Source organism: Peribacillus sp. NJ4, from assembly GCF_030348345.1.
Taxonomy (GTDB): Bacteria; Bacillota; Bacilli; order Bacillales; family DSM-1321; genus Peribacillus.
Window position 1 is genome coordinate 2,271,516 of sequence record NZ_JAUCFQ010000001.1, and the last position, 115,343, is coordinate 2,386,858.

118 protein-coding genes, 8 pseudogenes and 1 riboswitch (2 of these 127 cut by a window edge) are annotated in these 115,343 nt (G+C 38.1%); of the genes and pseudogenes, 102 read left to right on the forward strand and 24 right to left on the reverse strand.

Annotated features, from left to right (window positions below; translation table 11 throughout):
* Positions 1 to 1,072, reverse strand: partial view of an MFS transporter gene (locus QUF94_RS11400; RefSeq protein WP_289315955.1) — the 5' portion only. Its footprint begins 131 nt before the window's first position; the window shows 1,072 of its 1,203 coding nt (coding positions 1-1,072); it begins with the start codon at positions 1,070 to 1,072; its stop codon lies off the left edge, out of view.
* A 25-nt stretch (positions 1,073 to 1,097) separates the two neighbouring features.
* On the reverse strand, positions 1,098 to 1,679 hold the full coding sequence (locus QUF94_RS11405; protein WP_289315956.1) for a TetR/AcrR family transcriptional regulator: 582 nt from the start codon (positions 1,677 to 1,679) through the stop codon (positions 1,098 to 1,100).
* Between the two features lie 484 nt (positions 1,680 to 2,163).
* On the opposite strand from QUF94_RS11405, the gene QUF94_RS11410 reads away from it, so the two are divergent.
* On the forward strand, positions 2,164 to 2,904 hold the full coding sequence (locus QUF94_RS11410) for a VCBS repeat-containing protein (protein ID WP_289318351.1): 741 nt from the start codon (positions 2,164 to 2,166) through the stop codon (positions 2,902 to 2,904).
* 186 nt (positions 2,905 to 3,090) lie between these two features.
* On the opposite strand, the gene QUF94_RS11415 is transcribed toward QUF94_RS11410, so the two are convergent.
* Positions 3,091 to 3,711, reverse strand: a complete 621-nt coding sequence (locus QUF94_RS11415; protein WP_289315957.1) for an NAD(P)-dependent oxidoreductase — start codon at positions 3,709 to 3,711, stop codon at positions 3,091 to 3,093.
* Between the two features lie 516 nt (positions 3,712 to 4,227).
* Positions 4,228 to 4,431: a hypothetical protein gene (locus QUF94_RS11420; protein WP_289315958.1), complete on the reverse strand. Its 204-nt coding sequence runs from the start codon at positions 4,429 to 4,431 to the stop codon at positions 4,228 to 4,230.
* 640 nt (positions 4,432 to 5,071) lie between these two features.
* Here QUF94_RS11420 and QUF94_RS11425 point away from each other — a divergent pair.
* Positions 5,072 to 5,254, forward strand: coding sequence for a YjcZ family sporulation protein (locus tag QUF94_RS11425; protein ID WP_353957666.1), 183 nt, complete (start codon positions 5,072 to 5,074; stop codon positions 5,252 to 5,254).
* Positions 5,255 to 5,507: 253 nt separating this feature from the next.
* Here QUF94_RS11425 and QUF94_RS11430 read toward each other — a convergent pair whose 3' ends face one another.
* Positions 5,508 to 6,314: a histidinol-phosphatase gene (locus tag QUF94_RS11430; RefSeq protein WP_289318352.1), complete on the reverse strand. Its 807-nt coding sequence runs from the start codon at positions 6,312 to 6,314 to the stop codon at positions 5,508 to 5,510.
* A 519-nt stretch (positions 6,315 to 6,833) separates the two neighbouring features.
* Here QUF94_RS11430 and QUF94_RS11435 point away from each other — a divergent pair.
* A complete protein-coding gene (locus QUF94_RS11435; RefSeq protein WP_289315960.1) occupies positions 6,834 to 7,469 on the forward strand; it encodes an FMN-dependent NADH-azoreductase in 636 nt (211 codons plus the stop codon).
* 396 nt (positions 7,470 to 7,865) lie between these two features.
* On the forward strand, positions 7,866 to 9,095 hold the full coding sequence (locus tag QUF94_RS11440) for an NAD(P)/FAD-dependent oxidoreductase (RefSeq protein WP_289315961.1): 1,230 nt from the start codon (positions 7,866 to 7,868) through the stop codon (positions 9,093 to 9,095).
* Positions 9,096 to 9,525: 430 nt separating this feature from the next.
* Here the strand turns inward: QUF94_RS11440 and QUF94_RS11445 are convergent, their stop codons facing one another.
* Positions 9,526 to 10,488, reverse strand: coding sequence for an acetyl-CoA carboxylase carboxyltransferase subunit alpha (locus QUF94_RS11445; RefSeq protein ID WP_289315962.1), 963 nt, complete (start codon positions 10,486 to 10,488; stop codon positions 9,526 to 9,528).
* Positions 10,485 to 11,312 carry an acetyl-CoA carboxylase, carboxyltransferase subunit beta gene (gene accD / locus QUF94_RS11450; protein WP_289315963.1) on the reverse strand — a complete coding sequence of 276 codons (828 nt, stop codon included), beginning with the start codon at positions 11,310 to 11,312 and terminating at the stop codon, positions 10,485 to 10,487. The genes QUF94_RS11445 and accD overlap by 4 nt, the downstream gene beginning before the upstream one ends.
* Before the next feature lie 846 nt (positions 11,313 to 12,158).
* Here accD and QUF94_RS11455 point away from each other — a divergent pair.
* A complete protein-coding gene (locus QUF94_RS11455) occupies positions 12,159 to 13,403 on the forward strand; it encodes an MFS transporter (protein WP_289315964.1) in 1,245 nt (414 codons plus the stop codon).
* A 697-nt stretch (positions 13,404 to 14,100) separates the two neighbouring features.
* Positions 14,101 to 14,730, forward strand: coding sequence for a fumarylacetoacetate hydrolase family protein (locus tag QUF94_RS11460; RefSeq protein WP_289315965.1), 630 nt, complete (start codon positions 14,101 to 14,103; stop codon positions 14,728 to 14,730).
* Between the two features lie 156 nt (positions 14,731 to 14,886).
* Here QUF94_RS11460 and QUF94_RS11465 read toward each other — a convergent pair whose 3' ends face one another.
* From QUF94_RS11465 to QUF94_RS11475, 3 genes are all read right to left on the reverse strand, one after another.
* Positions 14,887 to 15,684 (reverse strand): carbon-nitrogen family hydrolase, encoded by a 798-nt coding sequence (locus QUF94_RS11465; RefSeq protein WP_353957667.1) that lies wholly within the window; start codon positions 15,682 to 15,684, stop codon positions 14,887 to 14,889.
* A 15-nt stretch (positions 15,685 to 15,699) separates the two neighbouring features.
* Entirely contained in the window at positions 15,700 to 16,011 is a 312-nt protein-coding gene (locus QUF94_RS11470) for an MFS transporter (RefSeq protein ID WP_353957751.1), read from the reverse strand.
* Positions 16,012 to 16,089: 78 nt separating this feature from the next.
* Positions 16,090 to 16,611, reverse strand: coding sequence for an MFS transporter (locus QUF94_RS11475; protein ID WP_289315968.1), 522 nt, complete (start codon positions 16,609 to 16,611; stop codon positions 16,090 to 16,092).
* A 352-nt stretch (positions 16,612 to 16,963) separates the two neighbouring features.
* Here QUF94_RS11475 and QUF94_RS11480 point away from each other — a divergent pair, with 352 nt between their 5' ends.
* Both QUF94_RS11480 and QUF94_RS11485 read left to right on the forward strand, forming a co-directional pair.
* Entirely contained in the window at positions 16,964 to 17,137 is a 174-nt protein-coding gene (locus tag QUF94_RS11480; protein WP_289315969.1) for a hypothetical protein, read from the forward strand.
* Between the two features lie 612 nt (positions 17,138 to 17,749).
* Positions 17,750 to 17,828: riboswitch (ZMP/ZTP riboswitch) on the forward strand.
* 56 nt (positions 17,829 to 17,884) lie between these two features.
* A complete protein-coding gene (locus QUF94_RS11485; protein ID WP_289315970.1) occupies positions 17,885 to 19,477 on the forward strand; it encodes a glutamate/serine transporter AimA in 1,593 nt (530 codons plus the stop codon).
* Between the two features lie 119 nt (positions 19,478 to 19,596).
* Here QUF94_RS11485 and QUF94_RS11490 read toward each other — a convergent pair whose 3' ends face one another.
* Positions 19,597 to 19,806 (reverse strand): hypothetical protein, encoded by a 210-nt coding sequence (locus tag QUF94_RS11490; RefSeq protein WP_289315971.1) that lies wholly within the window; start codon positions 19,804 to 19,806, stop codon positions 19,597 to 19,599.
* Between the two features lie 516 nt (positions 19,807 to 20,322).
* On the opposite strand from QUF94_RS11490, the pseudogene QUF94_RS11495 reads away from it, so the two are divergent.
* The 7 genes and pseudogenes from QUF94_RS11495 to QUF94_RS11525 all read left to right on the forward strand — a co-directional run.
* A pseudogene (locus QUF94_RS11495) lies at positions 20,323 to 20,592 on the forward strand (hypothetical protein); the annotation flags it as partial.
* Between the two features lie 97 nt (positions 20,593 to 20,689).
* On the forward strand, positions 20,690 to 22,123 hold the full coding sequence (locus tag QUF94_RS11500; protein WP_289315972.1) for an alanine/glycine:cation symporter family protein: 1,434 nt from the start codon (positions 20,690 to 20,692) through the stop codon (positions 22,121 to 22,123).
* Positions 22,124 to 22,253: 130 nt separating this feature from the next.
* A complete protein-coding gene (locus tag QUF94_RS11505; RefSeq protein WP_289315973.1) occupies positions 22,254 to 23,051 on the forward strand; it encodes a fumarylacetoacetate hydrolase family protein in 798 nt (265 codons plus the stop codon).
* Between the two features lie 447 nt (positions 23,052 to 23,498).
* The gene (locus tag QUF94_RS11510; protein WP_289315974.1) at positions 23,499 to 24,056 is read left to right on the forward strand and encodes an isochorismatase family protein; all 558 of its coding nucleotides are present in this window, start codon (positions 23,499 to 23,501) and stop codon (positions 24,054 to 24,056) included.
* A 186-nt stretch (positions 24,057 to 24,242) separates the two neighbouring features.
* Positions 24,243 to 24,836 carry a DinB family protein gene (locus tag QUF94_RS11515; protein ID WP_483313650.1) on the forward strand — a complete coding sequence of 198 codons (594 nt, stop codon included), beginning with the start codon at positions 24,243 to 24,245 and terminating at the stop codon, positions 24,834 to 24,836.
* Between the two features lie 491 nt (positions 24,837 to 25,327).
* On the forward strand, positions 25,328 to 25,531 hold the full coding sequence (locus QUF94_RS11520) for a TetR-like C-terminal domain-containing protein (protein ID WP_289315975.1): 204 nt from the start codon (positions 25,328 to 25,330) through the stop codon (positions 25,529 to 25,531).
* Between the two features lie 304 nt (positions 25,532 to 25,835).
* Positions 25,836 to 25,988 carry a YfhD family protein gene (locus QUF94_RS11525; protein ID WP_155726546.1) on the forward strand — a complete coding sequence of 51 codons (153 nt, stop codon included), beginning with the start codon at positions 25,836 to 25,838 and terminating at the stop codon, positions 25,986 to 25,988.
* A 321-nt stretch (positions 25,989 to 26,309) separates the two neighbouring features.
* On the opposite strand, the pseudogene QUF94_RS11530 reads toward QUF94_RS11525, so the two are convergent.
* Positions 26,310 to 26,438: pseudogene (locus QUF94_RS11530) on the reverse strand (YhjD/YihY/BrkB family envelope integrity protein); the annotation flags it as partial.
* A 316-nt stretch (positions 26,439 to 26,754) separates the two neighbouring features.
* Here QUF94_RS11530 and QUF94_RS11535 point away from each other — a divergent pair.
* From QUF94_RS11535 to QUF94_RS11565, 7 genes and pseudogenes are all read left to right on the forward strand, one after another.
* Positions 26,755 to 26,981 (forward strand): annotated as a pseudogene (locus tag QUF94_RS11535) (VOC family protein); the annotation flags it as partial.
* Positions 26,982 to 27,406: 425 nt separating this feature from the next.
* A complete protein-coding gene (locus tag QUF94_RS11540) occupies positions 27,407 to 27,871 on the forward strand; it encodes a hypothetical protein (RefSeq protein WP_289315976.1) in 465 nt (154 codons plus the stop codon).
* Positions 27,872 to 28,210: 339 nt separating this feature from the next.
* Positions 28,211 to 28,630, forward strand: coding sequence for a VOC family protein (locus tag QUF94_RS11545; RefSeq protein WP_289315977.1), 420 nt, complete (start codon positions 28,211 to 28,213; stop codon positions 28,628 to 28,630).
* Between the two features lie 650 nt (positions 28,631 to 29,280).
* On the forward strand, positions 29,281 to 30,735 hold the full coding sequence (locus QUF94_RS11550) for a S8 family serine peptidase (RefSeq protein ID WP_289315978.1): 1,455 nt from the start codon (positions 29,281 to 29,283) through the stop codon (positions 30,733 to 30,735).
* 558 nt (positions 30,736 to 31,293) lie between these two features.
* Positions 31,294 to 31,752 (forward strand): NUDIX hydrolase, encoded by a 459-nt coding sequence (locus QUF94_RS11555; RefSeq protein ID WP_289315979.1) that lies wholly within the window; start codon positions 31,294 to 31,296, stop codon positions 31,750 to 31,752.
* A 163-nt stretch (positions 31,753 to 31,915) separates the two neighbouring features.
* Positions 31,916 to 32,953 (forward strand): serine hydrolase domain-containing protein, encoded by a 1,038-nt coding sequence (locus QUF94_RS11560; RefSeq protein ID WP_289315980.1) that lies wholly within the window; start codon positions 31,916 to 31,918, stop codon positions 32,951 to 32,953.
* A gap of 453 nt (positions 32,954 to 33,406) precedes the next feature.
* Positions 33,407 to 34,144 carry a polysaccharide deacetylase family protein gene (locus tag QUF94_RS11565; RefSeq protein ID WP_289315981.1) on the forward strand — a complete coding sequence of 246 codons (738 nt, stop codon included), beginning with the start codon at positions 33,407 to 33,409 and terminating at the stop codon, positions 34,142 to 34,144.
* A gap of 470 nt (positions 34,145 to 34,614) precedes the next feature.
* On the opposite strand, the gene QUF94_RS11570 is transcribed toward QUF94_RS11565, so the two are convergent.
* A complete protein-coding gene (locus tag QUF94_RS11570; protein WP_289315982.1) occupies positions 34,615 to 35,232 on the reverse strand; it encodes a cell wall hydrolase in 618 nt (205 codons plus the stop codon).
* A 534-nt stretch (positions 35,233 to 35,766) separates the two neighbouring features.
* Between QUF94_RS11570 and QUF94_RS11575 the strand changes: the two genes are divergently transcribed.
* A complete protein-coding gene (locus QUF94_RS11575) occupies positions 35,767 to 36,252 on the forward strand; it encodes an SRPBCC family protein (RefSeq protein WP_289315983.1) in 486 nt (161 codons plus the stop codon).
* Positions 36,253 to 36,532: 280 nt separating this feature from the next.
* Here QUF94_RS11575 and QUF94_RS11580 read toward each other — a convergent pair whose 3' ends face one another.
* The 4 genes from QUF94_RS11580 to QUF94_RS11595 all read right to left on the reverse strand — a co-directional run bounded on the left by QUF94_RS11580 (position 36,533) and on the right by QUF94_RS11595 (position 39,392).
* Complete coding sequence (locus QUF94_RS11580; RefSeq protein ID WP_289315984.1) at positions 36,533 to 36,784, reverse strand: twin-arginine translocase TatA/TatE family subunit; 252 nt, start codon at positions 36,782 to 36,784, stop codon at positions 36,533 to 36,535.
* Positions 36,785 to 36,843: 59 nt separating this feature from the next.
* Entirely contained in the window at positions 36,844 to 37,065 is a 222-nt protein-coding gene (locus QUF94_RS11585; protein ID WP_063593270.1) for a helix-turn-helix domain-containing protein, read from the reverse strand.
* 125 nt (positions 37,066 to 37,190) lie between these two features.
* Entirely contained in the window at positions 37,191 to 38,360 is a 1,170-nt protein-coding gene (locus QUF94_RS11590; protein ID WP_289315985.1) for a ZIP family metal transporter, read from the reverse strand.
* Between the two features lie 15 nt (positions 38,361 to 38,375).
* Positions 38,376 to 39,392: a multicopper oxidase domain-containing protein gene (locus QUF94_RS11595; protein WP_289315986.1), complete on the reverse strand. Its 1,017-nt coding sequence runs from the start codon at positions 39,390 to 39,392 to the stop codon at positions 38,376 to 38,378.
* Positions 39,393 to 39,750: 358 nt separating this feature from the next.
* On the opposite strand from QUF94_RS11595, the gene QUF94_RS11600 reads away from it, so the two are divergent.
* From QUF94_RS11600 to QUF94_RS11715, 26 genes and pseudogenes are all read left to right on the forward strand, one after another.
* A complete protein-coding gene (locus QUF94_RS11600; protein ID WP_289318354.1) occupies positions 39,751 to 40,092 on the forward strand; it encodes a metal-sensitive transcriptional regulator in 342 nt (113 codons plus the stop codon).
* Positions 40,093 to 40,109: 17 nt separating this feature from the next.
* Positions 40,110 to 40,316, forward strand: a complete 207-nt coding sequence (gene copZ, locus QUF94_RS11605; RefSeq protein WP_289315987.1) for a copper chaperone CopZ — start codon at positions 40,110 to 40,112, stop codon at positions 40,314 to 40,316.
* Positions 40,317 to 40,413: 97 nt separating this feature from the next.
* Positions 40,414 to 40,653, forward strand: coding sequence for a copper chaperone CopZ (copZ, locus tag QUF94_RS11610; protein ID WP_289315988.1), 240 nt, complete (start codon positions 40,414 to 40,416; stop codon positions 40,651 to 40,653).
* A 92-nt stretch (positions 40,654 to 40,745) separates the two neighbouring features.
* The gene (locus tag QUF94_RS11615) at positions 40,746 to 43,166 is read left to right on the forward strand and encodes a heavy metal translocating P-type ATPase (protein WP_289315989.1); all 2,421 of its coding nucleotides are present in this window, start codon (positions 40,746 to 40,748) and stop codon (positions 43,164 to 43,166) included.
* A gap of 25 nt (positions 43,167 to 43,191) precedes the next feature.
* A complete protein-coding gene (locus tag QUF94_RS11620) occupies positions 43,192 to 44,073 on the forward strand; it encodes a hypothetical protein (RefSeq protein ID WP_289315990.1) in 882 nt (293 codons plus the stop codon).
* A 25-nt stretch (positions 44,074 to 44,098) separates the two neighbouring features.
* A complete protein-coding gene (locus QUF94_RS11625; RefSeq protein ID WP_289315991.1) occupies positions 44,099 to 44,434 on the forward strand; it encodes a (2Fe-2S) ferredoxin domain-containing protein in 336 nt (111 codons plus the stop codon).
* Between the two features lie 188 nt (positions 44,435 to 44,622).
* Positions 44,623 to 44,774: pseudogene (locus tag QUF94_RS11630) on the forward strand (tyrosine-type recombinase/integrase); the annotation flags it as partial.
* A gap of 150 nt (positions 44,775 to 44,924) precedes the next feature.
* Positions 44,925 to 45,173, forward strand: a complete 249-nt coding sequence (locus QUF94_RS11635) for a hypothetical protein (protein ID WP_289315992.1) — start codon at positions 44,925 to 44,927, stop codon at positions 45,171 to 45,173.
* Positions 45,174 to 45,351: 178 nt separating this feature from the next.
* Complete coding sequence (locus QUF94_RS11640; RefSeq protein ID WP_289315993.1) at positions 45,352 to 45,960, forward strand: uridine kinase family protein; 609 nt, start codon at positions 45,352 to 45,354, stop codon at positions 45,958 to 45,960.
* A gap of 245 nt (positions 45,961 to 46,205) precedes the next feature.
* Positions 46,206 to 47,402 carry an FAD-dependent monooxygenase gene (locus QUF94_RS11645; RefSeq protein WP_289315994.1) on the forward strand — a complete coding sequence of 399 codons (1,197 nt, stop codon included), beginning with the start codon at positions 46,206 to 46,208 and terminating at the stop codon, positions 47,400 to 47,402.
* 351 nt (positions 47,403 to 47,753) lie between these two features.
* A complete protein-coding gene (locus tag QUF94_RS11650; RefSeq protein ID WP_289318355.1) occupies positions 47,754 to 48,314 on the forward strand; it encodes a histidine phosphatase family protein in 561 nt (186 codons plus the stop codon).
* A 768-nt stretch (positions 48,315 to 49,082) separates the two neighbouring features.
* A complete protein-coding gene (locus QUF94_RS11655) occupies positions 49,083 to 50,240 on the forward strand; it encodes a trans-sulfuration enzyme family protein (protein ID WP_289315995.1) in 1,158 nt (385 codons plus the stop codon).
* A gap of 252 nt (positions 50,241 to 50,492) precedes the next feature.
* Positions 50,493 to 50,717: a sigma 54-interacting transcriptional regulator gene (locus QUF94_RS11665; protein ID WP_289315996.1), complete on the forward strand. Its 225-nt coding sequence runs from the start codon at positions 50,493 to 50,495 to the stop codon at positions 50,715 to 50,717.
* 2 nt (positions 50,718 to 50,719) lie between these two features.
* Complete coding sequence (locus QUF94_RS11670; RefSeq protein WP_289315997.1) at positions 50,720 to 50,983, forward strand: AAA-type ATPase lid domain-containing protein; 264 nt, start codon at positions 50,720 to 50,722, stop codon at positions 50,981 to 50,983.
* A 14-nt stretch (positions 50,984 to 50,997) separates the two neighbouring features.
* Positions 50,998 to 51,051: a hypothetical protein gene (locus tag QUF94_RS28775; RefSeq protein WP_353957696.1), complete on the forward strand. Its 54-nt coding sequence runs from the start codon at positions 50,998 to 51,000 to the stop codon at positions 51,049 to 51,051.
* Positions 51,052 to 51,455: 404 nt separating this feature from the next.
* Positions 51,456 to 52,238, forward strand: a pseudogene (locus QUF94_RS11675) (IS4 family transposase); the annotation flags it as partial.
* Between the two features lie 156 nt (positions 52,239 to 52,394).
* The gene (locus tag QUF94_RS11680; protein WP_289315998.1) at positions 52,395 to 53,216 is read left to right on the forward strand and encodes an amino acid ABC transporter substrate-binding protein; all 822 of its coding nucleotides are present in this window, start codon (positions 52,395 to 52,397) and stop codon (positions 53,214 to 53,216) included.
* 12 nt (positions 53,217 to 53,228) lie between these two features.
* Complete coding sequence (locus QUF94_RS11685) at positions 53,229 to 53,912, forward strand: amino acid ABC transporter permease (protein WP_076370548.1); 684 nt, start codon at positions 53,229 to 53,231, stop codon at positions 53,910 to 53,912.
* A gap of 20 nt (positions 53,913 to 53,932) precedes the next feature.
* The gene (locus QUF94_RS11690) at positions 53,933 to 54,676 is read left to right on the forward strand and encodes an amino acid ABC transporter ATP-binding protein (protein WP_289315999.1); all 744 of its coding nucleotides are present in this window, start codon (positions 53,933 to 53,935) and stop codon (positions 54,674 to 54,676) included.
* A 260-nt stretch (positions 54,677 to 54,936) separates the two neighbouring features.
* The gene (locus QUF94_RS11695) at positions 54,937 to 55,293 is read left to right on the forward strand and encodes an aminotransferase class I/II-fold pyridoxal phosphate-dependent enzyme (protein ID WP_289316000.1); all 357 of its coding nucleotides are present in this window, start codon (positions 54,937 to 54,939) and stop codon (positions 55,291 to 55,293) included.
* Positions 55,294 to 55,635: 342 nt separating this feature from the next.
* Positions 55,636 to 56,217: a cysteine dioxygenase family protein gene (locus QUF94_RS11700; RefSeq protein ID WP_289316001.1), complete on the forward strand. Its 582-nt coding sequence runs from the start codon at positions 55,636 to 55,638 to the stop codon at positions 56,215 to 56,217.
* A gap of 41 nt (positions 56,218 to 56,258) precedes the next feature.
* Positions 56,259 to 56,648, forward strand: a complete 390-nt coding sequence (locus QUF94_RS28780) for a Na+/H+ antiporter NhaC family protein (protein WP_353957808.1) — start codon at positions 56,259 to 56,261, stop codon at positions 56,646 to 56,648.
* Positions 56,649 to 56,948: 300 nt separating this feature from the next.
* On the forward strand, positions 56,949 to 57,926 hold the full coding sequence (trxB, locus tag QUF94_RS11705; protein WP_289316002.1) for a thioredoxin-disulfide reductase: 978 nt from the start codon (positions 56,949 to 56,951) through the stop codon (positions 57,924 to 57,926).
* A gap of 2 nt (positions 57,927 to 57,928) precedes the next feature.
* Complete coding sequence (locus QUF94_RS11710) at positions 57,929 to 58,270, forward strand: thioredoxin family protein (protein ID WP_289316003.1); 342 nt, start codon at positions 57,929 to 57,931, stop codon at positions 58,268 to 58,270.
* Between the two features lie 240 nt (positions 58,271 to 58,510).
* Positions 58,511 to 58,591 (forward strand): annotated as a pseudogene (locus tag QUF94_RS28785) (aspartyl-phosphate phosphatase Spo0E family protein); the annotation flags it as partial.
* 49 nt (positions 58,592 to 58,640) lie between these two features.
* A pseudogene (locus QUF94_RS11715) lies at positions 58,641 to 58,841 on the forward strand (biotin carboxylase N-terminal domain-containing protein); the annotation flags it as partial.
* 816 nt (positions 58,842 to 59,657) lie between these two features.
* Here the strand turns inward: QUF94_RS11715 and QUF94_RS11720 are convergent.
* Positions 59,658 to 61,043 (reverse strand): cytochrome P450, encoded by a 1,386-nt coding sequence (locus QUF94_RS11720; protein WP_289316005.1) that lies wholly within the window; start codon positions 61,041 to 61,043, stop codon positions 59,658 to 59,660.
* 319 nt (positions 61,044 to 61,362) lie between these two features.
* Between QUF94_RS11720 and QUF94_RS11725 the strand changes: the two are divergent.
* From QUF94_RS11725 to QUF94_RS11745, 5 genes and pseudogenes are all read left to right on the forward strand, one after another.
* Positions 61,363 to 62,040: pseudogene (locus tag QUF94_RS11725) on the forward strand (amidohydrolase); the annotation flags it as partial.
* Between the two features lie 314 nt (positions 62,041 to 62,354).
* Entirely contained in the window at positions 62,355 to 62,510 is a 156-nt protein-coding gene (locus QUF94_RS11730; protein ID WP_289316006.1) for a hypothetical protein, read from the forward strand.
* A 140-nt stretch (positions 62,511 to 62,650) separates the two neighbouring features.
* Positions 62,651 to 62,824 carry a hypothetical protein gene (locus QUF94_RS11735; protein ID WP_289316007.1) on the forward strand — a complete coding sequence of 58 codons (174 nt, stop codon included), beginning with the start codon at positions 62,651 to 62,653 and terminating at the stop codon, positions 62,822 to 62,824.
* 406 nt (positions 62,825 to 63,230) lie between these two features.
* The gene (locus QUF94_RS11740; protein ID WP_061463107.1) at positions 63,231 to 63,755 is read left to right on the forward strand and encodes a TetR/AcrR family transcriptional regulator; all 525 of its coding nucleotides are present in this window, start codon (positions 63,231 to 63,233) and stop codon (positions 63,753 to 63,755) included.
* 90 nt (positions 63,756 to 63,845) lie between these two features.
* The gene (locus QUF94_RS11745; RefSeq protein WP_289316008.1) at positions 63,846 to 64,268 is read left to right on the forward strand and encodes a DUF3995 domain-containing protein; all 423 of its coding nucleotides are present in this window, start codon (positions 63,846 to 63,848) and stop codon (positions 64,266 to 64,268) included.
* Between the two features lie 750 nt (positions 64,269 to 65,018).
* Here QUF94_RS11745 and QUF94_RS11750 read toward each other — a convergent pair.
* Positions 65,019 to 65,450: a ParB N-terminal domain-containing protein gene (locus QUF94_RS11750; RefSeq protein WP_289316009.1), complete on the reverse strand. Its 432-nt coding sequence runs from the start codon at positions 65,448 to 65,450 to the stop codon at positions 65,019 to 65,021.
* 328 nt (positions 65,451 to 65,778) lie between these two features.
* Between QUF94_RS11750 and QUF94_RS11755 the strand changes: the two genes are divergently transcribed.
* The 4 genes from QUF94_RS11755 to QUF94_RS11770 all read left to right on the forward strand — a co-directional run bounded on the left by QUF94_RS11755 (position 65,779) and on the right by QUF94_RS11770 (position 70,178).
* On the forward strand, positions 65,779 to 67,953 hold the full coding sequence (locus QUF94_RS11755; RefSeq protein ID WP_289316010.1) for a DNA topoisomerase III: 2,175 nt from the start codon (positions 65,779 to 65,781) through the stop codon (positions 67,951 to 67,953).
* Between the two features lie 102 nt (positions 67,954 to 68,055).
* On the forward strand, positions 68,056 to 68,484 hold the full coding sequence (gene mntR, locus QUF94_RS11760) for a transcriptional regulator MntR (RefSeq protein WP_063234342.1): 429 nt from the start codon (positions 68,056 to 68,058) through the stop codon (positions 68,482 to 68,484).
* Positions 68,485 to 68,733: 249 nt separating this feature from the next.
* Entirely contained in the window at positions 68,734 to 69,429 is a 696-nt protein-coding gene (locus QUF94_RS11765) for a class I SAM-dependent methyltransferase (RefSeq protein WP_289316011.1), read from the forward strand.
* Complete coding sequence (locus QUF94_RS11770) at positions 69,429 to 70,178, forward strand: AIM24 family protein (RefSeq protein ID WP_289316012.1); 750 nt, start codon at positions 69,429 to 69,431, stop codon at positions 70,176 to 70,178. The genes QUF94_RS11765 and QUF94_RS11770 overlap by 1 nt, the downstream gene beginning before the upstream one ends.
* A gap of 52 nt (positions 70,179 to 70,230) precedes the next feature.
* Here QUF94_RS11770 and metA read toward each other — a convergent pair whose 3' ends face one another.
* Positions 70,231 to 71,139 carry a homoserine O-acetyltransferase MetA gene (metA, locus tag QUF94_RS11775; protein WP_289316013.1) on the reverse strand — a complete coding sequence of 303 codons (909 nt, stop codon included), beginning with the start codon at positions 71,137 to 71,139 and terminating at the stop codon, positions 70,231 to 70,233.
* Between the two features lie 169 nt (positions 71,140 to 71,308).
* Between metA and QUF94_RS11780 the strand changes: the two genes are divergently transcribed.
* From QUF94_RS11780 to QUF94_RS11820, 9 genes are all read left to right on the forward strand, one after another.
* A complete protein-coding gene (locus QUF94_RS11780; RefSeq protein ID WP_289316014.1) occupies positions 71,309 to 71,842 on the forward strand; it encodes a hypothetical protein in 534 nt (177 codons plus the stop codon).
* Positions 71,843 to 71,921: 79 nt separating this feature from the next.
* The gene (locus tag QUF94_RS11785; RefSeq protein WP_289316015.1) at positions 71,922 to 72,398 is read left to right on the forward strand and encodes a glutathione peroxidase; all 477 of its coding nucleotides are present in this window, start codon (positions 71,922 to 71,924) and stop codon (positions 72,396 to 72,398) included.
* 149 nt (positions 72,399 to 72,547) lie between these two features.
* The gene (locus QUF94_RS11790; RefSeq protein ID WP_289316016.1) at positions 72,548 to 73,393 is read left to right on the forward strand and encodes a DegV family protein; all 846 of its coding nucleotides are present in this window, start codon (positions 72,548 to 72,550) and stop codon (positions 73,391 to 73,393) included.
* 53 nt (positions 73,394 to 73,446) lie between these two features.
* Positions 73,447 to 74,091 carry an HD domain-containing protein gene (locus QUF94_RS11795; protein WP_289316017.1) on the forward strand — a complete coding sequence of 215 codons (645 nt, stop codon included), beginning with the start codon at positions 73,447 to 73,449 and terminating at the stop codon, positions 74,089 to 74,091.
* Positions 74,088 to 75,965, forward strand: coding sequence for an ABC-F family ATP-binding cassette domain-containing protein (locus tag QUF94_RS11800; protein ID WP_289316018.1), 1,878 nt, complete (start codon positions 74,088 to 74,090; stop codon positions 75,963 to 75,965). Before QUF94_RS11795 ends, QUF94_RS11800 begins: the two co-directional genes overlap by 4 nt.
* A gap of 129 nt (positions 75,966 to 76,094) precedes the next feature.
* Positions 76,095 to 77,231, forward strand: coding sequence for a conserved virulence factor C family protein (locus QUF94_RS11805; protein ID WP_289316019.1), 1,137 nt, complete (start codon positions 76,095 to 76,097; stop codon positions 77,229 to 77,231).
* Between the two features lie 290 nt (positions 77,232 to 77,521).
* Positions 77,522 to 79,207: a dihydroxy-acid dehydratase gene (gene ilvD / locus QUF94_RS11810; RefSeq protein WP_289316020.1), complete on the forward strand. Its 1,686-nt coding sequence runs from the start codon at positions 77,522 to 77,524 to the stop codon at positions 79,205 to 79,207.
* A gap of 207 nt (positions 79,208 to 79,414) precedes the next feature.
* A complete protein-coding gene (locus QUF94_RS11815; RefSeq protein WP_289316021.1) occupies positions 79,415 to 79,852 on the forward strand; it encodes a BrxA/BrxB family bacilliredoxin in 438 nt (145 codons plus the stop codon).
* Between the two features lie 67 nt (positions 79,853 to 79,919).
* Complete coding sequence (locus tag QUF94_RS11820) at positions 79,920 to 80,708, forward strand: class I SAM-dependent methyltransferase (RefSeq protein WP_289316022.1); 789 nt, start codon at positions 79,920 to 79,922, stop codon at positions 80,706 to 80,708.
* Here QUF94_RS11820 and ggt read toward each other — a convergent pair.
* Positions 80,705 to 82,387: a gamma-glutamyltransferase gene (gene ggt / locus QUF94_RS11825; protein ID WP_289316023.1), complete on the reverse strand. Its 1,683-nt coding sequence runs from the start codon at positions 82,385 to 82,387 to the stop codon at positions 80,705 to 80,707. The genes QUF94_RS11820 and ggt overlap by 4 nt on opposite strands.
* Before the next feature lie 446 nt (positions 82,388 to 82,833).
* On the opposite strand from ggt, the gene QUF94_RS11830 reads away from it, so the two are divergent.
* From QUF94_RS11830 to QUF94_RS11845, 4 genes are all read left to right on the forward strand, one after another.
* A complete protein-coding gene (locus QUF94_RS11830) occupies positions 82,834 to 83,451 on the forward strand; it encodes a YpjP family protein (RefSeq protein WP_289316024.1) in 618 nt (205 codons plus the stop codon).
* 199 nt (positions 83,452 to 83,650) lie between these two features.
* Complete coding sequence (locus QUF94_RS11835; RefSeq protein ID WP_289316025.1) at positions 83,651 to 84,421, forward strand: TerC family protein; 771 nt, start codon at positions 83,651 to 83,653, stop codon at positions 84,419 to 84,421.
* A 209-nt stretch (positions 84,422 to 84,630) separates the two neighbouring features.
* The gene (locus QUF94_RS11840; RefSeq protein ID WP_289316026.1) at positions 84,631 to 85,158 is read left to right on the forward strand and encodes a dihydrofolate reductase family protein; all 528 of its coding nucleotides are present in this window, start codon (positions 84,631 to 84,633) and stop codon (positions 85,156 to 85,158) included.
* A gap of 393 nt (positions 85,159 to 85,551) precedes the next feature.
* Complete coding sequence (locus tag QUF94_RS11845) at positions 85,552 to 85,731, forward strand: hypothetical protein (RefSeq protein WP_289316027.1); 180 nt, start codon at positions 85,552 to 85,554, stop codon at positions 85,729 to 85,731.
* A gap of 52 nt (positions 85,732 to 85,783) precedes the next feature.
* Here the strand turns inward: QUF94_RS11845 and QUF94_RS11850 are convergent, their stop codons facing one another.
* Positions 85,784 to 86,026, reverse strand: a complete 243-nt coding sequence (locus QUF94_RS11850) for a hypothetical protein (protein ID WP_289316028.1) — start codon at positions 86,024 to 86,026, stop codon at positions 85,784 to 85,786.
* Positions 86,027 to 86,249: 223 nt separating this feature from the next.
* On the opposite strand from QUF94_RS11850, the gene QUF94_RS11855 reads away from it, so the two are divergent.
* The 11 genes from QUF94_RS11855 (at position 86,250) to QUF94_RS11905 (ending at position 94,849) form a co-directional block, all read left to right on the forward strand.
* Positions 86,250 to 86,960 carry an anthrax toxin lethal factor-related metalloendopeptidase gene (locus QUF94_RS11855; protein ID WP_289316029.1) on the forward strand — a complete coding sequence of 237 codons (711 nt, stop codon included), beginning with the start codon at positions 86,250 to 86,252 and terminating at the stop codon, positions 86,958 to 86,960.
* A gap of 57 nt (positions 86,961 to 87,017) precedes the next feature.
* A complete protein-coding gene (locus tag QUF94_RS11860) occupies positions 87,018 to 87,812 on the forward strand; it encodes a thymidylate synthase (protein ID WP_289316030.1) in 795 nt (264 codons plus the stop codon).
* The gene (locus QUF94_RS11865) at positions 87,809 to 88,294 is read left to right on the forward strand and encodes a dihydrofolate reductase (protein ID WP_289316031.1); all 486 of its coding nucleotides are present in this window, start codon (positions 87,809 to 87,811) and stop codon (positions 88,292 to 88,294) included. Before QUF94_RS11860 ends, QUF94_RS11865 begins: the two co-directional genes overlap by 4 nt.
* Positions 88,295 to 88,445: 151 nt before the next feature.
* Positions 88,446 to 89,714 (forward strand): threonine ammonia-lyase IlvA, encoded by a 1,269-nt coding sequence (ilvA, locus tag QUF94_RS11870; RefSeq protein ID WP_289316032.1) that lies wholly within the window; start codon positions 88,446 to 88,448, stop codon positions 89,712 to 89,714.
* 193 nt (positions 89,715 to 89,907) lie between these two features.
* Positions 89,908 to 90,099 (forward strand): twin-arginine translocase TatA/TatE family subunit, encoded by a 192-nt coding sequence (gene tatA / locus QUF94_RS11875; RefSeq protein ID WP_034307557.1) that lies wholly within the window; start codon positions 89,908 to 89,910, stop codon positions 90,097 to 90,099.
* Positions 90,100 to 90,185: 86 nt separating this feature from the next.
* Entirely contained in the window at positions 90,186 to 90,932 is a 747-nt protein-coding gene (tatC, locus tag QUF94_RS11880) for a twin-arginine translocase subunit TatC (protein ID WP_289316033.1), read from the forward strand.
* Positions 90,933 to 91,086: 154 nt separating this feature from the next.
* On the forward strand, positions 91,087 to 91,332 hold the full coding sequence (locus QUF94_RS11885) for a DUF2535 family protein (protein WP_289316034.1): 246 nt from the start codon (positions 91,087 to 91,089) through the stop codon (positions 91,330 to 91,332).
* 228 nt (positions 91,333 to 91,560) lie between these two features.
* Complete coding sequence (locus QUF94_RS11890) at positions 91,561 to 92,403, forward strand: DegV family protein (RefSeq protein WP_289316035.1); 843 nt, start codon at positions 91,561 to 91,563, stop codon at positions 92,401 to 92,403.
* A 151-nt stretch (positions 92,404 to 92,554) separates the two neighbouring features.
* A complete protein-coding gene (locus tag QUF94_RS11895; RefSeq protein ID WP_289316036.1) occupies positions 92,555 to 93,145 on the forward strand; it encodes an SCO family protein in 591 nt (196 codons plus the stop codon).
* A gap of 280 nt (positions 93,146 to 93,425) precedes the next feature.
* A complete protein-coding gene (locus tag QUF94_RS11900) occupies positions 93,426 to 94,268 on the forward strand; it encodes an SGNH/GDSL hydrolase family protein (protein WP_289316037.1) in 843 nt (280 codons plus the stop codon).
* Entirely contained in the window at positions 94,265 to 94,849 is a 585-nt protein-coding gene (locus tag QUF94_RS11905) for a YpmS family protein (protein WP_289316038.1), read from the forward strand. Before QUF94_RS11900 ends, QUF94_RS11905 begins: the two co-directional genes overlap by 4 nt.
* A gap of 49 nt (positions 94,850 to 94,898) precedes the next feature.
* On the opposite strand, the gene QUF94_RS11910 is transcribed toward QUF94_RS11905, so the two are convergent.
* Positions 94,899 to 95,642 (reverse strand): DUF4397 domain-containing protein, encoded by a 744-nt coding sequence (locus QUF94_RS11910; RefSeq protein WP_289316039.1) that lies wholly within the window; start codon positions 95,640 to 95,642, stop codon positions 94,899 to 94,901.
* A gap of 188 nt (positions 95,643 to 95,830) precedes the next feature.
* Between QUF94_RS11910 and msrA the strand changes: the two genes are divergently transcribed.
* Both msrA and msrB read left to right on the forward strand, forming a co-directional pair.
* Positions 95,831 to 96,373, forward strand: coding sequence for a peptide-methionine (S)-S-oxide reductase MsrA (gene msrA / locus QUF94_RS11915; protein WP_289316040.1), 543 nt, complete (start codon positions 95,831 to 95,833; stop codon positions 96,371 to 96,373).
* Complete coding sequence (msrB, locus tag QUF94_RS11920) at positions 96,363 to 96,791, forward strand: peptide-methionine (R)-S-oxide reductase MsrB (RefSeq protein ID WP_289316041.1); 429 nt, start codon at positions 96,363 to 96,365, stop codon at positions 96,789 to 96,791. Before msrA ends, msrB begins: the two co-directional genes overlap by 11 nt.
* Before the next feature lie 54 nt (positions 96,792 to 96,845).
* Here the strand turns inward: msrB and QUF94_RS11925 are convergent, their stop codons facing one another.
* Positions 96,846 to 97,934 (reverse strand): SGNH/GDSL hydrolase family protein, encoded by a 1,089-nt coding sequence (locus QUF94_RS11925; protein WP_289316042.1) that lies wholly within the window; start codon positions 97,932 to 97,934, stop codon positions 96,846 to 96,848.
* A gap of 308 nt (positions 97,935 to 98,242) precedes the next feature.
* Between QUF94_RS11925 and QUF94_RS11930 the strand changes: the two genes are divergently transcribed.
* From QUF94_RS11930 to QUF94_RS12015, 18 genes are all read left to right on the forward strand, one after another.
* Positions 98,243 to 98,398, forward strand: a complete 156-nt coding sequence (locus QUF94_RS11930) for a YjcZ family sporulation protein (RefSeq protein WP_289316043.1) — start codon at positions 98,243 to 98,245, stop codon at positions 98,396 to 98,398.
* A 358-nt stretch (positions 98,399 to 98,756) separates the two neighbouring features.
* Positions 98,757 to 99,731 carry a S66 family peptidase gene (locus QUF94_RS11935; protein ID WP_289316044.1) on the forward strand — a complete coding sequence of 325 codons (975 nt, stop codon included), beginning with the start codon at positions 98,757 to 98,759 and terminating at the stop codon, positions 99,729 to 99,731.
* Positions 99,732 to 99,953: 222 nt separating this feature from the next.
* Entirely contained in the window at positions 99,954 to 100,283 is a 330-nt protein-coding gene (locus QUF94_RS11940; RefSeq protein WP_289316045.1) for a hypothetical protein, read from the forward strand.
* A gap of 182 nt (positions 100,284 to 100,465) precedes the next feature.
* A complete protein-coding gene (locus QUF94_RS11945; protein WP_289316046.1) occupies positions 100,466 to 101,830 on the forward strand; it encodes an aspartate aminotransferase family protein in 1,365 nt (454 codons plus the stop codon).
* A gap of 2 nt (positions 101,831 to 101,832) precedes the next feature.
* A complete protein-coding gene (locus QUF94_RS11950; protein WP_289318356.1) occupies positions 101,833 to 102,543 on the forward strand; it encodes a CoA transferase subunit A in 711 nt (236 codons plus the stop codon).
* Positions 102,510 to 103,175 (forward strand): 3-oxoacid CoA-transferase subunit B, encoded by a 666-nt coding sequence (locus QUF94_RS11955; protein WP_289316047.1) that lies wholly within the window; start codon positions 102,510 to 102,512, stop codon positions 103,173 to 103,175. Before QUF94_RS11950 ends, QUF94_RS11955 begins: the two co-directional genes overlap by 34 nt.
* Positions 103,176 to 103,184: 9 nt before the next feature.
* Complete coding sequence (locus QUF94_RS11960) at positions 103,185 to 104,456, forward strand: peptidase (RefSeq protein WP_289316048.1); 1,272 nt, start codon at positions 103,185 to 103,187, stop codon at positions 104,454 to 104,456.
* A 56-nt stretch (positions 104,457 to 104,512) separates the two neighbouring features.
* Positions 104,513 to 105,385: a putative beta-lysine N-acetyltransferase gene (ablB, locus tag QUF94_RS11965; RefSeq protein ID WP_289316049.1), complete on the forward strand. Its 873-nt coding sequence runs from the start codon at positions 104,513 to 104,515 to the stop codon at positions 105,383 to 105,385.
* 82 nt (positions 105,386 to 105,467) lie between these two features.
* Positions 105,468 to 106,853 carry a sigma-54 interaction domain-containing protein gene (locus tag QUF94_RS11970; protein ID WP_289316050.1) on the forward strand — a complete coding sequence of 462 codons (1,386 nt, stop codon included), beginning with the start codon at positions 105,468 to 105,470 and terminating at the stop codon, positions 106,851 to 106,853.
* Positions 106,854 to 106,973: 120 nt separating this feature from the next.
* The gene (kamA, locus tag QUF94_RS11975) at positions 106,974 to 108,377 is read left to right on the forward strand and encodes a lysine 2,3-aminomutase (RefSeq protein WP_289316051.1); all 1,404 of its coding nucleotides are present in this window, start codon (positions 106,974 to 106,976) and stop codon (positions 108,375 to 108,377) included.
* Between the two features lies 1 nt (position 108,378).
* Positions 108,379 to 108,654: a YokU family protein gene (locus QUF94_RS11980; RefSeq protein ID WP_289316052.1), complete on the forward strand. Its 276-nt coding sequence runs from the start codon at positions 108,379 to 108,381 to the stop codon at positions 108,652 to 108,654.
* A gap of 525 nt (positions 108,655 to 109,179) precedes the next feature.
* The gene (locus QUF94_RS11985; protein ID WP_289316053.1) at positions 109,180 to 109,422 is read left to right on the forward strand and encodes a YozE family protein; all 243 of its coding nucleotides are present in this window, start codon (positions 109,180 to 109,182) and stop codon (positions 109,420 to 109,422) included.
* Positions 109,423 to 109,435: 13 nt separating this feature from the next.
* A complete protein-coding gene (locus tag QUF94_RS11990) occupies positions 109,436 to 111,202 on the forward strand; it encodes an ATP-binding protein (protein WP_289316054.1) in 1,767 nt (588 codons plus the stop codon).
* A gap of 172 nt (positions 111,203 to 111,374) precedes the next feature.
* The gene (locus QUF94_RS11995) at positions 111,375 to 112,082 is read left to right on the forward strand and encodes a hypothetical protein (RefSeq protein ID WP_289316055.1); all 708 of its coding nucleotides are present in this window, start codon (positions 111,375 to 111,377) and stop codon (positions 112,080 to 112,082) included.
* Between the two features lie 179 nt (positions 112,083 to 112,261).
* Positions 112,262 to 112,432: a YozD family protein gene (locus QUF94_RS12000; RefSeq protein WP_064505166.1), complete on the forward strand. Its 171-nt coding sequence runs from the start codon at positions 112,262 to 112,264 to the stop codon at positions 112,430 to 112,432.
* Positions 112,433 to 112,673: 241 nt separating this feature from the next.
* Positions 112,674 to 113,378, forward strand: coding sequence for a purine-nucleoside phosphorylase (gene deoD / locus QUF94_RS12005; RefSeq protein WP_289316056.1), 705 nt, complete (start codon positions 112,674 to 112,676; stop codon positions 113,376 to 113,378).
* Between the two features lie 248 nt (positions 113,379 to 113,626).
* The gene (locus QUF94_RS12010) at positions 113,627 to 115,111 is read left to right on the forward strand and encodes a lmo1851 family serine protease (RefSeq protein ID WP_289316057.1); all 1,485 of its coding nucleotides are present in this window, start codon (positions 113,627 to 113,629) and stop codon (positions 115,109 to 115,111) included.
* Positions 115,112 to 115,228: 117 nt separating this feature from the next.
* Positions 115,229 to 115,343 carry the 5' portion of an LCP family protein gene (locus QUF94_RS12015; RefSeq protein ID WP_289316058.1) on the forward strand. It continues 773 nt past the right edge of the window, so only the first 115 of its 888 coding nucleotides appear in the window; it begins with the start codon at positions 115,229 to 115,231; the stop codon falls past the right edge of the window.

Below are 115,343 nucleotides of genomic sequence, written 5' to 3' on the forward strand. Positions count from 1 at the left end.
CTGGTCCGACGATATTCCCTAAGCTCGTATAGGTTGAGTTCATTCCAGCTACAAACCCTTGCTCTTTTCCGGCAGCCTTTGATAAAAATGTCGTCAATGCCGGACGAAGCAAGTCAAATGCAAGGAAGATGAAGCAAGTTACTACAAGTACTGCCAAATAGCTGGAGATTAAAATGGACGCCACCGCAAATATTGCACCGATGATTAAACATAATTGAATCAGCTTCTTTTCACCGAGGATATCTACCAGTTTTCCAAACATGAATACTTGCACAACAACTCCGAAGATTGAGCTTATTGTAATGATGGTTGCAATATCCTTCGGCGTGAAGCCGAATTTATGATCAGAAAATAGGCTAAAAACAGTTTCATAGGCTGATAAACCAAAAGCGAGTACAAATACAATGATAAACGCAATGAAGTAAAGCGGATTAAGTGATCTTTTTATATCTCCAAAAAAGTTTGTTTGCTTAGTATTAGCAGAAACTTCTGCAAGCTGTTCCTTTGTCATAGGCTCTTTTAAAATGAATATGGATGTAAGGCATGCTAAAAAAGCAATGGCTGCCGCAAGGAAGAAGGGCAAGCGTATACCATATTCTGCAATAAAGCCACCGATACCAGGTCCTATAATAAAGCCCAAGCTAATAGCGGCTGAAATATAGCCCATTGCTTTTGGCCTTTCTTGAACTGATGTAATATCTGCAACATATGCAGTAACACCCGGCATAATAAAGGCGGCACTAATTCCCCCTAGGATCCTTGATATATAAAAGACGGATACGTTCGTGCCTACACCAAAGATAAGTTCTGAAACACCAAAAAGGAATAATCCGATAATGATGATTTTCTTTCTGCCATAACGGTCAACCCAACGGCCTGCGAATGGTGACATAACAAGTTGTGATACCGCAAATACGGCAACAAGAAAGCCCATCGTACTTCCTGATAAATGCATGATATTCATAAAAGATGGCATAACGGGGATAATGAGTCCAATTCCCAGAAAGGCAATGAATATATTGCTTAGAAGAATAATTAATACCATCTTTTGTTCTTTAATTGGTTTATTCATGTATTAACACCTCTTTCTATGTAAATCATTTTTGTGAAATTCCTCTCCAAAATACTTTCCAAGAGGCTGCTAATTTATCCTTCAGCCGTTTCTCATCATTGCCGTATACAAGCTCCAGCATAATGGAATCGACTACTCCCAAAAAAGCATAGGTCGGCGTTATTGCTGCATCTCCGACGATTAATTTAGCATTGATCCAATCTTGGAATTTTCTTTCCAGTATCGCCTGTACTTTTTCCTCGATATCCATGACCTCTTCTACGATAGCTTTTTCAAGATGGGCTGGCGGAAAAAAGGACATACGCAGCCAAAATTTTAAATGCTCATTTTTTTGGAAAAGATCGATGATCAATTGTAGAAATCCGTATAAATCTTTTTCAGGATTTTTTGAATCAACTTTACTGAAATATTGGAGTTTCGAAGATAGCTCCGTCTCTTTCGCATCACGTAAAACGTTTAGAAAAAGATCATCTTTTCCTTTAAAATGGGCGTAAATGGATTGTTTTTTCATGCCGACTTCTTCAGCTATCAGAGAAAGGGATGCTCCTTCATAACCATGAATCGTGAAATACTTTAGAGCGGCTTCTTTAATTTCATTGCTTTTCAATAATATCACCTCAAATTTAACGAACGTTCGTCAGTTATATTAGCAAATTAAATAAATATAAGCAAGCGGATTAGCTTATAGAAAGGTATTATGCAACGCGATAATGTAGAAAAATCGGACACTTTAATTGAATCAAAAGGAGAATACAAATGAGACATGTCTTATTTGTATTCTCCTTTATTTTTTTGGGGGGGAAATTAATATTATCCAACTCAAGTTTTGCAGATTCGGCTATTCCCCAAATTCCTGCATATAATTCTATATTGAGAATAAAAAGGCAGGTGGGGTGAAGATGGATACGTATGATATCAGAAAAGAGCTTCATTACTATTCCACAAAAATACGAGAAACGAATGACCCTTATTATTGGTATTGTTTGGCTGAGACTCAGATTAGAGCCGGATTAACCAACGAAGCACTGCAAACGATTGATAACGCCTTGTCGTTCCGAAATCCATATCCTTCAAAACAGGAACTGCTAGAAATGCAAGTGAGCCTCCAATCTGTTCTTTCAAGAGAAATGAATCAGAACAGATCAACCATAGTAACTTCAAAGCAAGGCGATATTGACGGGGACGGGGAAAAGGACAATGTTTTTATTACCGCAAATAAAACCCCTGATAGTCCATTTTGGAAAAACTTAACTTTAGTCATCCGAAATGGGAGTACAAATCAATATGAACAAGTTCCTTTGAAAAATAACGCAGGATACAATCCAACCCTTATTCTTGGTGATTTTACAGGTAACAAGAGGGATGATATTTTAGTGGTCATTGATACAGGAGGCAGCGCTGGTGCTATTTATGCGTATGTATTTTCTTATTTTAATGGTAAACTCACGCCGGTTTTTGATTCCGATGCATTCAATGAAAACTATAAGTACGATGTGGCTTATGAAAATCAATACAAAGCAAAGGTGAACAGTTATTACCTAAATGAAAAGTACATTCTTGACCTAACTTATAAGGGGAAGGAATATTTATCTGAAATTTATAACCAGAATGGTGTTTTGAAGGCGCCGATAGAAGGATGGGTCAATCCTTTATCTGGTTTATATCCGGTTGATTTCAATAGGGAAGGCATATATGAGCTCGAAGCCTATCAGAGGATAGCAGGGAGGTACAATGCCGACGCACTAGGATTTGTACAGACCATATTGAAATGGAACGGGAAAGCGTTTGTTCCTGACCGGCAGAATGTCGCTATTTTTGGAGGGGGGATATAGCATTTATGAAAAGACGACGCAGTGATCAATACAGATTTCCACTTATCGTTCACACGAATAAAATTTGCGTTAATCTCTTATTGCGTCGACAGAATTTCATACCCTTCTTCTTTGTAACTTCAATTCCCTTGAGTTGCTTATTCAACAAACGGGTTAGTTCAATAAGCAAGTAGTAAAAGACTATTATTAGTAGGCAATACCTACACGTGATTTTATATAATCGCTACTTTTTATTTGGCTAAATGTAAATTCTGCAGTATCCGGCACAGATATTTCAACTCCACCCTCCGGCAAAAAATTACCTTCTACACGATATTTACCTACACTTTCTCCATCAGGCAAATACGTAGGACAGACAATAGTCCATTTTAGTGTTGATTGTTTAAGCATATCGTATACTTTATGATGTTCTTTCGCTGCACGGGTAGACTTACGCTTTGATTCACTTGACAGATAACGCAGTGAATTTGGGGTGGTTCTACTTTGCAGGATACCTGCAGTTCCAATAGTTATAATTCGTTGTATATCTTCGTCTTCCATCGCTTTGATAATTAGTGGCATACTTGTTGATAATGTGGTTGTCCCATCAGTATTCAGTGCACTAATAACAACATCAATCCCTTGCATTGCACGGACGATATCATCTTTATTTAATACATTACCTTTGATAATCGTTAAATTTTCGTTATTTATTTCAATCTTCTCTGGAGTGCGAACTAATACAGCAACATTATGTCTATCATGAAGGGCATAAGTAACTAATTGACTCCCAACACGTCCAGTTGCACCTAAAATCAAAATATTCATAAGAAAGAACCTCCTTTTGCGAATACAAATTACACTAAACATTATATCGTCTTTTTCAAAAAATGAGAGCTTTAGTGCAATATGACATCATAAAACGAACAAACTTTTCTTTAAAGAATGAATCAGCAAATAATAATATTAAAAACCCAATTTTCGATTTATATCATTGAAAGATTGGGATTTTTAATAGAGAACATCCTTAACGTTGTAAATTCGCGTTTTGCTGGCGGTCCTCCAAGAAGGAACTGCCAATCTTTTTTTTAGATAATAATGTTTACAAAATTTAACCTACCATTTAAAAATAGAACTGGATTGAGCCGATGAAGAGTTTTCTCGTCTCGTGAGCTAGGTGAAAGTAAGGAAATAAGAGTTGCAAGACTAATACAAAAGGGCCCCCAATAGCTTAAGGTGTGGCCCTTTTGAAAATGTTCACTTGGTGGAATGATCTGATTTCCATTGGTGAGAAATGACTTTATCTTGTCTTCTAGTTTAATTATGTATCACTTTTTTTGATTTCTAATATTGCTGTTCTTCTTTCGATTGTAGAAAAGCATCAACTGATTCATCTAATAACTTTTCCCGATTTGGATCTTCATTGACATCTGTATCCACTTCCATTTCTTGGTTAAGTATGTCGAGTGTATCCTTTTCTTTATTTAAACGACTAACCTGATTTTTATGTTGGGATGTGTTAGGGTTACTATTTTTTTGATTAGGCATATAAACTCCTTCTTTAACAAGTAATTTCTAATTAGTATGAACTATTGATCCAAAATAAAATCCAATATTTTTTAAGCTTTTACGAACTGAGGGCCTGTAATTAATCAATCTCTTGCTATCTTGTTGTTCACTATGAAAGGTGCCATTGCCTAGAAAACCGAAGCTAGATGGAGTTGCCGACGTGACAAACCTCATCACACAGATGGAAAAGCAGGCTTTTCTAAAGAGGATAGCAACCAAATGGGACAGGAAGACTGAGTAAAAAAGAACATGAGGATTCGCCTTTTATGGTGATAAGATGTCCTGCAGTAAGAGATACAAGCTTACACCGTTTCTTCTACTGCCGAACCTGGGAACGTCAAATAGGTTCGTGGCACGGTGGATAAATCATTTCTTGGACGTGATAGTTGGATTCCCAAATGAATCGGCTCATGTGTTCGATGGTGTGTCAGGTGCTTTTCACGAAGCTACGTGAAATCACCAAACAGAAGAATATGCTGTTAAATCGTTACTTTCAGGTCGAAAGGGTAATCAATAAAAAGTTTCCGGTGATTATTGTGTCATTATCCTAATTAGAACATATGGTGAAGTAACCCATAAAATTAATTTCCTCCTTAAAACAAATAAGGAGATGTTTCTATTGTCAAGTTGTGGTCATGAATCAAATTGTGATTGTGAGAATAACGGTTTTGGATTTGGTGGAGGTTTCGCCTTTATAGTCGTTTTATTTATACTCTTGATCATTGTTGGAGCTACTATTTGTTGTGATGATGGAGGTTACGGTGGTCCTGCCCCCGTTCAAGGCTACGGCGGTTTCTGCTAAAAATTGTATATGAAAAAAGCCGACCTTTAATTGGTCGGCTTCTTCAATTAATCTGTCCTTTGCATGCTGTGTAAATTCTTACACTTATCATTTTCAGGGCCCGTTTCAAAAAATGGTACCAATTTGGTAACACCTTTCTTGATATGGATATTTATGGTGAAAAGGTACAGGGTTATGAATGTGATGACGCAATAGACCTGGTTAGAATGGAAGTTGGCTATCCGGCCCAGTACTAATCCTATTGACGGGAAGGTTAAAGTGGAGTGAGAATCCTTTGCTTATTAACAAAGTAAGCCCACTCAGAAAAGCCGATCTCCTTTAGTCTTTTTTGGACTAATTCAAATTCATCACCAATACGTTCAGGTGTATGGGAATCTGATCCAAATGTTACCTTCACATTATAGAAAAGTGCTCGTTCTAAAATGTCATCCGCTGGATACCATCCACCACAATCTTTTGTTTTACCTGAAGTATTGATCTCAATGGAGATATCTTCTTGACTAATGATTTTCAACGTTTTTTCAATACTGTCTGTTTCAATGGATGAAAAGGCTGGATAAAACCCTTTCATTGCATCAATATGGCCTAAGATTTGAAACACTCCGCTTTTTGCTGATTTCTGTATTAATTCATAGTATTCATCCTTGATTCTTGACTGTTCTTTTGAGGTCAAACCATTCCAACGCTCTTTTTTAAAAATGCTAATGTCTTGAACATAATGAACAGATCCAATTATGTAGTCAAAAGGGTGTAAAAGATATTGATCACGGTAGACTTCAATGTGATCAGGGAAGTAATCACTTTCCATTCCTAATAACACGTGAATTTTACCTTCATATTTCTCTTTTAAACGATGTACTTCCTCAATATAAGGGACAAGTTCACTTTTTGCCATTGCAATAGTTGGGTAGAGATGGTCGTCCTCACTATAAAAATATGGAGAATGATCAGAAATCCCAATATAATGCAATCCGTATTCAATGGCTTGCTTTACATAATCCTCAATTGTGCCGATAGCATGTCCACAGCGCTGATGGTGAGTGTGCAGATCAAATTTTATTGAATTCGTCAATTGCTTAGCCTCCTAAAACCAACCATATTGTCTTGTTTTATCATATCCAAAATTCAAACTCTTTCTCACAAATTGTAAGAAGATTTATACCTTCCTTAAATCTGCCGTTTTATGGACGGGGAATGGATTTACTTTAGTTGGTGATACCCCTTTATTTTAAGGAATTAATTTTATACATATCACTTATCATTGAAAACAACTTTATACCTGCCAGAAAATTTCTTTCTTAGTCGTGGGATTTTCTTATGTTTGTCGGTTACACAACATCCATTGTGAGTTGTTCCTAGTAGAAACAAGAAGCAGAATCGAATTGGTCAACACGAAAAAATATGATTGGAGGAAAATTATTGGTCTTAAACAAACCAGCTAGAAGAAGGTTATTCAGTTTAAGGGCGCATTGTACAAGGAAAAGGAATTGGTCATTTTTAGTTCGGGGTTTGTATAAATGTTGGATTTCTTAGACAAACTAGAATGTTCAAATATGTAAAAAGAAAGGAAAGATACAAAATGACAAAGGTATTGTACATCACAGCTCATCCTCATGATGACAAACAATCTTACAGTATGGCCGTTGGAAAAGCATTTATTGACACTTATAAAGAAGTTAATCCTAGCCATGAAATTGTGAATATTGACCTTTATAAAGAAAATATTCCTGAGATCGATGTAGATGTTTTCAGTGGTTGGGGGAAACTTCAATCTGGAAAGGGCTTTGAAGAACTTTCGTCGGAAGAGAAAGCAAAAGTCAGTCGTCTCTCAGAGTTATGTGAGCAATTTATAGCTGCCGATAAATATATATTTGTAACACCTTTATGGAATTTTTCATTCCCACCAGTATTAAAAGCATATATTGATTCCGTTTGTGTTGCAGGAAAATCATTTAAATACACCGAACAAGGCCCAGTTGGTCTTTTAACTGATAAGAAAGCCTTGCATATTCAAGCTCGTGGTGGTATTTATTCCGAAGGACCTGCAGCTGAAATGGAAATGGGTCACCGATATCTAAATATCATTATGCAATTCTTAGGAGTGCCATCCTTTGAAGGTATATTCGTTGAAGGACATGCTGCAATGCCTGATAAAGCACAAGAAATTAAAGAAAATGCCATTGCACTATCAAAAGATTTAGCATCCACTTTTTAAACCAAAGAGTCAACAACTTGTTGGCTCTTTTTTTTTTGCATAATTAAAAGTAATATCTGGATTTATTTATTCTTACTTCATCAATCAGGGGCATTTCTCTAATAAAGGCGTATCTCTTTTATTTAGTGGGTATTTAGTATTTTGGCTTTTTAAAATTTCGCCAGATAATTTAATTTCTTAATGTTCTATATGAAGAAGTAAAAAAGGTCGATCCTAAACGTAGAGGAGATCGACTTTGGAATTCTCTGTACTTATTTCGTTTTATTTTCCATACTTTATGTATGAAGAATATTCTTATCAATTTTCCCCATTGCTTTAACTCATAGGAGCATTAACTTTAGAACCCTGCAACTGGAAATGCAAGTTAATAATTGTACTTAAAAATGGAGTGATACGATGAATAAGATGTTTGATGTCATCATTACCGGTGCTGGATGTGCCGGCTCTACCTTGGCAATTTATCTAGCTAAAGCTGGTTTCCATGTGTTGTTAGTGGACCGATCGACTTTTCCAAGGGACACATTATCAACCCATACCTTTTTCAATAATACTGTCGCTCTTCTTCGAGAAATAGGTGTCCTGGACAAGTTATTGGAAACAAAAGCACCACCGGTACGGGATATTAAATTTCAATTTGAGGATACCGTGATAGAAGGTCTCATCCCTGAGGTTTACGGAGAGGACAGTTGTTATTGCATTAGACGAACTTATCTCGATCATATCCTACTTGAACATGCCAAATCTCAAATGAATGTAACTGTTTTAGAAGGATTTCGTGTGACGGATGTCATCCGTGAAGACGAAACAGTAATAGGCGTGAAAGGTTTAGACAGCAACAACGAGAAACAAGAATTTTCAGCTCGCCTGGTAGTCGGTGCAGACGGCCGATCCTCTATTATTCGCAAGCTGGTAAAAAGTGAACTCAAAATAAGTATTCCGGCAACAGTCGGCATCTATTTTGGGTATTTCTCTGGATTTCGCCATGATAATGTCCCTAAATTCGAAGTATACAAGTTAAAAGATAACACAGCCATTCTCTTTCCGACGAATGATGATTTATACGTTATTGTCGGCATTTTCCCATTAGGAAATAAGGGATTGATAGAACGGTTGAAATTAAATCCAGAAAGCGGTCTACGCAATCTCTTAACAGATAACTTTCCGAATACAACAATTGGGGCGCGCTTGAAAAATGCAAAACTAGAAGAACCGGTCAAAGGCATTCTAGGGTATGATAATTACTGGTATAAAGGAATGGGAAAAGGATGGGCGTTAGTTGGAGATGCAGTTTGTTTTAAAGATCCTGGCATGGCACAGGGTATCCATGATGCTATATGTGGGGCACGTATATTATCCAATATTCTATTAAAATATAAGGGACAATCCGATCAATCAAATCAAATGTCTGAAGAATATCAAAAGGCAATGGAAGATGAGTTTATGGTTCGGTTTCACGTGGGATGCCAAATTTCGAAGAATGAACGCATAACTGAACAACAGGATGCTGTCAACAAGCTAATCAGTTCCCATCCAGAGGCCATAGAGAAGTTTTTAGGGATTTACAATTACGCAAATGAGCCCGTTGATTTAGAAAAAGAACTCGTACGAATCATGCAGTCGAACTAGCGATATTTCTAAAAAATAAAGTGATTCAAGTACAAAAATAATTCACTATAAACATAGAGCGACAATATCATTTTAAGATAGGACTAATTCAAACAAATTATAAAGCAGTTCAATCTCATTTTGGAAAGCGTATCCTCTTGGTAAAGTTGCCCGGGTTATACAATACAGCTTAACCTATTGAGCCTGCATCAGTGGTGCTACCCCTAATATGGGGGTTCAAGAGGAACGGTTAATCAATCTTTATTTCAAAGCTACGGTTGGTACTTTTTTCACCAGGTGCCATGGCACAAATTAGAGAAATAAAAAAAGTCATTTCCTTACGTACAGGAAACAGCTCTTTTTTACTGGGATTTGCTTAGCATACAAAATAACGAAGTTTGGCGATTTTCAATTGAATTGAAATCCAACATGAAAATACTCCGCGATTTAGTTAATTATCACCTTTAACCAGTATTTCGTCCATATACTCACCAATTTTGCGGAATTTATCATATCGTTGTTGGCGTAAAATGCCTTTATCTAAATGACCAAGTTCTTGCAATGCTTTTCGTAGAGTTTCTTGGATATATTGCGATTGAAGAGGGAGGTCAATATGTGCTCCTCCAACAGGTTCTTTTATGATTTCATCAATCACGCCTAGTTTCATCAAATCCTTAGCCGTAATTTTCAATACTTCAGCTGCGCGTTTTGCTTGTGTGGCATCCTTCCATAATAATGCTGCTGCTCCTTCAGGCGATATAACCGAATAAAATGTGTTTTCTAGCATGAAGATTCGATTGCCGATACCTAAAGCCAACGCGCCACCACTCCCACCTTCACCAATAATAATACAGATTATGGGCACTCCAAAGCCAGCCATTTCACGAAGGTTGCGGGCAATAGCTTCAGATTGTCCACGTTCTTCTGCTTCACGACCTGGGAAGGCTCCAGACGTATTAATAAATGTTACGATAGGTCTATTGAACTTATTGGCTTGTTGCATAATTCTTAGAGCTTTTCTGTAGCCTTCAGGTTGCGACATGCCAAAACGACGATGGATATTGTCTTTTGTATTTTTCCCTTTTTGATTTCCTATTACAGTAATAGGCATTCCCTCGAAGGTAGCTATTCCTGAAACCATAGCAGGGTCATCCCCAAAAAGTCTGTCACCATGAAGTTCAAGAAAGTCTTCAAAAATATGATGGATGAAATCTAAAGTAGTAGGGCGTTGTTGAATTCTAGATAGTTTAATTTTATCCCAAACTTCCATATTCTCATAAATGTGATTTTTGATTTCATTGGCTTTTTGCTCAAGATTATTTAATACTTCGGAAAGGTCAAGATTATGATTTGCTGACATCTCTTTCAGTTCGGCAATATGGTTTTCTAGTTTTTTTAATTCTTGAAAATTCATCGTTCAAGGCACTCCCTGAAATTTAGATGATGGATTTTTAAAATGGTTGTAATTGATTGTCTTAATGCACTTCTATTTACAACCATATCCAGTTGACCGTGTTCTAATAAAAATTCAGAGGTTTGGAAATTTTCCGGTAGTTCTTCTCTTATAGTCTGTTCAATTATGCGTCTACCTGCAAAGCCAATTAAAGCTTGTGGTTCGGCAATATTGATATCGCCTAATGAAGCGAAACTAGCAGAAACGCCCCCCGTTGTAGGATTCGTCAAAACGGATACGAAAAGAATTTTTTCATAGTTTAGTTTTTCTAAAGCACCACTCGTTTTCGCCATCTGCATAAGGCTAAGAATCCCTTCTTGCATCCGAGCTCCACCGCTTGCTGAAAATATTATTAATGGTTTTCGGGTTTTTAATGATTCTTCAATGGATCTTGTGATTTTTTCACCCACTGCTGAGCCCATGCTACCCATACGGAAGCGAGAATCCATGATACAAATTACAACCGGATAGCCGCCTATGGAAGCTTCCCCAGTAATGACCCCATCATATAATGAAGTCTTTTTCTTATCAGAAACTAATTTATCTTTATATTCAGGGAAGTATAACGGGTCAACGGAAGTTAAACATTTATTGAATTCCGAAAAAGAATTACTATCTGTAATCATTGAAATGCGGTCATAAGCTGTTACGGGGTAGTGATATTGGCACTTAGGACAAACATTCAAATTCATTTTTATAAGAGAGTGATCATACGTTTCCCCACACGATTTACAAGTAAAAGAGTCCGATTCGATATTTTCTCTCTTTATTGGATACACCTTCATCAATCCTCCTATAACAAGTTACGCTCCCATTTATGTAAAAAAAGGAGCGCGATATTTTTATAAAACTTTTTAAAATCATAGTAATTGTAGAGAATGAGACTTTATTGTCGGTCCTTCATTATGATTTTACTTTTCCTGTATTAATACATTTACTGGGAGGAGGAAAAAGGTATGAATGAATCAGAAACACAGGGTTATATTGACGGGAATTACATAGGCTTGTACTTATAAAAGTATTAAAGACTTCTTTCTCTTTCTGAAAAGAGGATAGAGGTATCATATGCAATTACTAAAGTAATGGAATGGGTTACGAAGTTCATTACAATTAAATGGACATATGTACCTAGGTGTCATGAGGGGGAAAATCATATAATTGGAATAAACTCCTATCGTGTGATTCACTATATATGAATCGTAGGGATTAAAATCCCAGGAATTATCACCTCACCAAAAATAATCGTACATTTTGCTCCAAAAGTGGGTAAAACTAAAAAGATGGTATGTAGTATGTCTAATTTTCAAGATAAAGTTGTCTTTATTACGCCTCCAGAGGCAATGGAGAAGCCGCATCAAAGGAGCTTGCATCTAAGGGTGCGAAGCTGGTATCGGTAGCTCGTGGCGAAGTTTGTTTAGAAAACTACAAAAAGAAATTCTGAATTATGGCGGTCACGCTGTTTATAATGTGATGGATGTCACCTAATTTGAATAAATCGAAGAGCCCTATCTGGCATCCAGTGCTTGAATTAGATTAATTGGGGGTTTCATGTATGAGAGCGGTATGTGCTCACGCTGCATTGATTTTGTTTGTGGGGAGGTTGAGGTTTAGACGGGAGGCGATACATAAAGATGAATAAACAAGAAAGCGGTTATAGATGGGTGGTATTTGGCACCGTTTTATTTGCTTACTTTTTAATTGTGAGCCAAAGAACGGCTCCTGGTCTTATTACCGATCAATTGATGAAGGATTTTCATGTTTCCGCCTCTACCATAGGTCTTATGAGCGGCATTCAATTTTTAGCTTATGCAGGATTACAAATACCGGTTGGTCTTTTATCAGACAGATATGGCCCCAATCGATTTCTTATTATCGGCACACTCCTTAATGGGCTGGGAAGCCTAATATACAGCCTTTCTCCCAATGAATATGTATTGATTTTCTCCCGGTTATTAGTTGGAATTGGAGATGCCACCATTTTTGTCAACTTGGTTTTAATATTAAGCCAATGGTTTAAGGCACAGGAATTTGTAAAATTATTAGGCCTGGTTGCCATGGTTGCGAGCCTTGGTTCGTTATCAGCTACCGTTCCTTTTTCCATGTGGATTTCATTCGCTGGTTGGAGAACCCCATTCCTTAGCATAGGAATTATTTTAGTGCTTTCATCATATCTTCTGTATGTCGTTCTTGTATCGAAACCAAAACAACTATTTAAAGATGATTCCAAAGCCAAGGAAGTTCTAATTAAAGAACGGGAAGGTGTTTGGACGATTCTACGCCGAATATTTTCTACCCGTCAAGCCTGGGCCACTTTCTTTTGCCACTTTGGAGTGGTTGGCACATATATAGGATTCATCGGTTCGTGGGGAGTTCCCTATGGAATTCATGTGTTTGAAATGTCTCGTTCAGGGGCAAGCCAGCTTATTATGTATGGTCTTTTTGGAGCCATTATAGGAGGCCCTTTAATTAGCTGGATTACAAGCCGGATGGGTTCTATCAAAAAAGTCTACACCTTTATCCATCTAATTGTCTTATGCAGTTGGAGTGGGTTGTTCTTCTCCGGCGTAAAACCTCCATTTATAATGGTGGTGGTTTTACTATTTATCATAGGTTTTGGAAATGGAGCTAGCTCTTTGACTTTTGCAGTGGTACGGGAATCATTTCCTATTCAACAAGTAGGTGTTGTTTCAGGATTTGCCAATATGGGTGGATTCTTAAGTGCCGTTTTGTTGCCTAGTGTTTTCGGAAATGTACTGGATCTATTTCCTCGGCATTCTATAGATGTGGGCTATCATTATGGATTTCTCATTCCTGTCATATTTTCTTTGATGGGATTGTTAGGTGTCATTTTGATCAAAGAGAAAAAAACGTTTTAATATATATTACAGTTATAAAGGTCCGTATTGTAAACGTCCAAGTTCTAAAAAGTAAGTTTTTATAAAATTACCAGACATAGTCTCCTTTACATAGTTAAAACAATATGTAAAGGAGACTATGTCCTTTTCACTTATAACAAACGAGTTAGCTATATAGAACTTATCAAAATACTATAAACAAACTGGGAGAGATAAATGCACTTGATGCCTATTCAACAGATAGTGAATTGCAAAAATATCATCTTACAGTTGATATACATGTAATGGTGGTTAAATATTTTAAAAAGTACTTTCCTAGTGACATAATACGAGTTTCAAAAACAGAGGCTTTCCCAAAATAAAGTTCCTGTTTTGAGTAGGATTATCGAAATTGAAAGTAAAGTAAAGTAACAACGACTCGTTAGGAAGTATGTGACCTTTTAGAGAATCACTGTTCATACGTTTGCTGGGTTTGTGAAGAATTAATAGTAAGGAAGGTTGAACTTGGCCAATCTATCACACTTAATAATTATGACATCGTTTGAGATTGAATTTTATGCGAAAAAACTATTAATATTAAAAAAGTAGTTAAAGAAAAAACAAGGGCGTTAGTTCCATTTACTATTGAATCATTACAAAGTAAGATTTAATAAAAAAGAAATCTGAAATTTTTAGTATCAAAAATTTTATTCTTTAAAAGAAAAGAGTGGGTTTAATAATGAAAGACATTAAAAATATCTATTGTGTAGGTCGAAATTATGCTTTGCATGCAAAAGAATTAAATAATGAAGTACCAACTTCCCCTTTTTTATTTTCAAAACCAACTCATTCGCTAGTTGAAGCGAATGGTCAGTCAATTACGTTGCCGAGTAATCAGGGTTCCATTCACTATGAAACAGAACTTGTCCTTCATATCGCAAAGCAGTACGAAACAGGAATGAAAGTAGATGAAATAGTAGATGCCATAGCCCTTGGTTTGGATTTAACACTTAGAGATGTTCAAGCACAGTTAAAGCAAAAACAGCATCCTTGGCTTTTGGCTAAAGGATTTAAAAATTCGGCTGTTGTAAGTGATTTCATTCCGTTTCAAGGTGTCGAAGCATGTAAACAATTAGATTTTTCCCTTTTTAAAAACGGAGAGCGTGTACAAGTCGGAAATATTAAGGACTTACTTTTTGATTTGCAAACAATTATAGATTTTACAGCAAAGCATTTTGGGCTTGGGAAAGGAGATATTATTTTTACTGGTACTCCTAGTGGCGTCGGTCCTCTTTCAGATCAAGACAAGCTTTCACTAAACTGGGGTGGAAAGGAAATTGGATCCTGTTCTGTCACACTACATCCATGATAAAGAGTAGTCATTTCCTTTTCTTATGCAACTATCGGGACAGTAGTTGCATAAGAAAATAAAAATTATCAATGGATTTTACGTGAAACATATGCTTTGTTGAATTAAACGTAAAAGCTACTCCTAAAGATTGGTATCTCTGGAGTAGCTCCTATTTTATAACTTTCTATACTTTTCTGGTACTCTGGAATCGAATATGGGAACATCTTTTCTTATTTGGGGTACTTTCTCTAAATTTAAAGTTGCCTTTAATTCACCAACTTCTTGATCCAATTTTTGAACAATGTCTCCCCATGGATCTACAATTTGTGAGCAACCTGCAAATTCCACCCCTAGCTTTGTCCCCGCCACATTTGATGCAACAACATACATTTGGTTCTCAATTGCGCGCGCACGAAGTAACGTATTCCAATGTGTTTCCCTTGCAAGTGGCCATTCTGCGACGATATGTAACACTTGAATACCTTGTAATGCTAAGTCACGAATAATTTCTGGGAATCGTAAATCGTAACAAATAATAACCCCCATCTTCACACCTTCAAGTTCAAATATTTCAACTTGATTATGGCCGCCCGTTAAAAACTTAGGTTCATCTAACATCGGAACAAGGTGCATCTTGTCATATGTGTGAACAATCACACCCATTCGATTTACTATAATCGCACGATTAAAGATATCTTTACCTTCTAATACGGCAATCGAGCCACCCACCAAGTTTACATTAAACTTCTTAGCCAGTGATTGTAAAAATTCAATGGATTGCTTTCCATCCACTTTGCAGATTTCTTTCAATTCCTCCAACGCATAGCCCGTAGACCACATTTCAGGAAGTACAACAACATCTACATCATCACTATAGTTAGCTTCTAACCAGCGTTCAATGATTTTCCTATTCTCTACAGGATTTCCAACCACTAAATCCATTTGAAATACTAAATAATTCAAATCGGTCACTCCTCTTAATAGTATTTAGTTTAGTAATGATGTATCTGGTTTCACAAACAACCATAATATAGCTGCAATAAACACAGGGATTACAGTTACTCCTAATGTGATATTCCAACCAAAGTTTTCTGCTAACCAACCACATAATAACGGTGATACAAAAGCTCCTAGATTTCCCCACAAGTTCATCCAACCTGAAACGGAGCCTGAAAAGTTTCTCCCTAAGTCTGTAGCGGAAGCCCATGAACACACTACTGTAAATCCTAGTGAACCCAAGCATATTGATAACCATAAAACATTCATATAAGGAGATACTGTCATAACGGCAAGGTACATTGAAATAATAAATACTATTAAACCTGATATAGCTAAAGAGGATCTTGATATTTGCTTTGAAAAACCTTTACGTACTAGTTATTCGGAAAGAATATCACCAGTCATTACTGTTATCAGTATTGCTAACCAAGGTAGGCTTGCAGCAAATCCCATTTTACCTAATGAGAATCCTCGATCTTCCAGTAGATATGTAGGTAACCAAACTAAGAAGAAAGTGATAGTATACAAAACAACGAAATATTGCAATCCTAACGCCCAAAATCGATAGCTTTTCAGAAAAGTACTCCAAGCGGCTCTAACTTTAGCAGTATCAACAATTTCTCTGTCTTCTAGAATATATTCTTTTTCTTGTTCATTCACAAGTTTATGAATTTCAGGATAGTCTCGGGCTATAACATACCATACACCTGCAATGATTATTCCTATTAATCCAAAAATATAAAATACAGCTTTCCAACCAAAATATTGATAGATATAAACCGTGACGATAGGGGCGATAACTGGTCCAAAATATGAACCTGCCAATAATGCACTGGATGCTCTGGCTTTTTCATCACTTCTAAACCAGTTTGTATTAAATACGTCATTAGCTGGAAACATCGGTCCTTCACCTATCCCAAGTAAGAATCAGACCGATACAATAGACCGTGAGATTTAACTAAACCCGCCAAACCCGTAAATACTGACCACCATACTAGAGAAAAAGCGATCATTTTTCTAGGACCAAATTTTTCTGCCATAAGTCTTGCCGGAATTTGAACTAACGCCTAACCTAAAGAGATTAATGATGCAAGCATACCAAAATTTATAATCATAATTTGTAGAAAAATGTCGTTATTTACGAATATCTTATCTCCATTTCTGAGATATTATTATATTGTATTCACTTTAACACATTGAAGTGGTAATGCAACGTTTATATCGGTCTCAACTTAGTGAGTGGGGAAAATAAATGAGTGTAATCGTCGAGAAGAAACGAGTGGAAACCTATACTCATATGGAAGATGTAATGTTGGTTGGGAAAATCCAAAATGGTGATGAAGATGCACTGGACTATTTAATCAAAAAATACAGATGTGTCCTCCAAACTAATGCATTTGAGGTATTTTTTAACGGGTGGGGATAAAGTAGACGTCTTTCAGGAGGGTATGTTTGAACATTCTCCGATCCCTTACTTGTAGAATCATGTTTGAGGCTGGTTGTATAACAAGCGAAGCTTTGGCACTACATGGAGGACTAGGGGTACTGGGTAATTCCTTTAGCTTTTTATTAATAATATCCAAAATTTAATTTATTCAGATTAACCTAATCAATGAAAAGCCAGGAAGGCACATTTTACATAGCACTTGCTTCTATTAGTATATTTGGAAATCCAATCTACGTTCCTCACTCTAGCTATGCCGAGTGTGTTTCATGTGCATGGCTTTTTTTTGAGGAAGAAAAGAACAGTTTATGTAAATGTTGTTGATATAATTTGTAAAATATGAACGGTTTATTTTGCGAATATAAGCTCTTAAAGATTTTTAAGTATAATGTTAAAGAGAGATGATTTTATTGATGTAGCGTGTGTTCCGGAAATCGAATGTTTGTTTTTTGGACTTTAATTTACCTAATTTTTTCAAATTAAAATGAATATTGATAGGGAATTACGAAAAATAAATAAGAATATATATAAAATATAAATATTTTTCAAGTGTTGTGAAATTTAAAATAATCCTATATACTATAAAAAAACTATTTTCCTATATGTAACTGGCGCAACATGGAGAACCATGGGGGAGCATATAGAGTATAAGCCGCGCGCCTGGGCAAACACTTGATCTATAAATAGATCAAGTGTTTTTTATTTTCCTAGGAAGAGGTGTAGGTAGAGATGAGTAATATGCATAGAAAGATGGGGACTTTTGCTTTAACTATGACAGGTATTGGTTCTATTATCGGCTCAGGTTGGTTGTTCGGAGCGTGGAAAGCCGCCCAGATTGCTGGGCCAGCAGCTATTTTTTCTTGGATTATCGGTATGGTTGTAATTTTATTTATTGCATTATCTTACGCAGAGCTTGGGGCAATGTTTCCTGAAGCTGGAGGAATGGTTAAGTATCCTCAATATTCGCATGGTTCTTTTATTGGATTTTTAGCTGCGTGGGCGAACTGGATTTCGATCGCTTCGACTATTACCGTTGAGGCCATTGCTTCGGTACAATATATGAGTACGTGGCCTTGGGAATGGGCCAGATGGTCTCATTCCTTAGTTGATAACAATATCTTAACGACCAAAGGATTATTCATAGCTTCTTTACTATTATTGTTCTATTTCTTCGTCAACTATTGGACAGTTAACCTTTTTGCTAAGGCAAATTCATTTATTACTATTTTTAAATTAATTGTTCCAGGTGTAATGGCAGGATCGTTATTTTTTGCTGGATTTCATGGTGAAAACTTTACAAGTTCTCAAGGGATCGCACCATATGGTTGGGCAAGCGTTTTAACAGCAGTAGCTACTTCTGGTATCGTGTTTGCGTTTAATGGATTTCAAAGTCCTGTTAATATGGCAGGAGAAGCGAAGTCGCCGAATAAGTCTATACCAATTGCTGTTATTGGGTCTATTCTAATTGCAGGTTTTATATACGTTATTTTACAAGTTGTTTTTATCGGTGCTGTCGATCCGTCTATGATTGTGAACGGATGGAGTCAACTGAATTTTAATTCACCTTTTGCTGATTTGGCAATTGCTCTTAGCCTTAACTGGTTAGCGATTGTATTGTATGTAGATGCGTTTGTATCACCATCTGGTACAGGTGCCACTTATACAGCTACAACTTCGCGAATGCTTTATGGAATGCAGAAAAATGGGTACTTACCGAATATCTTTGGTACATTACATCCACTATATGGTGTTCCTCGTCCAGCGATGTTATTAAACTTAGGCGTATGTTTTATCTTTTTATTTTTATTCCGCGGATGGGGCGTACTTGCTGAAGTGATTTCAGTTGCTACACTTATTTCGTACATCATGGGGCCAGTTGCATTGACAACATTAAGACGTACAGCTTCTCATTTTAATCGTCCATTTCACTTAAAAGGCGCTTCTATTATTGCTCCTTGTGGATTTGTTTTTGCATCGCTGACTTTATACTGGGCGCGTTGGCCATTAACAGGAGAAGTCGTTTTCATCATTGCCATTGGACTACCTATTTACTTTTATTATCAAGCTAAAAATAAATGGAATGGATTCAAAAAACAATTTTTATCAGGTGTTTGGATGCTTCTTTACTTAGGTTGTATGATTTTGATTTCTTATATTGGAAGTGAGAAGTTCGGCGGAAAAAATATTCTTACATTTGGCTGGGATATGGTGGTCATCGCATGTCTGGCACTCTGCTTCTATTGGTGGGGAGTTAAGAGCGGGATTAAAACAGAATACTTGGCTGAGGCTGAAAAAATCAACAAAGAATTTATTAATAAATAACTCTTAGTGTAGACACAGCTATATGAGTAAAAAGAAAACATGGTTACTTTATGACCATGTTTTTTTATTTATTAAAAAGTGTTCGCAAATTGGAACACCTGACAATATTAATGAAAAATTTAAACTTTTACCACACGTTTATAACCAACCTCGCTGGATAATGGATTGGCAGGAAGTACAAACATTTCATCTCCCAAGTCTAGTCGTATCGGATGAGAGAAAATGACTCCGTTATATACGAATGAGTGATATTCACCAAACTCACCACATGGATCAACATCCTCTGGTAAATCTTCCATAAATTTTTGGTCCGCAGCCAGTAAGTCCATCGGACTTCGATAAGGCTCCGAAATGGCAAAACTGGAGCTGAAAACGCTTCTGGCTAAATATGAACATATAAACACGTTGATGTATATGGTTTTTAGGCTTAAACATCTAAGTTGCAATTAAGTATCTTAATGAAATAATTATCTTTTTGATATTTATCATTGTAATAACTCAGCTCAGATTCAGGAAGCAAACACCATTCTGTGGATTCAAAAAGTGGATGAGGTGTACGAGAATTGAATATTTTTATCTTGAATTATTATATTTATGTTACTATAATTACAAAGAAAGTACGCGAATTGAATAAACATACGCGAATTGAATACTTTCTTTTAAAAAACTTATTGTAAAAAAGAGATAGAGGAGCCATTATCATTGAAAAAATTAATGTTGTTTACGACTGGTGGAACAGTAGCCTCACTTGAAGGAGAAAACTGACTTGTACCTGAACTGCATGCCGATGATCTATTAAGTTACATACATGAATTAAATGTACGTTGCCGTATTGATACGAAAGAGTTGTCATTACGACTCAATGTCTAGAAGAAGGAGAAGACATGGGTATATATGAAGTCGGTCGGAAAGTTGACCATAATCGTGTAGTACGTTCTAAAAATATGAACACAGAAGCAATCGTGCCGAAATTGATGTGGGTGCTAGGAAAAACAACAGATCCTAAAAAGGTAAAAGAAATGATGGAAGCATCGATTGCAGCAGATATTACATATTTTTTTGAGATACTGCTATCAAGGCGATTAACTCAAATTTGGGGGCTATATAACTCCTGACTTTGGACAGAATTCATCAGTTGATAAAGTTGATCTTTTTACAGTGAAAAAACTAGGTATCCTCTAAGCTAGTAAATTTCTTATAAGAGGTGATAGAATGCAACAATTATTACATGATGTAGTTGGCGTATCAAATGAATTCCTTTGGTCAAAATTATTAGTTATTATGCTTGTTTCTTGTGGGATTTATTTCACATTTAAATTGAAATTTGTACAGGTTCGAATGTTAAGGGAAATGGTCCGTGTTTTAATGGAAGGGAGAACTAGTTCTAAAGACAGCGTTTCCCCATTTCAAGCTTTCTGTATTGGTATGGCCGCTCGCGTTGGAACAGGTAATATCACTGGAATTGCGATTGCGATTGCATTAGGCGGTCCTGGAGCGATATTCTGGATGTGGATAATTGCTATTATTAGCTCAGCAACCAGCTTTATTGAAAGTACGTTAGCGCAAGTATATAAAGTAAAAGATAAAACTGGTTTCCGAGGCGGTCCATCCTATTATATGGAAAAAGGATTGAACAAACGTTGGATGGGAGTATTATTCTCCATTTTAATTACGCTTTCTTTCGGTCTTGTATTCAATTCTGTACAATCAAATACCGTTACAATTGCTTTTGAGAACTCATTTGGTTCAGATCGTTTAACTGTAGGGATTCTCATGACATGTGCTTTCGCTGTGATTATCTTTGGCGGTGTGAATCGTATTGCAAAAATTGCTGAATACAAGGTTATGATTCTAGGTGTGTTATACCTTGGAATGGCATTATTTGTCGTAGCAATGAACATAACCAAAATGCCGGAAATTCTTTCTCTTATTATTAATAACGCGTTTGGCTTTGAACAAATAGCAGGCGGTTCACTAGGCGCTGCGTTCATGAATGGAGTTAAACGTGGTTTATTCTCGAATGAAGCTGGTATGGGGAGTGCGCCAAACGTTGCCGCAACGGCAAAAACAAGTCATCCGGTGAAACAAGGACTTATTCAAGCATTTGGCGTATTAACGGATACACTGATCATCTGTACAAGCACAGCATTTATTATTTTACTTTCTGATGCTTATAAACAACCAGGGCTAACTGGCATTGCACTTACACAAACATCATTAAGTGAACACATCGGTTCCTGGGCATCAGGTTGTCTTGCTATCTTTGTTTTCCTATTTGCATTCGGTTCGTTAATTGGTAACTATTATTATGGGGAAACAAATATTCGATTTTTACACAAAAGTAAAGTGTTGTTGATTCTATATCGAATAGGCGCGTTCGCCATGATTGTATTCGGTTCGGTTGCAAAGGTCGAGCTTGTATGGGATTTAGCAGATTTATTTATGGGCTTGATGGTTATTATAAACTTAATTGCCGTTCTCTTATTATCAAAAGTAGCTTTTGCAGCATTAAGTGATTATATGAAACAGAAAAAAGCCGGTCAAGATCCAGTTTTTTATAAAGACAGCATTAAAGGTCTTGAAAATCTTGATTGTTGGGAGCACTCTCAAGATGCTACCACTTTAAAAAAGGAAAACACCATGTAATAAAAAAGATTTTTAGACATAAGGGTTTGGCATTATCACCTACAGGGGGCTTGTTTGCGATTATGAGAAGAGCCGAATTTTATATTATCTGAGGTAAGTATATCTTATTCATCAAAGGAGTTTATTCATCATGCATGTACTACAAAAAACACAAAAAATAGTTCGCTATCAGAATCAACAGGGCAAAATACATTACGGTATTGTTGAGGATGAGAAAATATTACAACTGTCTAGCAGTTTTGCTGAACTTGTCAACAAGGAAATAAAGTATGACGGGGTAGAGCTGAAATATAGTGACGTGAAAATTTTGGAACCTGTAAAACCTTCTAAAGTGGTTAATTTCGGCTGGACATATGCAGGTCATGCGAAGGAAACGGGCGGGGAGGCAAACCTTGTAGAACCATTTCTATTTTTAAAGCCATTATCTTCGCTTATTCCAGACAAGGAGAAAATTATACTTCCTCCAAACGAGCTAACCAACCAAGTGGAGCTTGAAGGGGAAGTGGCCCTGGTCATTGGAAAGCGCGGAAAGAACATTAAAGAAGAAGATGCGCTTGATTATGTGTTTGGTTGCACGATATTTAATGACGTCACAGCAAGGGATCTTACAAAAAAAGATCCACAGTTTACGCGGGGCAAAGGATTTGATACGTTCGGGCCTTTGGGGCCGTGCATCGTTACCGGGATAGATCCTACAAATTTGCGGATTGTGACCACTTTAAACGGCCGCGTTGTACAAGACGGGAATACCAATCAAATGTCTCTGAGCATTCCGTATCTGATCAGCTGGCTTTCACAGGTGATGACACTGGAGCCCGGTGACATTTTGGCCACTGGTTCACCATCTGGCAGCTGCCCGATCAAGTCGGGGGATGTGGTCGTTGTGGAAGTCGAGAAAATCGGTCAGTTGTGTAATGATGTCCAGTAGAATGAGGCTGCATTCTTAATAACCAAAAATGAAAATATTCATAAATAGATGAGCCGACTTTTTAAAATGTTACAGGGGACATCGCAATAAAAGAAAGAAGAGTTTCTTTGTACTTGCATTCGCATGTGGTGATGCTAGAGAAACGGCAGTATTAAAAGAGCTTGGTGTCAATTTATTTGAGATAAATGTTAAACCTGATGGTCAATGGCAAATTATAGTTGAGTATTAAATCATTCCTTAATAAACTAACAGGTGCGTTAGCTGAAAATAGGAGCTGTCTTTAAGGCAGCTTTTTCTTATGGAACTAAGGGGCAGGGAGTTCAAGAAGGTATTAGTAAAGCATTTGACGAAAATATAAAGAGCTTAGTAAGAAGTGCTTACATACTATCTGATATTTAATAAAAAACAGGAAAAAACTAACTGCTAATAACTTTAGGGGGGAAAATATTGAAACAAACATTACTGATAATCGATGCTCAACAGGAATTAATAGAAGGTAATAAAGAAGAACAAGGAGTCTTTGAGAAAGAAAAAATCGTTAATAACATTAATACTGTAATTGAAAAAGCGATAAATGAAAGTGTCTCCGTTGTTTTTATAAGAGATTTAGATGTTTCAAATGGTGAAGGACCTGGATTCCAGATACACAGGGATATTAAAGTACCATCAACTGCTATCATATTTGATAAAGCTGCCACAAATTCGTTTTATGGCACTCCATTACACGAACATTTAAGTAAAAACAATGTAGACCATATTGTAATAATGGGTTGTAAGACGGAACATTGTATTGATACAGCCGTTAGAACAGCAACAATCAATCATTTTGATGTAACATTAGTTGGTGATGGACATTCTACTTCTGATTCCAAAAACTTAACTGCAAAACAAATAATCCTTCATCACAATGAAATCCTTCACGGTCACTATAATGTAGACAATTTTTCACTTGTTAGAAATACTAATGAAGAATTGTTTAAACCTGTTCACAATAATTACCGATAATAATCATCTTCAACTTACAAGTGCGTTAGCTGAGAAAAGAGCTGTCTAAAAGGCAGCTCTTTTCTTATGCAACTATAGGGGCAGTTTAGTGGAAGAGTCCTGTTTAATCTTTGTTCAGCAATCGGGCCATTTTCTTGAATAAAAGAGAAGGATTTATTTGTAAGTGAATCGAAGTTAATTCAGAAGATGTTATTTAGTTTAGCATTGGGACGTACTAAGAAAATTATAAAGAAAGTGGGAGAACTATTGGATACAAAAGAGATATTGAAGCGATTCGAACAGGTGGCTACATACTATATTGAAGAGTTAAGTAAATATTCGCTAGCTGAGTTTGCGAGGAAGCCTTCTGAGGATGAATGGTCATTAGGACAAATGTACAATCATTTAATAAAGTGCACTCTTTATCTTCATTTGAAAGCCATTGAGCAATGTGCTAATGGCACTGCTTCCGATGATGGTAAAAAAACAGAAATAGGCGAATCGATTTTCAAAGAAGGAACGTTTCCTCCAATCAGAGTAAAAGGTCCGGATACACCGGATTTCACACCACCAAATCCTACAGGAAAAGAAGAAGTAAAGGAAGGACTGCTTCAAATCATTGAGAAAATGCGGGAGATAGAAAGAAAGCTCACTGACATTCCGGCCAGCCAGAAAGTTCAGCACCGGTCAATGGGATATTTAAATGCAGAGGAATATTTTCAGCTAATCGAAATGCATTTCCGGCACCACTTACGGCAAAAAGAGCGTATCGATCAGTTTCTTTTAAAAGTAAGTAAGTAATTTATCTTTATTGTTGAAGCAGCTTATTGACCGTCGGAATATCAGCAGGAGCCCAGTTGGATTTTCTTCGTTAGATAAATACATCGATGCTGAGAGAAATAAATCGGTTAGATATGAATTGTTGTTATCTTGAAACCATATTTTTTAATAAAGATAGCTATTAAATAATAAACTTTCTTGTTGATCAGCTAATAGAAGTTACTCAGTTATTCCATTAAAGGGCGCGATTGTGGAACAACATAGGTAGAAAATGATCAAACTTTTTTTATAAAAACCAAACTTAAATCTGCTGGAGAAGAATCCATTTTGAAATCTTTTTTCAAAATGGATTCTTTTTATATATGGGTCTGCGAGGTATTTTTGATCAAACTTTATTTCAAAGCTACAGAAATTTTTATACTTAATGAACTTATAAAATTGATACTTATAAATAAGGAGCTCTGTAAAATCATTTTTAATGAAAAAATAGCGCTTATGTACTAAATACAGTTTTGAATTCTGCTCATGATATAACAATTGCAGAAATAAAAAAACAGTTACCAAATGCTAATGAGACTCATTTAGAATATTTTTTCACTTATTCGACAGGAGGAATCATTGAAGTAATTCGAAAATGGATAAATGATGATATGAAAATTCCAACTGAAGAAGTTGTACAAATCTTAGAAAGTATGAACGTCACCAATTCTCAATAAACAGTAATTTAATATTATGAATAATAATAATTAATAGGTACAGATTCACTTTGAAAAAAGACCTCTTTACCCTTAAGTAATTTGCTTATCATTCTATACCGAATTAGTTAAAGAGATGGTAAACTTTTCGAGAAAATGTGAAGAGTTTCACTTAAACTAACTGGTGCGTTAGTTGTAGGAGAAGGAGCTGTCCCCAAAAACTGTTTTAAGTTAAAAATGTTCGTTCATGAGCAAATCTAAAGATATATAAATGTGATTCTTAGCCATACTAATAAAGATTAAAATTTCGTTAGGAGGCAATATTATGGGAAGATCAAAAAATCAAAAACCATCTAGCAGTAAAAATTCATTACCTCAAACTCCCAAAAACTTAAAAATAGAACCGGATCGTGTGGATGAAGAGTTTTCTCGTGAGCTAGGTGAAAGTGGGAAAATAAGAGCTACAAGACCTAAATGAAAATACAAAAAAAGTGAAAAGATACGGATTGATTACACTCCTCTTTAAATTTTAGTAAAACAGATACAAAAGGGGCCACCCATAAGTCATTTCATTGACTAACGTACAAAAGGGAGCCTAAAAGGCTCCCTTTTGTATGCAGCTTAACTTTTTAATGATAGCCATTCTGCCCATTTGCAGAACCTGATGTTTTATGGTTCCCCTTTTTACCCTTATGCTTTCCTTTCTTACTCATGAAAGAATTCCTCCCCAATACTAGATGTTATATCTTGATTAGTGTTCGTTGAAGAGCTTTCAGGTATTACAGGAACAGAAGGAAGCTCATTCACATTTTGGATGATTTTCATTTATGAAGGCATTGATTTCTCCCCCTATAATGATGATGAACCCAGATAAATAAAAACAGATCATTAACACAATGATGCCACCAAGACTGCCGTATGTAGCAGACTTAAAGAAGTATTCGCAGAGGATTTTGATATCATTAGTTTTAGGGGAATGAAAAAGATTACTCAACCAAGTGAATTTTTCGGAGAAGAATTTTTGTGGACAAGCTTAATGCAAATGAAATAGTTGTTGAACTAACATGTGCGATACTTCAATAACGAAGTGTCGGTTTTTTCTTATAGAGCTAAAGGGGCGGTTTAGTTGAAGAACAAAAGCTTTATAACCATAAGGAAGACTTATGGTTATAAATAATAACTTTGGCGTAAAATTGGAAATAGCAAAAGTAATATCCATTTGAAGTCAGAGGAGAAGGATATAAATGCCCTTTATTTTTAAATCAATTGACCATATTCAGCTCGCTGCTCCTAAAGGTAGTGAGGACACTGCAAGAAAATTTTTTAAGAATATTTTAGGTTTTGACGAAGTTGAAAAACCTGAAGAATTAAAGAAACGTGGCGGGGTTTGGTTTGAATTTGGAAATTATCAAATACATATAGGAATCGAAGAACATGTTATCCAGCCCAAAAGGCACATCCTGCTTTTGAATAGTGGACCAAGAAAAGCTAATTAAATTTCTAATTCAAGTAACGGGTGCGTTAGCTGAAGATCGGAGCTGTCTTTAAGGCAGCTTTTTCTTTAGGAACTAACGGGACAGGATAGTTGAATAAAGGAATTTAGTTTTCAAAAAATATAGGTTTTTTGAATAAATTAACGGGCACGAGTGCTCAACAAAGGTAGTCGATTCTTGTGCTAACGAAGAAGTTTTAAGTCAGCAGATAAGGTTGTCATCTCGGTTGAAGGATTAAAATCCGTTAATGAGTTAGAAGAGCATAGAGGGAATTTTCTCTGTGCTTTTTTTGATAAAAAGTAAGTGCAATTTGATTTTAAATTTGATCAATTGATAACTTTTAGGGGCGAAAATATAAATGAAACATAGAATATTTTAGAATTTTTAAAAGTGGGTGAATGTATTGAACTATTTTTTTCCCTACCGGCAAGACTGGTCTTCTGTATTGGAGTATTTAAACTACAGTCTGAACGGCGAACAAATGGTTTGTTCAATGACAACGCAATTATTTCATATTCCTGCCACTAAAAATCTAAAAGGACATGCAGAAATGCATAATCATCTTATTCCAGCCTCCTATCACCGGGTTACAGCATTAGGCTGTGCAAAACGATTGCAGAGTGGTGAATACCATGAGTCCATTATTAAAGCTCTGGTTGCATGTGTTAATAATGGGTTAAAGCAAGACAAGGAAGTAACGATATGGTTAAGGGTTATGAGGGAAAATGCTCCAAGTGAATATAAAGAGTTTATGGATTCTGTTATCAGCTGGCAGCAGAAGACAGAGCAAAGTTTAGCTTATACCCAGCAGTTGCTAAGGGGAATGGGATTTGACACTGAAACTGAAATCGGAGAGCCAGCTTACTAAATTACTTATTATGCTAAAGGGTGCTTTACTTCAATAAGGGAGTTGCTTCGGCAGCTCTTTTTCTTATTGCTAGAGGCAAGTTAGTTCAACAGTGCTGTTTGATCTTTGTTCAATAATTGGGTCATTTTCTTGAATATGAGAAGGGATTATTCGTAAGAAAATCGAAGTTAATCAAAGGAATAAATGTTCAAAGCACTTTTGAATAAATATTCTTCTCCACTGACATACTTGTCAGCATAAGACGTATACAATAGCTATTGGAACAGCAATTAGGAAATTACCCGGCGACCCTAAATATGAAGTATAGTAATTTACTCAACATTGAGGAGGAAATCGATTATGAGCGACACAAAGACATTACGAGGACTCACCACAGTCAGTTTTTGGGCGGCTGATCTAGTGGCGGCAAAGAAGTGGTACGCTGAGCTGTTGGGTATCGCCCCATACTTCGAACGCCCAGGATATGTCGAGTTTCGCCTCGGGGACTACCAGCACGAGCTGGGCCTGATCGATAGCCGCTACGCGCCCGATGGTTCGTCGATCGGCCCAGCCGGTGGTGCTGTCGTGTACTGGCACGTCGACGATGTGACAGCAACTTTCGAGAAGCTGCTGTCAATGGGGGCGAAAGAACACGACGCACCCACAGTTCGCGGTCAGGGGTTCATTACTGCCTCAGTGGTTGATCCCTTTGGGAACATCCTAGGCATTATGTACAATCAGCACTATTTAGAGGTTTTGGGTTCGATCAGAAAAGCGTGATTCGTACTGTGGGCATTCAGCTTAACGCATGTCCAGTTTGTACTACTCGCATCGCTGGTTTGTTTACACAATTTATTTTACAGAATCATTTACTCGAAAAAATGATGATAATTAATTAGTATTCCTTGAAAGGGAGGGATTCTTTAATAAGAATCCCTTTTCTAACGGGTGCGTTAGCTGAAGATTGGAGCTGTCTTTAAGGCAGCTTTTCCTTTTGGAACAAAAGGGGCAGTTTAGTTGAAGAAGGAAAATAGAATTTTTGTTAATACATAAAATCGATGACGAAGTATCTTTGAGGTTATTCAATGTGGGTGTCGCTGAATAGTTTTTCAATTTGATCATTAGTTCAAAATCTTATCTCAAATAATGGCTTGGATGGCTTGATTACGTAGAAAAAGTAGAGGATACTGTTGAGACCATAAAATCTCGACTACAGAGCTTATTTAATATTATCTAAATAATACTGCGTTCATCACAATAATAATGAGAGGAGTATTCCGAGCTTTATCACGGGACGCTGCGCTTTATTTATTAAAAAATATTTATTCTTTATTTCAATAATATGAGATTTATTAGAAAAACTTGGAATTTAAGTTGTTGTATATTAAGATAGTATATGATGAATATTTTCCATATATAGGAGGGGACATATGAAAAAGAAAATTCTACATACGGTACTTTCGATTGCAGTAGGAGCAGGGATACTGTCCGTTGGTGGTGTTCCTACCCAAGCTAAGAGTCAAAAACAGGAGATGAATGACACATACGCAATAGCTTTTAAAAGTGGATTACCAGAGAATTATCAAGAGGTAATACGGAAAGCTGGTGGTAAAGTAACTAAAGTTCTTCCCGAAGTTGGAGGAATAGAAGCTCAATCTGACGAGCCTTCTTTTCTTAAAAACCTAAAAGGTAATTCTTCAATAGAAGCTGCTAACAGAGAAATTCCCTTAACCTTAGACAAATCAGCAGTCAGCCCTTATAACTATGAGTCTAGTATCATCAGCCAGCAAACTTCAGAGAGTTATTGGGACTCCCAATGGGATATTCAAAGGGTGACCAACGACGGGAAATCATATGATTTAGAAACAGGCGGATATAAAAATAAAGATGGTAGTATTACTCATAAAGCAGTGGTGGGAGTGATTGATACTGGAATTGATGAGTCTCATCCTGACTTAAAGAATAATATAATAGGTGGACGTAATCTTGTTCCTGCTGGAATGGATGAATCTGAAACAGGTGATCCTACTGATATAAAAGATCGCAATGGGCACGGTACTCACGTTGCCGGGATCATTGGAGCAAATGGTAAAGTAAACGGTGTAGGACCAGATTTAGGAATCAGATCCTATCGCGTATTATACTCAGAGCAAGCCCTTGGATTACCAGCTTGGATTATAGATGGAATTATTGCAGCAACAAATGACAAGGTAGATGTTATTAATATGTCTCTGCGTTTCTATAATAATACCAAAATGACAATTGAGGGAGAAAGTTATAAATCAGTCGCTGAAACGTTACTTTGGAAGAGAGCAATTCAATATGCAGTAAAGAATGGAGTAACTGTAGTAGCCGGTAGTGGTAATGAAAGTTTAAATTTAGATGACAAGAAGGAAGTAAACGAATTTTTAAATAAAATGTATGAACCATATGGAATGAGCGTGAAAGGGCCTGCAACTGTAGTACCAGCACAAATGCCAGGAGTTATTAATGTGTCTGCCTCCACAAAATGGTCAACTCAACAGCTTGCTTTCTACTCTAATTTTGGAAACAGTATTGACGTGGCAGCTCCTGGAGGAGATTATGGGCCTAAATATGCAGAAACCAATGATCCTGCGGCGGCTGATCCAAGTAACTTAATCCTAAGTACTTGGCCTACCTATTTAGGTACTTCATATGAGTTTAATGCTGGTACTTCTATGGCCACTCCTCAAGTAGCTGGAATTGCAGGAGTTATTAAGGCAGCTCATCCGGAGTATAAACCTGCCCAAGTAACAGCACATATTAAGCAAACAGCTCTTGACTATGGAAAGAAAGGACAAGATGCTTTATTTGGTTCAGGAGAAGCAAATGCTTATAGAGCATTAGAAAATATAAAGAAGTAGCTTATGTTTCTAAATAAGATGAAATATTAAAAGTACAAGGAAAGTAAATCATCTTTTCAAAATAAATATAGAGGCTACTGATTAGGTGAGTGGCCTCCATATAGCTACTTACATAGAAGTTCTTTGATGCTAATTCTGCAACTGAAGAATAGCATGCAGCGACTGATCAGATTTCTGAAGGCGCTCAAGTACTAGCAACCTTGGCCGAGAGTCTTAAAATGGAAGTGAATCATTTAAAAATTTAAGATATAAGAAGAATTAGGAAAAGCGAAACAGCTGTAAGGAAAGGTATTAACAGTTCAATAATTGGTCAATTTCTTGAAAAGAAGTATGGAATTAAAGAAGATAAAAAGTCTTTTCTTGATGATGATTTAGATAATGATAAATAAAACGGATTTTTCAGCTAATGGGTGCGTTAGCTGAAGATTAGAGCTGTCTTAAAGGCAGCTTTTTCTTATGGAACTAAAGGGGCAGGATAGCGGTAGAAGAAGGTAATCAGGTGTTAAGTAGAGAAAAAGGTAGCAATAAATATAAAATTAAATAACTGAGGCGAAAAGGATGGCTCATAATGGGATGGTTTTAGTAGTTAGTGTATCAATATTCAGAGATGATGAAGTCTTAATAATTAGAGAAAATAAACCAACTGCTATTGATAAGTGGAACTTTCCGAGTGGACGCATTGAATATGGTGAAGACATTCTCTATTCAGCTCGTAGGGAGGTAAAAGAGGAAACTGGCTTTGATGTAAAACTTAATGGTACAACGGGTGTATATAATTTTATCAGTAGTACAAACAATCAAGTTATTCTATTTCATTTTACTGGTGAGGTTAATGGTGGTTCATTAAATCTTGAAGAAGATGAAATTTTAGACAGTAGATGGATTAAGGTGAATGACCTTGTGAAATTTGATAATGAAGAACTACGTGAACCAAGGGTACTAAAGCAAATAATAGATAACTTATTAAAAGAGAGGGTACATTCAATTAGTATTTATAATGAACAATTAAGTAAATAATTTTTTATTAAGCTAACAGTTCTTTACTTCTTTATCAGGAGCTGATCAGCAGCTCCTTTTCTTATGCAACTATAGTGGCAGGTTAGTTTAACAAAAATATCAATTAAAGAAGAACATACATGCGTAATAGTTTTATATTAATGTTACTAATGGGAGGTCTCATATGAACCTAAAAAATATAAACATTAACGAGCGTATGGAGCATTATAATGTATCTGGTTTAAGCATTGCAGTAATTGATAATGGCCAAATCAGTAAAACAGAATGCTTTGGTTTACTTGAAGCAGGAACAAATAAAAATGTGAAGAGTAGTTCTGTTTTTAATGCTTGTTCAATCAGTAAGTTTCTAACATCAATTCTAGTTATGATATTAACAGAACAAGGTATTCTTGATTTAGACGAAGATGTAAACAAGAGGCTTTCATCATGGAAGGTCCCCGAAAATGAACTAACTAAAAATAATAAAGTTACACTACGAAATTTACTTAGTCATCAATCTGGAATTATTGACCCTGAAGGTAGTTTTACTGAACTTAATTCGATTAAAGGTTTTCCTTCAATGGTTGAACTATTGGAGGGAAGAACATCCTATTGTAGCGTACCTATAGAAGTGAAGTATAAACCAGAGAGCGACTTTCAATATTCAGATGCAGGTTTTGTCATCATACAACAACTAATAGAAGATGTGACTGGAAAACCTTTCAAGGAAGTTATGAATGAACTTATATTTCAGCCATTAATAATGAACAATAGCACTTTAGAAATGACAATATCAGAAGAGAAAAAAGAAGATTTTTCTTGTGGTCATAACAAAAATAGAGAATTAGTAAACGGGAAATATCCGATCTATCCTTATCCAGCAGCATCTGGACTATGGACAACACCTTCAGATTTAGCCATTTTGGTTATTGAATTAATGAATTCTTTAAAAGGTGAAAGTAAGATTGGACTTTCTGTAAGTAAAGCAAAATCAATAATTAACCCACAAGGTTGTAAAGAGTGGACTGGACTTGGATTATTTTTAGATGGCTCAGAACAAGAAATTGAAATTTCATCACTTGGTTGGGGTGTAGGCTTTCAATGTATGATGGTGGCGTATCCTTTTTTAGAAACTGGAGTAGTCATAATGACAAATACTGATTTAGATGTTCATCAATTGAAAGGGATTATTGGTGAAATATATAACTCCCTTACCTTTTAAGTGATCCTTAATGAACTACCATGAAAATAAGTTTCTTTAATAATGAAAAATGACAAAAAGAAGACCCTGCTCAATCGTTTAAAAAAAGAGGAGAGCGTTAATTAATTAGTCTATAGATTAGGGTTGACTGGATTAAGGTCAGTATCAGTATTGACACTTCCTAACCATTTTCATTCTTTGTGGTGAATCGCCGATTTTGGCGATTCATGGATGGCTAACGGGTGCTTTACTTCATTAAGGGTGTTGCATTGGCAGCTCTTTTTCTTATAGAGCTATTGTGGCAGTTATCCGATTCCTTAGTGTTTTAAGAAATTAGTTTTTCATTTGGGATTATCAAAGTCACCATTGATCAATGGGAGATAGAATCAAATATGGGAGAAATCATAATAGAACTATGCTTTTGAGGCACAATAAATTGAAAAGATATAAAAAAGATGCAAAGCGAGGAATTTTATGAAAAAGGTTGTAATGTATTTCCTATGTCTTCTTATCTTAATTCTTCCATCACAAGTTTTTGCTCAACGAAAAGTACCTATTTTAATTTATCATTCGATTGACGAGTTTACTGGGCAGGGTTCTAAGGAGTTATATGTAACTCCTGATAATTTCCAGAAACAAATGATTTATTTAAAAGACCATGGCTACACATTATTAACTTTTGATCGTTGGCAAGACATTTATAAAGAAAATAAACCCATTTTCATTACCTTTGATGATGGATACAAAAACAATCTGAATGCATTTGCTATCTTTCAAAAACTTGAAAACGAACGTTTTAAACCAAGTGGTACCATTTTTGTTATTTCTGACTTTATCGGTCGTTCAAACCGATTATCGAAATCGGATTTAAAAATGATGGCTGATTCGGGTATAATCTCAATCCAGTCTCATACTGCTACACATCCTGATTTGACGGAAATAAAAAATTATGAATATGAACTGAAAGGGTCCAAAGATAAAATTCAAAAAATAACAGGCAAACCAGTTAATGCTCTTGCGTATCCATACGGAAATTTCAATGACAAAGTCGTAGAAGAAACGAAGAAATATTATTTATTTGGACTTACGACAACTCCTGAACAATTTTCTGAGAAGGGCATTAAAGACGAACTTTATCTTTTACCACGAATTTATATCAAGTATTCAACTACTCTTGATGACTTTGCAAAGATAGTTGAAGGCGGTTCCTAAACCAGGTAATCGCTTTTTCTTTTGGAACCAAGGGAAAAGTACTTAATATTATTTATAAGCAAATGGGTACGGAAAATAAGGAAAACATCAAATATAATTCAAAAGTTTAAGGAGATAGATATTGAACTAATTGAATGGAGTTGATGAATACCACCTTTGTGTGTCATCAAAGCAAGCAATAGCTTTTAAAAAAAAAGCAATGCTAGAACTTAAATCTGAGTTGGGTGTGAAAGTAATTAGAATGAAAGGTACAATTTAACTTTCACTCTTTTCAACTAACGGGTGCGTTGGCTGAAGCTCGGAGCTGTCTTTAAGGCAGTTTTTTCATATGGGGGTGCCGCCAAGGGTACCGCCAAAAAGGTCGGGCAACTACTGCTCGACCTTTCAACTATACCCCACTACATAGTTAATGGATATTTATAATACGAAACTATAAAAATATCATTCCTCAATATGTATGTAGATTAGTTTTACTTTGCAAATAAGTGGTTGCCTATTCTAATGACTGTTTCCCTAGTGAAAATCCATTCATCTGTTGCCGAGGACGGATTATAATAATAAACAGAACCATGAGTAGGATCCCAACCTTGTAATGCATCAATAACAGCTCGATAAGAATAGCTATTTGGGGTCAAATAATATTGTCCATCATGTACAGCTGTAAAAGCATTTGTCTGGAAAATAACATCGTAAGTATTTTTAGGAAAACCTGGCGTTGACATTCGGTTCAAAATTACTGCTGCGACAGCTACTTTTCCTTCATAAGTTTCTCCTCGAGCTTCTCCATGAACAACCCTGGCCATCATTTCAATACTATGTAATTTTTGTTGTGTTTGGAATCCAAAAACTCCATCTGGTAATAGTCCAGAATCTAGTTGAAGTTGATTCACTGCATGATTAGTAATTGAACCATAATACCCTGTTGGTTGACTGTTAAAGTAACCCATTTTCTTTAAATTTTCTTGTAAGTCATAAACTGCTTGTCCTTGACTTCCATTGTGTAAAATTTCTTGAGCAAAGATTGAATTTGGTATAAAAAACATGAAACAAATAAAAACAACGAACGACATTTTTTTTACATTTAACATCGAATAATACCACATCCTTCGATTCATTTTCCTACTATTCTACTTTAACATACAATAAAAATAGATTTATCTTACATTATTCCTATTTTAAACCAAAAATCGAAAAAATTTTCAGGCAAATTTGTCTGTTTATTGGGGTACCGTCTATCGCCATCAAGCTAAGAAAAAGGATTATATCCAAAACGAAAAAATAAGCTATTCTTTCTGTAAATGCTGCTGAAGATAGCTTTTTTCGTTTTGGGGTATAAAGAAATTTTAACTTGATGGGCATGCGGCAAGGCCCCTTATGGAACTAAAGGGGCAGGATAGTTGAAGAGTGCTGTTTGATCTCTATTCAACAATTGGGCCAGATTGTTGAAAAACACGAAAATGATTTTATTATTTTTTTTAGTTATATAAATGTTTGGTAAAATAATAGTATGAACACAATTATGAGTATTGTTGATGATTTTTCTGAGCCTATACAAACTTTAATTTTTTTTGAATTAGTGATGAATCGCAAGACTTTAAGGATAAAAGAAGGAGGATGAAATGATGAATGAATATGGTACACTACATGAGTCAAACGGTCGTTATGCTTTAAGATTTGAACGATTTTTCCCTCATAATCCAGAAGATGTTTTCCTTGTCATTACGAATCCTAGTTACTTCTCCCAATGGTACCCTTTCGCAACAGGGGAGATGGATCTCAGACTTGGTGGCAAGATTGCCTTCGATGACGGTGAAGGAACGACATATATTGGTACCATTACAGAGTTAGAAAAGCCATATTTATTTGGTTTCCGTGAAGTTGATGATCTGATAAACATTTCATTACAGGAAGAGGATAAAGGGTGTCGAATGATCTTTACCCATACTTTTAACGATGATTCATGGGCAGTTAATACCGCGGCAGGATGGCATAGGTGTCTGGATGTATTGGTCCAAATCGTCAATGGTAAACCAATTAAGTGGCACGATAACTCAACTAAGCTGCGTAAAATCTATAGTGAAGCATTTAATATGGAACGTAGAATATAAAAAGTTATTCCATTATAGGGCGCGATTCTGGAAGAAGATTCGCTTTTCTTAATGAACTAACAGGTGTGTTAGTTCATAAAGAAAAAGTAAAAAAGTCGATTCCATAACGTAAAGTAGATCGACTTTTTATGTTAGAATTCTTTTAGCGTATAAAATTTCAGAAAAGGGCGGTATAGCTTGCTACTACCGTTTGTAAACGTATACTTTTTTGTTGATATTCTAAAAATCAAAAAGCAGGAACGATTTTAAATTCTTAGGCATCACCTCATCTTTTTTACAATTAAAGGTGATCTTTGGTTGAATCAAAAAGTGGATCACCTGATTTATCCTGCTTCTTTTCATCTGTTGTTAACTCAGGATTTTCCCAATCTTCTTTATCTTCATCAGATACTAATCCCTTGGTTGCACCCTTGAATTCAGTTAAAGTACGTCCAAAGGCTCTACCGATTTCCGGCAGCTTTTTAGGTCCAAAAATAATCAAGGCAATGACAAGTATTAAAATTAAACCTGGTATACCTATACTTTGAAACATAATACTTCCCCCAAGTAATTAAATTTTGTAATTCCTTTTAGATCATTTTTAGAATAACTTCAGTAAAAAAAATCGTTTAAATCCATATTCTTATCAAGTTTTTTTAAGCCCTGATTTATTTTAATTACCGTTGAAATTTTTGGTCGATAGTTCGGATCGCTACATAATTTTGAAATTGTACCTCTACTTATATTTGATGCTCTTTCTAACTCTAATTCATTTATGTCTTTTTGTTTATCCACCCATCTACCAAAATTACTTCTTTTTTTCCCAAGTCTCATCACCAATGACGCTCCTTTTAATTAGTTTTAGCAGCGTTGGTTAATTTTTAATTCAACAATCTTGAACCCACAGCTCTAGCAAGTTCGGGAATTGTTTATGGGTCCAAACAAGATTAAGGCATTCCTTAAAATTTCACAAAAAATGCAGTAAAGTACATGATTAATAGTCCAATCGCGAAACCAGAAAGGTTTAACCATGAAACAGATGCTTCATTATGATTTCTATGATCTTCAATGAGCATTTTTGTTATTACATAAATTACTTGAAGAATGGCCCCTGCTCCAATACCAAGGAATAAAGCTCCCCAAATTGGTGAGAAGATGAATCCGCCCACCCATGTACCTGCAATGGCGGGTGCACCTGCGATAACTCCAAGTAATAGAAAGTCTCTAAATCGAGGTGTGGCCTTTAATAAAGGAGCAGCGATTCCAATCCCTTCCGTGATGTTGTGAAGGGTAAACCCTATGATTAAAAAGGTTCCTAAAGCAGCTTCACCTAGTGCAAAGGAAGAACCAATTGCCAAGCCTTCTCCAAAGTTATGAAGTCCTATTCCGGTAGCCATCAACAAAGCCAGACCAAAAGGAGAATATCCTTTCTTTTCTTGTTTTCTTTGTTGATACTGATCAAAACCAATCAATAATAAGAAGGTTAAGGAAGCCCCAATTATGACAACCATATTCCCCTGAAAGACAGATGGTGCTTCTGCACCAATTTCAAATCCATCAGCCAGAGTCCCAACAAATAAGAATAAAAGGAGCCCAACGGTAAGGGCAAGAATCCCATTTATGGATTTTCGGGAGAAACGTTTCATAAATGGGTACCACAACAACCCCAATGTGATCGGGACAATTCCAACGTAAAATCCGATTAAGCCGTAATTAAGAAAGTTGCTCCAGGTGGTTTCTGGAGTGAGTGTGGCAGCTGCAACTTCACCTTCCGTGATAATGCCATTCTCTGTGATTAACTTAATGGTATGTGGATCACCTTCCACCCATGGGTAAGAGATGGTCACCTTTCCCTCATCAAATCGTTCAAGCTTTGCTTGAGGAGAGACATTGTAATTCCACACCGAATCATTAACCATCACTTGAGAAATCGTTAAGGGTTTGGGTCCGGTATTACTAACCGATAATTCGAAACCGATTTTAGTTACCTTGATGCGTTCAATGTTCAAGACTTCTATCGGTGCTGCAGGATCTTTTTCTACACCTGCTCCATTCTTCAGCACCCATCCTAGCACCCCTATAAGTAATACTAACGGTATTAATACAGTAATTAACCATTTGCCCTTCATATTATCCCTCCTTTTTTACTCGACCTCAAAGAATCCCATCCAGCCTAATTCAGCAAATTCACTTACATGGGCATGAAACATATATGTTCCCTTGTATGGAAACCGAACTTCAATAATTCCACGTTCTCCCTGACATTGCATGATGGTATCAGTGAACTGAGAGGGGTTATCGTTTCTCCCGGTTGGATAATACGTAAAGTAATTCGCATGCAAGTGAAACGAATTTAATAAGTCGAATTCTGTTAAATTACTTAGATAGATCCTTACGAGTTGATCTTTTTTGATTTTAATAGGGTGATTCATAAATGCGAAGGCATAGCCATTCACCGTATAAAACTCGTTTTCGCCGTCTAAATCCAAATCAAATCCATTCATAACCATGTTTAACTCTAATGCCGGCTCTCTTGGCTTCTTTGGATCAATAATAAAATTACCGTATAAGCCTTTATGGATATGGCGGGCTAGGGGGAGTACATGGCAATGGTAAATTTGTAATCCGTATGGCTTCGCTTCAAATTCGTACGTGAATTTTTGTCCAGGATAAATGGAAGTTAAACCGTCCATCTCTGGAGGATGGATTCCGTGAAAATGAATAGAGTGGGGGTGGCTGCCCTTATTAATAAAGTGAAACCGCAAAAGGTCCCCCTCGGTACAACGAAAAGATGGTCCTGGAATTGTTCCATTATAAGTCCAGCCTGGAAATTTAATTCCTTTGGCAATTTCGATTTCTTTATCAATTGCCACGACTTCATATTCCCGGAGTGTTTGTCCGTTGGGCAGCTTGGTAACGTTTCCATAATCAAACTCAGTAAGGAGCCGTTCTGCCATTTTATAACCTGTGGTTTTTGTTTTATCACTCATATTTTCATGATTTGAATGATTACCATTCTTATGAGACGAATTATTGGATGTCTGAGCCATAGTTGGAAATTGTGCCATTTTATTTAAGTAATAAGATCCAGCTACTCCAAACGCACCTGCAGTCCCCATCTTTAAAATATCTCTGCGGGAAACCTTTTTCTCATCCGACATTACTTGACCCCCTTCTAAAAAGTTTCCTCAAGGAAACTTTTTGTTGTATAAGCTATACTTTAAGTTAGGTACAAGTTTAATGTCAACTCTTTTTTTCAGAATACTTCGTATACGATGACATGCACGTATGGATCTGGTAAAGATGATGAACAAAGATCCATCCGGACGGTTACAGATGATATATTGCTGCAAAAAGGGTAGGAATGGATCTAGTCCTTTGCTTATCCATAGGGAATCATCCAAGAGTTATAAAAAATACTATGTCCACTAACTATTTTTTAAGTATAAATAAAATGGGGTTTACATACCATAGAGGGGTATAGTATTATTTCGTTAAAGGAGTTGAGAAAAATTGTCAATGGATTCAGATGGTCTTGATAATATTGTTGAAATTGATTCATGTTGCTCATCAGAAAGTAGAAGGAAAAGTCACCATTCAGATAATGTGAAAAGTAATTTAGTAACAAGATTAAATCGAGTGGAGGGACAAATCCGAGGAATAAAAGGGTTAATTGAAAAAGATACGTACTGTGACGATGTAATTACACAAATAGCTGCGACCCAGTCAGCTTTAAATAGTGTTGCCCGAATTTTATTGGAGGGTCATTTGAAAAGCTGTGTTCTAGAAAGAATTCAAGAGGGAGATACAGAGGTTTTGGATGAGGTACTGGTTACATTTCAAAAATTAATGAAAAAATAGAAGGAGATTGAGTTAGTATGGAAAAAAACACATTAAATGTAAAGGGTATGTCTTGTGGACATTGCATTAAAGCGATTGAAGGTAGTGTAGGGAAATTATCTGGAGTTAACTCTGTGAAAGTAAACTTGGATTCAGGAACTGTTGAAGTGGAATTTAATCCAAATGACGTAACCCTTGATTCTATTAAGGAAACAATTGACGACCAGGGTTATGATGTACAATAAAGAACGTGCTGATTAAAGCACGATTTCTTTCTGAAATTCATATACTATACCAGGGTATGGTTTTAAAATAGGTCATCTAACAAAGGAGGACAAAAAAATGGAGAATGTAAAATTAGCAGTGAAAGGAATGTCATGTGGGCATTGTATTAATTCAATTGAGGGGAACGTAGGAAAAATGAAGGGAGTTCATTTTGTAAAGGTTCACTTAACTGAAGAAAAAGTAGATGTATCATTTGATTCGAAAGTAGTTTCTTTAAAGGGAATTACTGACATTATAGAGGACCAAGGTTATGATGTAGAGTTGAGTAAATTACCTAAAGATCAAAGTTGTCACTAAGGAATTGAAAAAACGTGCTGTCTCGTCTCGGCACGTTTTCTTCCCTAATAAATATACCCCACTGTAGTATGTGGTGATAGGAGTGTAAGGTTATGAGCGATAAAAAAGAAACAACACTTCAAATAGCTGGCATGACGTGTGCTGCCTGTGCAGTGAGAATAGAAAAAGGTCTCAAAAAAATAGATGGAGTAGAGGATGCAAGCGTGAATTTTGCTTTAGAAAAATCAAAAGTAACGTTTGATCCATCCAAATCAAGTGTTACCCAACTTAAAGATAAAGTTGAATCCTTAGGGTATAAAGTGGTTAGTGATAAAGCTGAATTTGATATATCTGGTATGACATGCGCAGCATGTGCTAACAGGATTGAAAAACGTTTAAACAAGTTAGATGGAGTTCAAAATGCAACTGTAAACTTCGCCTTAGAGTCAGCCCTTGTAGAATATAATCCTGATGAAGTTTCGGTCCCAGATATGAAGGATGTTATTAAGAAATTGGGTTATCGTTTAGAACAAAAGCAAGATTCTACAGGCGAAAAGGTTAATCATAGACAGAAGGAAATTGAGAAACAAACAGGAAAATTCATATTCTCTTCTATTTTGTCCATCCCTTTACTTTGGGCGATGGTCAGTCATTTTGAATTTACATCTTTTATTTGGCTACCAGAGATGTTCATGAATCCATGGGTCCAACTCGTACTAGCGACTCCTGTTCAATTCTTCGTTGGCGGTCAATTTTATGTAGGCGCTTTTAAAGCATTAAGGAATAAAAGTGCAAACATGGATGTTTTAGTTGCACTTGGAACCTCTGCAGCTTATTTCTATAGTGTTTACTTAAGTATTCTGTCAATAGGGTCCGGTGCTCACATGGTTGAATTATATTTTGAAACAAGTGCAGTGTTAATTACTCTCATTATATTAGGTAAGTTATTTGAAGCAAAAGCAAAGGGACGTTCATCGGAAGCCATTAAAAAGCTTATGGGTTTGCAAGCCAAAACAGCCACAGTTTTAAGAGAAGGTCAAGAAATGAATTTACCTATCGAAGAGGTAATGGCTGGAGATATCGTTTATGTTAAACCAGGTGAAAAGGTACCTGTAGACGGAGAAATATTTGAAGGGAGATCTGCCCTGGATGAGTCAATGATTACAGGTGAAAGTATTCCTGTTGATAAAACAGTAGGAGATTTAGTAATTGGCTCAACCATTAACAAAAACGGGTTTCTGAAGGTTAAGGCAACAAAGGTAGGAAAGGATACCGCCTTAGCTCAAATTATCAAAGTAGTCGAAGAAGCACAAGGATCAAAAGCGCCTATTCAACGCTTAGCCGATGTCATCTCAGGAATATTTGTCCCTATTGTAGTGGGTATAGCGATTATTACGTTTCTTGTGTGGTACTTTATTGTAAGTCCGGGAGAGTTTGCAGTAGCTCTTGAAAAGTTAATTGCCGTATTAGTTATCGCCTGTCCATGTGCTCTAGGCCTAGCTACTCCTACGTCCATTATGGCAGGGTCAGGTCGAGCAGCTGAATATGGGATTTTGTTTAAAGGCGGAGAACATCTTGAAACCACTCATCGGGTGGATACAGTGATTCTTGATAAAACGGGAACTGTAACAAATGGAAAACCAACACTTACAGATGTTATTCTCTCAAATGGGTTTGAAGAAAAGGAATTTTTAAAGTTAGTCGGAGCTGCAGAGAGAAATTCTGAACATCCGTTGGCTGAGGCGATTGTTGAGGGTATTAAAGAAAAAGGTATTGAACTAGGCAGCTCAGAACACTTCGAAGCCATTCCTGGTTTTGGAATCGAGTCTAAAGTTGAAACCAAATCCTTGCTTATCGGAACGCGCCGACTTATGAAGAAAAACAACATTGATGTTGGAAACATATTACCTAAGATGGAAAACTTAGAAAAGCAAGGTAAGACCGCAATGCTAGTTGCAATTGATCATGAATTTGCCGGAGTGATTGCAGTTGCAGATACAATTAAAGATACTTCTCAAAAAGCAATTGAAAGGTTAAAAAATATGGGTCTTGAGGTTGTTATGATTACAGGAGATAACAAGCAGACAGCTCAAGCAATTGCAAATGAAGTCGGAATTGACCATGTTATAGCAGAAGTCCTGCCTGAAGGAAAGGCAGAAGAAGTTAAAAATCTTCAAAAATCTGGAAAGATAGTGGCGATGGTAGGTGATGGAATTAACGATGCTCCAGCGTTAGCTACTGCTGATATTGGCATGGCAATCGGTACGGGTACGGATGTAGCAATGGAAGCTGCTGATATCACCTTAATCAGAGGAGACTTAAATAGTATTGCCGATGCCATCTTTATGAGTAAAATGACGATTCGAAATATCAAGCAAAATTTATTTTGGGCCTTTGCTTATAATGCTATAGGAGTTCCCATTGCAGCACTAGGTTTTCTGGCACCATGGCTGGCAGGAGTAGCAATGGCATTTAGTTCAGTTTCAGTTGTTTTAAACGCACTCAGATTACAAAGGATTAAGTTAAAAGGATAATCTATTTAAAAGAGAGGGTTTTTTCATGAAACAAAAAAACATGTTGACCTGGGCGGTTTCAGCCATTGTGTATCTTGGATTAGTAATTGGCGGATATTCCGTATATGCAAGCTTGAACGGTAATAACGATCACACTGATACCCATGATGAGGCAAAAACAAATGGTAACGAGGAAAAAGAATCTATTAATGAGCAAGCACATAACGATAATCATATTAGCCAAAGTAGTGATGGTAAGGATTCAGGGCATTCAGATCATGTAGATCAATTAGAAAGTAAAGTGGTCACAAACGTAAAATATGAAAAAGGTTTAATTATTATAGATGTGAAGGATAAAGATCAAAATTCACCTGAATTAGAAATTTCACATGAAAAGATTATGCATTTAATTATTGTAAGTGCCGACTTAGAAGATTATTATCATGTACATCCTGAGGAAAAAGGAAATGGCGTTTATATTCTGAAATTTGACCTACCTGAAAACTCTTATAAAGCGTTTGTTGATATTAAACCTAAAAACCTTGCCTACCAGGTTAGTCCGATAGGGCTGCACGTAGGGAAAGGTCATAGTGAACATAAGGAAAACCCACTTAAGGTTGATACAAACTTAACAAAAACAATCAATGAAAAAACAGTTGAATTAACAACTACAGAGCTAGGAATAAACAAAGATGTGACATTAAGTTTTGATACCAAAGGGATTACTCCAGAGCCCTATCTGGGTGCTCTAGGGCATGTTGTTATTTTGGATGATAAGGGTGAGACATTTGTTCATGTGCACCCTACATCAGAAGAAAAGACACTATTTGAAACAAAATTTGATAAGCCTGGGATCTACAAAGTGTGGGGAGAATTTAAATTTGATGGTAAAGTCAATAGCTATCCATTTGTTATAGAGGTCAAATAAAAACGAAGAACAAAGGGGAATTTTTATGAACTTAGATGGGGTTAGTAAACATCTATTAATTTGCAACGGGAAAACATGCACGAAGAATGGAGCAGAAGAAGTAACAGAGACCATTAGAGAAGAATTGAAAAACTTAGAGCTGCAAAAGGAGATTCACACAACAAAAACATTATGTAACGGGCAATGCAAGCATGGTCCGATCGCTGTTCTATATCCACAAGGAACCTGGTATAAAGAAATGAATAAAACAAAAAGTGAAGAACTTATTCGTCAATTGAAAGAAAACGATAATGTTCATTTAGGTTCTGAACTTTATTACCATGATGGGAAAACATTTAAGAACCATGAGAGTGAACTGTAACATTATAACTTTATCAAAAAGTCGTTGCTGTAATAACAGGGCGCCTTTTCTGGAAGAAAAAAATGTACGTTATTCAATAATCTGGCGGTGGTGGGATAAGGAAATTTTTATGGACTGATCGTTTTTACCGATCAGTCCATTTTCTATTAATAGGGTTTACTCCACTTATGAGAGTTGTACAATACTAGCTTAGACATAGTTACGTCACAAATTTATTGAATAATGGAGCTCCTCTGGAAGTGATTCAAATTTAATGGGCCATGAAAAAAGTGAAACCACAAAAATTTATGCATATCTAAGTGGTGCAATGCGGAGAGACTTGTATAGAAAGTATTTTTAAGGGACCAGGGGTCCTTTTTTTTGTTTTTAATGAACTAACGGGGCAGGTTAATTTAATAAGAAGAAAAAATAAGGTAAATTATTCCAAGTGTTATGCTATTATGAAACTAAAACTATTAATAAACTATAAAAATAGTAGGATGTGTAAAATATGATTGAATTTAAAGGTGGTAAAGAATATTGGAACGGAAGTGAGTGTGATTATAATTTTGTATTTCGTACATTAGCAGATAGTTACCCTCAAGATTATGAGCAATATATAAATGAATCAATGGAATTCATAAAAAAACATACAGTTCTACTCTGCTCGACTTGTCATTATAAGTGGGTACATAATGAAACCCATATATCTACCGCACAATGTCCTTCCTGCAAATCATTGGAGTATCAAAAATTATAAGCCCATAATAAGAGTTGAATATGTACGTTAGTAATCGTGCAAGAGTCACAAATCAAACTGTCATTTTGGCAGCTTTTATTGTTTCACTAACGGGCAGTTTAGTTTAATAAGAAAAGGTTTTTATATGACGGATAGAGAACTAACAAAATTAGTGAATAACTGAAGGTGGTGAATTAAGATGAATTTTAAAATAATAAAGGGTCAATTTAGTTCTTTCAAACAATTAGTAGATGGTATAAATGAAATCTCTAAAAAACAATCTACACTCCTGATCGGGATAGACGGTTGTGGAGGTTCTGGAAAAAGTACATTTGCTGATAAAATAAAAGAAGAATGTTCTAATGTAACGATTGTTCATAAGGATGATTTTTACCTTCCTTCCTCTCAAATTATAAATACACATCCAACAAAAAAACCTATTGGTGCTGATTTTGATTGGAAACGTCTTTTAAATCAGGTGCTGGAACCAATAAGGCATGAAAAAGAGGGACATTATCAACGGTACGATTGGGAAACGGATAGCTTAGCAGAATGGCATACTGTTCCTTTTGGTGGCATTGTAATAATCGAAGGCGTATATTCTATTCGAAAAGAAATAGCAGATAAATACGATTTCAAAATATGGGTTGATTGTCCAAGAGAAAAACGTCTTTCAAGAGGTGTCGATAGAGACGGTGAAGAAGCCCGTGAAATGTGGGAAAATAATTGGATGATTTCAGAAGGTATTTATGTGGAAAAACACAAGCCTTATGAAAGGGCTGATATTGTTGCTGATGGAATTAAATAAATGAGAAGTTTTTCAACTAACGGGTGCTTTACTTCAATAACAGGGGGTTGCTGTGGCAGCCTTTTCTTATGCAACTAACGGGGCAGGTTGGTTCAAGAGTGCTGTTCGATCTTTATTCAACAATTGGGCCATTTTTTTGAATAATTAAAGTCCTAATATTTTACTGTGGTAAATAAGTTAAATAGGCCGTGAATATACTGTGGATATGTTAAGACTTTAATTAGGATAGGAGTGAATAAGCAATTATGAAACAAACGATGCGCGTTCTTATTTCCGGTGCGAGCATTGCCGGTCCGGCACTTGCTTACTGGCTTCACCGTCACGGATTCGACGTGACTGTAATAGAACGTGCACCAGCATTGCGCACGGGTGGGTACGGGGTTGATATCCGTGGTGCAGCCATTACGGTGCTTGAGGGGATGGGTATACTCGATCAAGTTCGTGAAGCTGACACGAACATGACTGGTGTTTACTTCGTGAATAGCAAAGGCAAGATCGAAGGTCAAATAAGCGAAGCGAGTATGGGGAACCATCAGGGTCTGGACATCGAAATCATGCGTGACGATCTTTGTCACATTTTGTACGATTTAACTAAGGATACGGTCGAATACATTTGGGGCGATTCGATTACAGCAATACATGAAACTGAAGCTGGTGCAGAAGTTCAATTTATTAATTGCAAGCCGCAGACTTTCGATCTGGTAATCGGAGCGGACGGTCTCCATTCTAATGTGCGCACCTTGACTTTTGGCGACGAAGCACAGTTTAAACGAACGCTTGGCTGTTATATCTCAATTTTCACCCTTGAGAATTTCCTCAACCTCGACCACCGCCAGCTGTTTTATACGATACCAGGCAAAACTGTAGGTATGTATAGCGCCCGTAACAATACCGAAGCAAGGGGTATGTTCTTGTTCCAATCAGATACATTGAAATACGACCGCTATGATACAGAATCTCAAAAGAAACTTGTAGAAAATGCCTTCGTAGGCCATACGGGTTGGGAAACCTCGAATCTACTCAAAACCATGAAAGATGCGAAAGACTTTTATTTTGACGAGATTTGCCAGATTCACATGCCGACATGGTCAAAAGGTCGGGTTGCATTGTTAGGAGATGCGGCGTATGGCCCATCACCCCTATCGGGTCAAGGGTCTAGCCTGGCGCTTGTCGGAGCTTTTGTATTAGCCGGTGAACTCAAAGCTGCAGATTGCGAGTACACCCGTGCCTTTGTTGCCTACGAACAAAAAGTGAGAAAGTTTGTTGAGAAAAATCAAAAAATAGGACTAATGGCTGCTGGGAGTATGATTGAAAGATCAAACTTCAAAATCTTTCTACGCAATTTAATGTTTCGCGTACCCATCCTTATGGCCGTATCGTTTAAGATGATTTCGAAAATGATAGCGAAAGATGCCAACGGGATTGAACTGAAAGATTATTAATATGCGATATTTTAGAGACGAGTTTCAACCAGTCTGTAAAAACTGATAATTTCTTTGCTTGTGTGTTATTATCAACAAACTGACTTTTTATTATCAGTAACAATACAAAACCCGAATAAGTTTCTGCCTGCTCTTAAGTCTTTAATAATATTGTTGATTTTCCGCAATCGGGAGCGATTCTTTAATAAGGTTCGCTTTCCTTATAGAACTAACGGGTGCTTTACTTCAATAACAGGGGTTGCTGCGGCAACCTTTTTCTTACGGAACTAACGGGGCAGGTTAGTTAAACAAGGAAATTAAAGAGAATAGTAAAAATAAGTTTTTACTACTAAATTGGGGGATACTTGTATGATAAAAAAGATTTATGTTGTGAGACATTGTGAAGCACAGGGTCAACCTTCGGAATCACAACTAACAGAAAAAGGATTGAAGCAAGCCAATTATTTATCTGAATTTTTCTCTAATACTAAAATTGATCGAATCATATCAAGTCCATTTTTACGTGCTATTCAATCAGTAGAACCACAAAGTGAGAAAATAAACTTAAAAATAGAGATTGATGAACGTTTGTCAGAACGTACACTAAGTACAACGGACTTACCTGACTGGTTTGAAAAACTTAAAGCAACGTTTAATGATATGGAGTTGAAATTTGAAGGAGGAGAGTCGAGTCAGGAAGCAATGAACCGAATAGTAAACGTTGTAGATGAAGTTTTTAAAAATAAAACTGAAAACACAATAATCGTTACTCACGGAAATTTAATGTCTTTACTGCTAAAGAATTATAATAATAACTTTGATTTTGAATGTTGGAAGAATCTTAGTAATCCTGACGTCTTTCAATTAACTTGTACAAAAAATGATGTAAATATGGAACGTATATGGCAAGAAGAAACAATAATAAATATTTGATTAGCCGTATTATTTTGTTCAACTAACAGGTGCTTTACTTCTATATGGGGCTGGAAACAGCTCCATTTCTTATGCAACAAAAGGGGCAGGATAGTTGAAGAGTACTGTTTGACCTTTGTTCAACATTTTGGCCAGATTGTTGAGGAAGAGCAGCAATTAACCATATATTAGATGCAGGTCAACCACTATATGTAGTGGTTTTGGGGTAAAAAATTAGCAAAAATCGGGCCGAAAAGTGCATTTTCCGGCCCGATTTTTTGAGGCATTTTATAGATGACATTCGCTATCCTGCTATTTTAAGATCATTTTCTGTAAAGCCTGTTTTGTGTCTCATCAACGAGCGGCAGCATCTTTTTCAGCTTTAATTTTTTTTTCTTCCGTAAGGCTATTGAGATAAGCTCTCATCTTTTCGACTAGCTCTGGTGTTAAATAATTACTTTCATTCATTTGGATCAACTCCATTATTTTTAATAATTGGTCTGCACTTATATTTTGGTTTAATGATATTAGTGTTTGTAGTTAAATTCTTCTCAATTTTAGAAAAATATTATCAATATTGCTAAATTGGTAATTTCGATAATTACTATGTTTTGCAGTGCATCTTGCCAAAAATGAAAATAAATAAAGAATTTTAATATTAAAACTGTAGATTTTATAAGGGTTTACAGAATTGGCATAATTTTTGCATATAAAGATTTGCATACAACTAATGGGAAGAAATAAAAACGGCAGCATTTCAGATTACTAAAATTAGGAGGCATAATAATAATGAACTATTCATCAAAGCTAGTAAAAGTAAATAAAGATCCAGGGCATGGCTCACACATCTCACCTGTTTATATGACTTCAACATTTGTTTTTGATAATGCAGAAGTAGGAGCACAACGCTTCGCAGGAGAAGATCCAGGATTTATGTATTCACGCCTGGGAAATCCAAATGTAAGAGAACTGGAAGAGAAGGTAACGGCATTGGAATTTGGTGAAGGTTGTTTGGCTTTCTCATCTGGAATGGCTGCCATAACTGGCTGCCTTTTGGGTGTTTTGCAGGCAGGAGATCACGTTGTTGCACACACAGCGTTGTATGGGGCGACGCACGCATTTCTATCCAAAACAGTAAAGAAGTTTGGAATTGATGTAACATTTGTACCGTTTAAGACAGGGGAAGAGCTGGAACCACACATTACAGATAGAACGAAAGTGGTCTACTTTGAAACTCCTTCTAATCCCACGCTTTCCTTAGTGGATATGAAGAGTGTAGCGGCGATCGCTAAGCAAAAGGGTATCTTGACTATTGTTGATAATACGTTTTTGTCCCCATATTTACAAAATCCTATTCTATGCGGCATTGATATTGTTGTCCACAGTGCAACGAAATATTTGTCGGGTCATGGATATCTTATTGGCGGACTAGTGATTTCCAGCAAGGATATTATTGATCCGATGAGAAAAGAAGTGCAGAAGACTATGGGAGCAAATTTGGCCCCTATGGATGCCTGGCTTCTCTTTCAAGGGATTCGTACATTGCACATTCGCATGGACCGCTCACAAGAAAATGCACAAATTTTGGCTGAACGCTTGGAAAAACATAAGGCTATAGAGAAGGTTTATTTTCCAGGGCTAGCAAGTTTTGAAGATAAAAATATCATGGAGAAACAAATGAAAGGTCCTGGAGCAATGATTTCTTTTGTCTTGAAGGGGGGATACGAAACAGGTGTTAAAGTTATGAATTCTGTAAAACTGAGTACTTTAGCAGTTTCCCTAGGAGATGTAGGTACATTAATTCAACATCCAGCTTCGATGACACATGCGATAATCCCTAAAGAAGAAAGAGAAAAAGCAGGTCTTTATGATGGACTCGTTCGTTTTTCAGTTGGAATTGAAGATGTAGAAGATATATGGAAAGATCTCGAAATGGCATTAGAATAACTGTACGGCTGGAGGATTTGTCAATTATATTGCGGTTAAAGGAATAATAATGCTGGCATGAATATGCAAATTAATATTCATATTTAAGAGAATATATACTGGGCGGTGAAAAAGTCAAGGTTGTGCCGAATGGGACAGACTTGATGAAAGAAATGCAACAAGTAGCGAAAGAGGTAACAGAAGAAGGACATACACCCTATATCCCTGCAGCCTAAACTTCTTAGGGTATTACAGGAAAAAGAGTTTGAAAGAGTGGGAGGAAACAAATCACTGCCTGTAAATGTTCGTGTGATAACAGCAACACATCGCAATTTAGAAGAATTGGTTCAAAACGGTACATTCCGTGAGGATTTATATTATCGAATCAATGTGATCCCGCTGTATACAAAGTTATTGAAGGAGAGGAGGGACGACATTCCCTTCTTTCTCCAGAACTTCATTTGTAAGTATTGTTCGAACTTAAGTCGTCGTAATTAACTATGGATCCACAATTAGATCAATGGCTAATTCAATATGATTGGCCAGGGAATATTAGACAGTTAGAAAATGTTGTGGAGTATATGGTGAATATGGCAGAATCGGATGTACTTGGCTTTCATGATCTTCCGGATTATTTGTACCAATTTCAAGCACCTATTCATACCAGAGGGTTAAGTTTAGATGAGATGGTGGCCGAATATGAAAAATCCATTATCCAAAGTTTCTTTTTAGGTGGTCAGATTGAAAAGATAAGGAAAAAGTAGCGGAAGAATTAAAAATTAGTTTATCGACACTTTATCGTAAGCTAGAACGATACAATCTAAAAGTTTGATCCACTTTACCTAAGATTGCAAATTTTATTTCCAATCCTTTTTCGTCTCCGTAGGGATATTTCTCATATTTGGAAATAATTTTTCCGAATTTGGGAACCGAAAAACAGTACGGAGCGGTAGGTTATCACTATATTCGTCGCGGAAATGGGAATTTTTCAACTAGTTCGATAGTAGGAATGTTGAATTAACAAGGATTTTATTTTGGCACAACTCTTGCATAATATGATAACGAAAAGGAGGAGGTGGAGTCCATTTGGAAAATATAGACGGAATTTAAAGAATATTAGAATTATACAGAATAATGAAACTAGAAATCTGCAAATCATCCATTTTTTTTAAAATATAGGGGGGAACACTAGTGTTGTGTTAATTTAAATTAAATATTCAAAATATTCAATTTAATCATTTTGTGAAACTTGTGATGCCATTAAAAAACATCGATTAAAGCACTTTGCCACTCAATTTGACGAATCATAAATGGGCAGAAATCCGCAAAACAAAGGCGGGAGTGAAGTTGCATCTGTTTCTTGTGTTTATGGAAAAAGGAATTTCCTATCCTGAAAAAGCCGTTATGACAACTGCCAAAGAACATGACCGCGGTCAGCTTGAAATCATGGTAGATGACAAAAAATGCATGTATCTGTTTGACCGTGGTTACCTAGATTATGAACGTTTTGACCGAATGACCGATGATGGCTACTTCTTTCTTTCAAGGCTGCGGAAAAACCCTGTAATACGTGAAATTTACAACTTTAAACTTCCTAAAAATACGTCTGTTTTATCGGATCAAATGGTGTTGATTGGTACGACACAAAACCATGGTGAAAATTATTTTCGCCTTTTAAAGGTCTTGGATTCAAAAGGTAATGAGCTCAATTTAATCACCAATCGGTTTGATTTAAGTGCAGACGAAATTTCAGAAATGTACAAATCACGCTGGGCCATTGAATTGTTTTTCAAATGGATTAAACAACATCTCAGCATCAAAAAGTTCTACGGTCAAAGTGAATGGGCGATTCAAAATCAACTATTTATTGCGCTTATTGTTATTTGCCTACATGTTCTTGTACAAATTGAAACAAAAAGCAAGCGAAAAGCTTTATATATTAGCCGTTATTTGAGGGCTGTATTATGGAAACCAGCGTATATCTGGCTTCGAAAGATTGAAGGAAAAGCCGTCCCTTAATGAGCAATTTTGTTGTTGTCGCACAGGTTTAGTTGTAAATGAATTTCCAAATGGACAGAACCACCTTTTATAAGGTATTTACCTTTTTGGCTCTAAACAGATAGAACAATTAAACTGAAAATTATGACACTATTTATACAGAGGGGGGAATTATTTATGAAAAAGAGTTTCATCATCATCGCTTTTTCGATAATTGTAGCACTTGTATTATCTGCATGCGGAAAGGCCGAAAATCAGGCAGCAAGTCAACCAGGCAAACAGGCAGATGAGAGCAGGGATATGCTAGAGCAAATTAAATCGAGCGGGACCATTAAAATTGGAACAGAAGGAACCTTTGCACCTTTTAGCTACCATGATTCTTCAGGGAAGTTAACCGGTTTTGATGTTGAAATCGCGGAGGAAGTAGCAAAAAGACTTGGTGTGAAACCAGAATTCATTGAAACCCAATGGGACGGTATTTTCGCAGGACTCGATTCAAAGCGGTTCGATATTATTGCTAATAATGTAGGAATTACTCCTGACCGCCAGAAAAAATACGATTTTTCAGTGCCGTATATTATGTCAAAACCTTTCTTAATTGTTCACAAGGACAATAATACGATTAAATCATTTGAAGATTTGAAAGGAAAAAAATCAGCTCAGACTTTAACTAGTAACTATAAAGATATTGCAGCATCTTATGGTGCTGAAATCGTTGGAGTAGAAGGTTTTAATCAATCCATTGATTTATTACTTTCAAAACGTGCGGATGCGGTTGTAAATGACGGACTATCCTACCTAGATTTCAAAAAGCAAAAACCTGATGCACCGGTTAAATCTATCGCAGAACTTGATGATCCGGCAAAAATGGGGGTCATGATGAGAAAAGGGAATAAAGAATTGGTAGAGGCCGTAAATAAAGCGCTTTCCGACATGATGAAGGATGGTAAATATTTAAGTATTTCACAAAAATATTTTGGAAAAGATGTTTCAAAATAGGGAGGGTTCTACATGTTTGCTGATGAAAGAATGGACCAAATTGTTGACATCATTGTAAATTCCTTTTTCCCGATGTTAAAAGCTGGGGTTGCGTTTACGGTTCCCTTGACATTAGTATCCTTTTTACTGGGACTCCTTCTTGCTTTACTTACGGCATTAGCTCGAATCTCGGGAATTAAACTCCTAGACGCTGTTGCAAGATTTTATGTATGGGTGATTAGGGGAACACCGCTGCTTGTTCAGTTGTTTATCATTTTCTATGGCCTTCCGAGTATAGGCATTACGATTAGCCCCCTTCCTGCTGCGATTATCGGTTTTACGCTTAGTGTTGGCGCCTACAACTCAGAGATTATTCGTGCGGCTATACTCTCCATTTCCAAAGGTCAATGGGAGGCGGCTTATTCTATTGGGATGAGCTATCCGCAGGCATTAAAAAGAATTATTCTCCCTCAGGCAACAAGGGTATCTGTCCCGCCTTTGGCAAACAGTTTTATTAGCTTGGTAAAGGATACATCGTTGGCTGCTACCATTACGGTGACTGAAATGTTTAGAGTTGCTCAGCAAATTACCGCAACAACCTATGAACCATTGGTACTCTATTGTCTAGCAGGATTTATTTATTTGATTTTCAGTACCGTTCTTTCGAATGCACAAGGACAGATGGAAAAACGACTCGATCGTTATGTGACGGGCTAATTTGATAGGGGGAAATATACATGATTGAAATAAAGAACCTGCATAAACAATTTGGACAAACAGAGGTTTTAAAGGGAATCGATCTAAAAATTGAGGAGGGCAATACAGTTTGTATTATTGGGCCATCGGGTTCAGGGAAAACAACCTTGTTACGTTGCCTGAATTTATTGGAAGCGCCTACAAAAGGGACCATTAAGCTTGGAAAGTTTTCTTTGGATTTTCAGGATAAAAAACCAGTTCCAAAAGATAAGGTGATTAAGTTCCGTCAACAAACGGGTATGGTTTTCCAAGGTTACAATTTGTTCCCTCATATGACTGCACTTGAAAATGTTATGGAAGGTCTTATTTACGTTCGTAAACAAGACAAAGAAGCCTCTCGTACGAAGGCTCTTCAATTGCTGAAAAAGGTAGGATTATCGGAACGGGCGAACCACTATCCATCCCAGCTATCCGGTGGACAACAACAACGTGTAGGAATTGCACGGGCGATGGCTATGGAACCTGAAGTTCTGCTTTTTGATGAACCTACTTCCGCGTTAGATCCTGAGTTGGTTGGTGAGGTTCTAAAGGTCATGAAAGAACTTGCTAAAGAAGGAATGACCATGGTTGTAGTGACACATGAAATGAATTTTGCGCGTGAAGCAGCGGATAAAGTCGTATTTATTGATAACGGTGTAATCGTTGAAGAAGGAACACCTCAACAAATTTTTGAACATACAGGGCATGAACGGACATTACAATTTTTAAATAGACTTTGTTCATAGGTAAGGGCCGGTACCCCAAGCTGCGGAAGAATGGAAAACTCGTTACTCGGCACTTTCCCGCAGGTTAGAACGACAGAATCTTATAACTTACCATAGGATTGCAAATTTCAATTGCAATCTTTTTTTGAATAATTAAGAAAATATTTTCAAACTTGGGAATCGAAAAACAGTACGGAACGATACACGATGGGTTTTGCAGATTTAGAGGCCCAGATTGATTCTCCGTTAAAATGTTAATCCTTTGCAGCCCTCATAATCCGGTGGGAAGGGTCTGGACACGAGAAGAGCTCACACGTCTTGGGGAAATCTGTCTTAAAAATAATATTTTGATTGTTTCGGACGAAATTCATTTTGATCTCGTCTACAACGAATATAAACACATACCAATCGCCTCTATTTCAGAAGCTCTGGCTAAACAAACCATCACCTGTTTTTCTCCAAGTAAGACTTTCAATATTTGGGGAGTACAAACATCTGTTGTTATTATTCCAAATCGTGATTTGAGAGAACGCTATAAACGTGAAATCAACAGTATGGCGATTGGCTGGGCAACCCCGTTTGGTATAGCAGCTTTGGAAAGTGCCTATCGATTCGGGGAAGAATACTGGCTGGATTAGCTTATTGATTTTTTAAAAGGAAATGTTGATTTTGTTCAATCGTATTTGAAAAATCATATCCCTCAAATCAAACTTGTCGAACCGGAGGGACTTACCTGCTATGGCTGGATTTCCGGGAACTTGGATTTAGTATGGAAGAATTAGATCAGTTTATGCTGCAAAAAGCTTGATTGGCCTTGAATGAAGGTCACATTTTTGGTCTAGGGGGAGAAGGCTTTATGAGAGTGAATATCGCATGTCCCCGCTCTACTATGGAAAAAGCTCTACTTCAGTTAGAACAAGCAGTCAAGCAACTTTCCCATACAGGAAAGTAAAACATAAGAATATTTGGGAGGAATTAAAATGGAACACACGAATGAATATGATTTCAAAAATTTTGTTCAAGATATGACGGTTATGGTGGAACGGAGTCAGAATGATAACGAATGTGTTGTGGAAGCAGAAAGGTTAGTTGGTAAATTAATTCAATCCCAATCATGGCTACCTTCTGAGAAAAGAAGACCAAGTGAGGAAGGGTACTCGCGGCATCTGTTGTATTGTGACCCAGAGGATCGTTTCGAAGTGATCGCGCTAGTCTGGAAGCCCGGCCAGAAGACCACTCTTCATGATCACGATGATTCATGGGGAGCAGAAGGAGTTGTCGCGGGTAAGGTTAAAGTGACTAATTATATACGATTAGAGGAATTATCTGGGGGCAATATTGTTAAGTTACAGCATACTGATACCATCATTGTAAACGAGCAGAATACAGGAAAGCTACTGCCTCCAGCAGACTGTCATATCTTGGAGGGGGTAGGTAATAAACCAGCTATCACGATCCATGTTTATGGAAAGCAATTGAGAAAATTTCGGGTATTCACCCCTTTAGACGAAGAGGGGCTATATCTTGCAATAGAAAAGCGGGTTGAATACTCCCCTGCTTAGAATCGATTAAATAGTGAAAGTGTGGTCCGGTCTGTCCTTACATCCTAAGCAGAGGCGGGCTCTACAGTTTAATGAGCTCATTCCTTGTTGTCCTTTTAGCCATATGTGTAACGGGAATTCTGGAACAATCTGGGATTCTCAGTTCTTTAGTGGAGCCATTAATCAAACGAACCCTCGGCTCTACATTTAGAATAACACTAGCTACAATGGTAACCGCATTAATCAAAAATATGATTGTCTCATCGATGTTATTAACTTCAATTGTAGCGGGTTCCCTTATGATAAATGTCTTTAAAAATAATAATTTGGCCCAGAAAATCTTTCGCGTAATATCGAGGATGTTGGGATCTTGGGCGCACCGGTTATTCCGTGGAAATCCAACGCAATCTATTGTTCGCAGATGTATGCCTATTTCCCATATGTCTTTCTAGCCTTCTTTGTCCCATTATTCGATTTAGTTTATGGTGCCACTGGATTTGCAAATATTGTTCAAGTAGTTACAACAACTATCTTGTATCTTTCCTTTAAAACTTTCTTGGCTTTTAATCCACCGTTTGAAATTTGAGTTGGTACATGTTTTCTTGTTCTTGAAAAAATTTTTCTCAAACGTGATAGGAATTAGGAATGATTAACCTATAAGAGGCTGAAAAAATAGTGATTTTGCAAGGAATTAAAGATTGGCACGAATATTGCAAATTAATATTCATGACTAAGAGATAAGGAGGTAAGCGATGTATAAAGCCGTTATTCTAGGGACTGGACCTGCTGGGTTAACCGCAGCAATCTATTTAGCACGTGCTAACATAAGTCCTTTGGTCATTGAAGGGCCTGAACCAGGGGGGCAATTGACATTGACAACAGCTGTCGAGAATTTTCCTGGTTTTCCTGAAGGGATTATGGGACGAGAGTTGATGCAGAACATGCGAAAGCAAGCTGAGTTTTTTGGAGCAAAGTTTAAAAGAGGCTGGGTTAAAAAAGGCGACTTTTCCAATAACCCTTTTACCTTAACGGTGGAAGGAATAGGGGAGCTTAAAACGCAATCTTTAATCATTTCAACGGGAGCTTCAGCGAAACTTTTAGAAATTCCAGGGGAAAGAGAAAATATTGGGCGTGGGGTAAGCACCTGTGCAACATGCGATGGATTTTTCTTTAGAGGAAAGAAAATTATCGTTGTCGGGGGCGGAGATTCTGCTATGGAAGAGGCAAATTTTTTAACGAAGTTTGCTTCGGAGGTTCAGGTTGTCCACCGCAGAAAGGAGCTTCGCGCTTCCCAAATTATGCAAGACCGTGCCAAAAAGAATCCAAAAATTACCTGGAGCTTAAATTCCATTCCTGAAAAAGTGATCGCAGGGGATCGACACGTTACTGGTTTGAAAGTAAAAAACAGTGAAACAGGAAAAGAGGAAGTTCTGGAAACTGATGGTATTTTCATTGCCATTGGGCACAAACCAAACACAGCATTTTTAGACAATCAAATCAAAACGGACGACATGGGATATATCATGGTGAATCCTGGTACAACCGAAACGAATATCCCAGGTGTATTTGCCTGCGGGGATGTTCAAGATCATAAATACCGCCAAGCCATTACAGCTGCGGGAAGTGGTTGTATGGCTGCTCTGGATTGCGAAAAATATCTTGATGCAAGTGAATTATGTAGTGGAAACAATCAATCTATCAATGAGAACCAAATATGGGGAGGATTTTAATAATGAAAGAGATTAAAACAAAACAAGAGTTTGAAGAGGCGATTTTATCAACAAAACCAGTTATGGCCAAATTCTATGCCGAATATTGCCCAGACTGTCAGCATACCGATTTATTTATGCCCAACTTGGAAGAAGCGTATAGAGAAAGAGTAGATATGATTGCAGTAAATCGTGAACATTTTCCAGAGGTATTAGAGAAGCTGGATGTGTACGGAATCCCAAGCTTTATTGCTTTTAAAGAAGGGAAGGAACTGAACCGCTTTGTAAGTAAACTTGGAAAAAGTCAGGAAGAGGTTGAACAGTTTCTTAATCAAATTGTAGAGGCAAGTGGAAAACTAGGATAGAAAATCCTTGCCTGGAGCCAATAAATATTGAACAGTCACTCAATATTTATTGGCCATCTTTTTAGTCTCAACAATCTTATCAACTATTTTTTCATGGAAACTATACAGCTTTTAGAGTTCGAATAACACGCCGACTTTGTGCATTTAGTAGATGAGTATTGAAGACCTTTTTTGTTTCAAGGGGGATAAGAAATGGAACTTTTGAAATATGTGAAGTAATAAAATGATCTAAAATCCAAAATGGAGACATTAGCATTAAAGTATGGACTGTGTGATTCAAGAACGATTGAATATAGCCAGGAATTAGATCTATTACTTAATAAAGTTATGAAAATTAGATATACAGGATTAAAACAGTTTAAACGTCTTAATGGTTTGTCAGGAGGAACAGAGGAGGAAAACAACAAAACGATTCCAAAAAGTACTAGTCGCAAACCGTGGAGAAATAGCTGCCCGTATCTCCCAGGCATGCACGGAGTTGGGCATCAGGACAGTTGCCATATACTATGAACAAGATAGCGTATCCCTACACCGGTTTAAAGCGGATGAAGCATACCTCGTTGGAGAAGGAAATAATTGGTTTTTGGATTGAGACCATATTTTAGTTATTCCATTATAGGGCGCTTTAATGAAGTAACGAAAAAAGCCCACTCAATTTTAATGCTGAGAAATTGGGCTTTTTAATATCGAAATTTCCTTAACGTTGTAAATCCGCATTTTCCTGACGCTACCCCTTATATAACTACCATGAAAATAAGTTTCTTTAAAAATGAAAAATGACAATACTTAAGAAGACCCTGCTCAATCGTTTAAAAAAAAGAGGAGAGCGTAAATTAATTAGTCTATAGATTAGGGTTGACTGGATTAAGGTCAGTATCAGTATTGACACTTCCTAACCATTTTCATTCTTTGTGGTGAATCGCCGATTTTTGCGATTCATGGATGGCTAACGGGTGCTTTAGCTGAAGATCGGAGCTGTCTTTAAGGCAGCTTTTTCTTTATGCAACTATCAGGTGCGTTAGTTGAATTACAGGGCGAAAACGGGCTCCATAATATAAGGGAAGTTGTAAGAGGGTACGGTGATGTTTCTACAATTTTTTTACAAATCAAGATAACCAATAATTCACAATAATAGTAAGCTTCATTTTGTTATATACATCATTTTTCAAGGGATGGTGCAAGGGATACTTAAACGAATAATAACAAGGTACGAACACGAAGGTCTGACCCCGGAGGATATTGTGCATTTAAATACTATAAAAGGACAAAATCCTTATGGGATGCTAACTCTATTATTAGGTCTAGCATCCTTTATTTGGAACTAAAAGGGAGGGATCTTCCTTAGGTGTAGAGTGACAATTTTTTCATTAATACAACTTATATTCATTTAAATTTCAGAAGCTTCTGGTTGGAAACCTCCTATATTTCTATCTTCGACTACCATGCGCAATCCACGCTTCGGTCTGAGTGTAATAGACGGAAGTGGCTTTACTTCATGATGGTCAGGCGCCAGCCTTATCCGATATCGTTGAGCAATGCATGCTAGGACAAGCACAGCTTCCATCACTGCAAAATGATTACCGATACAAACTCTCGGACCTCCGCCAAATGGAAAGTAAGCGAACGGAGGTAGGGTTTTCATAAAGTTGTTTTCAAATCGCTCAGGTATAAAGGAATCTGGATTATCAAAATACTCAGGCTTGTGGTGCATCACATACTGACTCAACAGGATCATATCGCCTTTTTTAAAAAGATACCCTCCAATTACCACATCTTCCGCCACTTCCCGTTGTATGATATAGGCAGGCGGGTATATGCGCATTGATTCATAAATAACATTTTGTGTGAATGTTAATTTCATAAAATCGCCAGTTGTTAGATTACGGTTGCCTATTACGCTATCTATCTCATTGAAAAGTTTAGTTTCCACATCAGGGTGTTGGGAAAGCAAGTATAAGGTCCAGGAAAGCACATTTGCTGTTGTTTCGTGACCGGCAAGGAAAATGGTCATTAACTCATCACGTAACTGCTTGTCTGTCATAGCTAAGCCATCCTCATCATCTCGAGCATCCATTAGAATCCCAAGCATATCCTCATGTCTCTCTGCCTCTGTTCTACGTTTTTCAATAAAGCTATAAATCACCTTATCAAGTCTCTGTTTCGCAATTTTATATTCACGGTTGTTTTTAGTTGGAACCCATAGTGGCATTTGAAGTGTTCGCATTCTTTTAACGGCAATTCTCATGAAGGCTTCTATAGGTTCCCCGAGCATGCCATATCCTTCTTTGAGGTTCATGCTGAACATGGTCTTGCTGATAATACCCAGTGCAAGGCTCATCATATCCTCCGTAATAATCCTTTCTTCTCTGTTTTTCCAAGTGGAAATATAGTCCATTGTTATATCAATCATATCCTGACCATAATTGCTAATATGAGACTTTTTGAAAGAGGGTTGAATAAGCCTTCTTTGGCGCATGTGAAATTCTTTTTCACTTGTAAGAAGGCCTTCTCCGAGTACTGGTTTTAAAGCAGAGAAGTCCTTTGATTTCAAGAAGGATTTTTGTTTTGTTACAAGTACCTGCTTAATTAAATCTGAATTTGAAATAAGGTAAACATTATGGAAAGGTCCAAAACGAATTTTAGCAACTTCTCCATATTCATTTGCTAAACGGGTTAGAAAGCCAAGTGTATCTGAAATAAACTCCTTTGAATGGCCAGTAATTAATTTTCCTTTTGGGCCTGGAGAATCATTTGAAAAATCTGTGTCACTCATTGGTTTTTCCTCCATTTCGGTATAATTACTTGTATTCATTCTATGAGGAAAGTATTGATTGGTTTGGACAAGTTGATAATAAGAAGACTAACAAATACAATATTTTTTAAAGATAGTTAATCAATTTGAATGAAATAATAAGTGGGTATAAAGGAATACTATTAATAAACGAAATCAAAGTGTTTATGAAATTGTATCTTGAACATGCCAAACAATTGCGAGATACGTATCAATCGGATAAACTTCGTGTGTCAGGACTGAAACAACAGCTTATTTACTCGAACCTTATGAGGATCAAACAGAAACACGTGGAGAGACATCTTTCCCTCCCGAGACGATAAAAAAATGGGTAGTTGATGCAGATAAAGAGGGCTTCAGCATTCGTTTTCATGCGATTGGGGATGGAGCGATTCGTCTTGCTTTAGATGCCTATAGGGATGCACAAATGGTCAATAGTAAGCGAGATTCACGTCATTCCATTGAGCATGTAGAAGTGATTCACCCTGATGATATTCATCGTTTCAAAGAGCTTGGTGTTACTGCTTCGATGCAGCCAGATCACTTAGCGATGTCCGAAAGAGGTGTTTACACCGATCGAATGGGTACTGAACGAGAAAAGCAAGTTTTCTCGATTAATGCATTGCATAAAGCCGGTGCAAAATTGGCATTTGGAACAGACTTCCCAATTGATATCCTTAATCCTCTTCTACAAATCTATTGTGCAGTAACGAGAATCGACAGCAGCGGAAAAACGGTATGGCATCCACATGAACGCATTACACTTGCCGAAGCATTGAAAGCTTATACATCTGGATCCGCTTACGGTACATTTAGAGAGCATGAATTAGGGAAATTGGAAGTAGGTAAGCTTGCTGATATTGTCGTCTTGGAACGAAATCTCTTTGAAGTACCCGTGGAAGAAATACCAGATACAAAGGTAAAGTTAACGATTGTTGATGGAAACGTTGTTTTTGATCATACCTATGCAACCAAATAAACACATGAATGAACCATAAACAAAAATAATGTAAATTAAGGAGACCAATTATGTTATGTAGTTCTCTAGAATCTTCACCGGGAATCATAATATATTATTAGGGCTAGTATTTTAAGTTAAGAAGGGGCAAACGCGCCCGATTGTTGAAGGTTCATGCATAAAGGTTATTGAAGATAGGCCCTTTTTAAAAGGTTAACTAGATACAAAACTTAAGATAATGAAACAGAACTTGTGATTGTTTTATAAAAATGTTTTAATTCACGAAGACATTATTGATAAACAAAAACGACTTAATGCATTAAGTAAACCATATGATGGATACACAGATGGATGAGGAGTTATGGTTGATTGATTTAATAGCTGTTCTTTTTATTAAATTACCAGTTCTTAATGAACTAACGGTTGCTTTGCTTCATTACCAGAAGCTGATCAGCAGCTCCCTTTCTTATGCAACTATAGGGGCAGGTTAGTTCTACAAGCGTAGTGTATACGAACTGTGCATATTTATATTTATTAACTTATCGATTTCCTCTCTTTCAAAAGTTGAATAAAAAGCACTTTCTATTCAACTTTTCTAGAAATATAATTAAACAGAAAGGAGGCAATAAGAATGAAACATAATTCTATGCACCAATGGCATAAAGAGCATAAAAAACGGGTAGCAGAATTTCACCAAAAACACGCTACTCAAGTAGCTAATGGAGAAAACGGAAACGGTTGGTTAGCCAAGCTCGAAACGTCTTTTTTTAATAAAGTACTTGTTCCTCTTAAAGTTGTGAAATAACATCTTTTTTTCTGCTCCTGCTCTTTGAGGAGCAGTTATTTTTTGATTTTATTTAAATACTTTGTGACACAGTATCTGTCAACTCTGCTATAAGTCTTATAGAACTAACGGGTGCGTTAGTTGCGTAAGGAACACAAAAATGATCAATCTTTTTTATAAGAATAATCCAATTAATTAGTATAAAGGTATGTTTTGATCAATCTTTTTTCAAAACATGCCCTTTCTATTTATTCATTTATCAAGGTTTCTCGTATTAATTTGATCAAACTTTGTTTCAAATATACAATTACGATCAACAACAACATTAAAGTTCATAAAAATAATTAGAATGAATAATTGACAAAAAATGAGAATATTAGTAATCTAACGTAAAACATACGCTACCGTATTTTACTGGAGAGATGACATGCAATTAACGAGGGAAGATTGGATAAAAGCAGGATTACAACAATTAGCTGATGAAGGAATACATAAAGTTCGCATTGAAGCACTTGCTCGATTGCTAAAAATAAGCAAAGGGAGCTTCTATCACTATTTTCGTGACCATCAAGAGCTTTTAGATTCTATGCTCGACTATTGGGAAATACATGCAACAAAACTGATTGTTCAAAGTATGGAGCAACAGGATGCCTCATTAGAACAGCTATTACAGATTAGTTTTAATCGAGATAAAAAAATGGAGATTGGCATTTATACTTGGGCTAAATATGATCCTGTTGTGGCTGCACGTTTAGTAGATATGGAAGAACAAAGAATTTCTTGTGTTGCAAAATTGTATCAAAAAATCGGTATAGACGAAAATGAATCAATTGATCGAGCGAGACTTGCCTATTTAACGTATGTAGGTTGGATGACAAGGTTTGAAGCAAATCCTAATTTTGATATTGATAAAATGGTTGAGCTTTTAATAAACGATAATAAATGTCCCTAATATGGTTATAAAACCTGAAGGGACAAAATTTTCACTATAACATACGGTAGTGTATGTTTTGTTTGAAGTTACGACATTGGGGGCGAATAAATGAAATTACTATTAATATTAGTAGCTGTAGGGCTTCTTTGGTTTATCAGTTTTTTGCATATTTATTGGGCTTTTGGAGGTCGATGGGGTTCTGCCGCTGTTCTCCCAGTAAAAGAGGGAGAGCATAAACCTGCTTTTACTCCGAGATTATGGGGAACATTATTCGTAGCCATTCTTATTCTAATGGCTAGTCTCATTATTGTTGTTCAAGGAGGTTATTTGCAGGGGGTCCAAGCAAATAGTTTTTCTAAAATCGGAAGTATTGTTTGTGCTTTAGTTTTCATTATTAGGGCAATTGGTGATTTTAAGTTTGTTGGATTTTTTAAAAAAATTAAACATTCTCAGTTTGCTAGATACGATACTTGGTTCTATAGTCCATTATGTTTATTCTTTTGCTTTGTCTATATCATTCTATTGTTTTAATATGAGTTATAGTTGTCGAGAATAAACTCTGATACTTTGAAAGTGATTGAACTTTTTTATAAAGACCAAACTTAAATATACTGAATAAAGAATCTATTTTGATCGATCTTTTTTCAAAATAGATTCTTTTTATTTATCGTAAAATTTGGGTTTTCGAGATATATTTGATTAACCTTTATTTAAAAGCTACAATTACGGAATAGCAAAATTTTACAATATGAAAATTGGAAGATTTGTTGTAGATATTAGGAAAAAACAACACTTATAGGGGTATCGTCAGGGTAGATTCAGGAAAATGCGCATTTACAACGCATTTTGATACAAGTCTTATTAGACATTATAAAGCCTAATTTAGAGGTACTTTGAATGTTTCTCAATAGTTTCTACTCTATTGAGATTGTGAAGGTTTCTACTTAAACTAACGGGTGCGTTACTTCTATAATGATCACTAAAAAAATAATCAAACTATTTTATAAAAATTGTATACTAAATCACTAGAAAAGAACCCTTTTTGATCAATCTTTTTTTCAAAATGTATTGTATTTATATACGTATATGAGGGTTCAGGAGGACCTTTTGATCAATCTTTATTTCAAAGCTACAGTTGATTCTTTTTTTTCCAGATGCTTTAGCACAATACATACATGAACTGAGCTGGAAAGTTCCCTCCTAAGAATAAGGAATAAGAATGGCCGAAAATCAATTTGATTTTCCGGCCATTTTAATTTTTGAAAATGGGGAGTTCAAGAATTATTTTTCTACAGATGCAATGATGTCTTCAGCTAAGAGTTTAGAACCACTAGCACCTTTTAGATATTTCAATGTTCCTTCACTAGACCAATCAAATATCTTTATACTGCTCATTCTTTTATTTACTTCTTTAATGTTTAACTGGTTAGAAACAAAATTATAATTTGAAGGAATAATTTTATTGCCGGCTATAGCTAAAGCATTTAAACAGACTATATGAGTTAATGGATATTGCTTATAATCACTCCATTCAACAGGTAACAACTCTTTTATACAATTAAAATAGGTAAGGGTAATATTAAGTATTTTTTCCTTAGGTAATTCGGCTATCTTTGTATTTTTAATTAATAACAAAAGAAAGTTATATACATTTTGTAAAGTAATATGCTTTTCTTTAGTTCTTTTGCCAATTAACGTTCCTTTATTATACAAGGGGCTGTTAGGGTCAATAATTAGCTGTGTTGCAATCCAACTAATTTCTTCATCTAAACAGTGAAAAGTAATGAACGCACATTTAATATTGCACTATTTGTATATACTCCGATTCCCCCAAAATCCGGAGTTTTTACCTATTAATCTGGCTATATTTGGACGGATTTTGTCACATCCCTGAAATCTCCACTCTTCACTGTAATAAAGTTAATTATTTCATGCTTTCTTGGAACAGTTCCGTTAAAACGAAGTCATATCTAGCCGATTGTAATAATTAAGGTATAATGATAGGGAAAGATATTTTGTAACGGATTAGGTGAAGATGATCATGAAGCTAATCATTGCGGAGAAACCAGATCAAGGTTCAACGCTAGCAGCTCAATTTAAAACGAAGAAACAGCAAGGCTATATAGAAATCATGCCGAATGAACTTTTTCCCGATGGAGCTTATGTAACTTGGGCCGTCGGGCATTTATGTCAACTCGTTTCCCCTGAAACCTATCATTCAAAATGGAAGAAATGGTCGATGGAAACGTTGCCGATGATTCCGGAGAAATTTCAATATGAAGTGACCCGGCAAAAGGCAAAGCAATTCAATGTTGTGAAGACATTGCTTAGGAAACCGGATGTCGATGAAATTATTCATGCAGGTGATGCGGGGCGTGAAGGAGAATTGATTGTACGCAATATCGTCAATCTATGCAATGTCAATAAGCCGATGAAACGTTTATGGATTTCCTCTTTGACCCCAAAAGCGATTTATGAGGGATTCCAAAATCTGAAGAGCGAGGAAAAAACCAGGCCGCTCTATTATGAAGCGTATACGAGAGCTTGTGCGGACTGGGTTGTGGGAATGAACGCGTCGAGAGCGTATAGTATTTTATTGAAACAAAGGGGCGTTTCGGATGTGTTTTCAGCTGGAAGGGTCCAGACACCGACTCTCGCTTTGATTGTGAAGCGGGAAATGGAAATTGAGCAATTCAAGTCTGAACCGTTCTGGGAAGTGTTCGCTGACTTCAAGATGGATGGAAAGAAATATCAGGGAAAATGGCAGCAGAACAATGATCCGAGAATAAAGACAAAAGAAATGGCTGAAAAAATTGCCGCCTTTTGCAAGGGTAAGGAAGCAGAAATTGCAGAGATGGACACAGAAAGAAAAGAATTTCAGCCACCTTTGCTATTTAATCTATCGTCATTGCAGGCTACAGTAAACAAGATATATAAATATTCACCGAAACAGACGCTTGATATTGTACAAAGTTTATATCAAAAAGGGATCGTTTCTTATCCACGTTCAGATTCCAATTATGTTACGGAGGGGGAAGCCGAAACATTTCCCGATATATTGCAAAAACTAAGTGGATTTTCAGAATATGAATCACTGTTTCCTTTGCCACAACCGAACATCATGAATAATAAACGGTTTGTAAATGAAAAGAAAGTGACTGATCACTATGCAATTATCCCGACGGAGCAGGTAACCGACCCAAAGCGGCTTTCCGCTGAAGAACGGAATATATATGACTTGGTGGTTCGCCGGTTGATTGCGGCTCATTATGAGAAAGCTATTTTCGATTACACCACCATTAAAACGCTTGTCGATAAGCGTGCCGAATTCATTTCTAAAGGCAAGCAGCAGATCCAAGAGGGATGGCGCAAAGTGATTTTCCAAAATGACAAGGATGATGATGATATCATTTTACCGTCCGTATCAAAAGGGGATTCTGGAAAGGTCGCCAATATAAAGGTGAAAGAAGGAAAAACCCAGCCTCCTAAGCGCTATACAGAAGGTCAGCTGATCACTTTGATGAAAACTGCCGGAAAGCATCTGGATAATGAGGAGTTAGAAAAGGTGCTGATGAAAACTGAGGGCCTCGGAACGGAAGCGACTCGAGCTGGCATCATTACCATGCTGAAAGATCGTAAATACATTGATGTCAAAAAAAACCAGGTGTTTGCGACAGATAAAGGGAAAGTGCTGATTACTGCCATCGGGGAGAAAATCCTGGCTTCACCTGAAATGACGGCCAAATGGGAACAGCGTTTAAGGGAAATTGGTGAAGGGAAGGCTTCAGCCGGCGGCTTTATGGAAGCTGTTAAGAAGATGTCAGCAAAAATAATCAGTGATGCCGTGGAATCATCGGAAAGCTGGGATTTTCAAGGGCTGGACACCGAGTCGATTCAACGGAGCGGTCCTAAAAAGAGAAGCTCAGCATCTGTGGGCAGCTGTAAGCTATGCGGTTCTAAGATTGTCGATAAAGGGGAATTCTATGGATGTGTAAGTTATCAAAAAACCAAGTGTAACTTTACTATCTCCAAAAAAATCCTAAATAAGAAAATCAGTCAAGCAAATATAAAAAAGCTGTTGGCGAGCGGTGAAACGGATTTGATAAGTGGTTTTAAAAAAGGAGAAAAGACTTTTGATGCCATATTATCCTGGTCCGACTCTGAAAAAAAGATCAGTTTTACATTCCCGACAGAACAAAACGTCAACCAAACTTGAGAAGAAACATCATTTAAAGGCGCCCTGAGACGATATCTTCTTGTTTCGGGGCCGTTAATATAGTAAAATTTTTAGATATGCGTTTGAATGGGAGGATTCCGAATGCCTACACCGAGCATGGAGGATTACATAGAACAAATTTATTTACTTATTGAAGAAAAAGGATATGCAAGAGTTTCCGATATAGCCGAAAATCTTTCCGTCCACCCATCTTCTGTTACAAAAATGGTTCAAAAACTGGATCAGGAAAAATATTTGATATATGAAAAGTACCGGGGTCTCGTTTTAACTGCAAATGGGAAAAAAGTTGGTAAAAGGCTCGTATACCGCCATGAACTTTTAGAACAGATGCTAAGGTTGATAGGGGTAAAGGAAGAAAATATTTATCATGATGTTGAGGGGATTGAACACCACCTTAGTTGGAATGCCATCGATAGGATTGGAGACCTGGTTGAATTCTTTGAGGAATCTCCTGACCGTGTCGAGGATTTACGAAAGATACAAAAAAGAAATGAAGAAAATTCAAAATAAGCTGCCGCTGGCAGTTTTTTTTATTTGACCTGGTCGTTCTTCATTTTACACATACGGTTACAAGTGAGGGAAAGTGCAAAAGTATTTTGAAAAAAGGATTTTTAAAGTGAAAGCAGAATAGCTATAATGTAGCCCCAGTATTTGATTCGGGAAAACTGTTTGTTTTGGTGAACGGGGCCGGGATTGTAATTGCCATGAATATTTCAGGTACTTAGATAATTAGGGGTTAAATGAGAGGGGGAATGTCTGATGAATTTACATACTTGGCATAAAGAGTCGGAAAAGGAATGGGATATTTTTGCACCTATGTGGGTGAAGAATTCGCAAGAAATGTGGGAAACGGGGAGCCGGAAAAACATTATTCCTTTCTTTTCTGAATATGTACCTTCGGGAGTGAAGGTGGCTGACATAGGCTGTGGAGATGGAGTTGGATCTTTAAAATTGGCCGAAGCGGGATTTGAAGTAACTGGAGTTGATTTATCCAATGTGATGATTGAATTTGCAAAGGGTAAAACCTCTCAACAACCTGAACTTTCTTTCCTTCAAGGAGATTTTTATAATCTTCCATTCAAGGACGAAGAAATGGATGCCGCAATGGTCATTAATTCTCTGGAATATACGGGTGAACCATTAACGGTGTTGAAGGAAATCCAACGGGTAATAAAGCCTGGGGGTTATGTCTGTTTTGGAATACTTGGTCCGACAGCTGAACCACGAAAAAACTTTAGTTTTCAACGGTTGTTAGGAGATAAAGTCATCATGAATACAATGCAGCCTTGGGAATTTGAAAGAATGGCAACAGAAACGGGATGGAAGGCGGTGGCTGATACAGGCGTTGCGAAGAGAGGGGTGGACTATACAAAACTGGGACATTTTTCAAAGGAATTAAAGCAAGCTGTATCGTTCATGTGGCTGTTCCTCCTTCAAAAAGAGGTGGATATGTGATGGAGAAGTATCAAATCGATCAATTCGTTGAAAAGACGAAACAGCAGGATAAAGGACAAGGCTTATTTGAACTTGAAACGGAACGAATTCTGGAAATTAATCTGGAACAGCAGATATGGGCAAAAATGGGGACGATGGTTTCTTATCGCGGCCATATTAAATTCGAGCGGGAAGGCATCTTGGAGCATGGTCTTGGTAAACTTTTCAAAAAAGCCTTGACGGGTGAAGGTGCATCCTTGATGAAAGCGACCGGAAGCGGCAAGCTATACATCGCTGATCAAGGGAAGAAGATTTCCATTTTACAGTTAAATGGTGAATCGATCTGTGTTAACGGTAATGATTTACTTGCCTTTGAGCCGGGTATTCAATGGGATATAAAAATGATGCGGCGCGTTGCTGGGTTATTGGCGGGGGGATTATTCAATGTAAGGCTCGAGGGGAGGGGAATGGTCGCATTCACCTCCCATTATGAGCCACTTACTTTAATGGTGGAACCAGGGAATCCAGTCTATACGGACCCAAATGCAACAGTTGCATGGTCAGGGGAATTGCAGCCTGAATTCGTAACGGATGTTTCATTAAAGTCGTTTTTTGGAAGGGGAAGCGGCGAATCCGTTCAAATGAAATTCGAAGGTAAAGGTTTTGTTGTCGTCCAACCTTTTGAAGAAGTATATTTCGGTAATAAGGAATCATGGAACAAACAGCCTGAGTCAGAAACTCAGGTTGTTTTCCATGATATTCGAAAGTGACTGTCCAAAAAAACTATTTAGTTAAATGGAAAGCTTCTTTTTTCTTACCCTTTCAATCCCACTCATATGGGGTTGATTGGTAGACATAATAATTCAGCCAATTCGAGAACATCAGGCTGCAATGGCTCTTCCAGCGGTGAAGGGGTACCTTGGTGGGATCGTTATCAGGAAAGTAATTTTCAGGGAGTTGCGTATTGATCCCACGCTCCCTATCGCGTTTGTATTCTTCACCGAGGGTATCGGCATCATACTCGAAATGGCCGGTAACCATAATTCTTTTTCCATCAACAGAAGCAGCCATCAATACCCCAGCTTGATCGGACTGTGCCAGAACCTTCAATTCTGGATGGTTAACTAATTTTTGATAGTCAATATCCGTATGGCGCGAATGAGGGGCCATAAAATAATCATCGAATCCGCGGACTAGATTTTCATTTGGTTCAAGTACCTCATGAGTATATATGCCGAAGCATTTCTCTGGCAGTTCGTGTTTGCCTATTCCGTAATGATGGTACAGGGCTGCTTGGGCTCCCCAACAGATATGTAGGGTGGATGTAACATTTTCGGTTGACCAATTCATGATATTCTGCAGTTCTTCCCAATAATTAACGTCTGAAAATTTCAGTTTTTCGACTGGGGCGCCTGTAATGATCAAGCCGTCATATTTCTTTGTGCGAATATCAGTAAATGATTTATAAAATTGGTCTAAATGAAATTTACTCGTGTTTTTTGATTCATGTGTGCTTAGGCGCAGGAATGATATGTTTACTTGAATGGGAGTATTGCCAAGAAAGCGCAGTAACTGAGCCTCTGTTTTCTCTTTTTCTGGCATAAGGTTTAAAATTAATATATTCAATGGACGGATTTCCTGATTGGTAGCTCTTTCCTCATCCATAACGAAAATATTTTCCTGTTCTAAAATTTCCCTAGCTGGCAGTTGTTCCGGAATTCTGATTGGCATGATTAGCCTCCTTCTCCAAAAATCATAATATTTTTATTATATAGAAAATTATTGAATAGAAAAGCAATTTTAATAATTTCTTGTAAATCTCGAAGGAAATGGCTCGGGAATGGTAAAATGGGAAGATCATGAATACATAAACTTATGAAGTTGGAGAGGTGTATGGAGATTGTTTGATCCTACAGCATTTGAGAACATGAAAGTGGTACTGGAAGGAGCTGTCTATGATCGTGACTTCATTGGAGACATATTGGTCATAAACCGTGATGATATGGTGAATCTGTCAACCATGTCCAGATCATATAAGATCGAGATGGAATTGAAAGAACCCATGGCGCCCATTTCGATTAGCGGTGCCATCGAGATACACGCTTCACTCCAGAATCTAAGTGCAGAGTTACTCGATTCCACCATTGATGATACGCATTCCGGTTGCACGGTCGATATTTTCATTTCTTTTCCCCAAAAGCTTAATGAAGTGAATGCTGAACAATTCTTGAACGACCTGGGAAAAATTTGGGGAGATCAGAGAATCATTACAGTGACGACCAGCGAAACGGTCAGTAAAAAGGTGCAACCCGTTCATTCATCTTTATTTAAAGTTTCATTTGGCAGGCTTGTAAAAGAGGAGCAAATGGATGATTTGGAAGACATGGTAGAGTATTTGATACAATCCATAAAAGCGGTGAAGATTCAGGGATGATCGGAAAAGGATAAAAGTTGGTAAACGTACCTTTCAATACGGTAAAATGACATCATCATACTAAAGGGAGCGATCATACATGTCCATTTACGAATTTGAAGTTAATAAAATCAATGGCGAAACCATCTCGCTTGAAGAATATAGAGGGAAAGTGATGATTATAGTGAATACGGCAAGCAAATGCGGTTTTTCACCACAGTATGATGATTTGCAAAGCCTGTATGTACAGTATAAAGAGGATGGTTTAGCCGTGCTTGGTTTTCCGTGTAATCAGTTTTTGAAACAGGAGCCTGGTGATGACCTGGAAATCGATTCTTACTGTAAATTGAATCATGGTGTAACATTCCCGATGTTTGCAAAAGTGAATGTCAATGGAAAGGAAGCCCACCCCTTATTCAGTTATCTGACTGAAAATGCTCCTGGAGTGATGGGGTCCAAATCGATAAAATGGAATTTCACAAAGTTCTTGATTGATCGTGATGGAAATATCGTCAGTCGGTATGCACCTAAAACAAAACCTCTGGAAATGGAAGAGGATTTAAAAAAATATTTATGAAGAATGATATCGAGTCCAACGGATGCTGCAGTTTCTGTTGGGCTCGTTTTTTTTAGGTAAGATATTTATTGCATGGATCCATTTTTAAAAGGGGACAGATGGTTGGGATGTTGAATATAATAGAAGACACACAAATGAGGGGGGAAACCATGGAACGAATTGCATGGGTAACGGATAGTACGGGAACTTTAGACGAAGAATTAGCATTGAATGAGCATGTTTACGTCGTTCCGATGGTCGTCATCATCGATGGGAAGGAATATGAAGATGGCGTCGATCTATCACCTGAGGAATTATACCGAAGAATGAGTGAGGATAAGATGAATGCGACTACATCACAGCCCTCGGTCGGCAGATTCCAAGAGTTATATAAGGAGCTTGAAAAACGCTATGATCGAATCATAGCCGTACACCTTTCAAGTGAATTGAGCGGGACCGTTTCCGCGAGCAGGCAAGCTGCACAAATGGTTACGATCCCCGTTGACGTGTTTGATACTTTACTTATTTCCTTTCCGATGCTATTAATCTTGAAACGGCTCATGCATTATATTGATAATGGCGATTCCATCAATGAGGCTTTCGCCAAAACGAGAATATATGCGGAGAATCATGAAACGTATGTATTAATAGGTTCTTTAGATCAGCTGCATCGCAGCGGCAGGTTAACAAACGCACAGTTTATTCTAGGAAGCCTATTGAGCTTTAAACCCATCATATCAATCGAAAATGGTGTGCTTCATACCAAATCTAAACCTCGGAACCTTAAAAAAGCGGAAAAACAGATCTTCACTGATTTTCGCAGGTCAGTCGAAGCAGGAAAAGTAAAAGAATGCACCATATTATATGGTGCTGTTTCGGAGCAGGCACATAGATGGAAACAGATGATTTCCGAAGAATTTCCTCATGTGTTGACCCATGTATCTCCGCTCGGCAGTGCAATAGGGGTGCATACTGGCGAACAGACGATTGGACTCAGTTGGTTCAATGAAGATTAAAGCACAACATTATTGAGAACCATGGTAAAATAGAAAGGACATGGAGTGGTGAAATGAAACAAACGATGATAGATTTAACGGAGAAGTATGTATATGACCAATTGAATTCTGATGCCAGCGGCCATGATTGGTTCCATATCGATCGGGTTCGTAAGCTGGCTTTACATATTGCAAAAGAAGAAGGAAAAGGGAATGAGTTCATCATTGAATTGGCGGCCCTGCTTCATGATATCCCTGATGATAAACTAAACCAGGAAGCTGATGAGGGATGGGGAAAGCTGGATCGTTGGTTTCAGGAACTGAAGTTGGATATTGATAGTGTGGATGCCATTAAACAAATCATCAACACAATTTCATATAGTTCCGGGCAGTTGAAGCTTCCTTCCATCGAGGCTGAAATTGTTCAGGACGCGGACCGCTTGGATGCAATTGGTGCCATTGGGATAGCCAGGACATTTGCATTTGGAGGAAAAAAGGGACAACTTATGTTTGATCCTTCACTGCCCATTAGGGAAAACATGACAAAGAAGGAATACAGGACGGGTAAAAGCTCTTCCGTTCATCACTTTTATGAAAAATTATTACGTTTGCAAGATATGCTCAATACTTGCACAGCCAAGAGGATTGCAAGTGAAAGGCATGAATATATGGTTAGATTTTTAGAGGAATTTAAAAAGGAATGGGATGTACGATTATGAAAGTTTTTAGCATGGAACATGTAATGAAAACCCAAGGGGAAAAACTTCTATTTAAAGATGTGTCTTTTTCCATTACCGAAGGGGAAAAAATCGGGATCGTTGGCATAAACGGCACCGGTAAATCAACTTTATTGAATATCATTGCAGGATTGGAAGACAGTGATTTAGGAACGAAGGATCATCCGAATGATTACACGATTTCCTATCTATCCCAAGATCCGCATTTTGATGAGAAATTGACGATCATGGAATATATGTACGAAAGCTCAACTCCTGTATTTTCATTGATCAAGGAGTATGAAAAGACGCTCGTCCAACTCCAGGTAGATCCACAGAATAGCGCTATACAGGACCGTTTGTTAAAACAGCAACAGGATATGGACACGCTTGGCGCCTGGGATACAAGTGCCAATGCCAGAACGATACTGACCAAGCTGGGCCTTCCCGATCACTCAAGGAAATTGGGGGAACTGTCAGGTGGCCAAAAAAAACGTGCGGCCCTGGCAAAAACCTTGATTGAGACCCCTGATTTACTGATTTTGGATGAGCCTACGAACCATCTCGATTTCGAAAGCATTACTTGGCTTGAAGAATATTTGGGGAAATATCAAAAGTCCGTCTTATTCGTAACCCATGATCGATATTTCCTTGATCGGGTTTCCAATAAAATTTGGGAAATCGCCCAAACGCAGCTTTTCGAATACAAAGGGAACTATGCTGACTATTTAGAATCAAAGGCCATTCGTGAAGAGAACGAATCGACCGAAAGAACGAAAAAAGAAAGTCTATTCAAAAAAGAACTGGCCTGGATCCGAAAAGGTGCAAAGGCCCGGACAACGAAACAAAAGGCCAGGATCCAACGCTTCGAAACATTGGAATCCGGTGTAAAGGATAAGCAGAAAACCGAGAACCTGGAAATGGAATTAAGCGGTGCCCGTCTTGGGAAAAAGGTACTGGAGATGCAGGATGTCACTAAATCTTTCGGGGATCAAACCATCATCAACCATTTTTCCTTCCTCTTCAAACCAGGTGATCGAATTGGGATCGTCGGTAATAATGGCAGTGGTAAGTCAACCTTGTTAAATATCCTTGCGGGACGGGAATCTATAGATAAAGGAAACCTGGAAATAGGGCAAACCGTGAAAATAGGCTACTATACGCAAGAAAGTGTCGATATGGATGAGAATTTGCGCATGATAGAGTATATTCGCGAAACGGCGGATTCAATCGCCCTTAAAGATGGTAGTTTCATATCGGCTGCGCAGATGCTTGAAAGGTTCCTGTTTCCAATGGGATCGCATGGGACGCCAATTCGCAAGCTGTCCGGAGGGGAGAAAAGGCGTTTGTATCTCCTTAACATATTGATGTCGGCACCTAATGTCCTGCTTTTGGATGAACCGACGAATGATTTGGACACGCAAACCTTGACCGTTCTGGAGGATTATTTAGAAACGTTTTCAGGTGTAGTCATTACTGTATCACATGATAGGTATTTCTTGGATAAAACGTGCCATCAGCTCCTTGTCTTCAAGAATAAAGGTGAAATTGATTTCTATTACGGTAATTACTCGGAGTTCTTGGAAGAAAAGACGGAAGAGGCCGTACCAGTGAAAACACCAGAACCTCAGATTAACCGCACGGAAAAGAAAAAGAAAAAACTAACCTATGCGGAAAGTAAGGAATGGGAAGAGATTGAAGGGAACATGGAACGGGTCGAACTGCGTCTGAAAGACATCACGTCAGAAATGTCAGCAGCGGGAAGCGATTTTGAAAAAGTCCGCCTGCTGCTTGAAGAAGAAAAGGAACTAACGGATAAATTAGAGCATTTTTTGGAAAGATGGACGTATTTAGCGGAAAAGTTGGAAGAGGAATGAGCGGGGGACTGGTCCAAGGGAGCAAACTTGGACCGGTCTTTTTTTAGCCAATCTCAATTGCATGAGAATCTGTTGCCGTTGTGATAATATCTAGTACATGGAAACGTCTTGTAAAAGGAGAGAAATGGATTGAAAATTAAATCAATAGAACCTACACCAAGTCCGAATACAATGAAAATCAATTTAACTGAAGAGTTATTAGCAGGTAAAAGTAATAACTATAAGAAGGATCAAGCTGAACAGGCACCGCAGCTGATTAAAGATTTATTTAAGATTGATGGGGTGAAAGGGGTATATCATGTTGCGGATTTCTTAGCGGTTGAGCGCAATGCGAAATATGATTGGAAAGATATCTTGGTCCAAATCCGTCAGGTCTTCGGGGAAAAAACCGAAGAACAAAGTCAACAAACGGTTTTAAATGAACATTACGGTGAAGTAGCCGTTGCCATTCAACAATTCAAAGGCATTCCGATGCAAATTAAAGCAAGTGATAGCCAACACGAGAAACGTTTTGCCTTACCGGAATATTTCATAAAGGGCATTGCCGCTGCCCAAAAAGAAGATGATAATGTAGTCCTGCTTCGAAAATGGAAGGATTATGGCGTAAGATATGGTGATATGGAAGATATCGTGAAGGAAGTATCGGATGAGCTGATTGCAGCATATCCGGAAGAACGAATTAATCGGCTAGTAGCTGCTGCTAAAGAAATGGTTGATACAAAAGAAACATTCTTGAAACGGCCAAAAATTAAACTGACTGCAGAAATGCTGAATGACGAAAGTTGGGAAAAGCGATATCAGGCTTTAGAACAAATGGAAGATCCAACTGTGGATGATATTCCAGTATTGGACATGGCACTCTCCGACAGTAAAGTCTCCATTCGAAGGCTCGCGGTTGTATACTTGGGTATGATCGAAGATAGAAAAGTGCTTCCGAGCTTGTACAAAGCTTTGAAAGATAAAAGTGCAGCCGTAAGACGTACGGCTGGTGACTGTTTATCCGATCTAGGGTTTGAAGAAGCGATGGGGGAAATGTCACATTCACTTTCGGATAAAAATAAGTTGGTAAGGTGGAGGGCGGCGATGTTTTTATACGAAGCGGGAAATGAAACGACCCTCCCTTATCTAAAGCAAGCGGAACAGGACCCTGAATTCGAAGTGGCTCTTCAGGTCAAGATGGCCATTGACCGCATAGAAAATGGGGAAGAAGCGAAAGGTTCGGTTTGGAAGCAAATGACAGAATCAAGGCAAACGAATGACAAGTGATTTGGAATAACCCAGGCAAAAGGCATGCAGATGATTTAATCCGCATGCCTTTTTATTTTTGAGTTCCCCTCAGGTCGAATCCCAAAACATTTAAAATGGCCAATTTTTCGATATATAGAAGTTTTTTAAGATATAAATCAGTTCTCTATTATTTTAGTAAAATGATTTTTGTAGATATTTAGTGTTGAATGGTTGCATTTGAATGTAAATATGTTAGAATTTTTAGAGTATACTAAAAATTATATTATATTGAATCATTAAACATTTAGTGGAAATTGGGGGTACAACAAATGTCTACATCAAATATGAGAAGTGACATGATTACAAAAGGGGTCGATCGAGCTCCACATAGAAGCCTGTTGCGGGCAGCAGGGGTTAAAGAAGAAGATTTCGGTAAACCGTTCATCGCGGTTTGTAATTCATACATCGATATCGTTCCAGGTCATGTCCACCTTCAGGAATTCGGAAAAATAGTGAAGGAAGCGATTCGGGAAGCAGGCGGTGTGCCTTTCGAATTTAATACGATTGGGGTAGACGATGGAATTGCGATGGGTCATATTGGTATGCGCTATTCTCTGCCAAGCCGTGAAATCATCGCGGATTCCGTGGAAACTGTTGTATCTGCACATTGGTTTGACGGTATGGTTTGCATTCCAAACTGTGACAAGATAACGCCGGGAATGATGATGGCAGCTCTTCGTGTCAATATTCCTACAATATTCGTAAGTGGCGGACCGATGAAGGCAGGCAAAGACAAAAACGGTAAGTCTCTTTCATTAACATCCGTTTTTGAAGGGGTGGGCGCTTATCAAGCAGGTAATATCAATGCAGAAGATTTACAGGAAATCGAGCAAGTTGCATGCCCTACTTGTGGTTCTTGTTCAGGAATGTTCACTGCAAACTCCATGAACTGTTTGGCAGAAGGCTTAGGACTTGCGCTTCCGGGAAATGGAACGATTTTGGCGGTAGCAGAAGAACGTAAAGAATTCGTCAAGAAATCCGCTAAACAATTGATGGAGATAATCAAACTGGATATCAAGCCTCGTGATATCGTGACGATTGATGCAATTGATAACGCATTTGCATTGGATATGGCGATGGGCGGTTCAACTAACACTGTACTGCATACACTTGCATTGGCACATGAAGCAGGTTTTGAATATCCAATGGAACGCATAAATGAAATAGCTAACCGCGTACCGCATCTAGCAAAAATTGCACCGGCATCCGATTATCATATTGAAGATGTACATAATGCTGGTGGTGTAAGTGCAGTCATTAATGAGTTACTCAAAAAACCAGGTGCCTTTAACGGAGACTGCCTTTCCGTTTCAGGTAAAACGCTCCGCGAAAATGTTGCCGGTTGTGAAATCTTGGACAAGGATGTTATCCATCCGTTAGATAATCCGCATTCTGAGCGTGGAGGGCTGGCAGTATTGTTCGGTAACCTTGCACCTCAAGGCTCCATCATAAAAGTGGGTGCCGTTGACGAATCAGTTGGTGGCTACCACAGGGGTCCTGCGATTTGTTTCGATTCCCAGGAAGATGCACTTTCCGGAATCATTACTGGAAAAGTTAAAGAAGGGAATGTAGTGGTCATTCGTTACGAAGGACCTAAAGGAGGGCCGGGTATGCCGGAAATGTTGGCACCGACTTCCCAAATCGTCGGAAGGGGACTTGGAGCCAAAGTCGGTTTGATTACTGATGGCCGCTTTTCAGGCGCATCTCGAGGCATCAGCATCGGCCATATATCCCCCGAAGCAGCTGAGGGAGGCCCAATCGCCTTTGTGGAAGATGGAGATATCATCGAGTTGGATTTGGAAAATCGTAAAATCCAATTGGAAATTTCCGATGAAGAATTCGAAAAGCGTAAAGCAAATTGGAAAGGCTTCGAATCAAAAGTTAGAACAGGCTATTTAGCACGTTATTCCAAACTTGTGACGAATGCCAGCTCAGGCGGAGTGATGAAAGTTTAATTAAAGGAAGATACTAAAACATGGTGGCAGAATGAAATGGATTCTGTCACCATGTTTCTTTTTGCAGCGTAAATGAATCTTCTTTGATTATGACCCATTATGTTGGAAGGAAGAATATACAACGCTCTAAGCGTCATTTTTGCATAAGCACTTAAGAATATAGTATGATTAAACTAATTGAAGAATTGTAACCAAGGGGGTTTTTTTATGTCGATGGCATATGATGAATATATGAAACAAATGGTAAAACCAATGCGTGCGGAACTGGTGCAAGCAGGTTTTGAGGAGTTGGTATCAGCCGAAGCGGTTGAAAACTTTATGGATTCCGTAGAAGGTACGACACTTGTGGTTGTGAATTCAGTTTGTGGTTGTGCTGCCGGGTTAGCCCGTCCAGCTGCTACTCAAGCCGTACTTCAAGCAGATAATAAGCCTGATCATCTGGTAACTGTATTCGCCGGTCAAGATAAGGAAGCGACAGCTAAAATGCGGGAATACTTCGATGGAATAGAACCTTCTTCACCATCCATGGCTCTCCTAAAGGGCAAAGAGGTCTTACATTTCATTCCGCGCCATGATATAGAAGGACAGCCAATGGAAGCCATTATGGAAAATTTATTGGCAGCATTCAGTCAAGTGAATAAGTGATTAAGTAGAATGTCCTGGAAACAGGGCATTCTTTTCAAATTTAATAGAGTATGGAGGGGGAGGATTCATGTTTGTCACTACAGTAGGAAGAGTCGATAAAGAAACGATGATATTAGCCGAGAGGTTAGCTGAAGAATTACATATTCCCTATATTGCCCGAAGAAAACGATCGGTGAGAGATATCCAATCGGAACATGATGAAGATGATTGCCTCGTTTTTGGTAAAAAGCGGATGGAGTTATATCGGTACCAAGAAAAAGAACCATTCTTTTTTCACCCGAACCTTGCGATGATCAGAATAAAACGATTAATTCGTGGCGAAAGAGATCCATTTCTCATTGCCGGAGATATAAATGAGGGGGATTCTGTGCTTGATTGTACATTGGGCTTGGGATCTGATGCGATTGTCGCAAGTTTCGCAGTTGGTGAACATGGACAGGTTGTTGCATTGGAGGGAAATCAATATTTGGCCATGCTCGTGGAACATGGGATGAAGACCTGGGAGAATGCAGAGGAAAAGATGATACAAGCGATGAGACGAATAGAGGTCATTCAAGCGGATCATTACGATATATTGAAAGCATTGCCGGATGATCATTTTGATGTCGTATATTTCGATCCCATGTTTGAGGAAACGATTCAGGAATCGAATGGAATCAAGGGGTTGACTCATTTTGCGGAAGATAAGGATTTATCGATGGAAATAATGAAAGAAGCCAAGCGGGTTGCGCGAAAGAGAGTCGTGTTGAAAGACCATTTTCGCAGTTCCCGCTTTGAGGAATTTGGATTTGAGGTATTAAAGAGAAAAACATCCAAATTTCATTTTGGCTTCATTTCCATTCTTGATCAGGATTAATAATCTGTCTCGTCTAATCCCATTGCACAACCTTCCCTGCTTGAATCGGCAGCACCATAGTTCGAACCATCAGGATTAATTTGAATGGCTTGGACATTCCCTATAGAGTGGGGAACTTCATTAAAGGCAAAGCCCATTCCTTCCAAGTGACCTTTGCTAGTCATATCCATTCCTGCTTCCCATTCAATATGGGGGCCCATTGGTGTGAAAATTCTAGGTTCTTCAATGGCTGCTTTCAAGTCCATTTTTAAATCGAGTACATTGATGATCGTTTGGACGACTGAACTGATGATGGTTGGTCCTCCAGGTGATCCTAGCGTCAAAATCGGCTCGCCGTCTTTAAAGATGATGGTCGGGCTTTTACAGCTGACAGGGCGTTTATTGGGCTGCACTTCATTCATGCCCCCAGGAATGGAATCGAAATCAGTCAGTTCATTATTCAGCATGAAACCATAGTCGGAAACCATGATGCCTGAGCCGAATGGATGTTCAACTGTAGAAGTGCAAGCTGCAATATTACCCCATCTGTCACGGACCGTGAAGTGTGTCGTTTCACTGATATCTTCGTCATTAGGTTGCGGAATGACTTCCCTTTGTTTCACGGAATCATATATCCAAGGGTTTCCGAAGTCAATGGCATTATTCCTTGCTTTGAAATTAATGAATGAGCGGCGTTTGGCTATATATTCATCATGCAGTAGACCCGCTAATGGCAATTCGGCAAATTCGGGATCAGCGAGAAATGCCTTTTTATCTGTAAATGCAAGACGCATCGCTTCTGCAATCAAGTAATATTTTTCCCAAGAACGGACGTCATATTGTTCGATTTGGAAGCTCTCCAATATTTTCAGGATTTGAATGACCGTGAATCCGCCTGCACTTGGGGCCATGGATGATGCAATTCGATAATCCTTATAAGTCCCATACATTGGTTCATCAATCGTTGCTTTATAATCCTGTAAATCAGAAAGCTCCATGAACCCTCCCAATTCCTGTATACAGGAAATGATGCCCTCTCCGATTTCACCATCATAAAATGCGGAAACGCCTTCACGTTGCAATATCCGATAGGTATTCGCCAAATTTTCTTTTATCAGCAATTCGCCATCTTGATAGGGTTTTCCGTTTGGCATGAAGAACTTACGGGCTTCGTCGCCCAATCGATATTCAAAATTTTTAAGAGCATCGCAAAGGACCCAATTGACGGGAACTCCTTTTTCTGCAAATTCAATGGATGGCTCGATGAGGTCAGCTAAAGGCTTGCTTCCATATTCGGAGAGTGCTTCATCCATAGCTTTCAGTATTCCAGGAATTCCAACCGCTGTAGCTTTGATCGAGCGTTCTTTAAAGGGGATGACTTCCCCTTTTTCATCAAGAAACATGTCTCGATGCGCTGCTTTAGGTGCTCTAACATGGCCATCGAATATTTTTGTTTTCTTATCTTTAGCGTTATATACCATAAGGAAACCACTTCCGCCGATTCCAGTCATCATGGGTTCTACAATATTCAGGGCAAATTGGATGGCGACCGCCGCATCGACAGCATTTCCACCTTCACGTAATATTTTTTCCCCAATGGAAGTGGCTACGGGATGAGCGGTAACGACCATTCCGGCGTTCCCTGTAGCTGTTTCCCTCTTGTAATCTTTATCTTTAGTGTGTTCATTGGTGTGTTCCATAATGATTCCTCCAGTATTCAGTCCTTTTATCTGCCAGAAGGTAAGGCTTTATGTGATTGTGTGAAAAGAAAACCTTGTCATTGTGTATAAATGACAAGGAGATTTTTCGTAGGTATTTATTTATTCTTAATCAGCAAATGCTAAATATACGAAAAATGCTAATGTTACAAGACATAAAGCCACCATGGCAGTCGTAGTCAAAGCCATATAAGACCCCTCCTTAAAAAGACTTGAATCTAATTAAGTTCTCCAAATATCGTCAAAATCCTTCATTTAATTTTAGAATTGTTGATATTTAGTAAAAAAAGTTCGGGTTTATAAAGTTTATATAGGTATTTATCCTTTTTTTTGATTTTTGAAACATGGGTAACTATATATTCGTAATTACTAAAAAATAAAAGTATACTAAATATAATGATAATACAAAAAAGGAGGGGGAGTGTGATTTGAAAGCAGCGGTTTGGTTCAGGAAAAGTCTGGTCATTTTAGTATCCGTTTTAACGTTTGGTCTTGTCACTCCTTCAGATCTGGCGTGGCTTGCTGAAGCCGATTCGTTAAAGGATACTAAAAAAGGGTTGATGGATGAAGAAGGGTTAGCCTATCTTTCTTCACAGAAACCGACTGAACCTGAAGAGGAATTCGACCGGGAAGAATTTTTATCGGACATATTCAATAAAGCAGAGGAAAACGCATTTATGAAATTTGGCGATAAGATCAATCCTAAAATAGGCGATGAGTTCAAAATGGTAATATTACCAAAAATGGAAGAAGCCATTACAGAAATGGCTGCCCAATTTCCAGATGAAAAATTACAGCAATTAACCATCACTGAGCAGCCGAGTGCTGGCAGGGCCGAGAAAATTTTTCATATTTATGATTCTAATAGCGGCAGGGATATCATCAGATTCCATGTAAGGCAGGAAAATCCTCCACTGGATGGATATTGGTTCAATTTTCACTATCATACCTACCATGATTCATTTGCCTCCCATTATGATATAGGGAAAATATATTGGGATAAAAATACGCCGCCAGAGTGGACGAGTAAACAAAGGCTCTCATAGTGTGGATGGTTTCGTTGATTTTAATTAAGTGTAAGCGTATGATGAAAATGAAATTTCTAATAGGCATTAAATGATACGTTGTCATGCAACGTATTTATTTTGTGTTTAAAACATAGTAGAGTTTTTATCATTACTGGGAAGAATGTTATTTTAAATGGTTTTCTAATTTTGCTGTAATAGTAGCAGGGGAGTCTTTATCATGTCAGAGTTGTTAAATAACATCATTCAAACATATGCTCAATTTTTTGATTGGCATATGTGGGTGGAGGTTTTATCCGACCCTGTGAGCTGGGGATTGATAGGAACACTTGTATTAATGGAAGGATTACTATCGGCGGATAACGCTTTGGTATTAGCTGTAATGGTCAGGCATCTTCCGGAAAAACAACGGAAAAAAGCACTTTTTTATGGATTATTAGGTGCTTACGCTTTTAGGTTTATAGCGATTGGAATCGGTGTTTTCCTCATTAAGCTTTGGTGGGTGAAGGTGATTGGAGCAGCCTATCTTGGTTGGCTCTCGTTTAAATACTTTAGGGATAAAAGGAAAAAACAAGCGGGGACCGATGAAGATATCCAGGGAATGAGTAAAAACAGCTTACTAATCCGTATGTTTGGTACATTATGGGGAACGGTTGCGGCAGTGGAATTGATGGATATAGCATTTTCCGTCGATAGTGTCTTGGCCGCTTTCGGGGTGAGTGAAAAGGTCTGGGTCCTTCTGACCGGCGGGATGATTGGTGTTTTGATGATGCGGGGAGTCGCAGGTTTATTTTTAAAATTGATAGACAAGGTTCCTGAATTGGAAACTGCCGCATATGTGCTTATCGGGTTCATTGCTATAAAAATGCTAATCGCCGTTGCAGGGATCGAAATCCCTCCTACGATCTTTTTTGCCTTTATCTTGATGATTTTCGGCACCACGATCGTAATTCATTTGAAGAAAGGGAAAAAGCTCAAAGATCATGGTTGAGCACTATGTAAAAAGCTGACACAAAAATGATGTCAGCTTTTTGTTGACAAAAGGATTCGGAATGTTCTCATCCCGACCCCCTTTCAAATTTAGTGAAGAATTAACCTTGTAAAGAGTGGTGTCTTACCTGGAGGAAGTATCAATGGAATTACAAGATGGTTTATATGAAGAAATATCAAGTTTATGTTCCGAGGGGGATCAGTTGGTTGATGGAAAAACAGCGTAACATTATTTTATACATTGGTACTTCAATTGATGGCTATATTGCAAATGATGATGGTACATTAGAGTGGTTAGAATCAACAGAAGTAGAAGGAGATTCTGGCTACAATTCACTCCTGGAAAGAATTGACACTGTTGTTATGGGAAAAGGAACTTATGATGTCATTCGTGGATTTGATATGGATTATCCTTATAGTGATTATAAAAATTATGTATTTTCTAAATCTGTTAGTGGATCAGATGAATATGCTTCATTTATTGATGAAGATGTCAAAACTTTCATTAAAAATATAAAACAAAAGCCTGGTAAAGATATATGGTTAATTGGTGGAGGAAACATAGCTCGTGAATTTTTTAAAGAAAATTTAATTGATGAATTCCAACTAGCCATTGCACCCATTATTTTGGGGAAAGGAATCTCCCTTTATATCGGAGATGATATTACCCTAAAATACACATTAACCAAAGTGGAAAAATTAGGTCAACTTGCTATGCTTCATTATATAAAAAAATAATTTTCATCATCTTTCCCTTTTTTAGTAGGGGAAGATTTTTACCTTTTCAATTACACTTTTTACTGAAAATCGTTCGAAAAATTAATGGATGTTTATACAACTAACGGTGAGCTTTAGTGCAAATAGTTAATAAAGATAAATATGAGGAAGAGCACAGTTTAAAGAACGGTGCTTTTTTTATTGAAATATATAAAAAGCACCGCAAAACACGGTGCAATTAGTTACACATAACATAAATTTTTTAGAACAAATAAAGATTTTGAGACAGTTATCAGAACCCGTTAAGGCAAACTAGCGTTTCTTCAAATTTGTCTATAGTCTGGAGGTTCGGATTGATCTCACCAAGAAACATGATTTTAAAAGAAAACTTGATTATCCTTCATGTTTTTTTACATGGTTAATACGGATGAAACCCTTACAAGATTGAAGAAATTTGCGACACTCCTGCCGAATAACGGGCTAGCCAAGACCCCACAGACGCTTGCTTTGGTGCGGCTTGGTAGACAGTCGGCGGAAAGGGAGCGGATTTCTGAAATCAGCTTGAAATTCTATAAAAGTAAAAATTGTAGGTGAAATGTCTTTTCATCGAGTTTGCATACAGTCTGTGCTGACATCAAATATGATGTCAGCTTTTTTTTTGGAGAATATCAAGTAATTGAAGAAGGGCGGTAAATGTAGTGAAGAAAATCAAAGGCAATAAAATGTTAAGCCAGAGAGAAGGGAGTAACGGATGCAGCAATATGCCAAAGAAAATGGAGAACAAAAAAAGGTCGAGAATGATGAACACTTTTAAACTGTAAATATCAAGGACTTCTTCAGCAAGTTCACGGTGCTCATTCAAGCTGGCGTTTTTATTATTGGTTTCCATGCAATCACCTTAAACCTTTTACGATTATATACTGTTGATATATGAAAAGAGCGGAACATTGGTTCTTTTCAGGAATGGGCTGGAACCAAAATTACCAAAAAAACATAGAGTTTTTACATTAAATCAATATGTTATACTAATATAATAGTGTTGAAGATTTATAGATTTAAAAATACATATATTTCTTGACGATAATGAGAAATGATTGAAAGGGGAGAAGATTGTGAAAAGTAAAAAATGGTTAACCGTTCTTGCATTATTTGCCTTTTTCCTCTCGATGCTCTCCTATTCCCTAGCAAAGGATGAAGGGGTAAAATGGCGGAATTTGCCCAAAGATAACCTATTAAGACAAGCAGATATTTTTAATGATAATAAAGAATTACAAAGAATATTTTTATTTCCAGAAGGGAAATACAATGAAAAGGAAGCATTGGGAATTGTTGGAACAATAAACAAACTGCCTCATTCCCTTTTAGTGAAGACTGCTGACAGAGGTGTGAGGGTCAAACTATTTAATGGTAATTTAACAGAAAATCAATCTGCGGCTAAATTAAAGGGAAAATCCCCCCGTGGTTATTTGAATAAAGAAACAACTTGGGATGATGTACCTGGGATGGGCGGATCTCATACCGTATTGGTTAAAATCGGAGCAAGTGACAAGGGTAACGGGCATGGATCCGTTAATTTGGAACTGCATGAGCTAGGGCATTCCATTGATAATATAGTTTATGATGGTATCCGTGAAGACATGGATTATTTGAAGATTTGGGGCAAGGAAGTGGAAGGACTGTTTCCTGGACAGTCGTATTTTTCCAATTATCCTGAAGAATACTTTGCAGAAACGTTTGCTATGTTTTATGTAAACTTCGAACAAAATCAATTACTTAGAAAAAAAGCACCCGAGACTTATAGTTTTATTAAACAATTAGATTAAACATTGGGCTATAATACGTTAAAATAAGGAGAATGAAAGTAGAAAAGGTGGTTTATCATGAAGCAATATTTAGATTTATGTAAGCATGTACTCGAGAATGGCACTCAAAAAGGTGATCGTACGGGAACAGGGACGATCAGTACCTTCGGATATCAAATGAGATTTAATTTAAAAGATGGGTTCCCTGTCCTTACAACGAAAAAGGTTAGTTTAAAAGCGATTATCCATGAACTATTATGGTTTTTGAAGGGTGATACAAATGTTGGCTACCTTCAGGAAAATTCCGTACGCATTTGGAATGAATGGGCTGATGAAAAGGGAGAATTAGGTCCGATTTATGGTCATCAATGGCGTTCTTGGGGAGCGGCTGATGGAAGGCAAATCGACCAGATCAGTGAATTGATCGAACAAATCAAAACGAATCCAAATTCAAGAAGGTTGATAGTGAGTGCTTGGAATGTTGGGGAACTAGACGAAATGGCATTGCCGCCTTGCCATGCTTTCTTTCAATTCTATGTGGCTGATGGCAAGCTTTCGTGCCAGCTATATCAACGTTCAGCGGACGTCTTTTTAGGTGTTCCTTTTAATATTGCCTCTTATGCGCTCCTAACGATGATGATCGCGCAGGTGTGTGATTTGGAAGTTGGCGAATTTGTACATACTTTTGGGGATGTCCACATCTACTCTAACCACCTTGAACAAGTGGAACTGCAGTTGACTCGTGATCCGAAACCATTGCCAATCATGAAAATAAATCCGGAAGTGAAAAATATCTTTGATTTTAGCTTCGAGGATTTCGTTTTGGAAAATTACGAAGCCCATCCCCATATAAAAGGAGAGGTTAGCATATGATATCGTTGATAGTGGCCATGGATCAAAATCGTGTGATCGGGAAAGACAATAAACTGCCATGGCATCTACCGGCCGATTTACAGTATTTTAAAAAAGTGACGATGGGGCATCCAATCGTCATGGGCAGAAAAACATTTGAATCAATCGGCAGGGTACTGCCTGGCCGTCAAAATGTCATCGTTACCCGCAATCAGGATTTTAAAGCGGAAGGTTGCGTAGTATTACATGATATTACACAAATCAAAACGTTTGCAGACAATAGTGATGAGGAAGTCTTCGTGATTGGCGGAGCCGAAATCTTCAAGGAAATCCTTCCTGTTACCGACCGCCTGTATATAACGGAAATTCATGAAACCTTTGAAGGTGATACTTTCTTTCCCGTGATTGATGAAAATGAATGGGATAAAATTTCCTCAAACCCAGGCAGCATCGATGAAAAAAATCGATATGCACATGATTTTATTATTCTACAAAAAAAATAAATGACTAATCCGATTATGGGGAAGTAACCATAATCGGATTTTTTTTGGTATGGAATGAACAAAAGATAGAATTTTTAGAAAAATCAATTACATTAATAACAGTAAAGTGCTATAATGATTGAATTGATTAGGAAGGAAATGAGGGATTGATATGAACCAGACAGCATCCATGAATAGGGGGATTCAATTGGAAGATATTCTAATTGCCTACAGAGAACTGAAAGAAATCGTTTTACATACTCCTTTACAAAAAAATCAGAGGCTCTCTGAAAAATATGAATGTAATGTATATTTAAAACGCGAGGACCTTCAACATGTACGTTCCTTTAAATTAAGAGGGGCTTACTATAAAATGAAAAGCTTGACCAAGGAAGAGACGAAGAATGGAGTCGTTTGTGCCAGTGCAGGTAACCATGCACAGGGAGTTGCTTTTTCCTGCAGTCAATTAGGTATCCACGGAAAAATTTATATGCCTGCTACAACACCAAGGCAAAAAGTCGATCAAGTTCAATTATTTGGTCGGGATAATGTGGAAATCATCCTGATCGGAGATACATTCGATGATGCATTTGCCATGGCGATGGAATGCTGTGAAAAAGAAGAGCGTTCCTTTATCCATCCATTTGACGATGAAAAGGTAATCGCCGGGCAAGGAACAACGGCTGTAGAAATCCTGAATGATTGTGAAGATGGAATTGATTATGTATTTGCCGCTATCGGCGGTGGCGGTTTAATGGCCGGAGTATCAAGTTATTTCAAATCGGTTTCACCAAAAACGAAATGCATTGGCGTGGAGCCGCTTGGGGCTGCTTCGATGGAATACTCCTTCAAGGAAGGAAAAGTTTCTGAACTTGAAAGCATAGATACATTTGTTGACGGAGCAGCTGTCAAGTGTGTAGGACAGATGACATATCAGCTCTGTAAGGAAAACCTGGAAGATATCGTTGTCGTTCCTTCAGGGCAGATCTGCACGACGATTCTCGATTTATATAATCAGCATGCAATTGTTGCTGAGCCGGCAGGGGCCATTTCTGTAGCCGCTTTGGATTTGTACAAAGAACAAATCAAAGGAAAAACGGTTGTTTGCATGGTCAGCGGAGGGAATAACGACATTGGTCGTATGCAGGAAATTAAGGAGAAATCCTTATTATATGAAGGACTGCTTTATTATTTTATCGTGAATTTCCCGCAACGCGCTGGTGCTTTAAGGGAATTCCTTGATGAGGTGTTAGGACCGAATGACGATATAAGCCGATTTGAATATACGAAGAAAAACAATAAAGAAAGCGGGCCGGCCCTGGTTGGTGTAGAGCTAAAGGATAAAAATGATTATCAAGGGCTCATTCAAAGGATGAACAAAAAAGGATTCTCTTTCGTTGAGGTCAATAAAGACAGTAATTTATTTCATTTATTGATTTAATCATGGACAAAATGTTAAATTAGGATAGAATAATACCTATGTTTTTACATTTTATTCTGCCGGCACAGTCGTTACGGCCATACTGTCGAAAATTGTTACCATTCTATGACGAATTGCCAGTTCCCTTTCAATTGGTTGGAAATGGTATTATAATCGGAGTAGGTCTAATTACAACACCAAAGGGGATGTATCTATGTCGAACATTGGAGTACCTGGTCTGATTCTCATCTTAATATTGGCATTAATTATCTTTGGTCCGAAGAAACTTCCAGAAATTGGCCGTGCTTTTGGACAGACACTTCGTGAATTTAAAAAGTCCACGAGTGACTTAACAAAAGGTGATTATGAAGAAGATAAGAAATTACAACAAAAAAATCATGAATGATTGAAATGCTGGGCGTAAGATGTAATCGTCTTGCGCCTTTATGCTGGAACAAAGATACGGATTTTCAGATGAAGGCGTGATCAACTTTGGAAGATAAAGAATTAAATATCATCGATCATCTCGATGAATTGAGAAAACGGCTCATCATTACTGCTGTTGCTTTTTTCATCTTTTTTATCGCCAGTTTTATTTATGTTGAAGAGATTTATAATTGGTTCGTGAAGGATCTCGATTTTGACCTGATGGTATTGGGACCAAGTGATATTATCTGGATTTACTTTATGCTTTCAGGCGTCGTAGCCATTGCGGCAACGATACCGATAATTGCTCTGCAAATATGGTTATTCGTTAAACCCGCCTTGATGCCAAATGAAGTAAGAGCGACCCTTGCCTATATTCCAGCACTTTTCTTGCTTTTTGTCGGAGGGCTTGCTTTTGGTTATTTTGTCATCTTCCCGACGATTCTTCAATTTTTGATTGAATTGGGCGATGGGATGTTCATAACCAGTTTTACAGCGGATAAGTACTTTTCATTCCTACTTAATATGACGATACCTTTTGCCGTTTTATTCGAGCTTCCGGTCGTTACCATGTTTTTGACCTCCATTGGTATAATTAATCCTTATGTGCTTCAAAAGTTAAGGAAGTATGCATATTTTGTACTGGTTGTCATTGCGATCTCGATTACGCCGCCTGACTTTATGTCCGACTTTATGGTAATGGTTCCACTGCTGTTATTATACGAAATCAGCATTTCATTATCTAAAGTCGTCTATAAACGAAGGGTGAAGCGTGAAAGTTTGCGGGAAGGCAGCTACGAGGAAGGTTTATAAGAGGGGACCCATGATGGCATTTTGCCATTATGGGTTTTTTTGTAATGTAAGTCAAGCGTGATTTGTCCATTTTTTTATACATTTGAATATTTATACTTTTTGATTTATTGTGTATAATGTAAGCAATCGGTTAAAAATGAGGATTGATATTTTGATGTTCAAATGCTTGGAATTCAAAGATTGTTTTGGACATAAGGTCACAATTTCAGAAATACCTGTCTTACTGCCTAGTGATCCGAATTTTTTTATGTTGACCGTGCGTTTGGAAATATTTGTAAAGAAAGTTTTTGCTAATAAAGATCATAAAGAAAATTACTCATTTAAGCATTATTTAGCATCCGTACTCAAATGGCCCGTTTATAACAAGATTTTTTTTGGAAGCTTACTCAATAATGCTTAATGCGGACTGTTCCATAGCTACCATCTCCGATAAAAGAGATGCCACGAATGCCGTGCGATTCCGAAATAAAACGGCATGTGTTCAGGTTAGCTAATGGGACGGTCTTTTTTTTTTGTAATCATTTCGAAAGATGAGTATCCTTTCACTTGAAAAAAGATACCTTTAGTTTGAATGCGTACCTTGAATAGGTATAATACAATAGATATGTTAATTTAGGGATGTGTAATGATGAAAAAAGTAAAGATAGTAACAGATTCTACAGTAGATATGACACCAGAAGAACTAGAATTTTATGACATTACAATGGTTCCTTTATCTATCTTTATAGATGGAGAGACTTTTTTGGATAAGGTTGAAATCGAACAAGAAGAATTCTTGAAAAGGATGAACCAGTCAAAAGAACTTCCAAAAAGCTCACAACCAGCCGCAGGTACCTTTGTTGAGGTATATAATGAACTCGGAAAAGACGGCAGTGAGATTATTTCGATTCATATGACAGGTGGCATGAGCGGCACTGTACGTTCAGCGGAAAGCGCAGCCAGCATGTCTGAAGCGAAAGTAACCGTACTTGACTCGAAATTCATTTCGAAAGCGATGTCATTTCAGGTGATCGAGGCAGCGAAGATGGCAAAGGAAGGGAAATCCGTACCAGAGATAATCGAACGACTGGAACATATTAAAAAGCAGTCAAGTTTAATCATTGTCATTGAAACGCTTGATAACCTCGTTAAAGGTGGAAGGATTGGAAAAGTTTCTGCATTTATCGGTTCACTGCTGCACATAAAGCCGATTGCACTTTTGGACGATGGTGTACTGAATCCTGTATCCAAAGCTAGGAGCCAGTCACAGGTCGTGAAGTTCATCATCAAGAAGTTCAAAGAAGATACACAAGGCAAAAAAGTTAGAGGCATTGGTTTTGTACATGCAAATGGACTTGAAATTGCGGATAAAGTCCGCCAGGCCATTGCAGAATTAACAGGGTATCAAGATGTAAAGATAGAAGCAACCACTGCCGTTGTCAGTACCCATACGGGTGAAGGCGCCATGGCAATCATGTATTATTGGGATTGATATGTATAAAGTGTATGAAATTGCAGCCGCAGAGGTCTGTCATTTTTACAATTGTCTTTAATTCGTAGAAAGTGTTGCTGTTCTCATACCAAATGGTCTGTTAGAATAAATGAAGTAACAGAATATTTTATACATAAAGGACGGGGTAGGGATGAGAAAGCTGCAATTGCTTATGGCAGCTATGGGGGCATCAATTTTATTGCTGTTGACAGCATGCGGTTCCAATGGTGTACCTGATGCCAAGAATTGGGACCTTGAAGATTTTAGTTACATTGATCAGGAGGGAAAGCCTTTCTCAAAAAGCGATCTTAAAGGTAAGGTTTGGGTAGCGGATTTTATTTTCACAAGCTGCGAGACGGTCTGTCTGCCCATGACTTCCAATATGACTAAACTGCAGCAGCAACTGAAGGCTGAGGGTATATCGGATGTAGAGTTCGTTTCCTTTTCTGTGGACCCGGAAATTGACAAACCTGATGTTTTAAAAAAGTTTGGTGACCAATTTAATGTGGATTACGGCAATTGGCATTTTCTGACCGGTTATGGTCAGGAAGAAATCGAGCAGTTTGCATTGGATAACTTTAAAACAATCGTCAAAAAACCAGAAAGAGAAGATCAAGTGATTCATGGGACCAGCTTTTTTCTAATTGATCAAGAAGGAAAGATCATTATGGATTATACAGGTCTGCAGGATATTCCCTTTGAAGAAATTATTAAGCATATTAAAATTTTACAGAATTATTGAACAGGTTAAATGACCTGTTCTTTCTGTTTTCATCCATTTTTCATTCGGATTTCTTTAGCATTTTGAAAGGTGAAAAAGTGAAAATTAGTTTTTGAAGAAACAGCAGTGGTGAAGAATGATTTTACATCCTCAGTACATGCTAAATTTTATAGGACTAGCTTTTATTCACTTCATTTTTCATATTGTATGGAATGCTCAAGATAAAAGTATGATGAAGGTATATTGTTTGCAATTTTTCGTTTTCTGCATGATATAATATATGGGTAGGAAGGTGAGGGACATGAGGTACAGAATCACCTGTCTTTTCATATGCCTAGTTTGGATTTCAGGCTGCGGTCAAAGTGAACCGGCCTCAAAGCAGCCATCTGTTCAGCAGAAAAGCATAGTTGAGCTGAGTAAAAAGGAAACCATTCCTGCCAGCTTTTTTCCAGACCCTGTGCAAATCGTTTCAATTGGCGATTCCTTGACTCAAGGTGTCGGTGATAGTAAAGATAACGGCGGGTATCTGCCTTATTTACAAAATAAGCTGGAAAAAGAACCATCGATTACTTCCGTTGAGATGATTAATCATGGCATACGTGGAAATAGGACCGACCAACTATTGAAAAGACTGGATAAGGCTAGGATTAAAGAAGACATTAAGCAAGCTGACTCGATTGTTGTCACAATCGGTGGAAATGATATCATGAAGGTCTTTAAACAGAATTTCTCCAACTTGGAACTGAATCAGTTTGATTCGGCAAAAATAGGGTATGAAAAAAGATTAAGGCAGATACTTGATAAGGTTCGTTCCGAAAATGATCATGCGCAAATTTACCTTGTTGGCGTTTATAATCCATTCTCCAAATGGTTCGCTGACTTTTATGAACTTGATATGATCATGAATGATTGGAATGAAAGCGGAAAAGAGATTATTGAAGAATATGATTCAGCCTATTTTATTGAAATAGCAGACATTTTCAAGAATTCCGAAGAGGATTTGCTTTATGCTGAGGATTATTTTCATCCAAATGACCGCGGATATGAATTAATCGCGACAAGAATCTATAATGATATGGATATTACCACAATTGGAAAGGACACGTTGGAAGCGAGTGCCAAAGGAGATGATGACCAAGAATGACAAATGTCAAATGGAAGACTTTGTTTATTTCCCTATTAGCCCTAAACATCCTGGTCATCCTGTTTGTTGTGATTTTAGTAAATCTGCCGGCTAAAGATAAAGAGCTGATTCCACAAGTAAGCCACGAAGAAGATATCCAATTTCAAGTTCACACGAATCGGGAAGACCTGACAAGATTAATCAACCAATATCTAGATAAAGAAGGATTGACGGGATCGATTCACTACGAAGTGTATTTAACGGATGAGGTAGAGTTATATGGAACAATGCCATTTTTCAATCGTGAAGTTGAAATGAAATTGACTTTTGAGCCAATTGCCCAAAAGAATGGGGATTTGGTCTTAAAACAAAAATCAATTGCTGTTGGACAAATGAATCTTCCTGTTTCATATGTAATGAATCTAATAAATGAGCGTTATAACATGCCGGATTGGGTTAGCATCAGCCCCAATGACGAAAGTATTTATGTGTCATTGCAGGATATGGAATTGAAAAGCGACATTAGGGTGAAGGCGAAAGATTTCGATCTTGAGAATGATGACATTTCATTTTTATTGACCATCCCATCATCATTACAGTAATAGTGAAATGATAAAAAACCAGGATCAATGAATCCTGGTTTTTTATCATTTATGGGGAGAGCGTTAAGGTTTCTGGAGTGGATGATTTTCGATTCAATCCGATTATATAAATGGTTGAGGATGTATTTTCTTGGAAAACATTGTTTGGCAAAGAGAGTATGATCTCTTTTGTCCCAGCTTTCCTGACTTCGAAGTCGACTATCATGGGATGTATATTAAGATAATCGCATGCTTTCCTGAAATCGAGATTTTCAAAAACGACATCTCCGTCTTTGACGGCAATATCCACCGAAGGTAAACCATGGGAAAGATGGATGAATCGGACCTTGGCTTCATTTTGAGGAACCAATGGATTATCTTCGAAAGGTGACATTTTCAACGACTCATTAGCCAAGGAAGCTGCTATGGTATAGGACTTCCCGCTTTCTAGCGCCACTTTACAGCCTAAAAGGGGTGAGGTGCTTTGCCCGCTGCGGTATATCTGCAATTGGCATATGCCAGGGGAAAGCTGTGAATAACCATTGCTTTCTTTATATGAAAGATTGTTGAGAATGCACTTTTCATTTACATAAACATCAAATGAGGGAGCTGTTGGGGAAGCGTGTACAATGCGAACTTGTGCGGGCAATATGACTTTCATTTGCTCATATCTCGATAGTTGTGTTGCTTTATTGAGACTTTTCAAATGCTTATGGTAATAATAATCATGCAGATGCGGATTACTGTATTTATAATAAGACGATAGTAAATCATAAGTACCCGCTTTTTGTAAATATGATTGTTTATCGCTCATTTCCAACACCTCACATTTTTCCATTATGGACTCATCATATGTAGTTATGCTTGGGCGTGTGTTTCCCTCCCTTAAAAGGAAAGGGGCCATTTATGTTAAAAGGGACGATCGGCATATTATTTTACAGAGCAAAATAAAAGCGTTAAAATGCATTCAATGGATTGTTTGTAAAAAAGGAGGATTTTCATTTGACAAAGCAATTAGAGAAAGCAACATTCGCAGGTGGATGTTTTTGGTGCATGGTGAAACCGTTCGATGAACAGCCTGGTATCGAATCCGTTATCTCGGGCTATACGGGCGGGACTACGGAAAATCCCACGTACAAAGAAGTTTGTTCTGAAACCACGGGACATTATGAGGCTGTGCAGATCACCTTTGATCCAAGCGTATATCCATACGAAAAAATAATCGAGTTGTTTTGGCAGCAAATTGACCCGACAGATGTTGGCGGACAATTTCATGACCGGGGAAGTTCTTATCAAACGGCCATTTTTTATCATGACGAAAAACAACGTGAAATTGCTGAAGCATCCAAAGCTAAGTTGCAGGCGAGCGGGAAATTTTCCAAACCGATCGTAACGCCGGTTATACCAGCCAAAACTTTTTATCCAGCTGAGATATATCACCAGCATTATTATAAAAAGCAACCTGAGCATTATGAAAGATATTCGATTGGCTCAGGCCGAAAAGCATTTATACAACATCACTGGGGGGAAAAGGATGAAAAGTAAAGAAGAATTAAAACAGAAACTTTCAGCGATTCAATATGAAGTCACTCAAAATAATGGAACGGAACCAGCTTTTAACAATGAATATTGGAACTTGAAGGAGGAAGGGTTATATGTGGACATCGTTTCAGGTAATCCTCTTTTCACTTCAAAGGAAAAGTTCGATTCAGGCTGTGGTTGGCCAAGCTTCACTAAACCGCTAAAAGAAGAGGAAGTGGTGGAAAACCTCGATACGAGTTACGGAATGAGAAGAATCGAGGTTCGCTCAAAAACTGCCGATTCTCATCTGGGCCATGTCTTTAATGATGGGCCTGGACCATCAGGACTACGGTATTGCATCAATTCTGCCTCATTGAGGTTCATCCCGCTCCAAGATCTTGAAAAAGAAGGATATGGAGAATACAAAAAGCTTTTTGATTGAATGGAAAACCCCCTATCAGATAATGATAGGGGGTTATTTAATATCGGGTAGGATTCAATCGGTAATGATCGATGCTATCCGGACATATGGGATGGTTGTAAGCTCCATTGCTTTACTTCTGCCAGTCACCTCAAAACGGACCGTATGAGAACCTGGAGGAAGCCCATTAGCGATAAATAAATATCTTTCACGGGCAAAGGGCCACCACGTATTCAAAGTGGTGATTTCATTTCCATCGATCCATACATCTACTTCCCCGCCATCGGGACTCCTAAGCAGTCTCACACCAAGCATAGTTCCTTTGAAGTTATATTCAATCACACTGCCCTTTATACTACTAGTGAAATAGCCGCCCCTTTGACGGAAACCTTTCATTTTTTCATAGTGTTCAATTTCGGATAATTCAAATTCTGAATGGTCATGAAGCTTAGATGGCAGGCCTGAAACAGTCTTCCCGCGTTCTATATTATCAAGGAAGCGTTCGTATATTTCATTAGCATAAAATTTATAACCTAGCCCATTTGGATGAATCAAATCTCTGGTCAGCTGTTTTTCCGTATATCCAGAATGCTTGAATATTGGACGCATATCCACATTAGTTGCACCATAATGTTTGGATAAAAGTACGATGGCTGACGCAAATTCCTCATATTTCAAGGAACTCTCTGTTATTGTGAACAATTCAGCATTAGGGTGGAGTCCTTTTGCCTTTCTGATTAAAGCTTCATATGTCATGGTAAAATCATCGACATTCATATATTTACGGTCATTTTCACCGAAAACGAAGAAAATCAAATCTTTATGGTCAGGCTTCTTTCTTTGGGAAAGCTTAAATAGACCTTCAAAAGCAGTGGATCCGCTTTGGACCACGTATTCTCCGTGTAAAGGAACATCATTGGTTTCGATCAACTTATTTTCTAACTGTTTGAACCATGTTAGATTAGGGTTTTCAGCTCCCGACCCTCTTCCGATACTGTCACCAATAACGAGATACTGAATGGGCTGGCCTGTTTGGAATTTTTGATAAACATTTATCGAATCATCCGATCCATATGATTTAGGAGCTTTTTGAAGGATATAGCTGATTAGAAGGATCGTGGCGATTGCAGCGAAAGGGATGAAGGATTTTGCGTTCTTTTTCAATTATGTTCCCCCGTATTAACCTTTTATGTATCTATATTGGCATGAGATAGCGTAAAGAGGCTAAGAATTGTTTTTTTCTTATTATATCCCAATTTTAAAGTAACACAATAAATACGAAACGTTTTATTGACATTTTTCATGGCTACTCTTGGTGTTTCACCTATTGAATGTTTAATGGTGATGAAGGTGTTTTTCGATAAGTTTTTTCTTAAATCCAAAAAAATAGGCAAATACACAGACCGAGGCGGGCTTATTGACATATGGTAAGGTGTAAAGAGAAATCAGAATTCTAAAAGGAGTGAAACTTAATGTACGGATATGGTGGAAATGTTCCAGGACCAGGTTACGGTTATGGTGGCGTCGGTGGATTTGGTGGAGGTTGCTGCGGATTTGGATCAGGCTTCGCATTAATCGTTGTCTTGTTCATTCTGTTGATTATCATCGGTGCTTCATTCTGTTGCTAATTGAATAACTAAAGAGACCAGTTTATAAAGCTGGTCTTTTCTTTATGTAAGGATTTGGTGGTTTGACGGGGGCCTTTTTAGAATCCATAGTGATTACTGATAAGACATGGATAAATACAGTGTAATCATGGGACAGGCGATACATAACGATTCCTGGCACAACGGGAATGAAGAGAGGATGCCATTGGTGGGTAGAACGAGGCCAAAGGATCTATAAGGAAATCATGATCCCAGTTTTGATGTAAGAAAGGTCGATAAGAGAATGGGTTGAGTGGCAGTCCTTAAGAGTCTTGATTTTTCTTTGTTCAACATTTCTGCTAAAATAACGAAAGATGTATTAATTTAGGGGGATAAAGATATGAAACCTTCCCGTTTACAAGCTGGGGATGAAATTCGCGTTATTGCTCCTTCAAGAAGCTTGGCGATTGTCAAAGGGGAACAACGCAGATTGGCAGAAGAAAGATTGATTGAGCTTGGTTTTAAAGTGACATATGGTAAAACGGCTTTGTTCCATGATGACTTTTTTTCGAATTCGATTGAAGACCGGATCGAAGATTTACATGAGGCTTTCAGGGATCCGAATGTTAAGGGAATCTTTACAGCCATCGGGGGGTATAACGCTAACCAATTGTTACGATATATCGACTACGATTTGATTAAGGAAAATCCAAAAGTGTTGATGGGGTATAGTGATATAACCGCAATTTTATTGGCCATTCATAAAAAAACAGGCCTAACTACATACTCAGGTCCTCATTTCTCGACGTTCGGGATGAAGGCAGGTCTGGAATATACGATGGACTATTTTAAAAAGGCTGTAATTGAAAGTGAAGGCTTTTATCTTGAGCCAAGTGAAACGTGGAGTGATGACTCTTGGCATTTAGAACAGGATGACCGAACTTTCCACCCGAATGCTGGTTATATGGTCATTCAGGAAGGGGAAGCGGCTGGGACGATCATTGGGGGAAATCTTTGCACACTCAATCTATTACAAGGTACTGAGTTTATGCCGTCTTTAAAGGATAGTATCCTTTTCATTGAAGATGACGAAGAAAGTCATCCATTCAGTTTTGACCGGGATTTACAATCCTTGCTACATCAGCCAGAGGCAACTGGGATTAAAGGAATCATCATAGGCCGTTTCCAAAAGGATTCGGGGATGACCGAATATGCTTTGCATGAAATCATCGCTGGCAAAAAGGAGATAAATGGCATACCCGTGATCGCTAATGCCAATTTTGGTCATGTTCATCCATTTGTAACGGTGCCGGTTGGTTCAAAAGCAATAATGAAGGTAAAGAACGGAAAAGCGACGATTCAGATAAATTCATGACACAGTTTGAAGACGCCGTTCAAAAAGTGGACGGTATTTTAATCTGTCGGGATTTGGATAAATGTATTTTACATTTTGCTGTGTTTTAGGAGTCTTTCCTCTAATCAGCACCTGAAAATTGTCCTATTTTACAAGCATTATTAGGGAATATGAGTCTAATAGTTCAAATTCTATATTTTTCTGATATAATACTAAGAGATTTAAAATAGAAAAGGTGATTATGTGTTATTAACAATTCCCGCATCCATTCGTTTAGAAGGGGTTTTGGCCGAGTATAATAAAAAAGGCCGTGTGAGCCATACATGTTTCGTTTGTAACGGAGACACTTCTAATGGTGATGCAAGCAACTTGAACTACTATAAGTTAGGAACTAAAAAAGTTTGTCATTCCTGCATGAAAAATGTTTTGCGTCATCCTTCTTTAAAAGAGTATGAATATCTACATACTTCAGTTATCGATAAAACTGCTTTTTATAAAAATGTGCTGGCTGTTTTAAAGGATGAAAGTTTTTTGGAGTCAATTCGTGAAAAAGAACTAATTAGCGCATTGTAAGAAAAAAGTGTATCTCTCGCGGATACACTTTTTTTGTCGCCTTTTTTTGGCCGATTCACCAGGAAACCCAAAAATTCATCCGTTTATTTGCTTAGGTCAATTTCCTTAGCAAGATTGCGTTCATCTGGACATACACTTTACTATATTGCATTTGTTTTTAAAGAGAAGGAGAGTGTGGGCTTATGGAGCAGTCTTCATTGATCAAGCCGGTCCTGGGAGGAGCCTACCCGACTATCAGTCATGGTCAAGGAGTGTTTTTATACGACAAAGAAGGTAAGGATTACTTGGATGCTTCCTCAGGTGCTGTTACTGCCAATATTGGCCATGGGGTCCAGGAAATCATGGAGGCGATGGTAAAACAGGCTAAACTGGTTTCATTTGTATATCGTTCCCAATTTACCAATGATGCTGCAGAGAAACTTGCCGGAAAAATTGCTGAATTGACCAAAGGGGAACTGACCTACAGCTTTTTTGTAAACAGCGGCTCCGAAGCAACTGAAACTGCCTTGAAGATAGCCATTCAGCATTGGCAGGAAAAAGGGAAGCCCAAGAAACAGAAAATCATATCGAGGTGGATGAGCTACCATGGCATCACGATGGGGGCTCTTTCAATGTCTGGGCATCCGATTCGCCGAGAGCGATTTACCCCTTTGCTTGAATCATATCCTTCTGTATCTCCTCCATATTGTTATCGGTGTCCACTTCAACTTGATCCCCATTCGTGCGGAATGGCCTGTGCTTCGGAATTGGAAGCATCCATCCGGCGTATTGGCAGTGAAAATATAGCGGCTTTCATCGCAGAACCTGTTATCGGGGCAGCTGGAGGGGCGATTGTCCCTCCTGATGGTTATTTTCGAAAACTGAAGAAAATCTGTGAAGAGAATGATATTTTATTCATTGCTGATGAAGTCATGACTGGATTTGGACGTACCGGTAAGATGCTTGCCTCAGAATATTGGGATGTGGAACCTGATATCGTAACATTTGGTAAAGGCATGAGTGGGGGGTATACCCCGATAGCCGCCACAGTAATGACCAAAAACGTGATGGAGCCAATAATGAAAGGCTCGAAGTCAATTATCGGAGGACATACGCTTAGTGCCAATCCATTATCGTGTGCGGTATCTTTAGCGGTTTTAGAATATGTCGTAAGGAATGATCTTGTCGAAAAATCAGCCGATAGAGGGAAGGACCTGATTAGGGGGCTGAAGAAGTTAGCAGGGAAGTATTCCTTTATCGGTGATATACGTGGCAGAGGTTTATTGATTGGCGTCGAATTTGTCCAGGATAAAGCCACAAAGGCCCCATTTCCGAAGGAGGCCGATGTGACCAATAAAATCATTGAATTGGGAATGAGGAATGGGATACTCCTATATCCCGCAGCAGCAGGCCTAGACGGTGTAACCGGGGCAGCCATCATCATCTCCCCGCCGTTAACGATTTCGGAAGAGGAGTGTGCAGAATTGTTAATGAGGGTCGATATAACTTTTCGGCAATTTAATGAATCCATTGGTAAACGGCCATCACACCAAGGAAGTGAGTCATAGTGTTGGAAAATACATTCCAGAAGATTTGTCGTTTGGAGGATGTCCTCCATCTCTTTAAAGATAATCAGTCCATCCTGTATGGGGGATTCGGTGGTATAGGGACACCTCCGGGATTGATCAATTTGATTTTGGAGTCAGGTATAAAGGATTTAACCTTGATTGGGAACGATACAGGTTTCCCCGATATTGGAATCGGAAAACTGGTCACCCAACGCCGTGCAAAAAAAATCATCGTTTCCCATATCGGTTCCAATCCAAATGCAGGACTATTAATGAACAATGGGGAACTCGAAGTGGAGTTCTCTCCGCAAGGAACACTTGTCGAACGCATCCGGGCTGGAGGGATGGGATTAGGTGGGGTATTGACTGATATAGGAATTGAAACCGATATCGTCCGGGACGGCAAGCAAACCGTAAAGCTAGGTAAGAAAAATTATCTGGTGGAACCTGCATTAACAGCAGATATCGCCATTGTTTACGCAGAAATGGCAGATCCTTATGGAAACCTCATCTTTGATAAAAGCGCCAGGAACACGAACCCACTCGTAGCTGCGGCTGGACAAATCACGATCGTCGAAGCCATGCAAATCGTTCCGCTTGGCTCTTTGGATCCAGAGAGCATCATTGTGCCGGGTGCCTTTGTGGATTATATCATTCCATCAAAAGGAGTCGATTGGAAATGGGTTTGGGAACCGAAGATAGAAATCGAATAGCGAAACGGGCAGCAGCAGAAATAAGCGATGGGATGCTGGTCAATTTGGGAATTGGCATTCCATCGCTTGTACCCAATCATCTTTTGAATGACCATAAAGTTATGTTTCATGCTGAAAATGGCCTTGTGGGGATTGGCAGTTCTCCTGAAAAGGGAAAGGAAGATGCACATCTTTGCAATGCCGGGGGACTACCGATCACAATAAGACCCGGGGCTTCCTACTGCGACAGTACGGTTGCATTTGGGATGATACGGCGCGGGAGGGTGGATATCACGATTCTAGGAGCCCTTCAAGTGAGTGAAGTAGGGGATCTCGCTAATTGGATTGTCCCGGGAAAGAGGGTGCCAGGCATGGGTGGTGCCATGGAACTAGCTGCAAAGGCAAAAAAGGTCATCGTATTAATGGAACATACCGATAAAGCGGGCATGTCTAAATTAGTCAAAAAATGTACGTTGCCGTTAACTGCCAAGAAATGCGTACATATGATCATCACTGAACTGGGCGTGTTTTCTGTAAATTCCGAGGGTCTCCTCTTAACAGATGTATTTGATACGTCCGGTATTGAGGAAATCAGGAATCGAACTGAAGCCTCGTTTACCGTCTCTGAAAACATCCATATTTTAAAAGAATGAGAGAGGAGAATGGATATGTATGAGGAAAGAATAAGAACATGGTTGAATGATCATCGGACAAATGGGGTTCAGCTTTTGCAAAAACTGGTCCAGGAACCGAGCAAAAGGGGGCAAGAAGGAAGTGCACAAGCCATAGTGGTCGAGAAGTGCAGACAACTTGGTCTGGAAATAGATCTATGGGAAATCGGGGATGAACAATTAAGAAAACACCCCCATTTTTATTGCGATCGCAAGGATTTTAAAGGAAATCCGAACCTTGTGGCTATTAAAAGAGGAACCGGCAATGGGAAATCCCTTATTTTAAACGGACATATTGATGTTGTTCCTGAAGGCGATCATGCAGCATGGCACGATGAACCCTATAGCGGCAAATTAAAAGACGGGAAAGTGTTCGGGAGGGGAACGACAGATATGAAAGGCGGCAATGTTTCTTTATTGCTGGCCATCGAAGCGATAGTCGAATCTGGAATCCAATTGAAGGGGGACGTGATTTTCCAGAGTGTGATTGAAGAGGAAAGCGGCGGTGCCGGGACACTTGCGGCAGTCATCAGAGGGTACGAAGCGGATGGCGCAATCATTCCGGAGCCTACCAATATGAAACTATTCCCTTTACAGCAAGGTTCGATGTGGTTTCGATTGAAAATAAAGGGCAAGTCTGCACATGGAGGCACAAGGTATGAAGGAGTAAGTGCAATAGATAAAGCGGTTGGCGTAATGAAAGAAATCAAGATGCTTGAACAAGAACGGAATGAGTCACTCCGTCATTCACTCTATAAAAATGTACCCATTCCCATTCCAATCAATATAGGAAGCATTCAAAGCGGAAACTGGCCTTCTTCAGTGCCGGATACAGCCGTTCTTGAAGGCAGATTCGGCATCGCACCGACAGAGACCATGGAAGAGGCACAAAAATCGCTGATACAGCGAATAGATGCTTTAAACCGGAGTGATGCGTGGTTCAAAGAAAAACCTATTGAATTAGAATGGTTTGGGGCCAGATGGCTGCCTGGTAATCTCGAAATCGATCATTCGCTAATGAAAACCATTGGCAGGTACTATGAAAAAGTGGTGGGGGAAGAACCGCTTGTCGAAGCGTCCCCTTGGGCGACGGATGGAGGGTATCTTTCATCAGTTGGCTCGACTCCCGTAGTTGTATTTGGACCAGGGGAAACGAAGATGGCCCATGATTCAAACGAATATATAGAAGTGGATAAAATGATGGAGGTTGCAGAAATCATTGCATTGACCATGATTGATTGGTGCGGGGCGGAAGAGCAATAATTATATTCCCCAAGGTCTGATTCTAGAAAGGGTCAGGCCTTTTATTACCATTTTCGATGGACGTGAAAGGAGCGGGACAAATGGAGGCTGGTATCATTGAAAAAAGAATTCAAAAGCCAAGGTGCTCAATACATATTACGATCGACTATTTTAATAAGCGAATAAGGGTTGATGATTATCTAGGTCATTTTCAGGAATGCGTAGAGGAATCTCTGAAGGTGGCTAACGGCGTATCAGCAGAGAAAATCATCTTCAAGTCACGCAAGGAAAACGTTCTGGCATTAATTGCTCAGGGCTTTTTATATGAAGGAAGCATCGATAAGTTCTTTTTGGGAAGCGATTGTTTTTTCCTTGTTAAATATAACAGGAATGAAAGGCGCAACAGTGAAGAATGGGAAAAGGAAGATCAAATCCTCACCGATGTTCAGAGTCTCCCGATAAAATCCGGACTGGATGTTCCGCCGTCCGCCTATCAAGGACGTAAAGCGGAAGTTACCGATGCAGTTCAGCTGGCACAATTGTATGGGAAGGTTTTCGAAGTGTATCCCACTCCGATGAATGATCCGCTATATGTGAAAAAATGCATGGAAAAGGGAACGGTCTTTTATATTTATGTTCATGAAGGCAAGATCATCAGTGCTGCTTCCGCAGAAATTGATTCCTTTTACCATAATGCGGAAATCACTGATTGTGCGACATTGCCGGAACATCGGCAGTACGGTTTGATGAAACACTTGATTTCCGCACTTGAAGACTACCTTATTTTGAATGGGATTTATTGTATCTATTCCATTGCCCGGTCGCTCTCATTCGGTATGAATGCTGCATTGCACCAGCAGGGATACTCGTACCGTGGACGTTTGGCCAATAATTGTTACATCTTCGATAAACTGGAAGATATGAATCTTTGGGTGAAAAATTTTACATGATTGCTCATTTTCAGGCGGTACATGACAAGTTTTTGGCATTTCCTCATATACTCTAGCAAGAAGGTAATTGAGGAGGGGTATCTTGCCAAGTGAATTTTTTAATACAAGTGAAGTACTGGAAGCTATATTAGAGACAATTGATGAAGGCATTCATGTAATAGATCCAAAAGGACAGACCATATTTTATAACGGAGTGGCGGCCAATCATGATGGAATGAAAAGAAGTGAAGTGCTTGGGAAACCGTTGCTTGAAGCCTTCCCTTCTTTAAATCACAAATCATCGACATTACTCCGAGTGATTAAATCTGAAAAACCGATCTACAACTATAGCCAATCATATGTAAATGCACATGGGCGAATCATTGAGACGCTGAATACGACGCTCCCCATATATGTAGATGGGTTCATGATTGGTGCAATAGAAATTGCTAAGGATTATTCAAGCTTGAAGCAATTATCTGAAAGGTTAGCTGACCTTGAAAGCTCGCTCAAGACAATCAAAAGTCCTGAAAAGAATACGTCCCAGAAAGGCGGATTGTATTCGTTCACTGAAATCCTGACTAGTGATACTGGGTTTAAAGGTTTGATATCACAAGGGAAAAAGGCTGCCCGATCATCATCATCGGTATTGGTTTATGGGGAAAGCGGTGTAGGAAAAGAGCTTTTTGTTCAAAGCATCCACAAGGATTCCAGCCGCAGTAAAGAACCATTCATCGCGCAAAATTGTGCTGCCTTACCAGAAAATTTATTGGAATCGCTTCTATTCGGTACGGCTAAAGGAAGTTACACTGGGGCTGTGGAACGCCAGGGATTATTTGAATTAGCAAACGGCGGAACCTTGTTTTTGGATGAATTGCAATCAATGCCGATTGACTTGCAGGCAAAGCTTCTGCGTGTGCTTGAAGATGGGTTCATCAGGAGGATAGGCGGCACAAAGAGCGTACAGGTGGATGTGAGGATCATGGCAGCGATGAATATAGATCCTAAAAGGGCCGTATCGGAAAACAGGCTAAGGCCAGATCTATTTTACCGATTAAACGTATTGAGCTACGAGCTGCCTTCGTTAAGGGAGCGTACTGATGATATAGAGCTTCTGACTGAGCATTTCATATCAATATTTAACAGTAAATTAGGACTTTCCATAAAAGGTATTGATGAGAAGACAAAGGTTTTCTTTCGGAAATATAATTGGCCTGGAAACGTAAGGGAGCTTAAACATACGATAGAATTCATGATGAACCATACGGAGAAGGATATGTTGAACCTTGAAGACTTGCCACAGTTTTTAAAAAAACATACCCATTCCTCATCAGTAAAAATACTTCCACTTCGTGAGGCCATGATTGAGATGGAAACAAAATTGATTACCGAGGCCCTTCATCAGACAAACGGAAATGTTTTTCAGGCATCGAAGCTATTGCAGATTCCAAGGCAGACCTTGCAATATAAAATAAAAAAACATATTTGACCATAAAAAAATCCGGAAGCAGCCAGCAGTCCGGATTTTTTTATGGTCAATGGAATTTTCGGGTCATTTTGGCACCCTTCTTGCATTTAATACTACTATCATAACTCAGGAGGTATAACCATGTTATTTGACTTATATAAGCCAGATCGCAATTGGAAAGATATAGAGCTATGGAAAGATGTAACCGAAGAACAATGGAACAACTGGCTGTGGCAGCTTACGAATACGATCCGAACCGTTGATGATTTGAAAAAAGTGGTAAACCTGACTCCGGATGAAGAGGAAGGCGTAAGGATCTCCACTAAAACCATCCCTTTGAATATCACCCCATACTATGCTTCGCTAATGAATCAAGATGACCCAAGGTGTCCAATCAGAATGCAATCGGTCCCCATCTCGGAAGAAATGCATAAAACCAAATATGACATGGAAGACCCCCTTCATGAGGATGAGGACTCCCCTGTACCGGGTCTGACCCATAGATATCCGGATCGCGTCCTTTTTTTGGTGACGAATCAGTGCTCGATGTACTGCCGTTATTGTACGAGAAGACGCTTTTCAGGGCAAATTGGCATGGGCGTGCCAAAAAAACAATTGGACGCTGCCATCGGTTATATACGTGACACACCGGCTGTTAGGGATGTCCTTATTTCAGGCGGGGACGGATTATTGATTAATGACACGATCCTTGAATATATCCTCAAAAACTTAAGGGAAATCCCTCACGTTGAAATAATCAGGATAGGTACGCGGGCTCCGGTTGTTTTTCCTCAAAGAATCACTGAAAATTTATGTACCATCTTAAAAAAATATCATCCGGTTTGGCTGAATACTCATTTCAATACCTCGATAGAAATCACCGAAGAGTCAAAGAAAGCTTGTGAGATGCTTGCCGATGCAGGTGTACCTGTGGGCAACCAGGCAGTTATTTTAGCGGGGATAAATGACAGTGTCGCAATCATGAAAAAGCTAATGCATGACCTTGTTAAGATTCGTGTGCGACCTTACTATATTTATCAGTGTGATTTGTCAGAAGGCATCGGTCATTTCAGGGCTCCCATATCAAAAGGGATTGAAATCATTGAGGGACTCAGAGGCCATACATCCGGGTATGCTGTTCCTACCTTCGTCGTCGATGCTCCAGGTGGGGGAGGGAAAATAACACTGCAGCCGAATTATATCCTTTCACAATCCCCAACAAAAACGGTGCTGCGCAATTTTGAAGGAGTCATAACCACATATCCTGAACCTGAGCATTATACACCTGGCCTTGCAGATGATTATTTCAAAGGGGTATATCCCGATATGGAAGAAAAAAGGTCAGATATAGGTGTATCCGGTTTGATGAACGATAAGCAATTCAATTTAGTGCCTGAAGGGCTGAAGCGAATGAATCGACGGGAAAATTACGTGACAAACCCAGAGCATGCTACATTGAAAAACCAACGTGAAAAAAGAGATTTGTTGAAAGAAAAGAAATTCCAGGCACAGCAAAAAAAGAGCACTCCAAAGGGAGATGAATAGCATGGAGACGTGTCCATGGTGTGAGAAAGGGAAGCTTGCATCGGTAAAGGGGACGGTGTATTGGGAACTGCCTGATGGTACGAGGGCAGTGGAAATTACGGAAACCCCTTCATCCCATTGTGAGAATTGCGATGCTCTTTTTCAAAGTGATGAAATAGTGAAGGAAATTGAAAATCAACTATTTTTAATTGATTCGAAACAGCTTGAAAAACAAACGAAGTACAGTGAGCTAATGAACATGAAAAAGCTGTTGAAACGCAACTACTTTGACTTTTAGCGGAATGGTACATGACGTTTCCATTTATGAATGAATGAATGAATCCCCTCATCTTAGGCAGAACAGTGTAAATCACTATTCTATCTTAGATGTAGGGGTTTTTTCCCATTCACAAGAATTATAGGTCATCGGGTATTTGAATGTTTAGAGTAATTCCGCCACCCTTCATACGGCATGACTGACCATGCTCGTGTGTATATAAGGTAATGGTACTTGCAGGCATTTGATTGAAGCTCTAGGTTAAACTTGTAGTGCTTCAATTCATTGATCGATCACTTAAAGAACAAAGAACGTAAGTGTGAAAAAAATTTCCCGCCTTTAAAAGGATTGAATCAATATGGAATGAGAACGATATTTTTATTGAAGTTCCGTATTCTATTATCGAATGCGGTTCGTGCTGAAAAATCGTGGATTTCAATAAAATGAGGAAGAAAAAACCAAATTATTTTAAAAAAGTGGACGGAAGAGAAAGTTTCCGATATATTAAAGCAGGAATCATAGTTATTTTTAGGGGGGCTCGACACCATGAGACCATTTTATTTATATTTAATGAAATTTCGACAACCAAAGGAAATTGATGCAATCACTAAATTTGCCAATCATGCCTATCAGGATCATGGCTTCCCAAAACAATCGACTGATTATAATGAACTAAGCAGTTATTTGGAATTGAATGCAGATTATCTCGAAAGTATGTCAGTATTCGATCAAGCGTGGGAACAATATGTCCAAATAGAAGAAGGACTCCTATTGGGAGATCAGGAATAGGGGGATCGGAAGGATGCTTAAAAGCCTTCAAACCCGAATTTTGCTTTATTCTTTACTTATAGCAAGTGTTCCTGTTCTGATATTGGGGATCATATCCTATGGATCACAGCGCTCCCTGCTGGAAAAGGAAGCAAAAAATGTCTTGAATGCAGGTTCACTGAATATTGTAAATGAAACATATAGCTATTTGAACGAACGCATCAGTGATGTGAAGTTAATGAGTGCAAATTCGGTAATCATAAATCCCGGCTCTTCAAAGGAAGAGAAGTCAGTTGAACTAAAAAAGTTTATCGATGCAAAAGGAAATTATTACGGTGTTTTGCATTTGGATATGGAAGGAAATGTAATTGCGGATACCTCCAATAAAATGGTCGGGGATAACCTCGCGAAGAGAATATGGTTTAAAGAGGCCATGGAAGGTCATGAATTCCTTTCTGACGTATATAAAACCCGAGCTTACTCAGAACCCATAATATCTCTAAGTGCGCCGGTATATGATAATACAGGGAAAATAATCGGTGTCGTATCTCCAGCTTTCAGATTGGAAGGGCTCTGGGAGATGATGGAGAAAAAGGCTAATGAAATTAGCGATAAATACCCAGTGAACTTTTTCATGATTAATCAAGAAGGTATAATGATTTCGAAAAAAGACCCACATGGCGTCATGCAGGATTCAGCCTTGGAGGAAATTGGATTAACGAAAGAAAAGCTGATGGAGGCTTCGTTATCGGATGAATTGTACAGTGCAGAGAATGGGGAAAAAATATATTCTATCCAGCCTGTCCATACGATAGCGGAAACGGAGAATACATGGTTTGTTGTTGTGGGTGCAGATAAGAATCAGGTGTTTCAGCCTTTGAATGACCTTTTATCACGGTATCTGACCATCTACAGCATCGTATTTGTTTCTATCATTCTGGCTGTCTATTTACTTACAAAGACTCTTGTGCGGCCAGTTCAAGATCTTGTCGAAGCAACGGAGGATTTCATTGAAGGAAAGGAATTCGTCTTTTCCAATAAAAGAAGCTTCGAGGAAATGGAAAAATTGAATCTTGCCTTTCTAAGAATGATGGAAACGATAGAAGATCGTGAGAAGGAAATCGTCCGTACGGAAAAATTGAAATATGTTGGCCAGCTTGCAGCCGGGGTCGCACATGAAATCAGGAACCCGCTGACAACAATAAAGGGCTTTTTCCAACTATTGAAGAGTCAGGATCATGATAAAACACTAATAGAAAAATATAGTGATGTCATGCTTCATGAAGTGGATCGGGTGAATGTATTCGTGACTCAACTTCTTGATTTGGCAAAACCCCATCAATTGGAATGGGAGAAAATGGATTTAAAGGATTTCCTTGATGAAATGATAGATACCTATACTTCTTCAAATCCGAGTTCTCACGTAAGAATAATGAACGGAGTGACACAATCCGTCATTGTTTTTTCAGACAAAAACCGGTTAAGACAGGTTCTCTTGAATGTCTTGAATAATTCTTGTGAAGCCATCGAAGCAAGAGGGCAGATTGAACTGGATCTGACTGCCGTTTCCCAATATGTAAAATTAATGATCAGAGATGATGGAAAAGGCATCATTCCCGAGAATTTAAAAAATATCGGCATGCCCTTTTATACCACTAAACAGGATGGAAACGGCCTAGGTGTAGCGACCTGCATTCAGATAATGGAGGAATTAAAAGGGAAATTCCAAATTGAGAGTGTACATGACGAAGGAACGAAAGTGACGCTCATTATCCCTACTGCGAACCGTCTCATTAAATGAGACGGTTTTTGGTTGTAGATAAAGGAACAAGGATTTTCGTTGCCCTTTAATAAATGAGCAAGTTCCTTATCTAAATGAGTAAAATGCCCTCTCATTTCCATTAACCTCCATGTTTGTTTATGCATATAATTTACTAATCAAACGATAAGGACCATATTGGGGGATGTCTCTTATGGGCAAAAAAAAACAGCCGAAATTTAAATTAGGCGATACAGTCGTAATAACAATGTATGGGACAGTCGGGAATATAACCGATGTTAAATTTCTCGATGGTGCTTATGTGTATGAAGTGAACTATAGTGAAGGTCTTTATATCGAAAAAACATTGCAATCGATAAATGAATACGAAGGAGAAATCCTTTATCCAAAAGAACAAATCGACATTGAATATAAATATTTATTAGGTGACTTGGTCCAGGTGGATGGATATGAACAGGATTATTTCAAGATTATCGGCTATCGAACGGAAATTTGGCGCTATAAGGAAAATGCCTGGGAGGATGTAATCTATGAGTTATCAAGAATCTCGGATGGTGAATGGCTTGAAGCGCATGAAGAAGAACTGACTTTGATAGCCGATGCTAAACGTGCAGATGGGATCATTAAAAAGTTGGGCCTGCTCCTTCCTAAAAAGAATAATGAGCTTGCTATCATTGCTAAACAATACAACCCTGGTAAAGGTGAGCGAGAAATGACAATGACAAAAAGTGAAAAAAAGGAAATGATTGATGGACTGTTGGATTTATATAATGATTATTGTAAGCTCTACGAACATTTTGGCGATGATGAATATCGTCATATCATGAAGATCGCCCTTGCTAAAATTGAAAAAGCTGCAGAGGAAATTTATCCAGATCATAAAAAGAAGCAAACGAAGTGAAAAGGTATCCCAAACTTTTAAAGGACAATTTCCAAATTACCTAAAAAAGCTACCATTCAAATTGGCCACCAATGGAACATGGTAAATATAGGCCCTTCATATGATTTTCCATTAAGGGATGCCTTACTGGCATATTTGTCTCTACACATTCATAGACCTTTAAATAAGGGGGCGATGATTTGCGAGAAATTGAGGTTTTTATTGATACAGAAGAGATAGCGGAATTCTTTTTTCAAGAATTGATAAGACGGGGCTATCTTCCAACAGAAGCTGAAGTTGAAGATCTTGCTGACATCACATTCGAATATCTTCTTGAAAAATGCATAATTGATGAAGAAGTCGATGAGTAACCAGTCATAAGACGGTTAGCAGCTTCCTTTCCCTTAATTTTAAAAACAATTAAAAAAAGACGGCGGGCCTCCGCCGTTTTGTTTGCGGTTCTTAGGAGGGGTGCCAAAAGTCTTTTCACGATTTCCAGTTTCCTTATCAGGTTGGTTATTGGATCAGGTTCAATTTTCCTAACTTGTGGTTGATATGGTATAGTAGTTTTTGTATATCATTCCAACCACAAGTTAAGGAGGAAATAGTTGTATGAGCATACATATTGGTGCAAAAGAAAATGAAATTGCAGAAACGGTCTTACTACCTGGAGACCCATTGCGTGCAAAATATATTGCTGAAACATTTTTAGAGGATGCAAAACTTTACAATGAAGTTCGGAATATGTTTGGATACACAGGGACATATAAAGGGAAAAGAATTTCCGTCCAAGGCACAGGCATGGGTGTTCCATCCATTTCCATCTACGTAAATGAATTGATGAATAGCTATAATGTTCAGAAGCTGATTCGCGTTGGAACTGCAGGAGCCATCCAAAAAGACGTAAAGGTCAGGGATGTAATCCTTGCAATGAGTGCTTCCACCGACTCCCAAATGAACCGCATGACTTTCGGCGGGGTGGACTTTGCTCCAACCGCGGATTTCGAATTATTAAGAAAAGCTTATGACGCGGGCACGGCTAAGGGCTTGCAATTGAAGGTCGGGAATGTATTTACGGCCGATCAGTTTTATAACGATAATAGTGAATTGGAAAAATGGGCAAAATACCAAATCCTTGCGATAGAAATGGAATCAGCGGCCCTATACACGCTTGCTGCTAAATTTGGACGCCAAGCTTTATCAGTATTAACCATTTCCGATCACATTTTAACCGGTGAGGAAACGACGTCGGATGAGCGCCAGTCAACTTTTAACGAAATGGTTGAAGTGGCTTTGGAAGCAGCTATCCAAGACTGATAATTGGATGTTAATGACAGGCGGGTGACCAGGAATAAATGATGCTGTATAATGAAGGGTGGGATACAGGCTCATTTATTCCTTGGTATCCGCATTTTTGTAATGTCTCGCCTTAAGGGGTACCCTAGATTTAACGTTTGCTAAGGGTTAAAAAAATACATATGATCGGTAAGTTGTTATTTTTGATAACTATTATTTTTCGATTGGCATGAAAACTGATAAAATAGAAAGAAACCGTTTATATCGTCATGAAGAATGAAAGTGGTGAGGCTTCAGTGGAAGAAGAAAATCAACAACAGCCAAAAGAGGCAGGGAAATTCATTAAAATAAAGAAGTTTACGTTCATTATGGGGATTTTCCTAGTCATATTTCTAACTGCAGGGATTACTACAATAGCCTTGACCTTTGGAAATGAAAAAGTAGAGTCATTAGCACCGGATAAACATCCGGAATTTGAAAAGCTGTATTCTACATATGATACGATAAAAGATAACTATTATGAAGAGATTGATCAAGACAAGCTGGTTGACGGGGCAATTAATGGAATGATCAAATCATTGGATGACCCCTACTCTGCCTATATGGATAAAAAGGAAGCATCGAGTTTCCATGAGAGCATCTCTTCATCTTTTGAAGGAATCGGTGCTGAGATTCAGGAACAGGATGAAAAAATCATGGTCGTCTCACCGATAAAAGGGTCCCCAGCCGAAAAAGCGGGTGTAAAACCGAATGACATCATTTTAAGTGTCGACGGTAAAAGCGTTGAAGGACTAAGCTCTTCTGAAGCTGTCCTGAAAATCAGGGGCGAAAAGGGAACGAAAGTGAATTTATCCATCTCAAGAGCTGGTGAATCGGAACCGATTGAACTCACCATTAAACGTGACACAATTCCGATTGAAACAGTGTATGCGGAAATGCTTGATGATGGAGTTGCAAAAGTCCAAGTGACCAGTTTTTCCGAACATACAGTCCAAGAGCTGAAAACGGCGCTTGAAGAAATGTCGAAGAAGGATATGAAGGGTCTGGTATTGGATTTGCGTGGAAACCCAGGGGGACTGCTTGACCAAGCAATAGAAATGGCAAGCCTGTTCATACCTAATGGGAAAGTGGTCCTTCAAGTAGAGGATCGCAGCGGGAAAAAAGAAGTCTATAAATCGAAGAATGATGGAGAGCTGAAGATCCCGGTAGTCGTGTTGATTGATGATGGAAGTGCCAGCGCTTCTGAAATTGTTGCAGCGGCTGTCAGTGAATCAGCAGACATTCCTTTGATTGGTGTCAAATCATTTGGCAAAGGGACCGTTCAGACTGCCCAAGACTTTAAAGATGGATCCAACTTCAAATACACGGCAGCTAAATGGTTGACGCCTGAAGGCAATTGGATTCATAAAAAAGGGATCAAGCCTGATATTAATGTGAAGCTGCCTGATTATGCCAACCTTCCGTACATTTCGCCTGATAAGGAATTGAAAGCATCGGATTCTTCAAGTGAAGTGAAAGCTGCTGAAGAGATGCTGAAGGAAGCAGGACATGATCCAGGGAAGATAGATGGATTCTTTGATGAAGCAACAAAAAATGCGGTAATAGCATTCCAAAGGGAACAAAAAATTAAAGAAACCGGCACCATAAAAGACGATACTACCGTTAAATTGATGCAGGTCATCCGGGAGAAAATCCTTAAAAACGACACTCAAGTTAAAAAAGCGGTAGAAGTATTAAAGAAAGAAATCAAATAAATGATTTTGCCCGAAAAGCCTGCCAACGATTATCGTTGGCAGGCTTTTTTGTCGTTTAATGCATATAATTCCAATATTAGGCAGAAAATATGGGTAAATTTCCGATGAGGTGAGGTAATGAAAGAAAAGGTACTGTTCATATATCTATTGATCTTGATTCTGGCAGGCTGCACCTATGCCCCTTTACCCAAACAAAATGGAAATGCAGGTACGGAAAAAAAACTAACCGAAG

What these genes read in the sequence shown, in the direction of transcription:
- QUF94_RS11410 (WP_289318351.1), top strand. Translation starts at nt 2,164, where the DNA reads ATGCAAGTGAGCCTCCAATCTGTTCTTTCAAGAGAAATGAATCAGAAC.
- QUF94_RS11415 (WP_289315957.1), bottom strand. Translation starts at nt 3,711, where the DNA reads ATGAATATTTTGATTTTAGGTGCAACTGGACGTGTTGGGAGTCAATTA.
- QUF94_RS11420 (WP_289315958.1), bottom strand. Translation starts at nt 4,431, where the DNA reads ATGCCTAATCAAAAAAATAGTAACCCTAACACATCCCAACATAAAAAT.
- QUF94_RS11435 (WP_289315960.1), top strand. Translation starts at nt 6,834, where the DNA reads ATGACAAAGGTATTGTACATCACAGCTCATCCTCATGATGACAAACAA.
- QUF94_RS11440 (WP_289315961.1), top strand. Translation starts at nt 7,866, where the DNA reads ATGAATAAGATGTTTGATGTCATCATTACCGGTGCTGGATGTGCCGGC.
- QUF94_RS11445 (WP_289315962.1), bottom strand. Translation starts at nt 10,488, where the DNA reads ATGAATTTTCAAGAATTAAAAAAACTAGAAAACCATATTGCCGAACTG.
- accD (WP_289315963.1), bottom strand. Translation starts at nt 11,312, where the DNA reads ATGAAGGTGTATCCAATAAAGAGAGAAAATATCGAATCGGACTCTTTT.
- QUF94_RS11455 (WP_289315964.1), top strand. Translation starts at nt 12,159, where the DNA reads ATGAATAAACAAGAAAGCGGTTATAGATGGGTGGTATTTGGCACCGTT.
- QUF94_RS11460 (WP_289315965.1), top strand. Translation starts at nt 14,101, where the DNA reads ATGAAAGACATTAAAAATATCTATTGTGTAGGTCGAAATTATGCTTTG.
- QUF94_RS11470 (WP_353957751.1), bottom strand. Translation starts at nt 16,011, where the DNA reads ATGTACCTTGCCGTTATGACAGTATCTCCTTATATGAATGTTTTATGG.
- QUF94_RS11475 (WP_289315968.1), bottom strand. Translation starts at nt 16,611, where the DNA reads ATGTTTCCAGCTAATGACGTATTTAATACAAACTGGTTTAGAAGTGAT.
- QUF94_RS11480 (WP_289315969.1), top strand. Translation starts at nt 16,964, where the DNA reads ATGAGTGTAATCGTCGAGAAGAAACGAGTGGAAACCTATACTCATATG.
- QUF94_RS11485 (WP_289315970.1), top strand. Translation starts at nt 17,885, where the DNA reads ATGAGTAATATGCATAGAAAGATGGGGACTTTTGCTTTAACTATGACA.
- QUF94_RS11490 (WP_289315971.1), bottom strand. Translation starts at nt 19,806, where the DNA reads ATGGACTTACTGGCTGCGGACCAAAAATTTATGGAAGATTTACCAGAG.
- QUF94_RS11500 (WP_289315972.1), top strand. Translation starts at nt 20,690, where the DNA reads ATGCAACAATTATTACATGATGTAGTTGGCGTATCAAATGAATTCCTT.
- QUF94_RS11505 (WP_289315973.1), top strand. Translation starts at nt 22,254, where the DNA reads ATGCATGTACTACAAAAAACACAAAAAATAGTTCGCTATCAGAATCAA.
- QUF94_RS11515 (WP_483313650.1), top strand. Translation starts at nt 24,243, where the DNA reads ATGTTATTTAGTTTAGCATTGGGACGTACTAAGAAAATTATAAAGAAA.
- QUF94_RS11525 (WP_155726546.1), top strand. Translation starts at nt 25,836, where the DNA reads ATGGGAAGATCAAAAAATCAAAAACCATCTAGCAGTAAAAATTCATTA.
- QUF94_RS11545 (WP_289315977.1), top strand. Translation starts at nt 28,211, where the DNA reads ATGAGCGACACAAAGACATTACGAGGACTCACCACAGTCAGTTTTTGG.
- QUF94_RS11550 (WP_289315978.1), top strand. Translation starts at nt 29,281, where the DNA reads ATGAAAAAGAAAATTCTACATACGGTACTTTCGATTGCAGTAGGAGCA.
- QUF94_RS11555 (WP_289315979.1), top strand. Translation starts at nt 31,294, where the DNA reads ATGGCTCATAATGGGATGGTTTTAGTAGTTAGTGTATCAATATTCAGA.
- QUF94_RS11560 (WP_289315980.1), top strand. Translation starts at nt 31,916, where the DNA reads ATGAACCTAAAAAATATAAACATTAACGAGCGTATGGAGCATTATAAT.
- QUF94_RS11565 (WP_289315981.1), top strand. Translation starts at nt 33,407, where the DNA reads ATGAAAAAGGTTGTAATGTATTTCCTATGTCTTCTTATCTTAATTCTT.
- QUF94_RS11570 (WP_289315982.1), bottom strand. Translation starts at nt 35,232, where the DNA reads ATGTTAAATGTAAAAAAAATGTCGTTCGTTGTTTTTATTTGTTTCATG.
- QUF94_RS11575 (WP_289315983.1), top strand. Translation starts at nt 35,767, where the DNA reads ATGAATGAATATGGTACACTACATGAGTCAAACGGTCGTTATGCTTTA.
- QUF94_RS11580 (WP_289315984.1), bottom strand. Translation starts at nt 36,784, where the DNA reads ATGTTTCAAAGTATAGGTATACCAGGTTTAATTTTAATACTTGTCATT.
- QUF94_RS11585 (WP_063593270.1), bottom strand. Translation starts at nt 37,065, where the DNA reads ATGAGACTTGGGAAAAAAAGAAGTAATTTTGGTAGATGGGTGGATAAA.
- QUF94_RS11590 (WP_289315985.1), bottom strand. Translation starts at nt 38,360, where the DNA reads ATGAAGGGCAAATGGTTAATTACTGTATTAATACCGTTAGTATTACTT.
- QUF94_RS11595 (WP_289315986.1), bottom strand. Translation starts at nt 39,392, where the DNA reads ATGTCGGATGAGAAAAAGGTTTCCCGCAGAGATATTTTAAAGATGGGG.
- QUF94_RS11600 (WP_289318354.1), top strand. Translation starts at nt 39,751, where the DNA reads ATGGATTCAGATGGTCTTGATAATATTGTTGAAATTGATTCATGTTGC.
- copZ (WP_289315987.1), top strand. Translation starts at nt 40,110, where the DNA reads ATGGAAAAAAACACATTAAATGTAAAGGGTATGTCTTGTGGACATTGC.
- copZ (WP_289315988.1), top strand. Translation starts at nt 40,414, where the DNA reads ATGGAGAATGTAAAATTAGCAGTGAAAGGAATGTCATGTGGGCATTGT.
- QUF94_RS11615 (WP_289315989.1), top strand. Translation starts at nt 40,746, where the DNA reads ATGAGCGATAAAAAAGAAACAACACTTCAAATAGCTGGCATGACGTGT.
- QUF94_RS11620 (WP_289315990.1), top strand. Translation starts at nt 43,192, where the DNA reads ATGAAACAAAAAAACATGTTGACCTGGGCGGTTTCAGCCATTGTGTAT.
- QUF94_RS11625 (WP_289315991.1), top strand. Translation starts at nt 44,099, where the DNA reads ATGAACTTAGATGGGGTTAGTAAACATCTATTAATTTGCAACGGGAAA.
- QUF94_RS11635 (WP_289315992.1), top strand. Translation starts at nt 44,925, where the DNA reads ATGATTGAATTTAAAGGTGGTAAAGAATATTGGAACGGAAGTGAGTGT.
- QUF94_RS11640 (WP_289315993.1), top strand. Translation starts at nt 45,352, where the DNA reads ATGAATTTTAAAATAATAAAGGGTCAATTTAGTTCTTTCAAACAATTA.
- QUF94_RS11645 (WP_289315994.1), top strand. Translation starts at nt 46,206, where the DNA reads ATGAAACAAACGATGCGCGTTCTTATTTCCGGTGCGAGCATTGCCGGT.
- QUF94_RS11655 (WP_289315995.1), top strand. Translation starts at nt 49,083, where the DNA reads ATGAACTATTCATCAAAGCTAGTAAAAGTAAATAAAGATCCAGGGCAT.
- QUF94_RS11670 (WP_289315997.1), top strand. Translation starts at nt 50,720, where the DNA reads ATGGATCCACAATTAGATCAATGGCTAATTCAATATGATTGGCCAGGG.
- QUF94_RS11680 (WP_289315998.1), top strand. Translation starts at nt 52,395, where the DNA reads ATGAAAAAGAGTTTCATCATCATCGCTTTTTCGATAATTGTAGCACTT.
- QUF94_RS11685 (WP_076370548.1), top strand. Translation starts at nt 53,229, where the DNA reads ATGTTTGCTGATGAAAGAATGGACCAAATTGTTGACATCATTGTAAAT.
- QUF94_RS11690 (WP_289315999.1), top strand. Translation starts at nt 53,933, where the DNA reads ATGATTGAAATAAAGAACCTGCATAAACAATTTGGACAAACAGAGGTT.
- QUF94_RS11700 (WP_289316001.1), top strand. Translation starts at nt 55,636, where the DNA reads ATGGAACACACGAATGAATATGATTTCAAAAATTTTGTTCAAGATATG.
- trxB (WP_289316002.1), top strand. Translation starts at nt 56,949, where the DNA reads ATGTATAAAGCCGTTATTCTAGGGACTGGACCTGCTGGGTTAACCGCA.
- QUF94_RS11710 (WP_289316003.1), top strand. Translation starts at nt 57,929, where the DNA reads ATGAAAGAGATTAAAACAAAACAAGAGTTTGAAGAGGCGATTTTATCA.
- QUF94_RS11720 (WP_289316005.1), bottom strand. Translation starts at nt 61,043, where the DNA reads ATGAGTGACACAGATTTTTCAAATGATTCTCCAGGCCCAAAAGGAAAA.
- QUF94_RS11730 (WP_289316006.1), top strand. Translation starts at nt 62,355, where the DNA reads ATGGATACACAGATGGATGAGGAGTTATGGTTGATTGATTTAATAGCT.
- QUF94_RS11735 (WP_289316007.1), top strand. Translation starts at nt 62,651, where the DNA reads ATGAAACATAATTCTATGCACCAATGGCATAAAGAGCATAAAAAACGG.
- QUF94_RS11740 (WP_061463107.1), top strand. Translation starts at nt 63,231, where the DNA reads ATGCAATTAACGAGGGAAGATTGGATAAAAGCAGGATTACAACAATTA.
- QUF94_RS11745 (WP_289316008.1), top strand. Translation starts at nt 63,846, where the DNA reads ATGAAATTACTATTAATATTAGTAGCTGTAGGGCTTCTTTGGTTTATC.
- QUF94_RS11755 (WP_289316010.1), top strand. Translation starts at nt 65,779, where the DNA reads ATGAAGCTAATCATTGCGGAGAAACCAGATCAAGGTTCAACGCTAGCA.
- mntR (WP_063234342.1), top strand. Translation starts at nt 68,056, where the DNA reads ATGCCTACACCGAGCATGGAGGATTACATAGAACAAATTTATTTACTT.
- QUF94_RS11765 (WP_289316011.1), top strand. Translation starts at nt 68,734, where the DNA reads ATGAATTTACATACTTGGCATAAAGAGTCGGAAAAGGAATGGGATATT.
- QUF94_RS11770 (WP_289316012.1), top strand. Translation starts at nt 69,429, where the DNA reads ATGGAGAAGTATCAAATCGATCAATTCGTTGAAAAGACGAAACAGCAG.
- metA (WP_289316013.1), bottom strand. Translation starts at nt 71,139, where the DNA reads ATGCCAATCAGAATTCCGGAACAACTGCCAGCTAGGGAAATTTTAGAA.
- QUF94_RS11785 (WP_289316015.1), top strand. Translation starts at nt 71,922, where the DNA reads ATGTCCATTTACGAATTTGAAGTTAATAAAATCAATGGCGAAACCATC.
- QUF94_RS11790 (WP_289316016.1), top strand. Translation starts at nt 72,548, where the DNA reads ATGGAACGAATTGCATGGGTAACGGATAGTACGGGAACTTTAGACGAA.
- QUF94_RS11795 (WP_289316017.1), top strand. Translation starts at nt 73,447, where the DNA reads ATGAAACAAACGATGATAGATTTAACGGAGAAGTATGTATATGACCAA.
- QUF94_RS11800 (WP_289316018.1), top strand. Translation starts at nt 74,088, where the DNA reads ATGAAAGTTTTTAGCATGGAACATGTAATGAAAACCCAAGGGGAAAAA.
- ilvD (WP_289316020.1), top strand. Translation starts at nt 77,522, where the DNA reads ATGTCTACATCAAATATGAGAAGTGACATGATTACAAAAGGGGTCGAT.
- QUF94_RS11815 (WP_289316021.1), top strand. Translation starts at nt 79,415, where the DNA reads ATGTCGATGGCATATGATGAATATATGAAACAAATGGTAAAACCAATG.
- QUF94_RS11820 (WP_289316022.1), top strand. Translation starts at nt 79,920, where the DNA reads ATGTTTGTCACTACAGTAGGAAGAGTCGATAAAGAAACGATGATATTA.
- ggt (WP_289316023.1), bottom strand. Translation starts at nt 82,387, where the DNA reads ATGGAACACACCAATGAACACACTAAAGATAAAGATTACAAGAGGGAA.
- QUF94_RS11835 (WP_289316025.1), top strand. Translation starts at nt 83,651, where the DNA reads ATGTCAGAGTTGTTAAATAACATCATTCAAACATATGCTCAATTTTTT.
- QUF94_RS11840 (WP_289316026.1), top strand. Translation starts at nt 84,631, where the DNA reads ATGGAAAAACAGCGTAACATTATTTTATACATTGGTACTTCAATTGAT.
- QUF94_RS11845 (WP_289316027.1), top strand. Translation starts at nt 85,552, where the DNA reads ATGGTTAATACGGATGAAACCCTTACAAGATTGAAGAAATTTGCGACA.
- QUF94_RS11850 (WP_289316028.1), bottom strand. Translation starts at nt 86,026, where the DNA reads ATGGAAACCAATAATAAAAACGCCAGCTTGAATGAGCACCGTGAACTT.
- QUF94_RS11860 (WP_289316030.1), top strand. Translation starts at nt 87,018, where the DNA reads ATGAAGCAATATTTAGATTTATGTAAGCATGTACTCGAGAATGGCACT.
- QUF94_RS11865 (WP_289316031.1), top strand. Translation starts at nt 87,809, where the DNA reads ATGATATCGTTGATAGTGGCCATGGATCAAAATCGTGTGATCGGGAAA.
- ilvA (WP_289316032.1), top strand. Translation starts at nt 88,446, where the DNA reads ATGAACCAGACAGCATCCATGAATAGGGGGATTCAATTGGAAGATATT.
- tatA (WP_034307557.1), top strand. Translation starts at nt 89,908, where the DNA reads ATGTCGAACATTGGAGTACCTGGTCTGATTCTCATCTTAATATTGGCA.
- QUF94_RS11885 (WP_289316034.1), top strand. Translation starts at nt 91,087, where the DNA reads ATGTTCAAATGCTTGGAATTCAAAGATTGTTTTGGACATAAGGTCACA.
- QUF94_RS11890 (WP_289316035.1), top strand. Translation starts at nt 91,561, where the DNA reads ATGAAAAAAGTAAAGATAGTAACAGATTCTACAGTAGATATGACACCA.
- QUF94_RS11895 (WP_289316036.1), top strand. Translation starts at nt 92,555, where the DNA reads ATGAGAAAGCTGCAATTGCTTATGGCAGCTATGGGGGCATCAATTTTA.
- QUF94_RS11900 (WP_289316037.1), top strand. Translation starts at nt 93,426, where the DNA reads ATGAGGTACAGAATCACCTGTCTTTTCATATGCCTAGTTTGGATTTCA.
- QUF94_RS11905 (WP_289316038.1), top strand. Translation starts at nt 94,265, where the DNA reads ATGACAAATGTCAAATGGAAGACTTTGTTTATTTCCCTATTAGCCCTA.
- QUF94_RS11910 (WP_289316039.1), bottom strand. Translation starts at nt 95,642, where the DNA reads ATGAGCGATAAACAATCATATTTACAAAAAGCGGGTACTTATGATTTA.
- msrB (WP_289316041.1), top strand. Translation starts at nt 96,363, where the DNA reads ATGAAAAGTAAAGAAGAATTAAAACAGAAACTTTCAGCGATTCAATAT.
- QUF94_RS11930 (WP_289316043.1), top strand. Translation starts at nt 98,243, where the DNA reads ATGTACGGATATGGTGGAAATGTTCCAGGACCAGGTTACGGTTATGGT.
- QUF94_RS11935 (WP_289316044.1), top strand. Translation starts at nt 98,757, where the DNA reads ATGAAACCTTCCCGTTTACAAGCTGGGGATGAAATTCGCGTTATTGCT.
- QUF94_RS11945 (WP_289316046.1), top strand. Translation starts at nt 100,466, where the DNA reads ATGGAGCAGTCTTCATTGATCAAGCCGGTCCTGGGAGGAGCCTACCCG.
- QUF94_RS11955 (WP_289316047.1), top strand. Translation starts at nt 102,510, where the DNA reads ATGGGTTTGGGAACCGAAGATAGAAATCGAATAGCGAAACGGGCAGCA.
- QUF94_RS11960 (WP_289316048.1), top strand. Translation starts at nt 103,185, where the DNA reads ATGGATATGTATGAGGAAAGAATAAGAACATGGTTGAATGATCATCGG.
- ablB (WP_289316049.1), top strand. Translation starts at nt 104,513, where the DNA reads ATGGACGTGAAAGGAGCGGGACAAATGGAGGCTGGTATCATTGAAAAA.
- kamA (WP_289316051.1), top strand. Translation starts at nt 106,974, where the DNA reads ATGTTATTTGACTTATATAAGCCAGATCGCAATTGGAAAGATATAGAG.
- QUF94_RS11980 (WP_289316052.1), top strand. Translation starts at nt 108,379, where the DNA reads ATGGAGACGTGTCCATGGTGTGAGAAAGGGAAGCTTGCATCGGTAAAG.
- QUF94_RS11985 (WP_289316053.1), top strand. Translation starts at nt 109,180, where the DNA reads ATGAGACCATTTTATTTATATTTAATGAAATTTCGACAACCAAAGGAA.
- QUF94_RS11990 (WP_289316054.1), top strand. Translation starts at nt 109,436, where the DNA reads ATGCTTAAAAGCCTTCAAACCCGAATTTTGCTTTATTCTTTACTTATA.
- QUF94_RS11995 (WP_289316055.1), top strand. Translation starts at nt 111,375, where the DNA reads ATGGGCAAAAAAAAACAGCCGAAATTTAAATTAGGCGATACAGTCGTA.
- deoD (WP_289316056.1), top strand. Translation starts at nt 112,674, where the DNA reads ATGAGCATACATATTGGTGCAAAAGAAAATGAAATTGCAGAAACGGTC.
- QUF94_RS12010 (WP_289316057.1), top strand. Translation starts at nt 113,627, where the DNA reads ATGAAGAATGAAAGTGGTGAGGCTTCAGTGGAAGAAGAAAATCAACAA.